Source organism: Pseudomonas sp. AP3_22 TE3818, from assembly GCF_053628995.1.
The window spans coordinates 2,361,061-2,475,631 of the sequence record NZ_JBRJHL010000001.1 but is presented as its reverse complement, the minus strand read 5'-3'; the positions used below and the strand labels follow the sequence as shown (position 1 = coordinate 2,475,631).

Sequence of the window (114,571 nt, the reverse complement as noted above, 5' to 3'; positions counted from 1 at the left end):
GTCTGTGTTGAAGGGGTTGAACCACAACTGGCCGGCCTGGTCCCAGGCCTTGTCGGCGATCGTCAGGTTGACGTCATAGTCGCGGTTACCCCAGCCCAGCGCCGAACCGCTGGGCAAGCGCAGGTTGATCCCGTCGTCGACCGACTCGTTGCCACGGTCCACGGCGCTGTAGTAGTTCATCACCGTCGCATTGCCCTTGTAGACATTTTGCGCGGTGAAATCGAGCATGTGGTCGTGGAACCAGTGGCTGCTCATGGTTTCGCGCCAGTCGCCACGGATCTTGATGCTGCCGTGGTCGCAGGTCTTGAAGCCGGGGGCGGCGTCGTTGACGAAAAGCTTTTCACCGGGATCGCACGGGAACGCCGCACGCGGATCCTGAGCGCTGGTGTTGATGCTGTCGTACCCGGCCAACTGGATCGGCCAGCGATAGTCGTAGTACTGCCCCGGGAAGAAGAACGCGTTGGTAAAACCGTCGCTTTCCGCAGGTGAGTGGCCGTTATGTTCATGGGTGGTGATGGTGTGCAAGCCAAAGCCCCGGTTGGCCGACGGGTCAATGGGCAAGGCATCGTAATGACGCATCAGCATCGCCTGGCCATAACGTACCTGGAGCAGTTTGGGCGGAAAGGTGCCGTCGAACGTCCACAACGCATTATGGTCCTGGACAGGCAAGTTGGGGTGAAACTGCACTTGAATGCCCTTGGTCGTGCCCTCGTTGGCCGGGTTGCCGTTGGTGTTGTGATAGAGCCCGCCTGGCGCGAATTCCCCCACGGCGTAGTTATGCCGTTGCATACGGTCACGCAAGCCGCTGTTGACGTGCGCGCCGGCTTGCACCGTCTTGAAGGCGTCGCGCGGGAAAAATTCATTGAAACGCTGGTGCGACCAGCCTTTCCCCGGCGGCCGGCCTTCTGCGGGCGAATCGACCCGGCGATTGAGGAAATCCTCGATCTGCGCCTTCCAGGGGTTGCGGTCCAGCACATTGGAGAACTCTGTCGGGAAGGGCGTCAATGCCGGCTGCCTGAGAAAGGCATCCAGCGCGGCCGGCGACGGGCCGCTACGCGCCACCTTCAAGGGATCTTGCGCCGGTGCCGGGCCCACCGTCGGAACCGGAAACGGAACGGGTGACGGTGGGTCGGCCGCGTTCAGTTTGTTCGAGCCGAATTCCTCGAAAAGCTCAAGCTTCTGCGTGAACGGTTGAGCCCCGAACACTGGGCTGGCATTTCCGTTGGTGGGGATGTTGAAGCTGGTTTGCAGATTGGGTGGCAACACGTTGTCCGCCAAGGGGGTCTTGCGGTTACCGACCACACCATTGGGCAGATCGAAGGCGCCTACGTTTGCGCGAGGCTGCTTGAGCAAGTCCCTCAAGGCGGCATTGGGGTCGGCGGGCTGATTGGTGAACGCCGACGGGTCGGTGGGAGGCGGTGGATCGGTGTTGTCGAGGGGGGCTGCCTGGGTCTGGGAAAAACCCAGCCCCAGCATGATCACGGCAGCAGAGATACTCAACGCCAGTCTGGTTTTGGACAATGCACCAGGATTCAACCTTGCGGTATCCAGTTTCATCGCAAACACCTCTGACGGGTTCTTCGGAGCGCGTGGCCATGCAGGTGCAACGCGCCAATACGCCGAGCCCGGCTGGCGAAATGCTTGATTTCGAGCCGGGATGTTAACGACGCAACTTCCCTGCCAAAAATGACAGGAGGTGACCAATGGCTCTACGCCATACCCCACTTGTCTGTTGGCGTTTGGCAGGCGGATGAAAAGCCGGGGTGAAAGCCCCGATGACGGGGAATTTTCCCCGATACAGGGTGCGATTAGGTGGGGTATTCGGGTCAAGAAAAATCGCCACTTTCTGAATGTATCGAGCAGTTGAATCCACCGCCGATCGCTGCTTGTGACGAGTGACTGCATAGACCGATATCGGCCTCGCCAAAGGCTCCAGCGCGTCCCTGCATGCGGGCCCCCTACCCCGCCAATTCAGCATTCCTTGCCTCTGAATCTGACATTGTACGCCCCTGCTCCGCCAACCCATCCAGGAATGATGGCAAACGGCTACACTCTTCAGGATTTCTCAACTTCACCTCGACCATGACGGCAACCGATTTGCCTCATGGTTCAAGCGATAAAAGGCTTGTCTTCCGGTATCAGTCCAACCCCAGCTTCTTCCCGGTTCGATTACATGGAGTCAGCGTACATGCCCTTCCCCCCTCGTTTCCTCGACCACTACCGCAAAGCCGACCGCATCATGCTGGGCCTGATCTGGCTGATGTTCGCTTTCGCGGTGGGCCTGGCGTTCTGGCACGACACCTTCAAGCAGGCGCTGTTGGTCGGTGGCGGTACCAGCCTGTTGTTGACGCTGTTGTATCGCGCCATCGGCGGGTCGCGGTTGATGCGCTGTTTGCTCGGCACAGGCTTGATGGTGATGGCGGCGTTGCACATCAATCAGGCCGAGGGTGTCATTGAGTCGCACTTCGGGATTTTTGCGTTGTTGGCGGTGCTCACGTTTTATCGGGACTGGCTGCCGATTCTGGTGGCGGCGGTGACGATTGCGCTGCATCACGTGGTGTTCCATGTGCTGCAGCACCAGGGTTTTGCGGTGTATGTGATGGCGCATCACGGTGGCTGGACGATGGTGTTCGTTCACGCCTTTTATGTGCTGATGGAGACGGTCGCACTGCTCTATCTGGCGGTGCACAGCCAGGCCGATGCGGTGGAGAGCCAGGACATGCTGGACAAGATGCTCGCCGCTGCTTCGCAGCTGACAACCGATCCCGGTCAGGGTGACAAGGCGCGGGCGCATGTGTCGCTGGCGCAGCGGTTCGATCAGTTCCTGATGCAGATCACCGCGTTGGTGGACGGTGTGGTGCGTGACTCCAATGGCTTGGGCCAGTTGGGCCAGGAGTTGGCCAAGGCCAGCAACACACTGGAGAAAGGCGCCAGGCATCAACTGACGGAAATCGCCCAGATGACCGGGTCGATGCAGCGCATGGGCGATGCGATGGAGCACATCGTGGTGCAGGTCGAGCATGCCGTTGAGCATGCCGGCCAGGCCAGTGTGCAGATCACACGCGGGCAGGAAAGCGTGAACCGCGCGCGGCAGGAAATCACCCTGCTGGCTTCGCGCCTGGAAGGCACCAACCAGACCGTGCAGGTGCTGGCCGGGCAGGCGCAGCAGATCGGTACGGTGCTGGAGGTGATCAGCAGCATTGCCGAGCAGACCAACTTGCTGGCGCTCAATGCGGCGATTGAAGCGGCACGAGCCGGCGAGCAAGGCCGCGGCTTTGCCGTGGTGGCCGATGAAGTGCGCAGCCTGGCGCAACGCACGGCGGTGTCGACCAAGGAAATCAGGACGATTATCGAGGCCCTGCAGCAAGGCAGCCGCAAAGCCGTGGAGGCCATGCAGGACAGCCGCGAAGGTGTGGAGCGCTGCGTCGAGGACAGTCAATTGGCGGCGGCGATGTTGCAGGCCATCGGCAGTGACATCTCACAGATCGATGAACTCAACGGGCGAATTTCCACGACGACCCGCGAACAATCCACGGCGAGTGTCGAGATTGTCGGGCGCTTGCAGTCGGTGCAGAGCATCGCGCAGAACACGGCGGATGATGTGCAGACGCTGGCGTCGAGCAGTCGTCAACTGCCGCCGATTGCCACGCGGCTGGATGCGTTGGGGCGCACGTTTCATCAGTGATGCTCGATCGGGAGGTTGTCCGCTGGTCGAACCGACTTGCTCTACAGATCATGAATTCCTATATTTGAGTCTATAGATTCATGAAAGGTATTGATCATGGCCGTCCCCCTGCAACCCCAATCCTTCAGCAAGAACCAATGCGTCACCGGCCTGCGCGCTGCGGTGAGCATTCTGGAAAAGTGGCAGGCCACCAGCGACCAGGCCTGTCGCATCCTGCGTATTTCCCGCAGCACCTACACCCGCGCCCGTCAGCGTGACCCGGACTGGGCGGTGGCCCTGGATGCAGACCAGATGCAGCGCATCAGTTTTGTGCTGAACATTCATGCGACGTTGCGGCTGGTGTTCGACAACCCGGACAACGTGTACGGCTTTGCCTCGATGGCCAATGACAATGAGTTTTTCAATGGCCGCAGCCCGTTGGAGATCATGGCCCAGGGCGACATGATTGCGCTGTATGAAACCTTCCGCCGCATCGACATGTTGCGGGGTGCGCAATGGTGATGGCGAGTGAGCTGGCGGTGTTTGCCGGTCAGTCGCTGCAGGCCTATCGCCTGGTCAATTCGAAGTTTCCGCCGATTGCGTTGTTTGATGATGTGGCGGACGCGGATGAGTTTGAGGTGCTGTTCGAGATTCAGGCGCTGACCAATCCGCGGTTGAAGAATGAAGTGGGTCAGTTGGAGTTGATTGCGCGCAGCGAGATCCCGTACGGGATTGCCGGGTGCTCTTACGCCATCGCGCCGTTTACCCATGTCAATCCGGCGGGGTCGCGCTTCAGTGACGGCAGTTTCGGGGTGTTGTACCTGGCGGATTCGATGGAAGCGGCGTTGGCCGAAGTGCGGCATCACCAGGCTCTGTATTGGTCGAAGGTGCCGAGCCTGAACTATGAGCGGTTTGTGTTTCGCGGGCTGGCCTGTGCCTTTGGCGATGGCGGGATGAAGGACGCCACCGCCCTGCCGCTGACCGATCCGGTGTATGCGTCGGACGATTACAGCCATTCCCGCGTGCTGGGGCGGGCGGTGCGGGACGCCGGTTGTCCCGGTTTGCGTTATCGCTCGGTGCGGATGCCGGGCAGTCATTGCTGGGCGTTGATGACGCCGAGGCCGGTCTCGTCGATTGTGCAGACGGCGCATTACGAGATGGTGTGGAATGGGCAGATCACCAGTGTGAGCCAGATCAGCGAAGCCTGATTGCCTTGCGATGACCCTGTGGCGAGGGGGCTTGCCCCCGTTGGACTGCGTAGCAGTCCTCGATTTGGGGCCGCTGCGCGGCCCAACGGGGGCAAGCCCCCTCGCCACAAAAAGCGGTGCTTGCACGTGCGGGGTTCGATCCATTGACTGCGTCGATAGTCACCATTGATTCAATGAAGTTCTCTTAAAAAATCCCCGGCGTAACATCTGCTCCATACCCACCCATAAGCACCCCGGAGCACACCATCATGAAACGCCAAACCCTCCTCAGCATTGCTTTCTCGGTTTTCGCAGTTAACGCTTTCGCCGCAACTTCTGACCAACCTGTGGTCGCTGAAGGCGGCTCGGATCGTCTGATTGAAAGCCGTGTGGCTGAAGGTGGTTCGGATCGTCTGATCGAGAATCGTGTGGCCGAAGGCGGCTCCGACAAGCTGATGCAGAACCGCGTTGCCGAAGGTGGTTCGGATCGTCTGATCGAAAGTCGCGCTGTCTGAATGCAGGGCTTTACCGCAGGACTCAACGAAAAGCCCGGCCTCAACAGCCGGGCTTTTTCGTACGCATAAAATAAATCAGTCCAACTATTTCAGCGCCCCCCTGTAGTGCCCGCTCTTCTTTCATTCAGGACAGTAGGGTAAATCCACGCGACAAACGGTACCCGTTTTTCGCCACTACCTGTCATTTGTTACAGTTGTCACGCCACCACTTGTGCCCCCTAATGAACCTGTCGTCTGCAGAGGGGACTTGCTCCACTCCTTGCGATGAATTGAAGCAATCAACTCTTCTCTTTGGAGTTTCCACCATGAACGAATTTCAAAACGATGCGATTCGCAAGTCCAAACTCGAAAACGATAGATCCCGCACGGACAGTGTCAAACTCCTGCCTGCGCCAATGGTGATGGAGCGGGATGAACGTACCAACATTCTTTATGAAGGCGAGATCGAAGAGTCGGGGGCAATTACTCGACTGGCGGTCTATCCAGGCATGGCGCGCGGCGACCGCATAAAACTGACCTGGGAGAACACTTCAACCGAGATAGTGAAAAAATACTCAACCGAGCTGAAAGTCAGCGATCCTGAATCCTTTATCGACATCACAGTGCCGAAGAGTTTTGTGTGCTATTTCATCAATAATCTCGGAAGGTTTCAGGTCAGGTATAAGGTCTTCCCCGCCGCTGGTGGCCCCCCGCGGCCTTCCGAATCAACCATCGTCACATCCGTCAAGTTATCGGGTTCCGTGATCCCAGCCCCAAAGGCTCCCGAAGCCAAAGATGGAAATCTGAGCTCGCAGCATGATTACCCCGATGGATTGACCATTCTACTCAGTCCCAATTTGACTATTAACTGCACCTGGACGAGCTACGGTCGGGACGGCAAAGTCCTTTATCTTGAGAGATGGCGTCCGGAAAGTGACGCAAAGACGGTCGTAATACCTGAAATACTAAAATTCAAAGAGGCAGGCGGAGAAGTTCGTGTCAGCTCTTTTAGTGACAACCCGGAAAATTACATTTTCGACTCCTTGCCTCTGGTTCTGAAGGTGTTGTAACGCTCGACTGCAACTTCTGCTCAACCTGTAGTCGCTGAAGGCGGCTCGGATCGTCTGATCGAAAACCGCGTTGCCGAAGGTGGCTCCGACCGTCTGATCGAAAGCCGCACTGTCTGAATGCTGTGCTTTACCGCAGGACTCAACGAAAAGCCCGGCCTCAACTGCCGGGCTTTTTCGTGCGGGTTATCAATTCGTCCGTTGTTCATGCGCTTTCGCATAGCGCGCCAGGCCAATCTTGATGCCGACCAGGATGGGCGCGGCAAAGACGAACAGCAGGGCCACGGCGAAAAATGCCGTGTCGAAGGCTATCACCGTGGCCTGACCTGAAACCGCCTTGCCCAGCAGGCCGGTGGCCGCCCGGCCGGCGGCCACCGGGTCCATGCCCTTCCCCGCCAACATCGCGGTTGTGGTCGTCAGCCGCTCGATGAGCACGTGTCCACCCGGAGTGACGTAGGTGCCGAGGACCACGCCGTTGGTGACGGCGTGATGCTCGATCAGGGTCTGCAGCCCGGCGACGCCCATCAGGCCACCCAACTGGCGCCCTGTGTTGAACAGGCCGATGCCGCTGGCCAGGTTGCGGCTGTTGAGGTGGGTGAAGGCGATCAGCGTGATCGACAGAAACAGGAAGCCCAGGCCCAGGCCGCGCAGGAGGATGGCCACCATCATGTCATCGCTGCCGCTTTCGCTGGTGGAGCCGGAGAGCATCCACATCGCCGCCATGATCAGCAGGATGCCCAAGGGCACGGTCGCCACCGGCGGCACGCGGCGGGCCTGGAACAACCAGGCGGCGATGAGCAGCGAACCGCCAAAAAAACCGCCGCTGGGCAACAGCAGCAGGCCGGCATCGGTCGGTGTGAAGGCGAGTACCGACAGGGCGAACGCCGGGATCAGATAGGCGCTGCCGAACAGCGCGGCACCGGCGACGAAACTGACGATAAAGGCAAAGGTGAAATCGCTCGATTTGAACAGGCTGAAGTCAAGCAGCCCCTGGCCGTCGGCCAAGATCTGTTGGCCGAGAAAGCCCAGCAGTGCTGCAACACCCATCACCGTCAGCACCAGGATGCGCGGTTCCTCGAACCAGTCCCAGCGGCTGCCCTGGCTGAGCACGTAGGTAAAACAGAACAGGGCCGCACAGAGCAACGAGAACCCGAGCCAGTCAAACGAAGGTTGCCGGCCCCTGGCGGGCACGGGGTGGTCGGCGATGAGCAAGAGCCCGGTCGCGGCCAATGCCAGCGGCACCACGCTGAAGAAAATCCAGGTCCAGGACTGGCTGTCGATCAACCACCCTTGCAGGGCCGGAGCGAGGGTCGCGGACGCGACCACGGCCGCCATGGCGAACAGGGCTTGCAGGATCGGCTGAAGGGCCCGCGGATAACCGCGAAAGATCATCGCCTGGCCCGCCACCAGCAAAGCACCGCCGGCGAAGCCTTGCAGGATGCGCAATGTGATCAGCAGCTCCAGCCAGGCGCTGACGGCAGCCACGCAGCACGCCAGGCCCATAACCAGCGTGGCGCCGATGAGCACGTTGCGTGGAGAAAACCGTTGCATCAGCCAAGGGGCGAGCATGAACCCGATCAGCTTGAGGGCGATGTAGCCGACATCCAGCCAGGCGAACTCGTCAGGCGTGGCATAGGTGTCGCCGATGATGTCGCCGCGTCCGAGGGCGAGCACGGTGCTGGCGATCGCTTCGGTCAACGTGGCCAGGACGATGCCCGCGATGAGCAGCACGCCGGTCGTCGGCCTGGCGCGACTCATGAGCCGGACCCTTGTGCAACCTCTACCCGCGCGGACAGCCCCGGCACGATGCGCCCCGGCAGCGGATTGTCAGCCAGGCGGATCTTCACCGGAACGCGCTGTACGACACGTACGAAGTTCCCGGTGGCATTATCCGGCGGCAGCAGGCTGAACGCCGAACCACTGCCCGGTGCAAAACTATCGACCACGCCGGCCAGTGCCGCATCGGGGTAGCCATCGACCGTGACGCGCACGGGCTGACCAGGGCGAATCTGTTCGAGCTGGGTTTCCTTGAAATTGGCCACGACCCACACATCGTTGACCGGCACGATATCGAGCAAGGCGACACCCGGCGTGACGAAGCGGCCGAGGCGAACCTGACGATTGCCGACCACGCCATCCACAGGCGCATGCACCACGGTGTGGTCGAGATCGATCCGGGCGAGATCACGGACCGCTTCAGCCTGGGCCACCGCTGCCACGGCCGCCTCCCGTTGCGCGACAAACACACTGATGCGTTGCTGCTGGGCCTCGACCGTTGCCGAAGCGGCCGATACCGACGCCACGGCTCTGGATTGTGCCGTGCCGGTTTCATCCACCAGTGCCTGGCTCACGGCGTTGCTGACGATCAGTTTGCGGCTGCGGTCGTGGGTCTTGGCCGCCAGACTCATGTCGGCGGTGGCCGAACGTCTTTGTGCTTCGGCCTGCCTGATCAGCGCATGCTGAAGCCGGATCTGCGCATCGACATGGGTCAGGTTCGCCCGGGCGGCGCTGACATTGGCCTCGGCTTGCGCAAGTCTGGCGCGATAGTCGCGGTCATCGATACGAAACAGCACATCACCCGCGTGCACGGTCTGGTTGTCCTCGACCTCGAGCGCCGTGACATAGCCGGCGACCTTGGCGGCCAGCGAGGTGACGTCGCCGCGGACATAGGCGTTGTCGGTCGAGGTTACGCCACGGGTAAACGCCATGGCGCCCCAAACCGCCACGACCATCACGGCCGCGACACACAACAACAGGCCGATGGTCTTGCGCTGGCTGCGCTGCACCACGACCACCGGTGTTGCGGCGGCAATGGCGGCCTTGTCCTGGAGCGAGTTCATTTTTTCATGTCCTGTTCAGTGCCAAGAACCAGGCAGCCACGGGGCGGCAGGGTCTGCCGCCCGGCTGTCGGGCCTTCATGAGCGGGTTGATCGGCTCACTGTTTGATCGGGGTGACGAGCACCTTTTCCTCGGTGTCGAGGACGAACACCGCCAACAGGCGTGCCGGTTGGGTGTCACTGGCGTTGGCGCTGACCAGGTGCACGGAACCCGGCTCCTCTACGAAGTTTTCGCCGACCTTGTAGATCTTTTCCGGCTGGCCTTTGACCTGGATGCGAAACGAGCCTTCCAGCACCGTTGCATAGATGAAGGCCGTTTTCGGATGGGTGTGGGCCGGTGATGCGGCACCCGGCCCATACTCGACGACCACGCCTCTCATGCTCTTGCCGGGGATGTTGGGAATGGGACGGTCGAACACCACCGTGACCTTGCCGGGGGGCGGCTCGGCGGCCGAGGCGGCGCTGATCGAGAGCGCTGCGAAGACAGCGGCCATTAGCAATCGGGTAACCATGGGATGTCTCCTGGATGCGTAGGGAAATGTGAGGTGAGATCCGTTACTGCGCCGTCGACCGGGCCAGCCAGTCGTCGAAGCGGATCACACCCAGGCGTGCGTTCTTGCCGGTGACCAGCGATTGATCGTTGAGCACGGCGCCGAAGTAACGGGCATGTACATCCGGCACGACCTTGCGGCTGTCCTGGGTGGCTCGCAGATAGCGCCTGGCCAGTTCGTCGATCGGCATGGTTTCCGGGCCGCCGACTTCCACTGTGCCATTGACCGGTGCTGCCATCACGACATCGACCAGCGCCGCTACCACGTCGTCGGACGCTATCGGCTGGATCAGCGCCGGCGACGCATGAATCTCATCGCCGACGGCGAACGACTGGACAATGCCGCCGGCAAACTCGGAGAACTGCGTGGCCCGCACAATGGTGTAGGGAATGCTGGATGCCTTGATAAGGGCTTCCTGCGCGACTTTGGCCCGAAAGTAGCCGGTATCGGGAAGCCGTTCGCTGCCGACAATCGACAGGGCAACATGATGACGAACTCCGGCGGCGGCTTCGGCGGCCAGCAGGTTACGGCTCGATGTTTCAAAGAAATCGAGAACGGCCTGGTCCTCCCACGACGGCGCGTTCGCCACGTCGACCACCACGTCAGCACCATCCATCGCTGCGGCCAGGCCTTCGCGGGTGATGCTGTTCACGCCCGTGCTGGGGCTGGCGGCGAGCGCATCATGGCCGCGCTCGCGAAGGGTGTTCACCAGTTTCGATCCGATGAGGCCGGAGCCTCCGATGACGACGATCTTCATGACTGTTCTCCACTTGTCGACGGCAACCATTGCGTCGGTGTAGAGAGATTGCCTGCACGGGTCAGGCAAGTCCTTGCGTTTGCCTTGGAGAGCGCTTGGATTTTTGTCCAAGACCACTGACGGTCGTCCAGCCTTCCTTGCCGCCGACGGTGCAGCGGCTGTCGAGCTGCCGTATCATTCCTCCCAGTTACCCACCAGCCGCCTGGGACAAGGAGTTGAGGGCGCTTCGCCAGGGGATGCCCGACTTGCCATTCAGTTTTGAAGACTACGTACTCGATCAGGAACGCCGGGAGCTGACCCTGCGCGGGCAAGTCGTGGCCGTCGGACCGCAGGTCTTCGACCTGTTGCTGCTGTTCGTCAACAATCCCGACCGCGTCGTCAGCAAGGACGAACTGCTCAAGGCGGTGTGGGGCGACCGGATCGTTTCGGAATCGACGATCACCAGCCACATCAATGCCGTGCGCAAGGCCATCGGCGATACCGGTGAGGAGCAGCGCCTGGTACGCACCGTCGCCCGCAAAGGCTACCGCTTCGTTGGCCGGATCAACGGCGACCTGACCGGGCAAGCGCGACAGCCCGAGAGCGATGAACACCCGACCGCCGCCCCAAAGCCAACCCCCTCCCCTGCACTCGTCCTGCCGGAAAAACCCTCGATCACCGTCCTGCCCTTCCAGAACCTGAGCGGCGATCCGGAGCAGGAATACTTCGCCGACGGCGTCGTGGAGGACATCATCGCCGCCCTGTCGCGTCTTCGCTGGCTGTTCGTCATCGCGCGTAATTCAAGCTTCACCTACAAGGGCCAGACGGTGGACGCCCAAGGCGTCGGCCAGGCACTGGGCGTGCGCTACGTGCTCGAAGGCAGCGTGCGCAAGAGCGGCAACAAGCTGCGCATTACCGGGCAACTGATCGATGCGACAAGCGGCACGCACCTCTGGGCCGAGCGCTTCGAAGGCCTGCTGGACGATATCTTCGAGCTGCAGGACCAAATCACCGAAAGCGTCGTCGGCGCGATCGCGCCGCAACTGGAGCGGGCAGAAATCGAACGCGCCAAGCGCAAGCCGACGGAAAGCCTGGACGCCTACGACTACTACCTGCGGGCCATGGCAAAACTGCACAGCGGCAGCCGGGAAGCCATCGAGCAGGCGCTGCCGATGTTCTACCAGGCCATCGAGCTCGATGGGGAGTTTGCCTCGGCCTATGGCATGGCTGCCTGGTGTCACTTCTGGCGCAAGCTCAATGGCTGGATGGGCGATCGGCCTGCAGAAATCGCCGAGGGCATACGGCTGGCGCGCCTGGCGGTGGCCCTCGGCCGCGATGATGCCGTCGCTTTGACCCGGGCCGGACATGCGCTGGCCCATCTCGCCGGCGAAGTCGACGGCGGCATTGCACTGCTCGACCGGGCGCGCCTGCTCAACCCCAACCTCGCCCCCGCCTGGTTTCTGGGCGGTATCCTGCGGGCACTACGCGGTGAAACGGACGCGGCCATCGAGCACCTGAACCATGCCGTTCGCTTGAGCCCGCTGGACCCGGAAATGTTCAGGATGCAGGTCGGCATGGCGCTCGCGCATTTCTTCGCCGGGCACTTCGATGCCGCGGCGGCCTGGGCGGACAAGGCACTGGGCAACCTCCCCAGCCTGCTGGTCGCCGCAGCACTGGTGGCGGCCAGTCATGCGCTCGACGGTCGAATGGACAAAGCGAATCTGGCGATGCAACGCCTGCAAGCGCTGGATCCCTCTTTGCGTCTGTGCGCCCTCAAGGACTGGCTGCCCATTCAACGGCCTGAGGATTTCGCCCGTTTTGTCGAGGGATTGCGCCTGGCGGGATTGCCAGAGTAAAGGCGACCACCCCCTGACCTGTAGGAGCGAGCTTGCTCGCGATGGTCGTCAACGATGACGCGGGTCTTCTGATTAAACGCGGTGTCCTGAAGTCCATCGCGAGCAAGCTCGCTCCTACAGGGACCAGGTCGTGCGATGGCTTTTACCTGGCAATAGTTGCACATTGCTACGGTAGGCTAAGCTTTGAGCAACTCGTTGCTCATGATGCTCGGTTCTGCAGGTTTTGGGTGTTTCTGGAGAGCGTCTGCAACAGCGATCTCAGACTGGCCAAAACCTTTCACGCAGGATTGCCGTGATGACCGAGCCCCTCCTCAGCTTTGATGCACTCAAACGCGCCGCTGCCGCCGGCGAAATCGACACCGTATTGGTCTGCATGGTCGACATGCAGGGACGCCTGGTCGGCAAGCGCTTCCAGGTCGAGTTTTTCATCGACAGCGGCCACGAAGAAACCCATTGCTGCAACTACCTGTTGGCCGACGACATCGACATGGAGCCGGTGCCGGGTTACGCCGCGGCCAGTTGGAGCAAGGGCTACGGCGATTTCGTGCTCAAGCCCGACATGTCCACCCTGCGGCGCGTGCCCTGGCTTGAGTGCACGGCGCTGGTGCTGTGCGACGTGCTCGATCATCACCATCGCCAGGACCTGCCCCACAGCCCGCGGGCGATTCTGAAAAAGCAGGTCGAGCGTCTGCGCGAGCGCGGCTATACCGGCATGTTTGCCTCGGAACTCGAGTTCTATCTGTTCGATGAGAGCTACGAGGCGATCCACAAGCGCAACTATCACAAGCCAAAAACCGCCGGCCATTACATCGAGGACTACAACATCCTCCAGACCACCCGCGAAGAGCCGGTGCTGCGGGCGATTCGCAAGCATTTGCAGGCCTCGGGCATTCCCGTGGAAAACTCCAAGGGCGAATGGGGCCCGGGCCAGGAAGAGATCAACATCCGCTACGCCGATGCCATGACCATGGCCGACCACCACGTCATCATCAAGCACGCCTGCAAAGAGATCGCGCAGTTGCAGGGCAAGGCGATCACCTTCATGGCCAAGTGGCGTTACGACGCCGCCGGTTCCAGCAGTCACATCCATAATTCGCTGTGGGACAAGAACGCGAAGAAGCCGCTGTTCTTCGACGCGAAAGCCGAGTTCGGCATGTCGAAACTGATGCGTGCCTGGGTCGCCGGGCAGCTCAAGTACGCCAACGACATCACCTGCTTTCTCGCGCCCTACATCAACTCCTACAAGCGCTTCCAGGCCGGCACCTTTGCGCCGACGCGGGCGGTGTGGAGCCGCGACAATCGCACCGCCGGCTTTCGTTTGTGTGCCGAAGGCAGCAAGTCCATCCGCATCGAATGCCGCATCGGCGGTGCCGACCTCAACCCCTATCTGGCCTTCGCCGCGTTGATCGCGGCGGGCCTGGCCGGCATCGACGAAAAGCTCGATCTCGTCCCGCCATTCGAAGGGGATGCCTACCAGGACGAGCATTTGCCGGAAGTGTCCAAGACCCTGCGCGAGGCGAGCGCCGCCCTCAAGGCCTCCGCCATGTTGCGCGAGGCGTTCGGCGATGAGGTGGTCGACCATTACGTGCACACCGCCGAGTGGGAACAGAAAGAGTACGACCGGCGAATCACCGACTGGGAACTGCAGCGCGGCTTCGAGCGCTATTGAGAACATCATGACTGCGAAGGTGCAATTGATCTCCCCGGTCGATGGCCGGGTGTACGTCGAACGAGAGCTGGCCGATGCGGCGCAGGTCGAGCAGGCACTGACCGCCGCTGCCAGCGCACAGGCGGCATGGCAACGCCGCTCACTGAGCGAACGCGCAGCATTGTGCAGCGCCGCAGTGGACGCGATGTTGTCGATGCAGGCGGACATCGTGCCGGAACTGGCCTGGCAGATGGGTCGCCCGGTGCGCTATGGCGCCGGCGAACTGCGCGGTTTTGCCGAACGCGCCCGACACATGATCGCCATCGCGCCGCAAGCGCTGGCCGATATAGAGCCGGCGCCAGTGGCGGGTTTTCGACGCTACATCAAGCGCGAGCCGCTGGGCACGGTGCTGGTGGTCGCGCCGTGGAACTACCCCTATTTGACGGCGGTGAACACGATCATCCCGGCGCTGATGGCCGGCAACAGCGTGATCCTCAAGCATGCCTCGCAAACCCTGCTGGTGGGCGAGCGTTTCGCCGAGGCCATGCGCCGCGCCCATCTGCCGGATGGCCTGTTCCATAACCTGCTGCTCGATCATCGGCAGACCGCTGCGATCATTGATTCGGGCCGGGTACAGCAGGTCAACTTCACCGGTTCAGTCGATGCCGGCAAGGCCATGGAAAGCGCCGCCACGGGACGCTTCATCGGCGTGGGCCTGGAGCTCGGCGGCAAGGATCCGGCCTACGTGCGGGCTGACGCCAACCTCGAGCATGCGGTGGAAAACCTGGTGGACGGCAGTTTCTTCAATTCCGGGCAGAGTTGCTGCGCTGTGGAGCGCATCTACGTCGACCAGACAATCTTCCCGGCGTTTGTCGAGCGCTTCGCCGAACTGACCCGCCAGTACGTGCTGGGCAACCCGCTGGACGAAGCCACCACCCTCGGTCCGCTGGTGACACCGGGCGCCGCATTTTTCGTTCGTGGCCAGATCGCCGAAGCGTTGGCCCAGGGCGCGACGGCGCTGATCGATCCGCAGGCCTTTACCGCCGACGTGCCGGGCAGCGCCTACCTCGCGCCGCAGGTCCTGGTCGATGTCAGCCATCAAATGTCGGTCATGCGCGATGAAAGCTTTGGTCCGGTGGTCGGCATCATGCCGGTGGCCAGCGATGACGAGGCCATTGCCTTGATGAACGACAGTGAGTTCGGGCTCAGCGCGTCCATCTGGACCCGGGACCTCGCAGCGGCCGAACGCCTGGGCAACCAGGTCGCCACCGGCACGCTGTTCATGAACCGCTGCGATTACCTGGACCCGGCGCTGGCCTGGACCGGCGTGAAGAACAGCGGACGCGGCGTCACCCTGTCGCCACTGGGCTATGAGCACCTGACCCGGGCCAAATCCTTTCATCTGCGTCACGAGGTGTAGACCATGAACCTGACTGGAAACTGGAACTACCCCACGAGCATTCGGTTCGGCGTCGGGCGCATTGCCGAGCTGGCCGACGTCTGTCGCAGCCAGGGTATCGAGCGCCCCTTGCTGGTCACCGACAGCGGCCTGGCGCGCGCGCCGATCACCACGGCGGCACTGGATGCGCTGCGCGCCGCCGGCCTGGGCGTGGCGTTGTTCTGTGACCTCAAGCCCAACCCGGTCGAAGCCAACCTGGCCGGCGGGCTCGAGGCCTGGCGTGCCGGCAAACATGACGGTGTGATCGCCTTCGGCGGCGGCAGCGGCCTGGACATGGGCAAGCTGATTGCCTTCATGAGCGGCCAGACCCGCCCGGTCTGGGACTTCGAAGACATCGGCGACTACTGGACCCGCGCCGACGACAGCCGCATCGCCCCGGTCATTGCCGTGCCGACCACGGCGGGGACCGGCTCGGAAGTCGGTCGTGCGGCGGTGATCATCGACGAGCGCACCCACACCAAACGCATCATCTTCCACCCGAAAATGATGCCGCGCGTGGTCATCAGCGACCCGGCCCTCACCGTCGGCATGCCCGCCAAGGTCACCGCCGGCACGGGCATGGACGCGTTATCGCATTGCCTGGAAGCGTACTGCGCCCCCGGTTTTCATCCCCTGGCCGATGGCATTGCGGTGGAAGGCATGCGCCTGGTGGCCAACGCCCTGGTGAAAGCGGTACACACGCCGTCGGACCTTGAGGCGCGTGCGCAAATGCTCGCGGCGGCGGCCATGGGCGCCACGGCATTCCAGAAAGGCCTGGGCGGGATGCATGCGCTCTCCCATCCGGTGGGTGCGCTGTATGACACCCATCACGGCATGACCAACGCCACCTTCATGCCCTATGTCCTGCAATTCAATCGCACGGCCATCGAGGAGCGCATCACCCGCCTGGCGGCGTACCTGCGCCTGCCCTCGCCGGGGTTCGACAGCTTCCTTGCCTTCGTCCTGAAGTTGCGCAAGGACATCGGCGTGCCCCATACCCTGGTTGAACTGGGCGTGGATGACCGGCAGGCGGACCTGATCGCGGACATGGCGATTGTCGACCCCTCGGCCGGCGGCAACCCGCTGCCTTTAACCCGGGACGGCGTGGCAAAGATTTTCGACGCGGCACTTCACGGCCGTCTGTAGGAGCGAGCCTGCTCGCGATGGACTTGTGGATGACGCGGGGTGTCAGGCTCCCCGCGTCATCGTTGACGTCCATCGCGAGCAAGCTCGCTCCTACAGAAAACCAAGGTCGAGCCTACGGCGGCTCAGTTCGGCCTGTTCAATACCTGACAAGGGGCACACAACAATGAACCCAACAAGCCAGCCGGGCACCGAAACGCACGACGATGACGTCAAGGTGCTGCACAGCATGGGCTACGCCCAGCAACTCTCACGACGAATGGGTGTTTTCTCCAACTTCGCCATTTCCTTTTCGATCATCTGCATCCTCTCCGGTGGCATCAATTCACTGGCCCAGGGCACCTCGGGCGCCGGTGGCATATCCATCGGGATCGGCTGGCCGATCGGCTGCCTGATCTCCGGGGTATTCGCCATGGCCATGGCGCAGATTTCCTCGGCCTACCCCACCGCCGGCGGCCTGTACCACTGGGGCTCGATCCTCGGTAACCGCTTCACCGGCTGGCTGACCGCGTGGTTCAACCTGTTGGGGCTGGTCACGGTGCTGGGCGCGATCAACGTCGGTACCTATTACTTCTTTTTCGGTGCCTTCGGACCGGCACTGGGCATGGAGGACACGACCACGGTCAGGGTGATTTTCCTGGCAATCCTCACGGGCCTGCAGGCCTTGTGCAACCACTTGGGTATCGGCCTGACGGCCAAGCTCACCGACTTCTCCGGCTACCTGATCTTCGCCACGGCGCTGGCGCTGACCATCGTCTGCCTGATCTCGGCACCCAGCTACGAATTCGCGCGGTTGTGGACCTTCGGCAACTATTCCGGCGAAGCGGGCGGCAGTGTCTGGCCGCAGGTCTCCAACGGCTGGGTTTTCATGCTCGGCCTGCTGTTGCCGATCTACACCATCACCGGCTATGACGCCTCGGCGCATACCTCCGAGGAAACCCGCAACGCGGCCATGTCGGTGCCCCGCGGCATGGTCATGTCGGTGGTCTGGTCGTTGCTGTTCGGCTGGCTGATGCTCAGCGCGTTCGTGCTGATGCTGCCGAACATGGACGAGGCGGCCAAGCAAGGCTGGAACGTGTTTTTCTGGGCCATGAACACCCAGGTCAACCCGACCTTGAAACTGGTGCTTTTCGTGGCGATTTTCATCTCGCAGGTGCTCTGCGGGCTGGCCACCGTCACCTCGGTTTCGCGCATGATCTTCGCCTTCTCCCGGGACGGCGGCCTGCCCTGCTCCAAAGCCCTGTCCTCGGTCTCACCGACCTTTCGCAGCCCGGTGGCGGCCATCTGGACCGGTGCCACCCTTGCCGTGCTGTTCGACTGGGGCTCGTCGGTGATCTCGGTCGGGGCAACGCCGGTCTATACGATCGTGGTGTCCTGCACGGTGATCTTCCTGTTCTTCTCCTTCGCCATCCCCATCGTGCTCGGCCTGTTTACCTACGGGACGTCGAAGTGGCCGACCATGGGGCCGTGGAACATGGGGCGATTCTGGTACTCGGTGTTCGCCATCCTCTCGATCCTGTCGATGATCATCATTTTCGTCATCGGCATCCAGCCACCCAACGATTGGGCGCTGTACATCACTATCGGTTTCCTGGTCCTGACCGCCATCGTCTGGTTCGGTTTTGAAGCCCGGCGCTTCCAGGGGCCACCGGTGGGCGACATGATCGTCAAGCGCCAGGCTGAAATCGCCGCGGCGGAAGCGGCGTTGAACAAACAAGCCGGAAGCTGATAGCCGAATCACTGTAGGAGCGAGCTTGCTCGCGATGGTCGTTAACGATAACGCGTGTTTACTGGCTAAACGCGGCGCTCTTGAGTCCATCGCGAGCAAGCTCGCTCCTACAGGGTCCGGGCTTTTATGCACGCTGATGATTTATCCTGTGCCTCCCCCGATTTCATCCCGGAGACACCCGTGCCCGCCCTCACCGCCCGCGAGGTTTACCAGCCGTTGCGCGATGCCGCCCAAGGCATTCGCTCCTTCAAGCGAGTCGACGACGCTTGCCAGTCCAGTCATGTTCGGGTCGACATCGACGGCTGGCGCCTGTTGCTCGACGTCGACGCCGGCCACTTGCGCCACTGCCTGCACGGCCTATGCCCCGATGGCCGCGAGTATGCGTTCGACAGCGGGCAGCGCTTCGGCACCGACCCGGTGAGTTTGCTCAGCACCTGGGAACTGGCGCAGATTGAGCGGTTGCTGGCCTGAATCATTCGCAACCTGTCGTTCCCTGGCCGCACTTGTGATACACAAGCCGGAGTGATTTTGCGTCCAAGGAGATTCCGCCCATGCCCCGTTCCCCACGCCTTTCGTCCTGGCTGGCCTGCGCCCTGCTCGGTTTGTTCGCCGGCGGTGCCCAGGCCGGCACGACGCCCCCGGCACCCGATGCCCTGCAACCCTTGCTGGCGACGATGAACGAGCGCTTGAGCATCAGTGAACTGGTGGCGCTGACCAAATGGGACAGCGGCAAACCGGTCCAGGACAATGCCCGGGAAGCGCAAGTCATCGCCAACGCGCGCCAGCAGGCGGACCAGCGCAAGCTCGACCCCGACGATGTCGCCGACCTGATCGCTGCCCAGATCGAAGCCAGCAAACTGCTGCAATACGGCCGGCTCGCGCAATGGCAAGCGGCGCACAAGGCACCGGACACGCCACGACCGGACCTCAACAACGACATCCGGCCCAAACTCGACAAACTGCAGAACCTGCTGCTCAATCAGTACGCTGCGTTCCTGCCCTACCGCAACGACCCGAACTGCCCGCAATGGCTGGCCACCGAACGCTCGGCGCTGATCAAGGATTACCTGCATGGGCAGGCAATGATTCGTGCGACCGGGGAGCTGTGTATTGCGGGGCGATAACGTCATATGAGCCGGGTTGAAACCCTCGCCAAAATCCTGCTCGGCCCGGTGTTGCTTGCGCAAGGTCTCTACACCAGGCGCATGACGCCGAGGCTGCCGGAGGCCGAAGGTGAACGCCAGGGCGAGTCCGGCAGCGGCGCCGTTCTGCGCTTGTTGATTGTCGGCGACAGCGCTGCAGCGGGGGTGGGGGCGGCGACTCAAGGTGAGGCGCTCAGCGGTCGGCTGGTGGAGCGCCTGGCCGAGGATTATCAGGTGTCGTGGAAACTCTGGGCGCGCACCGGTCTGGATTCGCAAGGGTTGCTGGAGCTGCTCGAACAGCATGCCCCCGAGCCATTCGATGTGGCGCTGTTGTCGATTGGCGTCAACGATGTCACCAGTTCGCTCACCCTGGATCAGTGGCTCGCTCGGCAACAGCGATTGATGGCGTTGTTGTGCGACAGGTTCGCGGTGAGGCAGGTTGTGGTCTCGCCGCTCCCGCCGATGCATTTGTTCCCCGCCCTGCCGCAGCCGCTGCGCTGGTTTCTGGGGTTCAGGGCGCGTCGTTTCAACGCACGGCTTGCGGATCTGGCCGCCGGCGTGGATCAATGCACGATATTGACCACCCCGCTGACGCCCGAACCGGGCTTGATGGCCAGCGACGGTTTTCATCCGGGGCCGATGCTTTATCGTCAATGGGCCGACGATGCCGCCAGGGTTATCGACCAACGCTTTCGCACCACAACAATAAAAACAGGAGTTGAAGATGTCTGAGCTGAACCTGAACCCCAACGTCGCCGCGTCCCTGAAGCAGTGGCACGCGATGCTCGGCAACCGCGACTTGAGCGCCTTGCCCGAACTGCTCGATCCGCAGGCGGTGTTCCGCTCGCCGATGGCGCACACGCCGTATCCGGGGGCGCCGGTGGTGTCGATGATCCTCAACACGGTCATGAACGTGTTCGAGGATTTTGCCTATCACCGCGAGCTGGCGACAGCGGATGGCTTGAACGTGATTCTCGAATTCAGCGCCAGGGTCGGCGAGAAAGAGCTCAAGGGCATCGACATGATCCGCTTCAACGAACAGGGCAGGATTGTCGAGTTCGAAGTGATGGTGCGGCCGCTGAGTGGCTTGCAGGCGCTGGGTGAGGAAATGGGGCGGCGCCTCGGTGCTTATCTGAAGGCCACAAAAACCTGAGTCAGCACATTACCCTGTGGGAGCGGCGGTGCGGCGATCCGACTTGCCCGCGAAGGGGTCAGCACATTCAGCATCCATGTCGCCTGACACTCCGCCTTCGCGGGCAAGCCCGCTCCCACAGGAGTTGTGTACAGCCTCAAATGTCAGGTGTTAAACCAACGGCGGCTGGTGGAGAACCCGGGCGAGTGATTACTGCGCCGTAAAAGTTTGCAGATAGGCCAACAGGTCTTCGATTTTTTCCGGATCGCTCAGGCCCCAGAAAATCATGCGCGTGCCGGGGACGACTTTCTTCGGTGCTTCAAGGTAGGCAATCAGGGTTTCGCGATCCCAGACCAGGTTGGCGGATTTCATCGCGTCGGAATACACATAGTCCGTGGTGACGGCGGAGTGGCGACCGATCACGCCATTGAGCTGCGGGCCGAAGAAAGCGCGAGCCGATTCGCCGATCTGATGGCAGCCGCTGCAGAGGCGCTTGAAGACTTTCTCCCCGGCCTGGACATCGCCCGCGGCCAGGGTGGGAGTGCTGAACAGGCCAGCGGTGAGCGCCAGGGCGAAAGTCAGTGCGGCGATTTTCTTCATGTTGCGTTTCCAGTCTGCGAATGCTCGCTATTGGAACATGCAGGCCGGGGATACCCCAAGTGGTCAAATGGACGCAATCCCCTGTGGGCATAGCCCCTTGTAGGAGCTGGCTTGCCAGCGATGGTCGTTAACGATAAAGCGTGTGAACTGGATAAACGCGGCGCATTTGAGTCCATCGCCGGCAAGCCGGCTCCTACAGTTTCCCGGGAATGCGTGAAGAACCTTATTTTTTGCTGTGTGAGGTATTGAGCTCAACAGCCGCCTGAACCAACGCCGTCAACGCCGCTTCATCGATCTGCTCGCCCTCGCGAATATCGATGGCACGTCGGGTATTACCTTCAAGGCTTGCATTGAACAGCTTCGACGGATCGTCCAGCGACGCGCCCTTGGCGAAGGTCAGCTTCACCACTTGCTTGTAAGTCTCGCCGGTGCAGAGGATGCCGGCACGGGACCACACCGGCACGCGCCACTTCCACTCTTCGATCACTTCGGGGTCGGCCTGCCGGATGATCTTGCGCAGGCGGGCCAGGGTCTCGCCGCGCCAGTCGGCCAGCTCCCGGATTCGCTCGTCGATCAGCGCCGAGGCTTCGTTTGATTCAACCTTGTCCGTTTTCATCACCGTCTGCACCCTCATCATGATGGTTGTGACCGATGAGGGTAGACGGTGTTGGCGGGTTTTCACGGTGACGAACCTCAAGCCCGGCGCTGAAGGCCAGGAAGACGGCAGGGACGGTACGCCGATCCGACAAGCTCCCTTGCCACAATTGTTCATTTGTCATCGAATCGTCATGAAGTGGGCGCCATACTCAGCTCATCCAATGCGTGCTTTAACTTTCTGCTGCCTCTCCCGGCGGCTTTTTTTTGCCTTCACTGGTTTGGAGGTCACTTCATTTTCAGCGTGGGCATGGTCCCTTGTGGGAGCTGGCTTGCCAGCGATGGTCGTTAACGATAACGCGTGTGAACTGGATAAACGCAGCGCATTTAAGTCCATCGCCAGCAAGCTGGCTCCTACAATTCTGCCTCTCCCGGCGGCTTTTTTTTGCCTGAAATGGCGCTTACAGGCATTCCTGCGCCGCACGCTCGAAACTCGACGGCACGAAGGTCGACGCCAGCAGCTTGCGCTCGTACAGGAACACTTTGCCGCCGTTCGAGGCCTTGTAGGTTTCAAGCACGTTGTCCGCCGCCACTTTGCTCGATACGACGATCCGGTAGCTGCGCTGGGTCTGCGACACCGTGGGCGCCAGTGCATCGTGCTGCAACTTCGGCACCACGCAATGGGTGTACTCCTCGGGCGACTTGCTGGTCTGCAAGGTCAGCGTCGGATTGTTCGGCGTGGCGCAACCGGCCAGCAACAGCGAGGCGAAGGCCAGGGTCGGGGCAAAAAAAGTGCGCATGAGTCAGGTCCTGAAAAGCAATCTATGGTGAATTGGCTGGTTAATGGGTTGCCGCGGTCAATCCGGTGGAGACCAGCGCGCTCAACGACGCATCGAACTGTTTCAACGCGGTCAGTTGCAGGTCGCGTTGCTGTTCGATTTGCGCGGCAATCTCGGGTGCGGCCTTGTCATGCACCCACACCGACGGCAGCTGTTTTTCCACCGCGCCTTCGGCCTTGCCGATGTATTGCAGGCCGGCGTCGTAGAACCGCGCGGCGAAACGTGCCTCGACCCGGTCGTTACGCTGGGTCAGCAACTGGTTGTGGGTATCGAGCATCACCACGACATCGGGATGGGCCTGCACCAGGGCATCGAGGCTGTCGTAGACCGTCACCGACAGAAAGGTCTTGTGCAACGAACTCATCAGCCAGTCGATGGCCAGTTGCGGATCGGAGCTGTCGACGAAGGCCTGGCGAATTCGCGCATCCAGTGCGTGCTTCGCGCCATTGACGGCCACCGAGTGGTATTGCTCAAGGTATTGCAGGTTTTCCACGGTGTGTTCGCTGTAGAGCACCCCGACCGTCTGCCCGTATTGCAACCCGCCCTGGCTACCGGTGATGGGCGGCAGGTGGCAGGCGCGTGCGTCCTCGGCAAAGGCCGATGCGGTAGACACAACGCTGCCCAGCAACAGGGCAATCACAGCCAGTCGGGTCAAGATTTTCATCGCGCAGGTTCCTTGAGCAGCGTGTTCAATGCCGGCAATTTTCCGCCTTTGCGCCAAAAACAGAACTTGCGATTCTTGATGGTGACTATTGACTGAACCAATAGTGCGGCGGCGCCAGCACAGGCCTCTGGCGCAAACTTACCGGTCAATGTCGAACAAGCGGCTGTGCCGGGCGCCCACTGTTCATTACAGTGGCGACTGCCCTCAAAACCTGATCAAGGAGCGAAACAATGGTGACCTGCTACCTGAAATACGTGCTCGACCCTTACCAGCTCGACGCATTCGAGCACTACGGCAAGTTGTGGATCCCCCTGGTGGAGAAGTTCGGCGGCCAGCACCACGGCTACTTTCTGCCTTCGGAGGGCGCCAACAATATCGCCCTGGCACTGTTCACCTTTCCCAGCCTGGCGGCCTACGGACATTACCGGCAGCAATCGATGAACGATCCTGAGTGCATCGCGGCGTTCAAATACGCCGAAGATCGGAAATTCATCCTCAGCTACGAGCGTTCATTCATGCGGCCGGTGTTTGCCTGAAAGGCTCGCTGACTCAGTCTTTTTCAGATCCAGGCAGTAGGTGTAGTAACCGGGGTCGCGCACCCAGCCCAGGGATTCATACAGGCGCTGGGCGGTGACATTGTCGGTGGCGGTTTCCAGGGTCATGCCTTTGCCACCGGCCAGCCTTGCAAAATCCCGGGCGGTGTTCATCAGCAAGGTGCCGACGCCTTTGCCCCGGGCCGCGGGCGTGGTGAACAGATCACCGAGCAGCCAGGTGCGATGGGCGTCGATCGAGGAAAAGGTCGGGAACAGCTGGACGAAGCCGAGGTTTTCACCGTCGGTGTCCCGGGCAAGAAAAATCACCGATTCATCCCGGGCGATGCGCTCGGCGATGAAGGCGCGCGACTGCGCCAGGTTCGACGGCTGCTCGTAGAACATCCGGTAGGCGTCAAACAGAGGGGCGATCTGGTCGATATGCGATGCGTCGGCGCGCAGGGCCTGAATAGCCATGAGGGTGCTCCATTGCGGTCTCAAGGATTTACAGACTAGCAATGGAAGCTCAATCGAGACGTAATATTTTCCCGGCGAAGTTCACCTGTAGGAGCCGGCTTGCCGGCGATGGGGCCCACTAGCCTTGCATCGCATGAAAGGCCGCCATCGCTGGCAAGCCAGCTCCTACAGGGGGGCGGTGCGTTTCTGTCAGACCCGCACGTTACGCCCTGGCAACGACGTACGCTGGCTGCTCTCCCAACCCTCCACCAACCCCACCGGCACATCCGACGCCGGCAGCATCTGCACGCCACGCACCAGGTCGGACGCCCGCTCGGCCAGCATGATGGTCGGCGCATTGAGGTTGCCGTTCGGCTCGGTCGGGAACACCGACGAATCGATCACCCGCAGGCCGGCGATGCCGCGCACGCGCAATTCGGAGTCGACCACCGCCATGTCGTCCTCGCCCATGCGGCACGAACCGCAGGGATGGTAGGTGCTTTCCAGGTTGTCGCGCACGAAGGCATCGAGGTCTTCATCGCTGGTCACCTGTGCGCCCGGGGCGATTTCGCCGTCACGGAAGCGGTCCATGGCTTTCTGGCCGATGATCTCCCGGGTCAGGCGAATGCAGCGGCGGAAGCCTTCGCGGTCCTCTTCCCGCTCCAGATAGTTGAAGCGAATCTCCGGATGCTCGTACGGGTCGGCCGAGCGAACCCGCACGTAACCACGGCTTTTCGGCTTGTTGGGACCGGTGAGCACCATGAAGCCATGGCCTTTGATCGGCTTGTTGCCGTCGTAGCGCATCGCTGCCGGCAGAAAGTGGAACTGGATGTCCGGCCAGCGCAGGCCTTTTTCGGAGCGAATGAAGCCACCGGCCTCGAAGTGGTTGGTGGCGCCCAGGCCGTCCTTGAACAGCAGCCAGCGCAGACCGATCATCAGCTTGCTCAACGGGTCCATCTTGCTGTTGAGGGTCACCGGTTCCTTGCAGCCGAACTGGATGTACACCTCGGCGTGATCCTGCAGGTTCTCCCCTACCCCCGGAAGGTCATGGCGTACGCCGATCCCGGCCTTGCGCAGGACGTCCGCCGGGCCGATGCCGGAGCGTTGCAGCAGGTGCGGCGAGCCGATCGGCCCGGACGAGATCAGCACTTCGCGGTTGCAAAGCACCTGGTGGGTCTGGCCGCCGTGGTCATACATGACCCCCACCGCTCGCTTGCCTTCGAGGATGACCTGGCGGGTCATCGCATGGGTGATCACCGTCAGGTTCGGACGGCCCATGGCCGGACGCAGGTAGGCATTGGCCGTGGAGCAGCGCACGCCGTTTTTCACGGTCATGTGCATGGCACCGAAACCCTCCTGCATGTAGCCGTTGCAGTCCTCGGTCTTGATGTAGCCCGCCTCCGCGCCGGCTTCGACCCAGGCACCGTACAGCGGGTTTTTCATGTGGTTGCCGTTGGTGGTGTGCAGCGGTCCGGTCTGCCCGCGATAGCTGTCGCCGCCCGACTCATAGCTCTCGGCGCGCTTGAAGTACGGCAGGCAGTTGCGATAGCCCCAGCCTTCGGCGCCCAGGGATTCCCACTCGTCGAAATCCAGCGCATGGCCACGGATGTACACCAGGCCGTTGATCGAGGACGATCCGCCCAGCACCTTGCCCCGCGGGCAGTGAATGCGCCGGCCGTTGAGGAAAGTCTCCGGCTCGGTCTCGTAGCGCCAGTTGTACTTCTTGGTGTTCATCGGGATCGAGAAGGCACTGGGCATCTGGATCACTACGCTCTTGTCGCTGCCGCCGAATTCCAGGACCAGCACCGAGGTGGCCGGGTCTTCGCTCAGGCGGTTGGCCAACACACAACCTGCCGAGCCTGCGCCAATGATGATGTAGTCGTATTTTTGCGTGGTCATGCTTATCTCCCGACCGTCGATTCAGTGAATACCGGCAGTGGCTGCTGTTTGTGGGTCAGCGTGTCGCCGGTGGTGTATTGCGGGGAGGTTTTTTCGATCTGCTGGATCACCGTTTCTTCGCGCTTGAGGTCGATCGAGCGGCTCAGCCAGTAGTAGGCCAGGCCCGACACGATCAGCCCGACCAGCCAGGCGATGTCGATGCTGCCCAGTGCCTTGGCGAGCGGGCCGACATACACCTCGCGCTGTTCAACGCCGTCGAAGATGTAGAAGAACGGAATCATCGAGATAAAACCGATGGCATAGGCGGCGATCCCGCGCAGTCCCCAGCTGCCATAAATGTTGCCGTGAGGCATGAAGAAGTGCGGGATGGCGTAGCGGCCCTTGCGCACGAAGAAGTAATCGGTGAGGTTGACCGAGGTCCAGGGCACCAGGAAGTACAGCATCACCACCAGGTAGATACCCAGCACCGACAGGCCTTTGCCCGAACTCTGGATGCTCAGGGCCACGCCCAGTTGCAGCAGGATCACGAAGCCGATGGCCAGGATGCGTGCCTTGCGGGTGGGTTCGATGTGCTTGATCGAGTCGACGCAGGTCAGCGTGGTCAGCTTGGCACTGTAGATGTTCATCGCGATCACCGGCAGGAATGCCAGGATAGTGACGACCACCACCGCCGTGCCCATCAGTGGCGACACGGTGTTGCCGACTTGCCCCAGGGCCACCAGCACGTCAGTGGAATGCAGGTGATCGGCGAGCCAGCCACCCACGGAAATCATCCACGCACCGGACAACGAAGCCCCGAGGAACACCACGGCGATCAGCTTGCCGCTGGAAGTGTTTTTCGGCAGATAGCGCGAGTAGTCCGACACATAAGGCGCATAGGCGATGTTGTAGCTGGCGGCCGCCGCAAACTGCGCAATGAAACCGGTCCAGTTGAAACCCAGCGGCTCCCGGGCCACTTCGCCCTCCGCGAGTGCCGGCAGCACCGCATCCGGCACCCAACCCATCAGCACCGCCATGGTCACCAGGCCATACAGCGGCAAGGACAGGAACAGCGCCCATTTGAAGCTGCGGTGCATCCAGTCATGGCCGAGGATCGCCAGCACCGCCGCCGGGATGGTCACCGCCACTGCGATCACCGCGGGGTTGAAACCGAACAGCGTGTGCAGCCCCTGCATCATCAGCACCAGGTTGACGATGTTGAAGCCGGCGAACACGAACAGCGTCGCCAGCAGCACCAGGATCACCCCGCGATAACCGAACTGCGCGCGGGACTGGATCATCTGCGGCAGGCCCAGGTGCGGGCCTTGCGAACCGTGAAACGCCATGAACAGCGTGCCGAACATGATGCCCAGCGTGCCGGCGAGCGTGGTCCACAGCGCGGTCAGGCCGACGCTCGGGCCGACGAAGCCGATGGTCATGGTGAAGAAGGTGAAGTTGCCGAGGAACCAGAACGGGCCCTGGCTCGACAGTTTGTCGGTGCGCTCGTTCTCGGGGATGAAATCAATCGAATGCCCCTCGACGACAGACTTGTCGTCGAGGGCGGACACGCTCGTGGCTGACTTGGCGTTAGTGTTCATGATGGACTCTTATTGTTGGAAGATCATGACGAGATAACCGCGTTCTTTCGGGGGAACGACTCCCGGGGCGCGTCCTTGCCGTTCCTGATCAATGATGGCGCCAATGGCGAAAATGACGCTGAACCTGTAGGAGCGAGCTTGCTCGCGATGAAGCCAGGAGCACCGCGGGGTATCAGGCTTCCAGCGTTATCGTTAGCGACCATCGCGAGCGAGCTCGCTCCTACAGGGGGCCAGGGCAGGCGTCAGCCTGGCAGCGTGATCCAGACTGCCTTGGTTTCGAGCAGGTAATCGAGCTGCTCGGCGCCCAGGTCCTTGCCGAATCCGGACTGCTTGTAGCCACCGAACGGCATCGACGGGTCGAGGGTGCCGTGGGCGTTGACGTAGACCGAGCCTGCTTTCAAACGTGGAATCAGGCTGTGCACTTTGCCAAGGTCGTTGGAATACAGTGCCGCCGCCAGGCCGTAAGGCGAATCGTTGGCCAGGGCCAGGGCCTCTTCCTCATCGTCGAAGGGTGCGGTGACCAGCACCGGCCCGAAGATCTCTTCCTGGACAATGCGCATGTCGTTGCGGCAATGGGCGAAGATGGTCGGCTCGACGAAGAAACCAGGGCCATCGACCGCTTGTCCGCCGTAGACCAGTTTGGCGCCTTCGGCCTTGCCGGTCTCGATGTACTCGGTCACGCGCTGCTTTTGCAGGGCCGAAACCAGTGGGCCGATGAAGCAGTCCGGGTCCAGGCCGGGGGCCATTTTCAGGGTGCGCGTGTAGGCGATCAGCTCACCCAGGAATTGGTCGTAGACACTGCTATGAATATAGGCCCGTGTACCGGCGTCGCATACCTGCCCGGAGTTGAAAAACACGCCGTTGGCGACCGCTTGGGCGGCGGCCGGGATGTCGGCGTCGGCGCAGACGATGACCGGTGATTTGCCACCGAGTTCGAGGGTCAGGCGCTTCATGTCATCCAGCGCTGCGCGGCCGACAGTCTGGCCGACCGGGGTCGAGCCGGTGAAGGTCAGTTTGTCGATGCCGGGGTGGGTGGCCATGGCCGCACCGACCACACTGCCGCGCCCGGTGACGATGTTGATCACGCCGTCGGGGATGCCCGCTTCCTGCACCAGTTCAGCAAAACGCAGGGCCGACAACGAGGTCAGTTCGGCGGGCTTGACCACCACGGTGCAACCGGTCGCCAACGCCGCGCCGAGCTTCCAGGCCATGGTCTGCAACGGGAAGTTCCACGGCACGATTGCACCGACCACGCCGACCGCCTCCTTGCGGGTGTAAGCCAGGTAATTGCCCGGCAACGAAGGTTCGACGGTACGGCCGTGCAGCTTGGTGGCCCAGCCGGCGAAGTAACGCAGGGTATCGACGGTGCCCTGGATGTCCACGTCCTTGGCGAAGGCCACGGATTTGCCCATGTCGATGGATTCGATTTCCGCCAGTTCGGCAGCGTTCTGTTCGATCAGGTCGGCCAGGCGCTGCATCATACGCTCGCGCTCGGCCGGTTTGGCCTGGCGCCAGGCGCCGCCGTCGAACTGCGCGCGGGCGGCTTGCACGGCGCGGTCCAGGTCATCGGTGGTGCCCATGGGAATGCGGGTGATCAGGCCTTCGGTCGAAGGTTCGATGACATCGGAGGTCTGGCCGTCGCTGGCTTCGACCCAGGCGCCGCCGATGAACATTTTCGGGACCTTGCTGAGGAAGGTCTGGGTGGCTTCGCTGACGCCGAATTTCTGCAGGTAACTCTTGACGATCGTGTCCATTTTTATTCTCTCTGCCCGGCAGTCAGGCACTGCCGGGGCTCTGGCTTCTGAGCTGTGTGGTTTCGATATCAGGCTGGACTGGTTTCGCTCTCGGCGGCTGCACGCACCTTGCCGCGTTCGTGGAAGATGAAACCAATGCTGTTGAGCAGCAGTTGCGCGGCGAGGATCGAGGTCATGCCGGTCGGGTCGTACACCGGCGCCACTTCCACCAGGTCCATGCCGACGATGTTACCCTTGCTGCGCTTGGCCAGGGCCTGGATGATTTCCAGCACTTCGTAGTAGAGGAAGCCGCCATGGCTCGGGGTGCCGGTGCCGGGGGCGATGGACGGGTCGAAACCGTCGATGTCGATGGTGATGTAGTAGTTGATGTTCTGCGGGATCAGCGCCAGCACACCCTCGACGCCGAGGCGACGCACGTCACGTACCGAGAGGATTTTCGAACCAGCTTCATGGGCTGCTTCGTAGTCGTCGCGGTTGGACGACGACACGTTGCGAATGCCCATCTGGGTCATGCCGACGATGTGGTTCATTTCCGAAGCGCGGCGCAGCGGATTGCCGTGGCCATAGCGCACACCGTGGCGCTCGTCGACGAAATCCAGGTGCGCATCGAAGTGGATGATGTGGATCGGGCCGCGGCCTTCGAAGGCCTTGATCACCGGCGCGTGCACCGAGTGATCACCGCCGAGCACCACCGGCATCACGCCGGCATCGAGGATCTTGCGCACGGCGTATTCGGTGTTCTTGTTGCTGGTGGCCATGTCGGTGTGGACGATGTCGGCATCACCGACGTCGACCATGCGCACGTCCGATGCGGTGAGGTACATCACGTCATCTTCGTGATCGTAGGCGCCGGCGTGGCCGAAGGAAAACAGCGTCGATGCTTCACGAATCCCGCGGGGTCCGAAGCGTGCGCCGGAGCGCCACTGGGTGCCCATATCGTTGGGCACACCGAGCACCGCGACGTCGGCATCCAGTGCATCCCAATCGGTGCACACCGGGGATTTGCCAAAGGTGCAATGCCCCACGAATGGCAGGTTCAGACGACCGGATTCATAACCGTTGTTCGACATTTCTAGCCTCTCCACTTCTTGTTATCGGCCTGGCGGACTGCAAGGCGACCGCCGTTGGAAAGACTATGGGCGCAGGTTTTCGTGGAAAAAATGCTAAACATCAGATACTCATATCGGCATTCCCGATGCGTCCACAGGCCGGAGGTCCAAGATGATCCAGCTGCACGATGTCGACCTGAAACTGCTCAGGGTGTTTGCCACGATCGTCCGCTGCGGCGGCTTCTCGGCCGCGCAGGCGGCGCTGAATGCCGGGCAGTCGACCATCAGCGAGCAGATGACCCACCTGGAAACCCGCCTGGGGGTCAAACTCTGCCAGCGCGGGCGCAGCGGCTTTCGCCTGACCGAACAGGGCGTGGCGATTCATGAAGCCACCCAGCGCCTGCTGTCGGCGGTGGAAAACTTCTGCATGGACGCCGACGTGCTCAAGCAGCACATCAGCGGCAAGCTCAACCTGGGGATCATCGACACCACGATCACCGACCCCGACTCGCCGATCCCGCGCACCACCCAGCGCTTCGTCTCCCGGGGCCACGACGTGCACCTGAACGTGTACGTCGGCACCCCGGCGGAACTCGAAGAACGGGTGCTCGACGGTCGACTTCATCTCGCCATCGGGCACTTCCCGATCCATGTGCCGGGGCTGCTGCAATCGCCGCTGTACCAGGAAGCCCTGGGCTTGTATTGCGGGCGGCGCCACCCGCTGTTTGGCAGCCAGGCTGAAGGTGAGGAACTGCTCGAAGAAGTTGCTGCCGGGCGCATCGTCGTGCGCGGCTACATGCAGCAATACGACCTCGAGCACCTGGGCGTGAGCAAGGCGGCCGCCACCGTCGATAACATCGAGGCTTCGGCCATCCTGATCATCTCCGGCGCCTATGTCGGCTTCCTGCCCGAGCACTTCGCCAGCCAGTGGGTCAAGAGCGGCGAGATGCATCAACTGGCAGCCGCGAGCCTGCGCCTGAAGTCACCCTTCGATGTGATCACCCGGCGCGGTACGGCACCGCCGCCCATCCTCCAGGCGTTCCTTGAGGACCTGGCCGCCAGCGCCCGTAAAACCGCCAAGCCGTGATAGGACACTCGCCAAATTGAAATTTTGCCGGGCATACTGATTTTAGTTCGCCAACCTTGCAGGCCCGTCATGCGCATCCACGTCACCTTCATCGACCGCGTCGGAATCACCCAGGAAGTGCTGGCCCTGCTCGGTGGACGCAGTTTCAACCTGGACGCCGTGGAGATGGTCCCGCCGAACGTCTACATCGATGCGCCGACCCTCGGCGCCGAGGTGCTCGAAGAGCTGCGCGAAGCCCTTTTTGATGTGCGCGGCGTGCAGGCCGTGACCCTGGTCGACATCCTTCCGGGGCAACGCCGGCGCCTGCAACTGGACGCCTTGCTGGCCGCCAGTTCCGACCCGGTGCTGGCGGTGGATGATCGCGGCCATGTGCTGCTGGCCAACCCGGCGCTGATCGCCCTGTGCGGCCGCGAACCGGCCGGTGAATCGCTGACCGCCCTGTTCGACGATGCCGACTTGCAGCGCACCCTGATCGCCCATCATTTCCGCCTGCCGATGCACGAGGTCAGTCTCGGCGGCCAGACCTTGCTCCTCGACGCGATGCCGATCACCGACGCTGGCGCCCTGCTCACCCTGTATCAACCCAACCGCATCGGCGAACGCCTGTCGGCGCTGCACCACGACCATGCCGAAGGCTTCGATGCGCTGCTCGGCGAATCGCCGCCGATCCGCGCGCTCAAGGCCCGTGCGCAACGGGTCGCAGCATTGGATGCGCCACTGTTGATCCAGGGTGAAACCGGTACCGGCAAGGAGCTGGTGGCCCGCGCCTGCCATGCCATCAGCCCACGGCACGACGCGCCATTCCTGGCCCTGAACTGCGCGGCACTGCCCGAGAGCCTCGCTGAAAGCGAGCTGTTCGGCTACGCCCCCGGCGCCTTCACGGGCGCGCAACGGGGCGGCAAGCTCGGCCTGCTGGAACTGGCCGACCAGGGCACGGTATTCCTCGATGAAGTGGGAGAAATGTCGCCCTATCTGCAAGCCAAGTTGCTGCGTTTCTTGAGCGATGGCTGCTTCCGTCGGGTGGGGGGCGACAAGGAAGTACGGGTCAATGTGCGGGTGCTCAGCGCCACCCACCGCGACCTGGAAAAAATGGTCGCCGAAGGGCGTTTTCGCGAAGACCTGTTCTACCGCCTCAACGTGCTCAACCTGCAAGTGCCGCCGCTGCGCGAGCGCGGTCACGACATCCTGCTGATGGCCAATCACTTTATGCAGCAGGCCTGCGCGCAGATCCAGCGGCCGGCCTGTCGCTTGGCACCGAGCACCTTCGGCGCCCTGCTCGGCAACCGCTGGCCGGGCAACGTGCGGCAACTGCAAAACGTGATCTTTCGCGCGGCGGCGATCTGCGAAAATCCGCTGGTGGACATCGACGACCTCGACATCGCCCGCACCGCCGTCGAGCGGCAAAACGACGGTGAAGTGGGCAGCCTGGAAGAGGCCGTTGGTGACTTTGAGAAGAACCTGCTGGAGCAGCTTTACCGCAGTTATCCGTCCAGTCGGTTGCTCGCTGCACGCTTGCAGACGTCCCATAGCGCCATCGCGATTCGCCTGCGCAAGTACGGAATTCCCGCCAAGCCCTGATACTTTTTGAAGAAACACAATCCACAACAAACACTGAACCCTGTGGGAGCGGGCTTGCCCGCGATGATGCCGTGTCAGTCGATATCAATGTTGCCTGTCACACCGCAATCGCGGGCAAGCCCGCTCCCACAGGACCTACGTTGTCGTTGAAACCGTGTCTGCAAATCGATACAGCGTAGCAAAATCAAGACACCCCCTTCCCTGGCAGCAATCACAGCGCTTGCGTCCGAGGCTTTACCTGCCTGTATTGATTTCGGTACAACGTCAGTCACCGCCATTCTAAAAAATAGCTTCAAGCCATTGATTTAGAACAACTAATAAACCTTGGCACCGCCCTTGCTATCACTCCTCCAACCCCGCTCGTCGCCCCGCCACGAGCCTTAAAACAATAAGGAGTTGATATGAGCCAATTGCGTTTTACCGTCGATCACGAATGGTTGCGCCTTGAGAGCAATGGCCTGGTCACCGTCGGCATCACGGCGTTTGCCCAGCAGGCGCTGGGGGATGTGGTGTTCGTTCAGGTGCCTGAACTGGGCGCCTTCGATGCAGGCGCTGAAGTGTCGGTACTGGAGTCGGTGAAAGCGGCCAGCAGCATCGGCATGCCGCTGGACGGTGAGGTGGTCGAGGTCAACGACACGCTGGAAAGCACCCCGGAATTGGTCAACGAAGACCCGTTGGGCGAAGGCTGGTTCTTTCGCTTCAAACCGGTCGATGTCGAGGCGTTGAGCGACTTGCTGGATCAAGACGCCTATGCACGCCTGACCGCCGAACACGCCGACGCTTGAAGCCCCCACGAACCCAGAAAAAGGACCACCCCATGTTCAGCAAGCACGACCAGATCAAAGGCTACGACGACGAACTGCTGGCGGCGATGAACGCCGAGGATGCGCGGCAGGAACACCATATCGAACTGATCGCCTCGGAAAACTACACCAGCCAGCGGGTGATGCAAGCCCAGGGCAGCGGCCTGACCAACAAGTACGCCGAAGGGTATCCGGGCAAGCGTTACTACGGCGGCTGCGAGCACGTCGATGTGGTCGAGCAACTGGCCATCGACCGCGCCAAACAACTGTTCGGCGCCGACTACGCCAACGTCCAGCCGCACTCCGGCAGCCAGGCCAACGCCGCGGTTTATCTGGCGTTGCTGCAAGCGGGCGACACCGTGCTCGGCATGAGCCTGGCCCACGGCGGCCACTTGACCCACGGCGCCAAGGTGAGCTTTTCCGGCAAGCTGTACAACGCCGTGCAGTACGGCATCGATACCACCACCGGCCTGATCGATTACGACGAAGTCGAGCGTCTGGCGATCGAGCACAAGCCGAAGATGATCATCGCCGGCTTCTCGGCCTATTCGAAGACCCTGGACTTCCCGCGCTTCCGTCAGATTGCGGACAAGGTCGGCGCCTACTTCTTCGTCGACATGGCCCACGTCGCCGGGCTGGTGGCCACGGGTCTGTACCCCAATCCCCTGCCCTACGCCGACGTGGTCACCACCACCACGCACAAGACCCTGCGCGGCCCCCGTGGCGGTCTGATTCTGGCCAAGGCCAACCCGGAGCTGGAGAAGAAGCTCAACGCCGCCGTGTTCCCCGGTGGCCAGGGTGGCCCGCTGATGCACGTGATCGCGGCCAAGGCCGTGTGCTTCAAGGAAGCGCTGGAGCCGGCATTCAAGGTTTATCAGGCGCAGGTGATCCGCAACGCCCAGGCCATGGCGCAGGTGTTTATCGAGCGCGGTTATGACGTAGTCTCCGGCGGTACCGACAACCACCTGTTTCTGGTCAGCCTGATCCGCCAGGGCCTGACCGGCAAGGACGCCGACGCCGCCCTCGGGCGTGCCGGCATCACCGTGAACAAGAACGCCGTGCCCAATGATCCGCAATCGCCGTTCGTGACCTCCGGCCTGCGCATCGGTACGCCGGCGATCACCAGCCGTGGCTTCAAGGAAGCGCAAAGCATCGCCCTGGCCGGGTGGATCTGCGACATCCTCGATCACCTCGGCGATGCCGACATCGAAGCCAATGTCGCCCGCCAGGCGGCGGCCCTGTGTGCGGACTTCCCGGTCTATCGCGACTGAACTGGCTGCTAACCGCTTTTGTAGGAGCCCGGCTTGCCGGCGATGGCAATCTCAAGGACGCCATCGCCGGCAAGCCGGACTCCTACAGGAGGCATCAGGGCAAGTCGCCCCCCGTTCGCGTACAAGGAAAACACCATGAACGCCATTGTCGAATCGACCGGCAACCACCCGGCCAAGGTGGAGGTCGGCACCAAACTGCGCGGCGCGGAAAAGGTCGCGCGGATTCCGGTGAAGATCATTCCCACGGATGAATTCCCGCGCAAACCCGACTGGATTCGCGTGCGCATGCCGATCTCTCCCGAGGTCGAGCGGATCAAGCAGCTGCTGCGCAAGCACAAGCTGCACAGTGTCTGCGAAGAAGCCTCGTGCCCGAACCTCGGCGAGTGTTTTTCCGGTGGCACCGCAACCTTCATGATCATGGGCGACATCTGCACCCGGCGTTGCCCGTTCTGTGACGTCGGCCATGGCCGGCCCAGGCCGCTGGACGTCAACGAGCCGATGAACCTGGCCGTGGCCATCGCCGAACTGCGCCTGAAGTACGTGGTGATCACCTCGGTGGATCGCGACGATTTGCGCGACGGCGGCGCCCAGCACTTTGTCGACTGCCTGCACGAGATCCGCAAGCTGTCCCCCGGCGTGCAACTGGAGACCCTGGTGCCGGATTATCGCGGACGCATGGACGTGGCCCTGGCGATCACCGCCACTGAGCCGCCGGATGTGTTCAACCACAACCTGGAAACCGTACCGCGCCTGTACAAGGCCGCGCGCCCTGGTTCGGACTTCGAGTGGTCGCTGGACCTGCTGCAGAAGTTCAAGCTCGCCGTGCCCCACGTACCGACCAAATCCGGGCTGATGCTGGGCCTGGGCGAAACCGACGAGGAAGTGATCGAAGTCATGCAACGCATGCGCGAGCACGGCATTGACATGCTGACCCTCGGCCAGTACTTGCAGCCCTCGCGCAGTCACCTGCCGGTGCAGCGCTTCGTGCACCCGGACACCTTTGCCTGGTTCGCCGAGGAAGGCACGCGCATGGGTTTCAAGAACGTGGCGTCCGGGCCGCTGGTGCGCTCGTCCTATCACGCCGATCAACAACTTCATGGAGGTGCCGGCGGTTTCCAGCCATGATGGAGTGACTGGTCATGCATGGAGCCGTTCCCGATGCCGCGTTCACCCTGTCTGTTGTTGCTGTGCCTGAGCCTTGCCCTGCCGTGCATGGCCGACGAGCCGAAACCCGGGCACATGCTGTATGTACGCAGCGTCGACCCGGGCATCGTGCAGGACATCCGCTACGCCAGCGCGCACAATTTCACCGGGCACCCGCTCGACGGCTACCAGGCGGCGGAGTGCCTGCTGTCGCAGGACGCGGCGAAGGCGTTGGCCCGAGTGCAAAGCGCACTGAAAGCCGAAGGCTACGGCTTGAAGGTATTCGACTGCTATCGCCCGACCCGCGCGGTGGCGGACATGGGTCGCTTCGCCAGCGAACCCGGCGACCCGCTCAAGACCGAGTTCTATCCACGGGTCGACAAGCAGGACTTCTGGCGCCTGGGGTATGTGGCCCGGGTGTCCAATCACTCCCGGGGCAACACCGTCGACCTGACGATGACCGGCCCCGACGCCCTGCCCGCCGACACCTGGACACCTTCGGTGAAACCGGTGGATTGCACGGCGCCTTACGGTGAGCGCTGGCACGACGGCGCGCTCGACATGGGCACTGGTTTCGATTGCTTCGATGAGCGGGCGCACACCGACTCGGCGCTGATCAACGCCACGGCCAAGGCCAATCGCCAGCGACTCAACAGCGCGATGGAAAAAGAAGGTTTCAGCGGTTACTCGGCCGAGTGGTGGCACTTCACGTACGGCGCGAATACGCAGAAACCGGACGTCATGGACTTCCCCATTACGCCGCTCGCACCATGAACCCTCTGATCAAATCCCTGTTGCTGCTGTTTTTTCCATGGGTGGCGATGGCCCAGGGACTCGACGGCAGCAATCAGTTGATCGTGGTCACCAGTAAAAACTGGGATGACGTTCAAGCCACTGCTCAGCGCTATGAGCGGCACGGCAAGACCTTTGAAAAATTCGAAGCGCCGTTTGCGGTGGTGCTCGGCAAAAATGGCCTGGGCTGGGGCAAGGGGCTGCTCGACGTCGGGCAACCTGAAGGCCCGGTGAAACAGGAAGGCGATGGCAAGGCCCCGGCAGGAATGTTCAAGCTGGGCACGGCGTTTGGCTACGAGCCTTCCGCCAGAACCCACCTGCCCTATATGGCATTGACGCCAACTATCGAATGCGTGGACGACAGTCAGTCTGCACGCTACAACGAATTGGTCGACGGCGCGGTGGTTGCGAAGGACTGGAGCAGTTCCGAACTTATGCGCCGCAGCGATGACTTGTACCGCCAAGGCATTTTCATCGAGCACAACACTCCGGCCACCCCCACTGCCGGCTCGTGCATTTTCTTCCACATCTGGCGCGGCCCCACGGCGCCGACCCGCGGCTGTACAGCCATGGACCCGGCGGATATTGCGCGGCTGTTGGATTGGCTGGACCCTGGCAAATCCCCGGTGCTGGTGCAACTGCCGCAAGCGCAGTACGAGCAGTTGCGTGAGCGTTGGAGCCTGCCAGCACGTTAATCACGCCTGGCACCGAACCTGTGGCGAGGGGGCTTGCCCCCGTTGGACTGCGCAGCAGGCCCATCTTTTAGGGCCGCTTCGCGCCCCAACGGGGGCAAGCCCCCTCGCCACAAAAGCTCGCCGCTCTTCCTGTGTTAACCCCATTCAACCACCACGCTACTCATCGACGACCTGGCCAACGCGTAATAAATCACACCCGGCACCAACAACCCGACGATCCAGGAAATGTCCACGCCGCCCAGTTGTGCAACCATCGGCCCGGAGTAGAAATGGGTGTCGACAAAGGGCAGCTGGATCAACACGCCGATCACATAGACGCTGATCCCCAGCACGTTCCAGCGACCGTAGCGGCCTGTCGGGTCGGACAGTGCCGGGATGTCGTAGCGCTCCTTGTTGATGAAGTAGTAGTCCACCAGGTTGATCGCGCTCCACGGGGTGAAGAACGTCAGCAGGAACAGGATGAAGTACTTGAACGAGTTGAGGAACGAGTACTGCCCCAGCAACGCCAGCGCGGTGGACGCCGCGACGATCAGCAGCACAAACAGCATGCGCTGGCGGGCGCTGATTTCCAGGCGACGGCGAAAGCCGCTGATGATGGTGGCGATGCACATGAAGCTGCCGTAGGCGTTGAGGGTGGACACTGTGACCTTGCCGAAGACAATGCTCAGGTACAGCAAGGAGGCGATCACACCGCTACTGCCCAGGCCGACAATGGTCGCCACTTCGTGCCCACGGAAATTCGCCCCGGCCAGTGCGGCGGCGAACACCCCGAGCACCATCGAAGCCTGGGCCCCTAGCACCGTGCCGAGACCGACGGCGGCGAAGGTTTTCCACGACGACGTCTTGCTCGGCAGGTAGCGCGAGTAGTCCGCCACATAAGGGCCGAAAGCGATTTGCCAGGACGCCGAGAGCGACACCGCCAGCAAGAACGTGCTCCAGCTGAAATGACGGTTGTCGAGCAGCAGGCCGATGTCGTTGAGGGTCATCAACCGGGTGAACAGGTAGGCGAAGGCGATGATGCCCAGCACGCTGGCCACCCGCCCGACCAGGTGAATAACCCGATAGCCGAAGATCGTCAGGAACGCAATGCACGCCGCGAAAATCAGGATGCCGGCGCTGTCGCTGACACTGATCAACTGCGCAATCGCCTGCCCCGACAGCACCGCGCCGGTGGCACTGAAACCGAGGTACATCAGGCACACCAGGACAATCGGGATCGCCGCGCCATACACCCCGAACTGCACGCGGCTGGAGATCATCTGCGGCAGCCCGAGCTTCGGCCCTTGCGCCGCGTGCAGCGCCACCACGGCGCCGCCGAGCACTTGCCCGATCAGCAAGCCGATCAGCGACCAGAACACATCGCCGCCCAGTACCACGGCGAGGGCACCGGTGACGATGGCGGTGATTTGCAGGTTGGCGCCAAGCCACAGGGTGAACTGGCTGTAGAGGCTGCCGTGACGCTCGGCCTCCGGAATGAAATCGATCGAGCGGGTCTCGATCAGGGGACTGCGTTGCGCACTCATGACGGTGTTTCCTTTGAGGAACTGTTTTTGTTGTCGGGAATGTACTTAAAAGGTCTTGGTGGCGCTGGCAACGACCGTGGCCGAGCACAGATCATCATAGCCATACCAACTGCTGCACTCGCTTTTCGACAAGTCCGTGTCGACGTAGCTCAGGCCCCAGGTCACGCCGACGAAGTCGCGTGTCAGCTTGGCCTCCCACTCGTAGTAAGACTCGCGGTTATCGCCACTGGCGGACCAGAATGCGGGGTCTTTTACATCGTTGCGTCCAAAGCGCAGGTCCAGGCCGACTTCAGCCGGTAGATCGATTTTGTAGCCCAGGTAGGTGTAAAGGGTGTCCTGGTCTTCGCCGAAGAAGTTCGGGGTGTCCTTTGAGTAATAGGCACCGAGCTTGACGCCATACACATCGACAATGGCGTACACCTCACTGAGGTTGAATTCGGAGTTTTTCGGGTAGTCGTATTTGATGTAGCCCAAGTCCAGACTGATTGCCTCGGTCGCCTGCCAGAAGTAACCCGCGTAGTACTCAAGCTCCTGCCGGGTATCGAAGCCGCCGCCGAAATCCACGTTGGAGGTCCAGGCGCCGATGTACAGGCCACTGCTGTGCAGCAGCGTGGCCCCGCCCTGCACGGCCGGATCCCCCAGGGTTTGCGAGATGCCACGGGTACGGTAGTCGCTGACCACGCCCAGGGTCATGTCAAGGCTGAAGTCATCGTTGAGGGCCAGGGCGTGGCTGCTCAGGGGGGCCAATGCCAGTGCGGCGAGGGTCAATGCTGAAAGTGCGTTCATACAGTTCTCTTGTTGTTATGGCGTACGGGGAATTTCAGGCATGGCGATGCCAGGCCCCACACGCTGCGAGGGGCTGGCGGTTTTTGCGTGTGTCGGGTGTTCGCAGGTCAGGACGCGGGGGCGTAGACCTGCTTGCCGGCGAAGAAGGTGTTCAGGACTTTGGTTTCGAACAGGTCGTCATCGCTGACCTTGAACACGTCGCGGTCGAGGATGATCAGGTCAGCCTGCTTGCCCGGTGCCAGCGAACCGATCTGCTTGTCCAGGCGCAGGGTTTTCGCCGCATTGAGGGTGTAGGCATAGAACATGGTCTGGCGGTCGATGCTTTCCTTGGCATTGAGTACGCCCAACGGACCTTTGCGGGTACTGGCCTGGGCAATGGCGTTGAACGGATTGGCGCTCGACACCGGCCAGTCGCTGCCACCGGCAATCGTTGCACCGGCGTCATGCAGGGACCGCGCGGGATACTGGTAACCGTAGGCAAAGGCGCTGATGTAGGGTTTGACCAGCTCGACGGTGTAGGACTCGCCGGTGGCCCACAGCAATTGCATCGAGGCGATCACGCCCAACTGCTTGAAGCGCGGAAACTCCTTGGGATTGACCAGTTGCAGGTGCGCGATACTGTGCGGCACCGGGGTCGGGCTGAGCTTGCGCGCATAGGCCACGCCATTGAGCGCCTCACGCACCGCGCGGTCGCCGACGGCGTGCATGTGCACGATCCAGCCGCGTTTTTCCGCCGCCACCACCAGTTCACCGAAGTGCGCCGGGTCGGTCAGCAGTTGTCCGTCCTTGTGGCTGTTCTTGTACGGCACGATGACCGCAGCGGTTTGCCCCGGGAACTCGAGGATGCCGTCGACAAAGACCTTGATGCCGGGGAACGTCAGGTTAGGCACGCCTTCGAACTGCTTCATCACCGTGGCGATCACTTCCAGGTCGGCCGGTTTGCTCTTCGGGTTGGTGACCATCAACGCAGCGACGTGGGCGCTGAGTTCGCCGTTCTGCGCCAGCGCCTTGTACAGCGGCAGGACGCCGACGGTTTCTGCGGTGGCATGGAAATCGAACAGTGAGTCTTCACTGCCGCCGTTCGCCGCGGCGTCCATCCACGCAGTGATGCCGAACTGGTTGTTGACCCGCACCGCCTCTTTCGCGGCCTTGAGCATGGTCTCCTGGCTGGGCGCGGGAATTGCGCTGCGCACCACGTCCCAGCGTGATTCGGCAAAGTAGCCATTCGGCGTGAAGTCCGCTTCATGGCCGACGTAACCGCGCTCTTTCTCCGGCAGGCTCTTGACCAGTGCAGCGTCGATGTTCAGACGCTTGAGCATCGCGTTGTTGGCCCAACCGGTGTGGCCGTCGATGCCGCTGAAGACGACAGGCTGATCAGCCCAGCGCCCCTGATTGAACACCTTGCCCAGTTCACGGCTTTTTTCCCAATAGGCCGAACTGACCCCGGCGACACTGATCACATCGCCAGCCCGGGCACGCCCGGCCTTGTCCTCTTCAATCAACCACTGCTCCAGTTCGGGCAGCGGTTTGACTTCGTCCAGCAGGTTGGCCTTCATGCTGTCGAACGCCCCCACCACCGGGTGGCTGTGGGTGTCGATCATGCCTGGCATCAACACCTTGCCCGCCAGGTCGATGCGCTGGGTCCCGGCATCGGCCAGGGCATTGATTTCGGCATTGCTGCCGACTTTCAGAATCTTGCCGTCTTGCACCGCAACAGCCTGCACCAGCGCCTGGCCGGGTTCGGCGGTAAAGACCTTGCCGTTGAACAACACCAGGTCAGCAGCGGCCATCGCCTGCACCGACGACAAGGCCAGTGCGGCGGCCAACAGGTTTGGAATCAATCGCATCGGAACGCTCTCTGGTTTTTATTGGGCGGATCGGGAAGTAACAGCCTGGGAAACCACGTGCGGCGCAAGCCCCAGGAACGGCGCCTTGGCCCACACGACCTTGCCGCCGACCAGCGTCAGCAGCACGTCATTGCGACCCAGTTCCTCCTCGGGCACCTGCATGAAGTTCTTGTCGAGCACGATCAGGTCAGCGAACTTGCCGACTTCGACCGAGCCCAGCACCGCCTCCAGCTTCAGCTGTTGCGCGGCATTGAGGGTGATGCTGCGCAGCACTTCGGCTCGCGACATGGCCGGGTCGCTGTTGAGTCGCCCGGCATATTGGGGTCCATAGCTGTGCGGATTGGTGGGGTCGCCGGAGCGGGTGACACCGACTTTCAGTGCCAGGAACTCATCAAGGGGATCGACCGGCCAGTCGCTGCCAAACGCCACACGGCCGCCGGCACGGGCGATGCTGCCCGAGGGTTCCATGCGTTCGAATCGCTCGGCGCCGAGGTGATCGCTGGTGCCGTCGACCGTGGACGGCGCCTGCTGCGCCCACTGGAACGACATGGTGGCCGTGACGTCCAGTGCCTTGAAGCGTGGGTAGTCGGCAGGATCGACCGACTCGGCGTGCGCAATGGCCGGGCGGAAGTCCTGACCGGGCAGTTCCTTGCGCACATAGGCGACGCTGTCCAGTGCATCGCGCACCGCGCGCTCGCCGGTGGCGTGCAGGTGCGGATCGAGACCGGCCTTGACCGCTTGCAGCACCAGCGGATTGAGCACCTGCGGCGGGAAGTACAGCTCGCCCAGGTTCTTGCCCGGCGTCCACTTCGGCGCCTGTTCGGTGCCGCTGTTGTGCAGATACGGGGTCAACATGGCGCCGGTGTCCGCCGGGGCATTGATGATGCCGTCCATGAACAGTTTGACGTGGCGCATGCTCACACCCGGCGCGACACGCACTTCGCCCTGGTCGTAGGTGTTGGCCAGGGCCTTGGCCTCGGCGATGGTTTTCACCGGGTCGGCGGCCGCGGCGGCCGGGTCCAGCTTGATCGCCAGCAAGGCCCGGGCGGTCAGTTCGCCGGATTTTTGCAGACGGGTGAAGGCCTTGCCGCTTTCCGGCCCCGACAGGGCATCGAAGAAGCTGGTGATGCCCTGTTGGCGCATGGCGTCGAGGGCCGCACGGGTCTGGTTGAGTTTTTCTGCGTCGGTCGCGGGTGGCACCACGGCGGCCAACGACTCGGCGGCGCCGTCCTCGCAGATGCCATTCGGGTTGCCGGCGCTGTCACGTCGGTACTTGCCGTCCTCGGGGTCGGCGGTGTCCTTGTTGATCCCGGCCAGTTCCAGGCCGCGAGAGTTGGTCAGCACGGTGTGAAAATCGGTGGAGCGCACCTGGATCGGACGCTGGGTCTTGAGCGCGTCCAGGGTCGATTTGTCAGCGTCGCCGTCAAGCCCGGTCATGCCCATGCGGTCCCAGCTGCCGACTTCCAGCCAGACATCCGGGCCCTTGTCCTTCTCGGCATCGAGGCAGGCCTGGATGCTCGCCTGAAACTGCGCGCGGGTCATGGTCTGGTATTTCAGGTCGCACAGCGTCATCGCGCGACCGCCGTCCCCCGGGTGCATGTGCGCATCGACGAAGCCCGGTATCAGCATGCGACCGGCCAGGTCGATCAGTTGTGTCTGCTTGCCGATGTAGTCGTCGACCCCGGCATCGCTGCCGACGTAGACGATCTTGCCGCCCGAAATGGCGATGGCCTGCTGCACGGAACTCTGGCCATCGACCGTGTAGACGTAGCCATTGCGCATGACCGTGTCGGCGGGTGTCGCCGCCAACGCCATGCCGGAAAATGTCGTGGTCGCTGCAATGGCGACAAAAAGCCTGGAAAGTCTCAAATGCCTCACCCCTGTTCTTATTGTTTTGAAGCGGCCCGAACGGCTGCACAAGCCCTTGTATAGACAGGGCCTACCCTATAGGGCGCAGCGTTCGAATGGACCTCTGCAAATGAGGAGGGGTCAGGCAAATAATTGAAACGGCTGGGATTAATCCCGGCGCACGGACTCCGTCAGCGCACCCGGCGAACGCAGGACCGAGCCCAACTCCACCTTGCTTTTCACACCGAGCTGCAAGTAGCAGTTACGCAGGTAGGTCCGCACGGTAGACGGGCTCAAGGCGAGCATTCTGGCGATTTCCTTGTAGGAGTGGCCAGCGGCGAACAGCATCGCCGCCGTGCGCTCCCGAGGTGCCAGGCCGTCCCCGCCCGAGGGGGCTTCGAGGGACAGGATGACGTGTTCGGCGTTGGGGCTCAGGGTCAGGGTGCAGCGACCCAGACGGATCACGCAGGGGGCCTTGGACAATTGCGCGATCACCTCAGGTGGCAGCATGGAACCGCTCCAGCCTGGCAGTTCGCGCTGGATGGCAACACACAACCTGGCCCCCACATAGAGCAGACTGCCGTCCATACGCGCGACGCCAAAATCACTCGCGCCGTTTTCACTGTCGAAGCGAATCATGTCCTGCACCTGAAACCGCCACAGCTGGAACAGGTGATCGCAGAACGCCAAAAACAGCTCGGCTTCGTTCTCCTCGAACGCCTGTTCATCCTCACCCCGGTAGAGGCAGACGAAAAACATCAGGCCGCTTTCGGGCAATTCGTAGGTGATGCTCATCAAGTGATAGAGATCGAAGCGCCGGGCGAAATCATTGACTGCCTCGCAAGGGTCGGTGAAACCCTTGTCGCGCACCACTTCACCGGGACGATTGAGCGTAGCGTAGGAGAACTGATCGTTGGCCGCCACCGGATGCCATTCGGCGGCAAAGGATTCAGGAAGATTGATGCTGCCATGCATCCAGCTTTGCATGGGCACATCAGGACCTGGTGCAGACATTTCGCCCCACCAGGCAGAGGCGAAGGGCACCAGTTGACCGAATGCCTGCAGGCCATCGGCGATGAATCGCGACGCCCCGCTCTCCCGCGCCAGCCGGCCAAGGTGCAGTACGCAATGATTGAACGCCTTGAGCGTGGCCATCGTTGCGTCACCGTCGACTTTATTTCCCTCCCCCATCATTGCGATCCCGTTCACTGCATGGCCTTTCGTTTCGACGATGCCATAGGCCCCTGACGGGCGTCCAGCACGCAATGACATCATCAGTTACAAAGTGCTGTGCAACCCGTACAGCTGTGGCCGGCGGTCCTGATGCAGGTCGTTGCGCGCGCTGATGCGCTTGTTGCGCGCTTCGGCGAGGTTCAGCGTCGCCAGCAGGATTTGCTCGCCGCCCTGCTCCGCCGGCCCGGCCAAGGGGTAACCGTCGGCATCGACGATGACCGACCCTTGCACCCAGCCGACCCCGCGTTCATGGCCATAACGATCGCATGCTGCAATGAACAGGCGGTTCACCGAGGCATTAGCCTGCACCCGCAAGACTTCCGCCGGGCGCTCGGTTTGCGGCCGCGGGCCGTCGGGCCAGTTGACCGGCGCGCACAACAGATCGGCGCCGGCCAGCGCCGGAAGGCGCACCCACTCAGGGAATTCCAGGTCGTAGCAAATCAACATGCCGAGCCGTCCATGCAGCGTTTCGACCACCGGCGGCGGCGCATCGCCGGCGGTGAAGATGTCCTTTTCGGCATCCCACAGATGCGCCTTGCGGTACACCGCGCGCAGGCCCTGGGCGTCGATCATCGCCGCGCTGTTGGCCAGCTCATCGCCGGGCAGGCGTTCGCAGAAGCCGCCGACGATCACCAGGTTCAGCTCACGGGCCAGGGCTTGCCACAACTGCAAGGTCGGACCGTCAACGGTTTCCGCCAGGCTCAGCGCTTCGTCGCGATCGGCAAACACATAGCCGCTCTGCACCAACTCAGGCAGCACGACGACTTGCGCCCCCTGGTGCGCCGCCTGGCGAATCGCGCGCTCGGTGAGCGTGCGGTTGTAGGCCAGGTCACCTATTTTCGGTGCCAATTGGCAACAGGCGACCAGGGTATTTTTTGCGTTGTTCAACGCCCTGCCTCCGCAGATGAATGGGTCATGGCGACAATGTCGCTCTCGCTCAGTGCATCGATCACCCGGCGTTCGGCAGCCAGGTCAATCGAGCGGCTGAGCAGGTAATAGGTCAGCCCCGACACCACCAGGCCCACCAGCCAGGCGATGTCCACGCCTTCAAGAATTCGCGCCAGCGGGCCGACAAACACCTCTTTGCCGGCAGCGGCATCGAAGATGTAGAAGAACGGCACCATCGCGGCGAAGCCGATCAGGTACGAAACGATGCCGCGAAATTGCCAGGCGCCATAGATGCCCTTCGCCGTGAAGAAATGCGGGATCGCATAACGGCCCTTGCGCACAAAGAAGTAGTCCACCAGGTTGACGGCGGTCCACGGCACGAGGAAGTACAGCAACAGCACCAGGAAGGTGTTCAATAGCGCGATGCCGTCCCCTTTGATCGACAGCACGCAGGTCAACAGAATCACGCTGATCACACTGATCGACAGCACGCGGGCGCGGGGTGTCGGGGTGATTTTCCTGATCGAGTCGACACCGGTCAGCAGCGTCAGCATGGCGCTGTAGGTGTTGAGCGCGATGATCGGCAGGAAGCCCGCCACCGAGACAATCACCAGCAGATTGCCCAACCCCGGCACCATGGATGAACCGACCTGATTCAACGCCACCAGTGCATCCGCTGCTTTCAACTGCTGCGCCAGCCAGGCGCCGAGGCCGATCATCCAGCTGCCGGACAACGAGGCACCGATGAACACCGCCGCGATCAGTTTCACCCGGCTGGTGTTTTTCGGCAGGTAGCGGGAATAGTCGGACACGTAGGGCGCATAGGAAATATTGTAGCTGGCACCGATGGCGAACAGCGTGGCGAAGGCCACCCAGTTGAAGCCCAGGTCGGTCGCTGGAGTGACACCTTCCTGACCCGCACCGAACATCAGGGCGATGGTCACCAGGGCGTACAGCGGCAAGGTCGCCAGCAAGGCCCACTTGAACGCCTTGTGCATCAGGTCGTGGCCGTAGATCGACAACAGCGCACCGATCAGCACCACGGCCACGGCGACGATGGTCGGGTCGATGCCGAACACATGTTCCAGGCCGTTCATGATCAGCGAGATGTTCACCACGTTGAATCCGACGAACACGAACATCGTCGCCATCAACGCCAGGATCACCCCGCGATAGCCGAACTGGGCGCGGGACTGGATCATTTGCGGCAGGCCCATTTCCGGGCCCTGGGAGCCGTGGAACGCCATGAAAATGGTGCCGAACATGATGCCCAGGGCACCGGCGAGCATGGTCCACAGTGCGGACAAGCCGAGGCTCGGGCCGACAAAGCCGATGGAGATGGTGAAGAAGTGGAAGTTACCCAGGAACCAGAACGGTCCCTGGCTGCTGAGTTTGGCGTGACGTTCGTTTTCCGGAATGTAATCGATGGAATGGCCTTCGATGGCCAATCCGCCACTCGCCTCGGCGGCGCGCGCAGACACTGGGGAACCTGACATACGATTGTTCCTATGCGGGTGTTTGTTGTTTTTGTGGTTACAGCGCTCGCTACGACGTCCAGATCGGGTGAAACTCCAGAAAAAGCTGACGATGACGCTGGTTTCACGGCAATGTAGGGCGTGAGTCCGGGCAATAAAATATCGCAGGCACACTGTTCACATAGATCAGCGCCTATGTAATCGAGAATCGGGAGCCCCCATGCTGGGAACTGTTACGGAGCTGGATCTGCGTCTGATCCGGGTATTTCTGACCGTCGTCGAGGCGGGCGGCATCTCGGCGGCGCAAACCGCCCTCAACACCACGCAACCGACGATCAGCGCGCAATTGGCGACGCTGGAAGCGCGGGTCGGTTTTCGTCTGTGCGAGCGCGGACGTGGCGGGTTTTCCGTCACGCCCAAAGGCACGCAGTTCATCGAGGCGGCCCGACGCTTGCTGGCGGCGGCCGAAGGATTCCGGGTCGAGGTGCAGCACATCAACCGCAAAGTCTCGGGCAGCATCAACATCGGCCTGCTGGGGCAAATCGATCCGGTGGCGAACAAGAAAATAGGCCTGGCCATTGCCCGTTTGCGGGCTCGGCACGAGGGGCTGTACTTCCATTTCACCGAGCTGTCGTCGTCCCTGCTGGAAGAGAAAATCATCAACGGCCATATCGACCTGGCCATTGGTTACTTCTGGCACCGCTTGCCCAGCATCGATTATTTCCCGCTGTTCCCGGAAACCCAGATTGCCTACTGCGCGCCCTCGCATCCGTTGTTCGACCAGGTCGGCGCACTGACCCGCGAAGATGTCAGCGGCTTTGACTGGGTCTGGCCGAGCCATCCGCTGCCGGAGATGCCGGCCCCCACCTCCATCGAACGCCTGACCGTGCTCACCGACAGCATGGACGGCGCGGCCCTGCTGATCCTCTCCGGCCAGCACCTGGGGTTTCTGCCGCAGCACTACGCGACCCGGCATGAACAGCTGGGGCAATTGCACCCGCTGAACCCGGAGCTGCTGCGCTATGAGGTGAGCTTTCATGCGGCGGTGCGGCATTCGTCTCGTCAGAAGGACCTGGTGAGTGCGTTCCTCAACGAGCTGATCGAGATTTTCGGAGCGGTGTAGGGCCCTGTGGGGGGTTGCTCGCGAAAGCGGTGTATCAGCCAACATCAATACTGGCTGTAATGACGCCATCGCGAGCAAGCTCGCTCCCACAGGGGGTGGTGGGTGTACGCAACATCTGCGAGCAACCGGGATTACTGTGGGAGCGAGCTTGCTCGCGATAGCGGTGGGTCAGCCAACACCGATGCTGGCTGTAATGACGCCATCGCGAGCAAGCCCGCTCCCACAGGGTTAGTGGGTGTACGCAACATCTGCGAGCAACCGGGATTACTGTGGGAGCGAGCTTGCTCGCGATAGCGGTGTATCAGTCAACATCAATATTGACTGTAGCGACGCCTTCGCGAGCAAGCCCGCTCCCACAGGGAAATGGGGTGGGTTCAGAAGCTGATTTCTTGCGCCGGCATCACGTCGATCCGCGCCACGGAACCGGTCAGCTTTGCAAGGTCCTTGTTGTGTTCGGTGATGATGTCTTCGGCGGTCTGGTTGCCGTTGTCGACGGTGGAATGTGCATCGCTCGCCAGCACCACGTCATAGCCCAGTGTCAGGGCCTGGCGCACGGTGGCATTGATGCAGTAATCGGTTTGCAAGCCGCAGACGACCAGACGCTCGAATTCTTGCCCCGGCAACAGTTTTTGCAGGTTGGTCTTGTAGAACGAATCCGGGGTGGTCTTGCGCACGCGATGATCCTTGGGCGAGGTTTGCAGCCCTGCGGCCAGTTGCCAGCCGGGAACATCATGCGCCAGCGGGCTGCCCACTTCTTCGTGCTGGATCAGCACCACGGGCACGCCGGCCTTGCGCGCCCGGGCAGACAGGTCATTGATGGTGTCGATGACCCGTCCGATCTCGAAGCACTCGTACTCACCGGAACACAAGGCCTGCTGGACGTCGATGATTAACAACGCAGTGGTCATGATTTCCTTCCTTGAACGGTCGAGGGATCAGGGGACGAACATAAGCCCGTCCCCCTCCGGACACAACCCTCAGTAACCCAGCGACAACCCGGTGTTACGCCTTGGGTCGTTCGCCCCGTAGAAACGGTTCTTGCCCACCGGCTTGCCGCCCAGGGACGGCGCACCGACCAGGATCGCCGCCAGGTGGTTGGCGTCCTGTGGACCGGCAAACTTGTGCCCCCAGCTTTCGAGGATCTTCACCGTGTCCGGGCTGGTGGTGAAGGCTTCCAGGTTGGTTTCCTCCGGCAGCCACTGCTGGTGGAAACGCGGTGCATCCACCGCTTCCTGGATGTTCATGCCGTAGTCGATCACGTTGAGCATGGTCAGCAAGGTCGCGGTGATGATGCGGCTGCCACCCGGAGTGCCGACCACCATCACCACTTTGCCGTCCTTGGTGACAATGGTCGGGCTCATGGACGACAGCGGCGCCTTGCCGGGCGCGATGGCGTTGGCCTCGCCCTGCACCAGGCCGTACATGTTCGGCACGCCGATTTTCGAAGTGAAGTCGTCCATTTCATCGTTGAGGATGACCCCGGTCTTGCTCGCCATCACGCCTGCGCCGAACCAGTCGTTGAGGGTGTAGGTCACCGACACCGCGTTGCCCCATTTGTCGACGATGGAGTAATGCGTGGTGTTGTTGCCTTCATGGGGCGCTACGCCGGGCTTGAGCTCACTCGATACCGCGGCTTTTTGTGGGTTGATCGCTTCGCGCAGCTTGGTCGCGTAGTTTTTATCCAGCAGGTGGGCAATCGGGTTCTTCACGAAATCCGGATCGCCCAGGTAGCTGTTGCGGTCCACATAGGCGTGGCGCATGGCTTCGATCTGATAGTGCATGCCCTGGGCCGAGTGATAGCCCAGATCCTTCATCGGATAGCCTTCGAGGATGTTCATGATCTCGCAGATCACCACGCCGCCGGAGCTCGGTGGCGGTGCCGAGACCACGTGGTAGCCACGGTAGTCGCACTCGATGGGCGCCAGTTCGCGGGTCTTGTATTTGTCGAGGTCGGCCTGGGTGATGATGCCCTTGTTGGCCTGGCTGGAGGTGACGATGGCGTCGGCCACCCAGCCCTTATAGAAGCCGTCGGCGCCCTTCTCGGAGATTTCCCGCAGGGTTTTGCTCAGGTCCTTTTGCACCAGCTTCTGGCCGACCTGCATCGGCTCGCCGTTGCTGAGGAAGATCGAGCCGGAATCCTTCATGTCCTTCTTGAACATGTCGGTGGCGTAGTCCAGCAGATCGACATCCCCCTGCTCCAGCACGAAACCGTCTTCGGCCAGCTTGATGGCCGGGGCGATGATTTCCTTGCGCGGCTTGGTGCCGTACTTGGACAGCGCCAGTTCCATGCCTGAAACGGTGCCCGGCACACCCACGGCCAGGTGGCCACGGGTACTCAGATCGGGAACGACGTTGCCGTCCTTGTCCAGGTACATGTTGGCGGTGGCGGCCAGCGGCGCCTTTTCACGGAAGTCGAGGAAGGTCTTGCGCCCGTCTGCCAACTGAATGGTCATGAAACCGCCACCGCCGAGGTTGCCTGCCGCGGGGTACACCACCGCCAGCGCATAGCCGACCGCGACCGCTGCGTCGACAGCGTTGCCGCCGTTCTTGAGCACATCCACGCCCACATGGCTGGCCAGGTGCTGGGCGGTGACGACCATGCCGTTTTCCCCCGTCGCCGGGGCCACGGAGGCAGCGTGAGCAGTCAGGCAGCTGAGAGCCAATGAGGTCGCAATCAGCGATTTGGCAAAAGGTTCGTACTTCATGAGTCGGTCTCTTCTTGTCATTAACCAGGGGAACGCTTCAAAAGCAGTGAGCAAGTATGGTCGGGATTACGTATTGCGCCTCCTCGTCGACACAGTATCCTTAACGCTTGTTCAGCAATTTCCCGCGAGCCCTGGCATGACCTATACCTGCATCACTGTGGATTCCCCGGTCGGCCAGTTGAAGCTGGTGGCGAACGGTGCGCGACTGGCAGCCATCCTCTGGGAAAACGACAAACCCGGGCGAGTGCGCCTCGGCCCGATGAGCGAGGCGCCGGACAATCCGATCCTGGTGCGCACCGCCGCGCAGCTGCGCGAATATTTTTCCGGCACCCGCGATCGCTTCGAACTGGAACTGGACTTTGCCGGCACGGAATTTCAGAAAAAGGTCTGGGCGGCGCTGCTGACCATCCCGTTCGGCGAGACCCGCAGCTACAGCCAGATCGCCGAACAGATCGGCAACCCGGCGGCGGTCAGGGCGGTGGGTGCGGCGAATGGCAAGAACCCGATTTCGATCGTGGCGCCGTGTCACCGGGTGATTGGTGCGTCGGGCAAGCTCACCGGGTTTGCCGGTGGGCTTGAGGCGAAGGCGTTGTTGCTCACCCTTGAAGGCGGGCAAACGCCCGGCACCGCGCGCCTGCCGGGCTTTTGACCTTGTAGGAGCTGGCTTGCCAGCGAAGGCGGCCTCAGGTGCGATGCTGCACTCAAGACCGTTATCGCCGGCAAGCCGGCTCCTACAGGTTTGTGTTTATCAGGGATTGGCGAAAAGGTTTTTCATCGCCGCATACTGCAACAGCATGATGGTCTTGGCGTCGCAGATCTCGCCACGGTAGAACGCTTCGAGGGCGTCGTCGAACGCCCACTCCAGCACTTCCAGTTCTTCGGTTTCCGCCTCCAGCCCGCCACCGTCGCTGACTTTCGACCTGGCGTCGTATTCGGCAATGAAGAAGTGCAGTTTTTCCGTCACCGAACCGGGGCTCATGTACGCCTCGAACACCTTCTGCACATGGTGCACGCGGTAACCCGTCTCCTCCTCCGCTTCATCGCGGATGCGGTCTTCAGGCGCCGCGCCTTCCAGCAAACCCGCCGCCACTTCGATCAACAGCCCGTCGTGACCGTTGACGAACACCGGCAGGCGAAATTGCCGGGTCAGTACCACGGTTTTCTTTTCGCGGTTGTACAAGAGAATCGCCGCGCCGTTGCCACGGTCGTAGACCTCTCGCGTCTGGCGTTGCCACTCGCCGTTGTTGCGTTGGTAATCGAAGGTGATTTTCTTCAGCAGGTACCAGTCGTGGGACAACACCTGGGAATCGAGGATGTTGACCCGCTCGGCTGTGTTCGACATGACAACGCGTCCTGTTATTTGTCAGAGAGTGCACATGTTAGGTGAAAACCTGCCTCCTCAAGCAAGCTGCGCCTTGTACTCCTTCTCGTATTGCCCGGCCAACGACTCTTTCTGTTTGTCGTCGAGCAGCTTGCCGGCCATCTGGAAGAACTTCTGCTCTTCTTCCTCGAGGTGGTGATGCACCTTCTCCGAGAGCTTCTTCGCGGCCACCAGCCAGGCCGGGCTGGACATTTCGGTGTCATCGAGCGCCGCCATCATTTCGTCCATTTCGTGATGTTCGGCGATGCCATGACGGCTGAGGTCGACGCCGTTGTCGAACTTCATCAGCGGGATATAGAAATGCCTTTCTTCGGCCGTGGCGTGAGCCTGCAATTCTGACTTGAGTTGCTTGTACGCTTCGACCCGTTCAGGCGTATCGCCGCTGGTATGGATCAGCGCCTTGGCATAGGTCCGTTGGCGTTCGTGGCTTTCGCGCAAGGCTTCAAAAATGTTCACGGGGCGTGGTCCTCATCGGCGGCGTCGGGAGTGACGCGTCTTAAGCAATGACAGCTGTGCGTTGGCGACGGTTCAACTTTCCCGGGGATGGAACAATCACGGCAACCGGGATAGGCTGCGGCTTCACTGCCATAAGGATATAGCCATGAACCTGCGTATCGAACTGTCGCAAAACCCCACGGAAGAACAACGCCAGGCCATCCTCAAACCCTTGCGCGCCTACAATGGCTCGAAGGCCGAAGGCAACGTGCCTGAGCACATCGCCTTGCTGGTGCGCGACGACAACGACGAGATCCTCGGCGGCCTGCATGGCCGATTGTTCTACCAGTGGTTGTACATCGACTTGCTGGTGGTGCCGGAAGAGGCTCGGGGACAGGGCCTGGGCTCGAAACTGATGCAGATGGCCGAGGACCTGGCGCGGGAGCGGCATTGCGTCGGGCTGTGGCTCGACACCTTCGAATTCCAGGCCCCGGAGTTCTACAAGAAATGCGGCTACAGCGAGATCGGGCACATTGCCGATTACCCGCCGGGGCACAAGCACTTCTTCTTCCAGAAGCGCCTGATAAACAACGCATGACCTTGTAGGAGCCGGCTTGCCGGCGATGGCGATTTCATTGACGCCATCGCCGGCAAGCCGGACTCCTACAGGGGTTACCCGACCGTCAACACAATCACAGGCAAGTCGCCAACGCCGCCAACCGGCGCTTGGCCACGAAATCATCCTTCTGTGCGTAGTAGCTCAGCACCGTGCCCGAGGCATCGGTGGTCACGTCGACAAAGGACTCCGCCGAACGGGTATAAACGGTCGTGCCGCCCTTCTCGCCAGGCTCCAGATAGGCGGCGGCATCCACGCCGAACACGGCCTCGTCCTGCCAGGAAAACTGCACGCACTGGGCGACGTCCTTTCCCGGTTTTTCCGAGTTCAGGGTCTTGTACGGGGCCTTGGTGCGGGCGTCGTTCATCGCCGAGCCGGCGCATCCGGCCAGCAACGTCACGGCCAGCGCCACCATCAGAATTCGCATTGCATTCACTCATCGGGAAAAAGCGGACTTTATCACCCCGGCAGCCCGTATCGTTCTGCTTTACTGCATTTATACCGCGACAGCGCACATCGATTCGCGCACCCTGTCGCGCCAATAACGTCCCATCGCCCCCCTGACTGGAAATCCGATGACACCTAATGCCGAGTTCTACAAACCGAGCACCGAATATGCCGACAAGCTGATCAGCCAGATCGGTCAGACGCCATCCTGGATCGCCAAGCGAATCGGCGTCACCGACAAGCGGATTCGCTACATCCTCGACGGCGAAAGAACCGTCAAAGGCGAAACCACGCCGATCCAGATGACCTACACCGAGCAGTTTGCCCTCGAATGCCTGGCGGCAGCGGCCAAGGCCAGCAAGCAGCAATCCTCGTAATCCGTTCTCAAGGAGCAACCATGGCGGCAACCGAGCAGCAACATGAACAGGCACTGAAGCGGTTTCTCGACGAACGCCCCGAGTTGCGCCACGACCTCGACAACCTCAACCCGTTGCAGGCCCAGGCCAAAGGCGAAACCCCGGCGCAGTACCGTGACGAACGCTTGCACGAAGCCTTCGAAGCCGAGGCGGAACGCCAAGGATTGTTCGCCTGGGAGCTGACGCTGCAACTGACGGCGGCTACGGCCCAAGACTACGAAGCGCAGCGCCTGGAAGTGCACCGGGAAGTCGCGGAAATGGCCGGTATGGACTGGCTGGAGTATTGCGAGTTGAATGGGATAAAACCCTAAGCCTGTTCAAGGATGCCGTCGCCAATGCTGCCCAACACTGCCAGGACCCACGCCAGCCCCGGTCACTTGCACACGCAGAAATGGCGCGGGCGCATAGGCCTGAGCCTGGTGGCCATGCTCTCGGTACTCGCCGGCATGACCGACGCCATCGGCTTCATGGCCAGCGGCGACTTCGTCTCATTCATGAGCGGCAACACCACCCGGATGGCGGTCGCCATCAGCACGGGCGACCTTGGCTTGACCCTGCGCCTGGTGATCCTCGTCGCCACCTTCATCGTCGGCAACGCGCTGGGCATTATCGTCAGCCGCCTGGGCCGCCGTCGGGCCCTGCCGCTGCTGTTGTCCATCGCCACCCTGCTGTGCGCCGCCGCAGCCTGGCCTTATGACACGCAACTGCCGGCCCTGCTGGCGGCGATCATCGCAATGGGCATGCTCAACGCCGCGGTGGAAGAAGTGAACGGCCTTCCGGTAGGCCTGACCTACGTCACCGGCGCCCTGTCGCGTTTCGGGCGCGGACTGGGCCGCTATATGCTCGGCGAGCGCCGCAACGGCTGGCGCGTGCAACTGATCCCCTGGACCGGCATGTTTGCCGGCGCGGTACTCGGCGCCGTGCTGGAACATCACCTGGGACTCAAGGCATTGTTTGCCAGTGGCCTGCTGGCTGCCGCGCTCGGGGTATTGTCGTTGAAGATCCCGCGGCGCTGGCAGTTGGGGTATATGCCGCGCTGAGTCTTGTGTTGTCTGTGCGGGCCTCTTCGCGGGCAAGCCCGCTCCCACAGTGATCTATGCCATGCCAACGATTGCGGTATGACCACAAAACCTGTGGGAGCGGGCTTGCCCGCGAAGAGGCCCACCCGGTCAACATCACTTTGGCCGCCCCGCCGATAAAGCATTATCATGGCCGCAGTTTCGCTGATCGAGTCCGTCATGAAGTTCGCCATCGCCGTGTTTTCCGCTGCCCACGCGCCCTCCTCGCGCCGCGCCCTGCTGTTCGCCCAAGCGGCGTTGGCCGGCGGGCATGAGATTGTCCGGCTGTTTTTCTATCAGGACGGTGTCTACAACGCGTCCGCCAGTGTGGTCACGCCCCAGGATGAAGCGGACTTGCCCAAGCAATGGCGCGCCTTTGTCAGCGACCATCAACTCGATGGCGTCGTGTGCATCGCCGCCGCCCTGCGTCGTGGTGTCTTGAATGAAGAAGAAGCCCGGCGCTATCAGCGCGAGGCTATTGCCGTCGGTGCGCCGTGGGAATTGTCCGGCCTCGGCCAATTGCATGACGCGGCGCAGGATGCCGACCGCCTGATCTGTTTCGGAGGCGCATGACATGGCCAAATCCATATTGATCATCAGCCGCCAGTCGCCATGGTCCGGCCCGGGCGCGCGCGAAGCGCTGGATATCGTGCTGGCCGGCGGCGCCTTCGATCTGCCGATTGGCCTGTTGTTTCTCGATGACGGCGTGTTCCAGCTCGCCGCCAGCCAGAACGCCAGGGCCTTGCAACAGAAAGACCTGAGCGCCAACCTGCAAGCCCTGCCGCTGTTCGGTGTCGAGGAACTGTTTGCCTGTGGCGACAGCATCACCCGGCGCGGCCTCGACCCGAGCGGCCTGGCGCTGGAAGAAGCCCGGGTGTTGGCCGCCCACGAAATCACCGCCCTCATTGACCGCTACGACCAGGTGATCACCCTCTGATGTCGACTTTGCATGTGTTGTCTCACTCCCCGTTCGGCGACGAACGCCTGACCAGTTGCCTGCGCGTGATCGGTTCCAACGACGGCTTGCTGCTGTCCGGCGATGCCGCCTATGCGTTGCAACCAGGCACCGCGCCGTTCACGGCGCTCAGCACCCGTGGCTTGAAGCTGTTCGTCCTGGCCGAAGATGCCCAGGCCCGTGCGCTGGTGGTTCCGGACTGGGCCCAGGCGATCGATTACCCGGCCTTCGTCGAACTGTCGATTCACTATGACAAGGTCAACAGTTGGCTATGAATGCATTGACGGTCGGCGCCCGCGCCATCGAGCTGGACAAGGACGGTTTCCTGGTCGAACTGAATGACTGGTCCGCCGATGTGGCCAGTGCCCTGGCGGCAGCCGAAGACATCGAGCTGACGCCCGAGCACTGGGAAGTCCTCGACCTGCTGCGCAGTTTCTACGCCGAGTTCCAGCTGTCACCGGCCACCCGCCCGTTGATCAAGTACACCGCATTGAAACTCGGCCCGGAAAAAGGCAACAGCCTGCACCTGAACCGACTGTTCAAAGGCACCCCCGCCAAACTCGCCGCGAAGCTGGCGGGCCTGCCCAAACCGACGAATTGCTTATGACCGATTACCCAGCACTGACCCTCGAAACGCCCGCCGAGCACCCGTTCGCCCAGTTCGTGCGGATCCTCGGCAAAGGCAAGCGCGGCGCCCGTGACCTGACCCGGGTCGAGGCCCGCGAGGCCATGGGCATGGTGCTCGATGAAAAGATCGAGGAAACCCAGCTCGGCGCATTCCTGATGCTGTTGCGGCACAAGGAAGAAAGCGCTGAGGAAATGGCCGGGTTCACCGAAGCCTTGCGCGAACGCCTGAACCCTCCGGCGCTGGCGGTGGACCTGGACTGGCCGACCTACGCCGGCAAGAAGCGGCACTTGCCGTGGTACCTGCTGGCAGCCAAGTGCCTGGCGCAAAACGGCGTACGGATTTTCATGCACGGCGGCGGCGCCCACACCGCCGGTCGCCTGTACAGCGAGCAACTGCTGGGTCAATTGAACATCCCGCTATGCCGCAACTGGCAACAGGTCGGCTCGGCGCTGGATAACGGCGGCCTGGCCTTCATGCCGCTGGTGGACTGGGCACCGCAGCTGCAACGGATGATCGACCTGCGCAACACCCTCGGCCTGCGCTCGCCGATCCACTCGCTGGCGCGGATTCTCAATCCGCTGGGCGCGCGTTGCGGCCTGCAGAGCATTTTCCATCCCGGCTATCAGGCCGTGCATCGCGATGCCAGCGGCTTGCTTGGCGATACCGCGATCGTGATCAAGGGCGATGGCGGCGAGATCGAGATCAACCCGGACGCCGACAGCCACCTGTACGGCACCACCGGCGGCGAGAGCTGGGACGAGGAATGGCCGCAGTTGTCGGCGCAGCGTCACGTCAAACCCGCCTCACTCGATCCCGAGCACCTGAAAGCGGTGTGGCGTGGCGATGCGGTCGACAGCTACCCGCAAATGGCCCTGATCTCGACCATGGCCCTGGCCCTGCGTGGACTCGGCCAGAGCCGCGAACAGGCCTTTGAAACCGCCGAACAATACTGGGCCGCGCGCAACAAATCGATTTAACCGATCATTCGCGCCCGATCTTTGCGCTTTTTGTTCGAACCCATGGGAATAGACTCGGCTCCAACGAATATTGGCTTCTGGAGTCTTGAACATGGGTTTGTTAGTCGATGGCCGCTGGCAGGACAAGTGGTACGAAAGCAGCAAGGATGGCACGTTCCAGCGTGAACAGGCGCAGCGTCGCCACTGGCTGACAGCTGATGGCAAGCCGGGACCGACTGGCGTCGGCGGTTTTGCCGCAGAACCCGGTCGCTATCACCTGTACGTGTCCCTGGCCTGTCCATGGGCCCATCGCACCCTGATCCTGCGCAAACTCAAAGGCCTCGAAAACCTGATCGACGTTTCGGTGGTCAGTTGGCTGATGCTGGAAAACGGCTGGACCTTCGACAAAGCCCTCGGCTCCACCGGCGACAAGCTCGATCACTTCGACTTCATGCACCAGCGCTACACCGCCGATACCGCTGACTACACCGGCCGCGTCACCGTGCCGGTACTGTGGGACAAACAGCGCAAACGCATCGTCAACAATGAATCATCGGAAATCATCCGCATGTTCAATGGTGCCTTCGACGATCTGACCGGTAACGACCTGGACTTCTACCCGGCGCCGTTGCGCGGTGAGATCGATGCGTTGAACGAGCGGATCTATCCGGCGGTGAACAATGGCGTGTACCGCGCCGGGTTTGCCACGTCGCAACAGGCTTATGAACAAGCCTTCAACGAGGTGTTTGCCGAACTGGACCGCCTGGAGCTGCTGCTGGGCGCCAATCGCTATCTGGCTGGCGAATACCTGACCGAAGCGGACATCCGCCTGTTCACCACACTGATTCGCTTCGATGCGGTGTACTACGGGCACTTCAAGTGCAACCTGCGGCGGATTGCGGATTATCCGAACCTGTCGAACTGGCTGCGAGAGATTTATCAGTGGCCGGGGATTGCCGAGACGGTGGATTTTGAACACATCAAGCACCACTACTACGCCAGCCATCACACCATTAACCCGACGGGTGTGGTGCCCAAGGGGCCGGCGCAGGACTTTACCGTGGCGCATGACCGGGAGCGGTTGAGTGGGAAAGGGGTTTGGCGCAAGGCCTGAGAATGTGATGGATTTGAAGGCCCCATCGCTGGCAAGCCAGCTCCCACAGGTTTTGTGTTGAAGCGGCAATCTTCAACATCACATAGATCACTGTGGGAGCTGGCTTGCCAGCGATGGGGACACCCGGTTTTCAGAGTTGCCCCTGAGCCCCTTCAAACCACGCCAGTTTCTCGCGCAGTTGCACCACTTCACCGACGATCACCAGCGTCGGCGCATGCACTTCATGCTCCGCCACCAATCGTGGCAAGTCGGCCAGCGTTCCGGTGAAAACGCGCTGATTGACCGTGGTGCCCTGCTGGATCAACGCCGCCGGGGTATCAGCACCGCGACCATGCTTGATCAACTGCTCGCAGATGATTGGCAAGCCCACCAGGCCCATGTAGAACACCAGCGTCTGCGCCGGCGCGACCAGATCGGCCCACGGCAAATCGGTTGAGCCGTCCTTCAGGTGCCCGGTGACAAAGCGTACCGACTGCGCATAATCGCGGTGGGTCAGCGGAATCCCGGCATAGGCCGCGCAACCACTGGCCGCCGTGATCCCCGGCACGACCTGGAACGGGATGCCATGGGCCGCCAGTTCTTCGATCTCTTCACCGCCACGACCGAAGATGAACGGATCGCCGCCCTTCAGTCGCACCACACGCTTGCCCTGTTTGGCCAGGTCCACCAATTGCTGGTTGATCTGATCCTGCGGCACCGCGTGATCGGCACGGCGTTTGCCGACATAAATCCGCTCGGCGTCGCGACGGCACAGTTCGAGAATCGCCGGCGCTACCAGACGGTCATACAGCACCACGTCCGCTTGCTGCATCAGACGCAGTGCCTTGAACGTCAGCAGATCGGGATCACCTGGCCCTGCACCCACCAGATAGACCTCACCGGTCGCCACAGGGGCTTCGCCATCGATTTTCGCCTGCAACAGACGCTCGGCTTCAGCGCCCTGCCCGGCCAGTTGCCGATCGGCAACCGGGCCCTGGAAAACATCTTCCCAAAATGCCCGACGCTGCTGCACATCCGGAAACAGGCCTTTGACCTGGTGACGAAAACGCGCCGCCAGACCGGCCAGTTGACCGTAGGTGGAAGGAATCCAGGTTTCGATCTTGGCGCGGATCAAGCGTGCCAGCACCGGCGCATCACCACCACTGGACACGGCAATGATCAATGGGGAGCGGTCGACGATGGCCGGGAAGATCACGCTGCACAGGGCCGGCGCGTCCACCACGTTGACCGGCACGCAACGCCGATGGGCATCGGCGGAGACTTGTGCGTTCAGCGCTTCGTCGTCGGTGGCGGCAATGATCAGCCCGCAACCGTCCAGATCCGCTTCGGCGTAGCCACGCAACAGGCACTCGCCACCGCTGCCGGCAACCAGTTCGCGCAGTTGTGCTTCGATTTCAGGTGCAACCACCCGCAGCTGCGCACCGGCATCGGCCAGCAGGCGGGATTTGCGCAAGGCAATTTCCCCCCCGCCGACGACCAACACACGACTGCCGCGAAGGTTGTGAAACAGCGGCAGATATTTCATTTAGCCGATGACCTCAAGGCCACCCATGTACGGCTTGAGAACCTCCGGCACACGGATCGAACCGTCGGCCTGCTGATAGTTCTCCAGCACCGCCACCAGGGTGCGACCCACTGCCAGGCCGGAGCCGTTCAGGGTGTGTACCAGTTCCGGCTTGCCGGTTTCCGGGTTGCGGAAGCGCGCCTGCATGCGGCGGGCCTGGAAATCGCCACAGTTGGAGCACGACGAGATTTCGCGGTACTTGTCCTGGCTCGGGATCCACACTTCCAGGTCGTAGGTCTTGACCGCGCTGAAGCCCATGTCGCCGGTGCACAGCGCCAGGGTGCGGTAAGGCAGCTCAAGCAGTTGCAGGACTTTCTCGGCGTTGGCGGTCAGGCCTTCCAGCGCTTCCATCGATTTCGACGGCTCGACGATCTGCACCATTTCAACCTTGTCGAACTGGTGCTGACGGATCATGCCGCGGGTGTCGCGGCCCGATGCGCCGGCTTCACTGCGAAAGCACGGTGTGTGGGCGACGAACTTGATCGGCAGCAGTTTCGAATCGACGATTTCGCCGGCTACGATGTTGGTCAGCGACACTTCGGCGGTCGGGATCAGGTACAGGTCGGCCTCGCCTTCGCGGGCGATCTTGAACAGGTCTTCCTCGAACTTCGGCAGCTGGCCGGTGCCTTGCAGCGCCGGGGCCTGGACCAGGTAAGGCGTGTAGGCCTCTTCGTAGCCGTGCTCGGTGACGTGCAGGTTGATCATGAACTGCGCCAGGGCGCGGTGCAGACGGGCGATCGGGCCACGCAGCAAGGCGAAACGCGCGCCGGACAGCTTGGCGGCAGTTTCGAAGTCCAGCCAGCCGAACTTTTCGCCCAGGGCCACGTGGTCCTGAACCGGGAAATCGAAGGCAGTCGGCGTGCCCCAACGGCGCACTTCGACGTTGCCGTCTTCGTCTTCGCCGACCGGCACGGATTCGTGCGGCAAGTTGGGAATGCCCAGCAGGATCGAGTCCAATTCGGTCTGGATCGCGTCCAGTTCGACTTTACCGGCGCTCAATTCGCCTGCCATGCGCTCGACATCCGCCATCAGCGGCGCGATGTCTTCGCCGCGCTGCTTGGCCTGACCGATGGATTTGGAACGCGCGTTACGGTCAGCCTGCAGTGCTTCGGTGCGGGTCTGGACGGTCTTGCGCTGTTCTTCCAGCGCTTCGATGCGCGCAACATCCAGCACAAAGCCACGGGATGCCAGGCGGTCCGCTACGTCCTGAAGGTTGCTACGTAACAGTTTGGAATCGAGCATGTCGGTTTCTCGTTTATCAAAGTTTGGTCAAGGACAGGCCGGCCCAGGTGGCAAGCAGCCCGCCGAATACGCTGAGTGCCGCATAGCCCAGGGCCAGCGGCACTTGCCCGCTTTCCAGCAGGCGCACCGTATCCAGTGAAAAGGATGAAAAAGTCGTCAGCCCCCCGAGGAAGCCGACCATCAACCCGGCGCGCACCTCGATGGGCACCTCCGGGCGTATCAAAAACAGACCGTATAGAACGCCGATCAGCAAACAGCCCACGATATTAACGGCCAGCGTCGCGGTATAGAAGTGCCGCGGCCAATTCGCGTTGATCCAGTTACCCGTGGCAAAGCGCAACAGCGTGCCGGCCATCCCGCCGACGGAAACCGCAACGATCAAGGGAAGCACTATTTTCTCCGCTGCCGGGGGCTTAAACGGTCGAGTTTTGCCAGGTGGTTGAGTTTTTCGCCGATCTTCAACTCCAGGCCACGGGGCACGGGCTGATAGAACGGAATCGGGTCGAGTTCTTCGGGGAAATAGTCCTCCCCGGCAGCGTAGGCATCCGGTTCGTCGTGGGCATAGCGGTACTCATCGCCATAGCCCAACTGCTTCATCAGCTTGGTCGGCGCGTTGCGCAGGTGCAGCGGCACCTCCAGCGAGCCGTGTTCGGCGGCGGCGCGCAGCGCGGTCTTGAAGCCCATGTACACCGCGTTGCTTTTCGGCGCGCAGGCCAGATAGGTGATGGCCTGGGCCACCGCCAGCTCGCCTTCCGGACTGCCGAGACGCTCCTGCACTTCCCACGCCGCCAGGCACAGGCTCAGGGCGCGCGGGTCGGCGTTGCCGATGTCTTCACTGGCCATGCGCACCACGCGCCGGGCCAGGTACAGCGGGTCGCAACCGCCGTCGATCATGCGCGCGAACCAGTACAGCGCGCCGTCGGGGTTGGAGCCGCGCACCGATTTGTGCAGCGCGGATATCTGGTCGTAGAAGGCTTCGCCACCCTTGTCGAAGCGTCGACGGGTGTCGCCGAGCAGGCTTTGCAGAAGCTCGGTACCGATCTCGCTGTTGTCTTCGGCCAGGTCAGAGGCGTTCTCCAGCAGGTTGAGCAGGCGTCGACCATCGCCGTCCGCGGCCGACAGCAGCATCTGGAAGCCTTCATCGCTGAGGGTCAGCTTGCGCTTGCCCAGGCCCCGCTCTTCGGTCAGCGCGCGCTGCACCAGTTTGCGCAGGGCCGCTTCGTCGAGGCTCTTGAGCACGTAGACGCGGGCGCGGGACAGCAAGGCGTTGTTGAGTTCGAACGAAGGGTTTTCCGTGGTCGCGCCGATGAAAATCAGCGTGCCGTCCTCGACATAAGGCAGGAACGCGTCCTGTTGGGACTTGTTGAAACGATGCACTTCGTCGACGAACAGAATGGTGCGGCGGCCGTACTGCGCGGCCTGCTGCTTGGCGATTTCCACCGCCTGACGGATCTCTTTGACCCCGGCCAGCACCGCCGAGACCGTTTCGAAGTGTGCGTCCGAGACTTCCGCGAGCAATCGCGCCAGGGTGGTTTTGCCCACACCCGGTGGGCCCCAGAAAATCATCGAATGCAGGGCACCCTGCTCCAGCGCTTCGCGCAAGGGCTTGCCGCGAGCGAGCACGTGTTCCTGACCGACGTACTCGTCCAGGTTGGCCGCACGCAGGCGGGCGGCCAGGGGCTGGGCGATGGGGGTGCTGCGAAACAGATCCATGGCTACTTGTGAAACCTCACTGGGCCTTGATGCCACACCGTCCTGAGATTGGACAAAAATCCCTGTGGGAGCGGGCTTGCTCGCGAAGAGGCCGTGTCAGTCGACATTTTGATTGAATGACACACCGCTTTCGCGAGCAAGCCCGCTCCCACAGGTTCGGTGTTTTTACTCTTGGATTACATCGGCACCCTTGGGGATGTCGAACTTGAATTTGGACGCCGGGATCGGCTCGTTGGCCTTCACCCCGGTGAACAGGATATTGGTGCGCTGGCCGACACTGTCGATCAACTGCATGTCGTTGACCAGACCATTGCGGAACGACAGGCGCAGGCTGTCGAACAGGGTGTCCTTGGTTTTCGGCTTCAGGGTGAAGTCGATCACGCCGCCGGCTTCCTTGGCGCTGATGTCGAAGCTCTGGCTGATCTTGGACACGTCACCGGACAGCAGCAAGGCCGGGGTCTGGGTCAGGCGCTGGTCGAGGTTCTTGATGGTGGCCTGTTCCAGGTCCGGGTCCCACAGGGTGACCTTCTTGCCATCGGACACCATGGTCTGTTCGGCCGGTGCATCGGTGTGCCAGTAGAACAGGCCCGGACGCTGCAGGGACATCTCGCCGGCAGTTTCCTGCAACTGGGTGCCGGTGCCATCAAGGGTCAGTTGCGAGAAACGCGCGGTCAGGGTCTGGGATTTTTCCAGCAGTTGGGTCAGGCGTGCCACATCCTTGTCATCGGCGTTAGCCTGGAGCGTGGTCAAAGCCAGTACCGGCAGCAACAGCATGCGGATCAGACGCATGGGAGTCCTCATAACATTCGTGGGAGTGCGAGTGGCGCCAAAGGGCGCCACCCTTTCATATTCGGGTCAGTCGCGCACCGGGCCCGGGGCCAGGACTTCACGCGAACCGTTGGTGTTCATGGACGTCACGACCCCGGCCATTTCCATGGCTTCGATCATGCGCGCGGCGCGGTTGTAGCCGATCTTGAGCTTGCGCTGAACCGCGGAAATGGAGGCGCGACGGCTTTCCAGCACGAACTGGACCGCTTCGTCGTACAGCGCGTCGGCCTCGGGATCGTCACCGTCGCCGCCCCCGCTGCTGCCTTCGAAGCCGCTGCCCGCCTCTTCGACGCCATTGAGGATGTCGTCGTTGTATTCCGGCGCGCCCCGCAGCTTCCAGGCCTCCACCACGCGGTGAACCTCATCGTCGGACACGAAGGCACCGTGAACACGAATCGGCAGACTGGTGCCAGGCGGCATGTACAGCATGTCACCGTGGCCCAGCAGTTGTTCGGCGCCACCCTGGTCGATGATGGTCCGCGAGTCGATCTTGCTCGATACCTGGAACGCCATGCGGGTCGGGATGTTGGCCTTGATCAGACCGGTGATCACGTCCACCGACGGACGCTGGGTCGCGAGGATCAAGTGGATACCGGCCGCACGCGCCTTCTGGGCGATACGGGCGATCAGCTCTTCAACCTTCTTGCCGACGATCATCATCATGTCGGCGAATTCGTCGACCACCACCACGATGGTCGGCAGCTTTTGCAGGAGCGGCGCTTCGTCGTGGATGCTTTCGCGCTTGTACAGCGGATCGCTCAACGGCTCGCCGGCGTCCTGGGCTTCCTTGACCTTGGCGTTGAAGCCCGACAGGTTCCGCACGCCCATCTTGGCCATCAGCTTGTAGCGTCGCTCCATCTCGGCAACGCTCCAGCGCAGGGCGTTGGCGGCGTCCTTCATGTCGGTGACCACCGGGCACAGCAGGTGCGGAATGCCCTCGTAGATCGACAGTTCCAGCATTTTCGGGTCGATCATGATCAGCTTGGCGTCTTCCGGGCCGGACTTGAACAGGATCGACAGGATCATCGCGTTCACGCCCACCGACTTACCGGAACCGGTGGTACCGGCCACCAGCAGGTGCGGCATCTTCGCCAGGTCGGTGATGACCGGCTTGCCGCCGATGTCGTGGCCCAGGGCCAGGGTGACCGGGGATTTGAAGTTGTCGTACTCGGGGGTCGACAACACCTCGGAGAAACGCACGATCTGCCGGTCTTCGTTGGGAATCTCGATACCGACCGTGGTCTTGCCCGGAATCACTTCCACCACGCGCACGCTGGTCACGGCCAGGGAACGGGCCAGGTCTTTGGCCAGGTTGGCAATGCGGCTGACCTTGACGCCGGCGGCGGGCTGGATTTCGTAACGGGTAATCACCGGACCCGGGTGGATCGAGTCCACGGTCACTTCGACGCCGAACTCCTTGAGCTTGATTTCCAGCAGGTGGCCGACCGCCGCCAGGGATTCGGGCGAGTAATTGAGCTGTTTCTTTTCCGCGGGATCAAGAATCGAGATCGGCGGCAAGGTGCCTTCAACGGCGCTGTCGACGAACAGGGGCGCCTGTTTCTCTTTTTCCACGCGTTTGCTCGGCGCGGCCGGTTTTGGCGGCGCGGGTGCAATCACCGGTGGCACCTGCTTCTCACGCTCGGACATGTGCTTGCTCAGGGCCTGCTCACGCTCGATCAACCGTTCCTTGACCTTGGCCTGCTCGCGCTTGTCGGTGACGGTCGGCGCAACCACTTCATCCATACGGTCATCGACTTCACGCAACTGGGCGACCAGCTGTTTGCGTTCGGTACGGGCCGCCCACCAGCGATTGGCCGCGCCCTGGAACAGTTCGAACAGGTCGAGGGTGATCTTGCCGGTGATGTCCATCACCTTGAACCACGACAGGTCGGTAAACACCGTCAGGCCGAACAGGAACAACGCGATGAACAGCAGCGTACTGCCCTGGATATTCAGGGCGTTCCTCGCCAGTTCGCCGAGGCTTTCGCCCAGTGCACCGCCCGCACCGGCCGGCAGACCGGTCGCGGCATGGAAATGGATATGGGCCAGCGCGGCACCCGACAGCACCAGGAACACCAGGCCGATCAGGCGCCAGGAGAACAGCCAGCCGCTCCACTGCCACGGTTCGTGACGCTGGCGGAAGATCTGGTACGCCTTGACCGCCAGCAGCAACGGGAAGATGTAGGCAAAGTAACCCAGCACCATGAACAGGATATCGGCGCTGTAGGAGCCCGCGGGCCCGCCGAAATTCTGCACGTCGTCGATCTTGCTGTTATGGCTCCAGCCCGGATCATCCTTGCCATAGGTCAGCAAGGCCATCATCAGGAACAGGCACAGGGCACCGATGGCGATCAGCGCACCTTCCTTGAGTCGGTAGTGCAAGTGCTGGCGCCAGAGCGGAACGACGGCTGGTTTAGGTGCTGCGGTGGATTTCTTCAAAACGCTTCTTTTCCTGCGCCAATGGCGCGTCCATCTGTTGAATGTCTAAAAAACTGCCCAATCCAGGCAGGTAAAAAAGTTAACACAGGTAACCGGGACTACTTTTAACACTGCGTCCCGGTTTTTATAAACACGGTGCGCACTGAATATATGTAACACGCAGGGCATTGTACGGGTTTGTACGCACGACGCCATGCTTGAGACCCTTGGGTGTAGCATAGTCAACAGCACATGACATGCTATTCAATTTGAGCATGCATTGTCTTTTGTGACAAAGGCTTATGAGGTGTTTTTATGAGCGAAGCGAAGCATTCCCGCCTGATTGTCCTGGGCTCCGGTCCTGCCGGTTACAGCGCAGCCGTTTATGCCGCCCGCGCCAACCTCAAACCCGTTGTCATTACCGGCATACAGGCAGGTGGCCAGCTCACCACCACCGTCGAAGTCGATAACTGGCCAGGCGATGTCGAAGGCCTGACCGGACCCGTGCTGATGGAGCGCATGCAAAAACACGCCGAGCGCTTTGCCACCGAGATCGTTTACGACCACATCCATACCGCCAAGTTGCAACAACGGCCGTTCGAACTGATCGGCGATGGCGGCACCTACACCTGCGACGCCCTGATCATTGCCACCGGCGCCTCCGCGCAATACCTGGGCCTGCCGTCGGAGGAAGCCTTTGCCGGCAAAGGGGTGTCGGCGTGCGCGACCTGTGACGGGTTCTTCTATCGCAACCAGGTGGTCGCGGTGGTCGGCGGCGGCAACACGGCGGTCGAAGAAGCGTTATACCTGTCGAACATCGCCAGGGAGGTGCACCTGATCCATCGACGCGACAAACTGCGCTCGGAGAAAATCCTCCAGGACAAACTCTTCGAAAAAGCCGCCCACGGCAATATCCGCCTGCATTGGAACCAGAATCTGGACGAAGTGCTCGGCAATGCCAGTGGCGTGACCGGTGCCCGCCTGCGGGACAGCCAAACGGGTGAAACCACAGAGCTGCCGCTGGCCGGGGTGTTTATCGCCATCGGCCACAAACCCAACACCGACCTGTTCATCGGGCAACTGGAAATGCGCGACGGGTATCTGCTGGTCAAGGGCGGCAGCGAAGGCGATGCCACCGCCACGGCGATTGCAGGTGTGTTTGCCGCCGGCGACGTGGCCGATCATGTTTATCGCTAGGCCGTTACGTCTGCGGGGGCCGGTTGCATGGCGGCGCTGGACGCCGAAAAATACCTCGACGACATTCCTGCCGTTTGAAGGCAAACTTTATGGCGGGCCAACGCCCGCCACTGACCTCCCCTTCTGCAAGCCCGGATGCCATGCTGACTTGGTTACAACGCAACACCTTGCACTTCCCACCGCTGGAAAAGGCCATGCGCGACCCCAACGGGCTGCTGGCTGCCGGTGGCGACCTGTCCGCCGATCGGCTGATCTCGGCTTATCGCCACGGCTGCTTCCCATGGTTTTCCGAAGGCCAGCCGATTCTCTGGTGGTCTCCGGACCCGCGCACGGTTCTGTTTCCCGACGAATTGCACGTTTCGCGCAGCCTGAACAAGCTGCTGCGCCAGCGACGCTATCAAGTGACCTTCGATCAGGACTTCGCCGCCGTCATTCGTGCCTGTGCGGCTCCCCGGGATTACGCCGACGGCACCTGGATCACCGAAGCGATGCAAGAGGCCTATATCGAGTTGCACAGGCGTGGTCACGCGCACTCGGTGGAAGTGTGGGATGGGGACGAACTGGTCGGCGGCCTGTATGGCCTGGCGATGGGCCGGTTGTTTTTTGGCGAGTCCATGTTCAGCCGCGCTGACAACGCCTCGAAATTCGGCTTTGCCACCCTGGTCCGGCATCTGAAAGACTCGGGTTTTGTACTGATCGATTGCCAGATGCCCACCGATCACCTGCACAGTCTCGGAGCCCGGGCCATCCCCCGCCGTGAGTTTGCCAGCTATCTGGCCCAGCATCTGGACCAGCCCAATCGCGCGAGCTGGGTTTGCTGAGCGACTTTTGCGCAGGTGGCTTACACTTATTCAAAAGCATTATCCCGAGGGTTGATCATGACCGAGTTGGCGCGTTTGAAGTTCTATGCCACTCAGCCGCACTCTTGCAGTTATCTGCCCGATGAGCAGGCCACAACCCTGTTCCTCGACCCTAGCCAGCCCATGGATGTGAATGTCTATGCAGACCTGTCAGAGATGGGGTTTCGTCGCAGTGGCGATCATCTCTACCGGCCGCATTGCCAGAATTGCAATGCCTGCGTTCCGGCGCGCATTCCCGTGGGGCCGTTCACGCCCAACCGGCAACAGAAACGCATTTTCAAGCGCAACACGGACTTGCAGGTGCGTCCGGCCAAGCCCTGCTTCAACGAAGAGTACTTCGCGCTTTACCAGCGCTACATCGAACAGCGTCACGCCGATGGCGACATGTACCCGCCCAGTCGCGACCAGTTTTCGACCTTCCTGGTGCGGGACCTGCCGTTTTCACGGTTTTATGAGTTCCGCCTGAACGGCCAACTGCTGGCCGTCGCCGTCACCGATTTGCTGCCGAACGGTATTTCGGCGGTCTACACCTTCTACGAGCCAGCCGAAGAGCGCCGTAGCCTTGGGCGCTATGCAATCCTGTGGCAAATCGCCGAGGCCCGGCGACTGGGGCTGGAAGCGGTCTACCTCGGTTACTGGATCAAAAACTGCAAAAAAATGAATTACAAGACTCAATATCGCCCCATTGAGTTGCTGATTAATCAGCGTTGGGTGGTTCTAAACTAGAGCCGACCCTAAACCCCTTGGCTTAAACCCCACTTTTCGGGCACAATGCACGCCGCTTTTGCCTGGCGCAGTTGCACCGGGCCATTCATTGGACACCGAGGGCTTTACTGCATGTCGAAAGAAGACAGCTTCGAAATGGAAGGCACTGTCGTCGACACCCTGCCCAACACCATGTTTCGTGTGGAGTTGGAAAATGGGCACGTCGTAACCGCGCACATCTCCGGCAAGATGCGCAAGAACTACATCCGTATTCTTACCGGCGACAAAGTGCGCGTAGAGCTGACTCCCTATGACTTGAGCAAAGGGCGCATCACTTACCGCGCCCGCTAATCAGGTCAATACAAGACGCCCGGCTTATGCCGGGCGTTTTTGTTTGTCTGGGATTTGCTGCCAAACCACTGTAGGAGCGAGCTTGCTCGCGAAAAACCTGAGAACACCGCGTCAATCCAGGCTTCCCGCGTCATCGTTAACAACCATCGCGAGCAAGCTCGCTCCTACAGACAGCAAAAAGGCGCCAACCGGCGCCTTTTTGCTTTGTTGCGGTTTAACGTCAGGCCATCTCGGCCGTGGTCTCGAACTCGAAGGTCAGCTCGCCATCCTTGATGTCGATGTGTACCACACCGCCATGTTCGGCCAGTTCGCCAAAGAGAATTTCCTCCGCCAGTGGACGCTTGATCTTGTCCTGGATCAGGCGAGCCATTGGGCGAGCACCCATCGCCGCGTCGTAGCCACCTTCGGCCAGCCAGCTGCGGGCCGCATCGGTGACTTCCAGCAACACTCGCTTGTCTTCCAGCTGCGCCTGAAGCTCGGTAAGGAACTTGTCCACCACGCTCTTGATGACCTCATGACTGAGGCGACCAAACTGGATAATGGTGTCCAGACGGTTGCGGAATTCCGGCGTGAAGCTCTTCTTGATCACTTCCATCGCATCGGACGAGTGGTCCTGGAAGGTGAAACCGATCGAAGCACGAGCAGCTGTCTCGGCACCGGCGTTGGTCGTCATGATGACGATCACGTTACGGAAATCCGCCTTGCGCCCGTTGTTATCGGTCAAGGTACCGTGGTCCATGACCTGCAACAGCAGGTTGAAGACCTCCGGATGCGCTTTCTCGATCTCATCGAGCAACAGCACGCAGTGTGGCTGCTTGGTGATGGCTTCGGTCAGCAGACCGCCCTGATCGAACCCGACATAGCCCGGAGGCGCACCGATCAGACGCGATACGGTGTGGCGCTCCATGTACTCGGACATGTCGAAGCGAATCAGTTCGACACCCAGTGCCTTGGCCAACTGACGCGCCGCTTCGGTTTTACCGACACCGGTAGGCCCGGCGAACAGGAACGAACCCACAGGCTTGTCAGGGGACTTGAGACCGGCACGGGACAACTTGATCGCGGTTGCCAGCGAGTCGATCGCGGCATCCTGACCAAACACGGTCAACTTCAGGTCGCGCTCGAGGTTACGCAGCAATTCCTTGTCGGAGCTGGTGACGTGTTTTGGCGGAATCCGCGCGATTTTCGCGACGATGTCTTCGACCTGAGGCACTTCGATGCGTTTAACACGCATCTCGACCGGCTGCAGGCGCTGGTAGGCACCCGCTTCGTCGATGACGTCGATCGCCTTGTCCGGCATGTGCCGGTCATTGATGTAACGCGAGGCCAGTTCGGCAGCCGCGCGCAGGGCTTCATCGCTGTATTCGATATTGTGATGGCTTTCGAAACGCCCCTTCAGGCCGCGCAGAATGCCAATGGTGTCTTCCACCGAAGGCTCCGACACATCGACCTTCTGGAAACGCCGGGCCAAGGCACGGTCCTTCTCGAAGATGCCGCGGAATTCCTGGAAGGTGGTCGATCCGATGCAACGGATATCACCCGAGGACAGCAGCGGCTTGAGCAGGTTCGAGGCATCCATGACGCCACCGGACGCAGCACCCGCACCAATGATGGTGTGGATCTCGTCGATGAACAGGATCGCCTGCGGCCGTTTTTTCAGCTCATTGAGCAACGCCTTGAAGCGCTTCTCGAAATCGCCACGGTATTTGGTACCGGCCAGCAAGGCACCCAGGTCGAGGGAGTAAACCACGCTGTTGGCCAGCAGGTCCGGCACCTGGTTGTCGACAATGCGCTTGGCCAGGCCTTCGGCAATCGCGGTTTTACCCACGCCCGCCTCGCCCACCAGCAGCGGGTTGTTTTTGCGCCGGCGCGCCAGGATCTGTGCAACACGCTCGACTTCCAGCTCACGCCCCACCAACGGATCGATACGACCCTGGCGCGCGAGTTCGTTGAGGTTGCTGGCATAAGCATCCAGGGGATTGCCCGAGGAAGAAGACTCACCGCCCTCGTCGTCCTGCATATCTTGCTCACCTTCAGAGTGATCGCCATGCCCCGGCACCTTGGAAATGCCATGGGCGATGTAGTTGACGACATCTATGCGGGCAACGCTCTGCTGTTTCAGCAGGAACACCGCCTGACTCTCTTGCTCACTGAAGATCGCGACCAGCACGTTGGCACCAGTCACTTCGCGTTTGCCCGAGCTCTGTACGTGAAACACAGCACGTTGCAGGACACGCTGGAAGCCCAGGGTTGGCTGGGTTTCGCGATCCTCGTCATGCACGGGGATCAATGGCGTGGTGGAGTCGATGAACTCCTGCAGGTCATGCTTGAGTTTGTCGAGGTTTGCGCCGCACGCACGCAGAACGGTGGTGGCAGCCTCATTGTCCAATAGGGCCAGCAGGAGGTGTTCGACGGTCATGAACTCATGACGCTTCGAACGGGCCTCCTTGAAGGCAAGATTGAGGGTGACTTCGAGCTCGCGGTTTAACATAGCTTCACCTCATACCCAAGTGGTCGGCGATTAACCGTCCTTCTCGATTTCACAGAGTAGCGGATGCTGGCTTTCCCTGGCGTACTGGTTGACCTGCATGGCCTTGGTCTCCGCGATGTCGCGGGTAAACACTCCACATACTGCCCGTCCTTCTGTATGAACGGCCAGCATGACCTTGGTCGCCAGCTCGCGATTCAGGTTAAAAAACACCTCGAGCACTTCGACGACGAAATCCATCGGTGTGTAGTCATCGTTGAACAAAACCACCTTGTACATCGGCGGCGCCTGTAGAGCAGGCTTTGCCTCCTGAACAGCAATGCCTGCGGAATCGTCGTCGTGTAAATCAGGGCGATCCTGATTGAATGTTAGTCGAATCTGGCTGATTGCATGCATGGAAAGAAAGGTTCGTCAGTTGTTCAAATACAGTGGTGGGGGCGACTATCAGCGATTTCAACTCCGACTGCCGGTCAGCTTGACTATCGGCAAAAGGGTGTTACAACCAATAGAGCCCACAGTGGGTAAAAAAGGTCCGCGGAGTCAAACTTATTTACAGGTTCGACTGCGGATGTACTGGATGATACTCCAGTGATGGAGTCTGTTGCAGAGGGAGTTGGGTATGGCAGTCGGCAAGGTGAAGTGGTTCAACAACGCCAAGGGTTACGGTTTCATCAACGAGGAAGGCAAGACAGAAGATCTGTTTGCCCACTACTCGACGATTAAAATGGAAGGCTATAAAACCCTGAAAGCCGGGCAAGCTGTCGTATTCGACATCATCCAGGGCCCCAAAGGCCTGCATGCAGTCAACATCGGTGCCCCTGCGGATACGGCGATCACTTCTTCGACTACCGTGCCGCAAACCGTTACAGCTTAAGCGCACACCGTCGCCCAGTCATAAAAAAACCGCCTGACTCAACTTCTTGAATCAGGCGGTTTTTGTGTACCTGCGTTTTCTTACATGTGCGAGATCAGCGCATCACCGAAACCGGAGGACGACACCAGTTTCGCGCCCTCCATCAGACGCTCGAAATCATAGGTCACGGTCTTGGCGGAAATCGCGCCATTGGTGCCCTTGATGATCAGGTCGGCCGCTTCGGTCCAGCCCATGTGGCGCAGCATCATTTCAGCGGAGAGGATCAGCGAACCCGGGTTGACCTGGTCCTTGCCGGCGTACTTCGGCGCCGTACCGTGGGTGGCTTCGAACATGGCCACGGTGTCGGACAGGTTGGCACCCGGTGCGATACCGATACCGCCCACTTCCGCCGCCAGGGCGTCGGAGAGGTAGTCACCGTTCAGGTTCAGGGTCGCGATCACATCGTATTCGGCCGGGCGCAGCAGGATCTGCTGGAGCATGGCGTCGGCGATGGCATCCTTGACGATGACGTTCTTGCCGGTTTTCGGGTTCTTGAACTGCATCCACGGACCGCCGTCGAGCAGGGTCGCGCCGAATTCCTCAGCAGCCACTTCGTAGGCCCATTCCTTGAAGGCGCCTTCGGTGAACTTCATGATGTTGCCTTTGTGCACGATGGTCAGCGAATCGCGATCATTGTCGACCACATATTGCAGAGCCTTGCGCGCCAGACGCTTGGTGCCTTGCAGCGAAACCGGCTTGACACCGATACCGCAGTTCTCGTCGAAACGGATCTTGGTGACGCCCATTTCTTCTTTAAGAAACTTGATGACCTTGGTGGCTTCCGGCGTACCGGCCTTCCACTCGATGCCGGCGTAGATGTCTTCGGAGTTCTCGCGGAAGATGGTCATGTCGACATCGCCTGGCTTCTTGACCGGGCTAGGCACGCCTTCGAACCAGCGCACCGGGCGCAGGCAGACATACAGGTCGAGTTGCTGGCGCAGGGCCACGTTCAGCGAACGGATGCCGCCACCGACCGGGGTGGTCAGCGGGCCCTTGATGGAAACCACGTAATCCTTGACCGCGTCCAGGGTTTCCTGAGGCAGCCAGGTATCCTGATCGTAGACCTGAGTCGCCTTTTCCCCGGCGTATACCTCCATCCAGGAAATCTTGCGCTCGCCACCATAAGCCTTCTTAACAGCAGCATCGACAACCTTGATCATGACCGGGCTGATGTCGACACCAATGCCGTCGCCTTCGATGAAGGGGATGATCGGGTTATTAGGAACATTGAGAGAATGGTCTGCATTGACGGTGATTTTGTCGCCGACGGCTGGAACCTGAATCTTCTTGTAACCCATGCTGAACTCCATTGATTGGATTGAACATCTGGCTTGGTTCGAGCGTAACCCAGTTGAATCGGCGCGCAAACCCTATGTTCTATCCATATGCCGCAAAGCCGCACAACCAGCGGCCTACAAGCCTGAAAGCAAAGGGAAAAACGCCAAACTCAAGCACGACGAATGACCTTACGCCCTCCTCGCCCCTGCGACCTTTAGACCAATGGACGACATTCGTTGCGTATGAACCATCGGCAGATTGCCAGCTACCTATGTATAATGCCGCCGCTGACTAAAGGGTCACGACGGACTGAGCAGCCTGCCGCTTGATAAATAGCGACGAGTGTTTACGCCCAAAGTCGGTCTGTTACCGCAGCCCGACTGCATGACGCCCTACTGATGCACCCAACATCACAGCAACGAAACCTCGATATTCGGCTCATGGATGACTTTGAACGAACGCGCTTACCCGGCGCCCTCGAGTTTCTGCGCACGCTTTAGCAAAGAAGAGAGAGTTAATCCGAATATGCCCACCCGCTCGAAGATCATCTATACCTTCACCGACGAAGCTCCTGCCCTCGCCACCTATTCACTGTTGCCTATCGTAGAGGCGTTCACCGCCTCGGCTGATATCGCCGTTGAAACCCGCGATATCTCTCTTGCAGGGCGCATCCTGGCCAGCTTCCCCGAGCAACTGGGCGACAAAGCCGTAGCCGACCACCTCGCCGAACTGGGCGCCCTGGCCGTTACGCCTGAAGCCAACATCATCAAGCTGCCGAACATCAGTGCTTCGGTTCCACAACTGCAAGCCGCGATCAAAGAGCTGCAAGCCCAGGGCTACAACCTGCCGGACTACCCGGAAACCGTGACCTGCGACGCCGACAAAGAAGCCAAGGCGCGCTACGACAAGGTCAAGGGCAGCGCCGTGAACCCGGTTCTGCGTGAAGGCAACTCCGACCGTCGCGCTCCGCTGTCGGTCAAGAACTACGCGCGCAAGCACCCGCACAAAATGGGCGCCTGGGCCAAGGACTCCAAGTCCCACGTCGCGCACATGAGCACCGGCGATTTCTACGGCAGCGAAAAAGCCGCCCTGATCGACGCCGCTGACGCCGTGAAAATCGAACTGATCGCTCAAGACGGCACCGCCACCGTCCTGAAAGAAAAGACCAGCGTACAAGCCGGTGAGATCCTCGATTGCGCGGTCATGAGCAAAAACGCCCTGCGCAGCTTCATCGCCGCCGAAATCGAAGACGCCAAGGCACAAGGCGTGCTGCTGTCGGTTCACCTGAAAGCGACCATGATGAAGGTCTCCGACCCGATCATGTTCGGCCAGATCGTTGCCGAGTTCTATAAAGACGCACTGGCCAAGCACGCTGACGTGCTGGCACAGATCGGCTTCAACCTCAACAACGGCATCGGCGACCTGTACGCTCGCATCAAGGCCCTGCCTGCTGAACAGCAAGCGGCCATCGAAGCTGACATCCAGGCGGTCTACGCCGCTCGCCCTTCCCTGGCGATGGTCAACTCCGACAAAGGCATCACCAACCTGCACGTACCGAGCGACGTGATCGTCGACGCCTCGATGCCGGCGATGATCCGTGACTCCGGCAAGATGTGGGGCACCGACGGCCAGTTGCACGACACCAAGGCCGTGATCCCGGATCGCTGCTACGCCACCATCTACCAGGCCGTGATCGAAGATTGCAAAGCCAACGGCGCCTTCGACCCGACCACCATGGGCAGCGTGCCGAACGTTGGCCTGATGGCGAAGAAAGCCGAAGAGTACGGCTCCCACGACAAGACCTTCCAGATCAAGGCTGACGGCGTAGTTCGCGTCACCGACAGCAAGGGCACCCTGCTGCTGGAGCAGTCGGTCGAAGCCGGCGACATCTTCCGCATGTGCCAGACCAAAGATGCACCGATCCAGGACTGGGTCAAACTGGCGGTCAACCGTGCTCGCGCCAGCAGCACGCCGGCGATTTTCTGGCTGGACCCAATGCGCGCCCACGACGGCGTGGTGATCGAGAAAGTTCAGGCCTACCTGAAGGATCACGACACCGCCGGCCTGGACATCCAGATCATGTCGCCTGTCGACGCCATGAAGTTCACCCTGCAGCGCACCCGCGAAGGCAAGGACACCATCTCGGTGACCGGCAACGTACTGCGCGACTACCTGACCGACCTGTTCCCGATCATGGAACTGGGCACCAGCGCCAAGATGCTGTCGATCGTGCCGCTGATGAACGGCGGTGGCCTGTTCGAAACCGGCGCTGGCGGTTCGGCGCCGAAGCACGTTCAGCAACTGCTGGAAGAAAACTTCCTGCGCTGGGATTCGCTGGGTGAATTCCTGGCCCTGGCCGCATCCCTGGAACACCTGGGCGTGACCTACAACAATCCAAAGGCGCTGGTACTGGCCAAGACCCTGGACCAGGCCACCGGCCAGTTCCTGGACAACAACAAGTCGCCATCGCGCAAAGTCGGCAACATCGACAACCGCGGCAGCCACTTCTACCTGGCGCTGTACTGGGCTCAAGCCCTGGCCGCCCAGACCGAAGACACTGCACTGCAAGCGCAGTTCGCGACCCTGGCCAAAACCCTGACCGAGAACGAGGCGACCATCGTTGCCGAACTCAACGCCGTTCAGGGCAAGCCAGTGGACATCGGCGGCTACTACCACGCCGACGCCGAGCTGATCAGCAAGGCCATGCGTCCAAGCGCAACCTTCAACGCGGCGGTTGCAGCGTTGGTTTAAGGTTGTAACGAAGCACCACAAACCCCGGCCATGTGCCGGGGTTTGTGTTTTCTGGCCTTCACACAAATTTATCTCTGGGAACCCGCCCCTGTGGGAGCTGGCTTGCCAGCGATGACGGTTTACCATTCAACAGCAATATTGACTGACCCACCGCTATCGCTGGCAATCCAGCTCCCACAGGGGCCGGGTTTTAATGCTCAAAACCGAGGACAACTCATGGATTGGCTACCCCACATTACCGTCGCCACCATCGTCGAAGACAATGGCCGCTTCCTGATGGTCGAAGAACTCAAGCACGGTCGCCTGGTACTGAACCAGCCCGCCGGCCACCTGGACCCGAACGAGACCCTGACCGAAGCCGCCGTTCGCGAAACCCTCGAGGAAACCGGCTGGGACGTCGAACCGACCGGCGTACTGGGCATTTACCTCTATACCGCCCCGAGCAACGGCGTGACCTACCAGCGGGTGTGCTTCATCGCCAAACCACTGAAACATCGCCCGGATTATCAACTTGACGACGGCATCGTCGGCGCCAAGTGGTTGACCCGCGACGAATTAATGGAACAACGCGACAACTGGCGCAGCGAGTTGATCATGCGCTGCATCGACGACTATCTGGCAGGCATTCACTTCAACCTTGAATTGATCCGTCCTTCTCTTTAGCCATGCAGGCTCCAGCCTGTTAGAATCGCGTCCTTTTTCAAGACACTCATTGAATCCCTATGCGTGATCCAGCCCCTTCTGACACACAAAAGAAGCGCGTCATTGTCGGCATGTCCGGCGGCGTGGACTCTTCCGTTTCCGCCCTCCTGCTGATCGAGCAGGGTTATGAGGTGGAAGGCCTGTTCATGAAGAACTGGGAAGAAGACGATGGAACCGAATACTGCACCGCCATGGATGACCTGGCGGACGCTCAGGCCGTGTGCGACAAGATTGGCATCAAGCTGCACACCGCCAACTTCGCTGCCGAGTACTGGGACAATGTGTTCGAGCATTTCTTGGCTGAATACAAGGCCGGACGCACGCCGAACCCGGACATCCTGTGCAACCGCGAAATCAAGTTCAAGGCGTTCCTCGACTACGCCATGATGCTGGGCGCCGACCTGATCGCCACCGGCCACTACGTGCGTCGCCGCGACATCGATGGCCGCACCGAACTGCTCAAGGGCCTGGACCCGAACAAGGACCAGAGCTACTTCCTGCACGCCGTCGGCGGCGAACAGATCGCCAAGACCCTGTTCCCGGTCGGCGAACTGGAAAAACCGCAAGTGCGCGCGATTGCCGAGAAATACGAACTGGCGACCGCGAAGAAGAAGGACTCCACCGGGATCTGCTTTATCGGCGAGCGCCGTTTCAGCGATTTCCTCAAACAGTACCTGCCGGCACAACCGGGCGAGATCAAGACCACCGAAGGTGAAATCATCGGCCGTCATCATGGCCTGATGTATCACACCATCGGCCAGCGTCAGGGCCTGGGCATCGGCGGCCTGAAAGACGCCAGTGACGAGCCGTGGTACGTGCTGATCAAGGACCTGGAGCACAACGAACTGATCGTTGGCCAGGGCAATGACCACCCGTGGCTGTTCTCCCGCGCCCTGCTCGCTTCCGATATCTACTGGGTCAACCCGATCGACCTGAGCCAGCCACGCAAGCTGACCGCCAAGGTTCGTTATCGCCAGAGCGACCAGCCCTGCACCCTGGAAAAAACCGCTACCGGTTATCGCGCGACCTTCGATGATCCGCAACGCGCGGTCACTCCAGGCCAGTCCGTGGTGTTCTATGACGGTGAAATCTGCCTCGGCGGCGGTGTGATTGAAGTCGCCGAGCCGTGGACGAGCAAGGGCCAGGCCCTATGAACCCGATTCAGGAGCAACTGACAGCACTGGGCGGCGTGTTTCTCGCCGCGGTGCTGGTGGACAGGATTGCCAAGAGCGGCCAGACCAACGAGGCTGGCCTGAGCTGCATGCTCGGCAGCCTGCTGATCCGCGACCCCAAGGACACCCTGGAAGTCTATGGCGGCGATGACATCAACCTGCGTGAAGGCTATCGCGCCCTGATCGGCGCCCTCGAGCGCGATCCGAGCGCCCTGCAGCGCGAGCCGCTGCGCTATGCCCTGGCCATGCTCGGTCTTGAGCGCCAACTGGCAAAACGTGGCGACATGCTCGAGGTGATCGGCAAGCGTTTGCCGCAGATTCAGTCCCAGGTCGAACACTTCGGCCCGGCTCACGAAAATGTGATCGCCGCCTGCGGCGCACTGTACCAGGACACGCTGAGCACCCTGCGCCAACGCATCCAGGTGCACGGCGACATGCGCAACCTGCAACAACCGAGCAACGCCTCGAAAATTCGTGCCCTGCTGCTGGCCGGCATCCGTTCTGCACGCCTGTGGCGGCAATTGGGCGGTCATCGCTGGCAGTTGGTGATCAGCCGTCGCAAATTGCTCAAAGAGCTTTACCCCTTGATGCGTAACGAATAACCCGCATCGACAGTACCGAACTCTGCAATACGCGTAATACGCCGGTCAGTTGGCGACGGACCGGCGGATTTTTTCATGTATGATACGCGCCCCATTTCGTTGCCCGACTGTCCGAGAACACCCCATGCAGCTCTCTTCGCTCACTGCGGTTTCCCCTGTTGACGGCCGCTACGCCGGCAAAACCCAGGCCCTGCGCCCAATTTTCAGCGAGTACGGCCTGATCCGTGCCCGCGTTCTGGTTGAAGTGCGCTGGCTCCAGCGCCTGGCCGCTCACCCTGCCATCAGCGAAGTGCCGGCGTTCTCCGCCGAAGCCAACGCTGTGCTCAACACCCTGGCGGAAAACTTCTCTCTGGAGCACGCCGAGCGCGTCAAAGAGATCGAGCGCACCACCAACCACGACGTCAAGGCCATCGAATACCTGCTCAAAGAGCAAGCGGCCAAGCTGCCGGAACTGGCCAAGGTCAGCGAGTTCATCCACTTTGCCTGCACCAGCGAGGACATCAACAACCTGTCCCACGCCCTGATGCTGCGCGAAGGCCGTGATGACGTGATGCTGCCGCTGATGCGCCAGACCGCCAACGCCATCCGCGAATTGGCCATCCGCTTCGCCGACGTGCCGATGCTGTCGCGCACCCACGGTCAACCGGCCTCGCCGACCACCCTGGGCAAAGAACTGGCGAACGTGGTTTACCGCCTGGAGCGCCAGATCGCTCAAGTCGCTGCCGTTCCACTGCTGGGCAAGATCAACGGCGCTGTCGGCAACTACAACGCCCACCTGTCGGCCTACCCTGAGATCGACTGGGAAGCCAATGCCCGCGCCTTCATCGAAGACGAGCTGGGCCTGGGCTTCAACCCGTACACCACGCAGATCGAACCGCACGACTACATTGCCGAGCTGTTCGACGCGATCGCCCGCTTCAACACCATCCTGATCGACTTCGACCGCGACATCTGGGGCTACATCTCCCTGGGTTACTTCAAACAGCGCACCATCGCTGGCGAAATCGGTTCGTCGACCATGCCGCACAAGGTCAACCCGATCGACTTCGAAAACTCCGAAGGCAACCTGGGCATCGCCAACGCACTGTTCCAGCACCTGGCGAGCAAGCTGCCGATCTCCCGCTGGCAGCGCGACCTGACCGACTCCACCGTACTGCGCAACCTCGGCGTCGGCTTCGCCCACAGCGTGATCGCGTACGAAGCCAGCCTCAAGGGCATCAGCAAACTTGAACTCAACGAGCAGAAGATCGCCGCTGACCTGGACGCTTGCTGGGAAGTATTGGCCGAGCCGATCCAGACCGTGATGCGTCGCTACAACATCGAAAACCCGTACGAAAAACTGAAAGAATTGACCCGCGGCAAGGGCATCAGCCCTGAAGCGCTGCAGACTTTCATCGACGGCCTGGACATGCCAGCCGCCGCCAAGGCCGAGCTGAAACTGCTCACCCCGGCGAACTACATCGGCAATGCCGTGGAACAAGCCAGACGCATCTGATCGATCGCTAGACCCTTTGAAGACGCCCGGCCGCGCCGGGCGTTTTTATTCCCGTCTGAAAAGTGCATTTTTTCAATAGGTTACACATGAATCCTGATATTCCTCTTCAACTTCTGGGCGGCATCACGGCACGGGAATTCCTGCGCGATTACTGGCAGAAAAAGCCGCTGTTGATCCGCCAGGCGATTCCTGATTTCGAAAGCCCGATCGACGCCGACGAACTGGCCGGCCTGGCGCTGGAAGAAGAAGTCGAATCGCGCCTGATTATCGAGAATGGCGAGCGCCCATGGGAATTGCGTCGCGGCCCGTTCGCCGAAGATGAATTCAGCAAGCTGCCTGAGCGTGACTGGACCCTGCTGGTTCAGGCCGTGGATCAGTTCGTCCCGGAAGTCAGCGAACTGCTGGAAAATTTCCGCTTCCTGCCGAGCTGGCGCATCGACGACGTGATGATCAGCTACGCCGCGCCGGGCGGCAGCGTGGGTCCACACTTCGACAACTACGACGTGTTCCTGCTGCAAGGCCACGGCAAGCGCAACTGGAAGATCGGCCAGATGTGCAACGCCGAGAGCCCGATGCTGGCCCACGCCGACCTGCGCATCCTCTCCGAATTCGAAGCCACCGATGAATGGGTGCTGGAACCGGGCGACATGCTCTACCTGCCGCCACGCCTGGCCCACTGTGGCGTCGCCGTGGATGACTGCATGACCTACTCGGTGGGTTTCCGCGCGCCGAGCGCCGCTGAAGTGCTGACCCACTTCACCGACTTCCTCAGCCAGTTCCTGTCGGACGAAGAACGCTACACCGACGCCGACGCCTTGCCGACTGCCGACCCTCACCAGATCCAGCGCGATGCACTCGACCGCCTCAAAGGCCTGCTGGCCGAGCACATGAGCGACGAGCGCCTGCTGCTGACCTGGTTCGGCCAGTTCATGACCGAGCCACGCTACCCGGAACTGGTGGTGGGTCCGGAAGACGTCGAAGAAGAGGACTTCATGTCCGCCCTGGAGCAAGGCGCGATCCTGATTCGCAACCCGAGCGCGCGCCTGGCATGGTCCGAAGTCGATGACGACCTGCTGCTGTTCGCCAGCGGCCAGAGCCGTTACCTGCCGGGCAAACTGCGCGAACTGCTGAAGATGATCTGCGCCGCTGACGCGCTGCACGCCGACAACCTCGGCGAATGGTTGAGCGATGAAGACGGCCGCGGCCTGCTGTGCGAACTGGTCAAGCAGGGAAGCCTGGGGTTTGCCGATGAATAAGATTCACGTACGTGTCGCAGACTGGCAAAAGGACAACGCCGAGATCCGGCGCATTCGTGAGACGGTGTTCGTCGCCGAGCAATCCGTTCCGCCAGAACTGGAATGGGACGCCGATGACATTGATGCAGTGCATTTCCTCGCTTACGAAGGCGACTTTCCAATCGGTACCGCGCGCCTGTTGCCCGATGGACATGTTGGCCGGGTCTCGGTGCTCAAGGACTGGCGCGGCCTGAAAGTCGGCGATGCGCTGATGCAAGCGGTCATCGGCGAAGCCGAAGAGCGCGGACTCAAGCAGCAGATGCTCAGCGCCCAGGTACAAGCCACGGCGTTCTATGAGCGCCTGGGCTTTCACATGGTCAGTGAGGAGTTCCTGGAAGCCGGGATTCCGCATGTGGACATGGTTCGGCATTCGGCCTGAGCCCCCTCGCCACAAAAGCAACATGCAAGCACCACAAAACGCCCCGCTCTCTTCGGATACCGGGGCGTTTTGCTGTCTACGATTCAACTAGCGCCACTACGGGCCGACAAACTGGCAATATCAACTCATGCACCTGTAGGAGCGAGCTTGCTCGCGATGCACCTGAGAGCGCCGCGGGGTGTCAGGCTTCACGCATTATCGTTGACGACCATCGCGAGCAAGCTCGCTCCTACACACACCACAAAGCCGGAGATAACGGATATGTCCCTACGCACCCTGCTCACCACCCTGCTGCTGGGCTGCAGTTTTTCGGTGATGGCAGCCACAGAAATCGTCCCCCTCAAGTACCACACCAGTGCCGATCTTCTGCCGGTGGCGCAGGATTTCGTCGGCAAGGACGGACAGGTCAGCGCCTACGGCAATCAACTCATCGTCAACGCCGATCAGCGCAAGATCGACGAACTTAAAGCCCTTCTTTCCCAACTCGACACGGCGCCCAAGCGCCTGCTGATCACTGTCGACACCAGCGACAACAACTTCCAGGGTGACCAGGGTTCTTCAGCCAACGGCGCCAAGACTCGCATCATCAACTACAGCACCGACAGCCGTGACGGCGGCATTCAGCAAGTGCAGGCCAGCGAAGGCGCACCGGCGCTGATCCAGGTCGGCCAGAGCGTGCCACTGACCAGTTCGCAGACCGATTCCTATGGCGACCTGCGCAACCAGACCGAATACCGCAACGTCACCCAGGGCTTTTACGTCACCGCAAACGTCACCGGCGACATCGTTCACCTCTCGATCAGTACCAACCGTGACCGCATGAGCCAGGAACGTCCCGATGTAGTGAACGTGCAAAGTACCGACACAACCGTCACCGGCCACCTCGGTGAGTGGATCCTGCTGGCCGGGGTCAATGGCCAGACCCAGGCCGACAAACAGGGCCAGACCCGCAGCTACTCAACCCAGAGCCGCAACGACATGACTTTGCGGGTGAAAGTCGACACCTTGGACTAAACCACCGAAAACTGACTGGCGAGTCGTATTAGACCAAAGATGTAGTGCCTGAAAAAAAGCACTACAAAACGTTTGACGAGCCTAAAAAGCGAAGGCATGATGGCCTCGCTCCCGCTAATCAGGGGCCCTGGCAAGGGCCTTCGAGGCGATGTTCGCACCTACCCCGCGAACCGCTTCGTGTCTGTACCGCCCACAAGGTGTGTTTGACGAGGTTGTCGACTGGAACGAAGTTGTCCCGAGGGACGGAAGCGTAATAGGTAACCCGGCAGCACACTGATGTTCGTACCAAGGCCCACGACGCCCGAATGCGCCCGCAGTTCGCCTTTACCTGCTCACTTCCCCTCGAGCCCATCGTTCATCCCGTCGCCCTCCCCGCCGAATCCGACTTGACCGTTTAAGCTTCTGGTCAGCGAGCGCAGGAATTTTCCACCGCAGAACAACTTTTCATAAAGACGCGACGAGGTTTATCTCCCATGGCACTGACACGCGAACAGCAAATTGCAGCCCTCGAAAAAGACTGGGCTGAAAACCCGCGCTGGAAAGGCGTGACACGCACTTACTCCGCTGCTGACGTCGTCCGCCTGCGTGGCTCGGTTCAACCTGAGCACACCTTTGCAAAAATGGGCGCCGAGAAGCTGTGGAACCTAGTCACCCAGGGTGCCAAGCCAGCCTTCCGTCCTGAGAAAGATTTCGTCAACTGCATGGGCGCCCTGACCGGCGGCCAGGCTGTACAACAAGTCAAAGCCGGTATCCAGGCGATCTACCTGTCGGGCTGGCAGGTTGCTGCGGACAACAACTCCGCCGAATCGATGTACCCGGACCAGTCGCTGTACCCGGTGGACTCGGTTCCAACCGTGGTCAAGCGCATCAACAACTCGTTCCGTCGTGCCGACCAGATCCAGTGGAAAGCCGGCAAGAACCCGGGCGACGCTGGCTACATCGACTACTTCGCACCGATCGTGGCTGACGCTGAAGCCGGTTTCGGCGGCGTACTGAACGCCTACGAGCTGATGAAGAGCATGATCGAAGCAGGCGCCGCCGGCGTTCACTTCGAAGACCAGCTGGCTTCCGTGAAAAAATGCGGCCACATGGGCGGCAAGGTACTGGTTCCGACCCAGGAAGCCGTACAGAAGCTGACCGCTGCCCGTCTGGCAGCTGACGTCGCCGGTACCCCGACCATCATCCTGGCCCGTACCGACGCGAACGCCGCTGACCTGCTGACGTCCGACTGCGACCCGTACGACCAGCCATTCGTGACTGGCGAACGTACCCAGGAAGGCTTCTACAAAGTGCGCGCCGGCCTGGATCAAGCGATCGCCCGTGGCCTGGCCTACGCTCCGTACGCCGACCTGATCTGGTGCGAAACCGCCAAGCCGGACCTGGACGAGGCTCGTCGCTTCGCTGAAGCGATCAAGAAGGAATACCCGGACCAACTGCTGTCGTACAACTGCTCGCCTTCCTTCAACTGGAAGAAAAACCTGGACGACGCGACCATCGCCAAGTTCCAGCGCGAACTGTCCGCCATGGGCTACAAGCACCAGTTCATCACCCTGGCCGGCATTCACAACATGTGGCACAGCATGTTCAACCTGGCGCACGACTACGCCCGCAACGACATGACTGCCTACGTGAAGCTGCAGGAGCAGGAATTCGCTGACGCCGCCAAGGGTTACACCTTCGTGGCCCACCAGCAGGAAGTGGGCACCGGCTACTTCGACGACATGACCACCGTGATCCAGGGTGGCTCGTCTTCGGTAACCGCGCTGACCGGTTCGACTGAAGAAGAACAGTTCCACTGATCTGCTTCGCCTGAGACATCAGCCGCTGCGGGCCGAATAGAAAGCTAACCGCAGCGCTGCACATCTGACGCCCCGACCGCCTGGTTCGGGGCGTTTTTTTGCCTGCGATTTCACCAACACCACACTCTCCCTGTAGGAGCGAGCCTGCTCGCGAAAAACTCAAGGACGCCGCTGGGGAATCTGGTTCCCCGCGTTATCGTTCACGACCATCGCGAGCGAGCTCGCTCCTACAAGTAACGCCCATATAAGACAACTTCCCGAGTATCTGAAGGACAAGCAGTATAAAAACCAAGCCAAACAATATTGATTATCATTTAGCTGCAACTATGTTCGTTACATTCCTTACAAAACATAATTGACGAAATGCCGGCTAATGCCCACGGGCCAAGGGCCACAGGGCTTTTGGGGTTCCCTATGTCCTTATTCCTATAAATAATTTCGCTATAGGAATTTTACTTGCCGGGTGTTTAGCCATAAAATCAGCGGGATTGATTGCTGCGACATATCGTCACTGCTTTTGTTTCTTTTCAAGCTCAGAGACCTTTGCTCTCTGTTAAGGATTACCAGCATGCCCGAAGCGACAGGACTCATGGCCCACAACTGGGGCTTTGCCATTTTCCTTCTAGGCGTTGTCGGCCTCTGCGCCTTCATGCTGGGCGTCTCCAGCCTCCTCGGGTCAAAAGCCTGGGGCCGCAGCAAAAACGAACCGTTCGAGTCCGGCATGCTACCTACAGGTGGCGCCCGCTTGCGGCTCTCAGCCAAATTCTATCTGGTCGCGATGCTCTTCGTGATCTTCGATATCGAAGCCCTCTTTCTCTTTGCATGGTCTGTGTCCGTCCGCGAAAGCGGCTGGACCGGATTCGTCGAAGCTCTCGTTTTCATAGCAATTCTGTTGGCAGGCCTTGTCTACCTATTCCGAGTGGGCGCCCTTGACTGGGCTCCGGAAGCTCGGCGCAAGCGGCAAGCGAAGCTGAAACAATGAGGCTTTGGCAATGCAATACAATCTCACCAGGATCGACCCCGATGCTCCTAACGAGCAGTATCCGATTGGCCAGCGGGAAACCGTTTCCGATCCGTTAGAAGATCAAGTCCACAAAAACATTTTCATGGGCAAGCTCGAAGACGTGCTCAACGGCACGATCAACTGGGGGCGCAAGAACTCCCTGTGGCCGTATAACTTCGGTCTTTCGTGCTGCTACGTGGAAATGACCACCGCCTTCACGGCGCCCCACGACATCGCGCGCTTTGGCGCCGAGGTTATCCGGGCATCGCCGCGCCAGGCGGATTTCATGGTTATCGCCGGTACCTGCTTCATCAAGATGGCGCCGATCATTCAGCGTCTCTACGAGCAAATGCTCGAACCTAAATGGGTCATTTCCATGGGTTCGTGCGCCAACTCCGGTGGCATGTACGACATCTACTCCGTCGTTCAAGGGGTGGACAAGTTCCTGCCCGTGGACGTCTACGTGCCTGGCTGCCCGCCCCGCCCTGAAGCTTTCCTGCAAGGTTTGATGCTGTTGCAGGAGTCGATTGGCCAGGAGCGTCGCCCACTTTCCTGGGTCGTTGGCGATCAAGGCGTGTATCGCGCCGAGATGCCTTCCGAGAAGGAAAAGCGCCGCGAACAGCGTATTCAGGTAACCAACCTGCGCAGCCCCGACGAAGTCTGATCCAGATCTGCTGTTTCAAAGAAACGAGAAGCTGGCTTCATTCTTTACGTTGACCGAAAGCGATAAATAACCATGACTACAGGCAGTGCTCTGTACATCCCGCCTTACAAGGCAGACGACCAGGATGTGGTCGTCGAACTGAACAACCGTTTTGGCCCGGAGGCGTTCACCGCCCAGCCTACCCGCACCGGCATGCCGGTGCTTTGGGTTGCCCGCGCCAAACTCGTCGAAGTCCTGACTTTCCTGCGTAACCTGCCCAAGCCGTACGTCATGCTCTATGACCTGCACGGCGTGGACGAGCGTCTGCGCACCAAGCGTCAAGGGCTGCCGAACGGCGTCGACTTCTCCGTGTTCTACCACTTGATGTCGATCGAACGTAATAGTGACGTAATGATCAAGGTCGCCTTGTCCGAGAGCGACCTCAGCCTGCCGACCGTCACCAGCATCTGGCCAAACGCCAACTGGTACGAGCGTGAAGTCTGGGACATGTTCGGCATCGACTTCAAAGGCCACCCTCACCTGTCGCGCATCATGATGCCGCCGACCTGGGAAGGTCACCCGCTGCGCAAGGACTTCCCGGCGCGCGCCACCGAGTTCGATCCGTTCACCCTGAACCTGGCCAAGCAGCAGCTCGAAGAAGAGTCCGCGCGCTTCAAGCCGGAAGACTGGGGCATGAAACGCTCCGGCCCGAACGAGGACTACATGTTCCTCAACCTCGGCCCGAACCACCCTTCGGCGCACGGTGCGTTCCGCATCATCCTGCAGCTGGACGGTGAAGAGATCGTCGATTGCGTACCGGACGTCGGTTACCACCACCGTGGTGCCGAGAAAATGGCCGAGCGTCAGTCGTGGCACAGCTTCATCCCGTACACCGACCGTATCGATTACCTCGGCGGCGTGATGAACAACCTGCCGTACGTGCTCTCGGTCGAGAAGCTGGCCGGCATCAAGGTTCCGGAGAAGGTCGACGTCATCCGCATCATGATGGCCGAGTTCTTCCGGATCACCAGCCACCTGCTGTTCCTGGGTACCTACATCCAGGACGTCGGCGCCATGACCCCGGTGTTCTTCACCTTCACCGACCGTCAGCGCGCCTACACGGTGATCGAGGCCATTACCGGTTTCCGTCTGCACCCGGCCTGGTACCGCATCGGTGGTGTCGCCCACGACCTGCCGCGCGGCTGGGAAAAGCTGGTCAAGGACTTCGTCGAGTGGATGCCCAAGCGTCTGGACGAATACCAGAAAGCCGCCCTGGACAACAGCATCCTGCGTGGCCGGACCATCGGCGTCGCCGACTACAACACCAAAGAGGCCCTGGAATGGGGTGTCACCGGTGCCGGCCTGCGTTCGACCGGTTGCGACTTCGACCTGCGTAAAGCGCGCCCGTACTCGGGCTACGAGAACTTCGAATTCGAAGTGCCGCTGGCCGCCAACGGCGATGCCTACGACCGCTGCATCGTGCGTGTCGAGGAGATGCGCCAGAGCATCAGGATCATCGACCAGTGCCTGCGCAACATGCCGGAAGGCCCGTACAAGGCGGATCATCCGCTGACCACGCCGCCGCCGAAAGAGCGCACCCTGCAGCACATCGAAACCTTGATCACGCACTTCCTGCAAGTTTCGTGGGGCCCGGTCATGCCGGCCAACGAATCCTTCCAGATGATCGAAGCGACCAAGGGCATCAACAGTTATTACCTGACGAGCGATGGCGGCACCATGAGCTACCGCACCCGGATTCGTACCCCAAGCTTCCCGCACCTGCAGCAGATCCCTTCGGTGATCAAAGGCAGCATGGTCGCGGACTTGATCGCGTACCTGGGTAGTATCGATTTCGTTATGGCCGACGTGGACCGCTAAGCATGAACAGCACGCTTATCCAGACAGACCGTTTCACCTTGAGTGAAACCGAGCGCTCGGCCATCGAGCACGAGTTGCATCACTACGAAGACCCGCGCGCGGCGTCGATCGAAGCCCTGAAGATCGTCCAGAAGGAACGTGGCTGGGTGCCGGACGGCGCCCTGTACGCCATCGGCGAGATCCTCGGCATCCCGGCCAGCGATGTTGAAGGCGTGGCGACGTTCTACAGCCAGATCTTCCGTCAGCCGGTCGGCCGTCACATCATTCGCGTCTGCGACAGCATGGTCTGCTACATCGGCGGCCACGAGTCCGTGGTCAGCGAAATCCAGAGCAAGCTCGGCATCGGCCTGGGTCAGACCACCACCGACGGTCGTTTCACCCTGCTGCCGGTCTGCTGCCTCGGCAACTGCGACAAGGCGCCGGCGCTGATGATCGACGACGACACTTTCGGTGATGTGCAGCCTGCCGGCGTTGCCAAATTGCTCGAGGGCTACGTATGACCCTGACTTCCTTCGGTCCAGCCAACCGCATCAAGCGTTCGGCCGAGACTCACCCGCTCACCTGGCGTCTGCGCGACGACGGCGAAGCCGTCTGGCTCGACGAATACCAGGCCAAGAACGGTTACGCCGCTGCGCGCAAGGCCTTCGCCGACATGGCCCAGGACGACATCGTCCAGACCGTGAAAGATTCCGGCCTCAAGGGTCGCGGCGGTGCAGGCTTCCCCACTGGCGTGAAGTGGGGCCTGATGCCCAAGGACGAATCCATCAACATCCGCTACCTGCTGTGCAACGCGGATGAAATGGAGCCGAACACCTGGAAAGACCGCATGCTGATGGAGCAACTGCCCCATCTGCTGATCGAAGGCATGCTGATCAGCGCCCGTGCACTGAAAACCTACCGTGGCTACATCTTCCTGCGTGGCGAGTACACCACCGCCGCCAAGCACCTGAACCGTGCCGTGGAAGAAGCCAAGGCAGCAGGCCTTTTGGGCAAGAACATCCTGGGCAGCGGTTTCGATTTCGAGCTGTTCGTCCACACCGGTGCCGGACGTTATATCTGCGGTGAAGAAACCGCACTGATCAACTCCCTCGAAGGCCGCCGCGCCAACCCGCGCTCCAAGCCGCCCTTCCCTGCCGCCGTTGGCGTGTGGGGCAAGCCGACTTGCGTGAACAACGTCGAGACCCTGTGCAACGTGCCGGCGATCATTGCCGACGGCGTGGACTGGTACAAATCCCTGGCTCGCGAAGGCAGCGAAGACATGGGCACCAAGCTCATGGGCTTCTCCGGCAAGGTCAAGAACCCGGGCCTGTGGGAATTGCCGTTCGGCGTCACCGGTCGCGAGCTGTTCGAAGACTACGCCGGTGGCATGCGCGACGGTTACAAGCTCAAGGCCTGGCAGCCTGGCGGCGCCGGTACCGGCTTCCTGTTGCCGGAACACCTGGACGCACAAATGTATGCCGGCGGCATCGCCAAAGTGGGCACCCGTATGGGTACCGGCCTGGCCATGGCGGTGGACGACAGCGTCAACATGGTGTCCCTGCTGCGCAACATGGAGCAGTTCTTCGCCCGCGAATCCTGTGGTTTCTGCACCCCGTGCCGCGATGGCTTGCCATGGAGCGTCAAGCTCCTGATGGCCATCGAGAACGGTGAAGGCCAGCCAGGCGACATCGAGACCCTGCTGGGTCTGGTCGGTTTCCTCGGCCCGGGCAAGACCTTCTGTGCTCACGCACCGGGCGCCGTGGAGCCGTTGGGCAGCGCAATCAAATACTTCCGCCATGAGTTCGAAGCCGGTATCGCGCCTGTCAGCGCCGCCGTCCCGCCTCTGGCAAGGCCGATCGTAGTCGGCGCGTAACCGCTTAAAAAGGCGAAGGGTCCGTGCCCTTCGCTTTTCGTGTGATGACGCCGCAAGCGGCTGTGTTGATTCACGCGGATAACAAGATTCCATTAGCCACGCCCGCTGACACCGGGCCAACGAAGAACTTTGAACCATGGCCACTATCCACGTAGACGGCAAAGAGCTCGAAGTCGATGGGGCAGACAACCTGTTACAGGCATGTCTGTCGCTAGGCCTCGATATCCCTTATTTCTGCTGGCACCCTGCCCTTGGCAGCGTTGGCGCTTGCCGCCAGTGCGCGGTCAAGCAGTACACCGACGAGAACGACACCCGTGGTCGCATCGTCATGTCCTGCATGACCCCTGCCACCGACAACACCTGGATCTCCATCGAAGATGAAGAGTCCAAGGCGTTCCGCGCCAGTGTTGTTGAATGGCTGATGACCAACCACCCTCACGACTGCCCGGTCTGTGAGGAAGGCGGTCACTGCCACCTGCAAGACATGACGGTAATGACCGGCCACAACGAGCGCCGTTACCGCTTCACCAAGCGTACCCACCAGAACCAGCAACTGGGCCCGTTCATTTCCCACGAAATGAACCGCTGCATCGCTTGCTACCGCTGCGTGCGCTTCTACAAGGACTACGCCGGCGGCACCGATCTCGGTGTGTTCGGCGCCCACGACAACGTGTACTTCGGTCGCGTTGAAGACGGCACCCTGGAAAGCGAGTTCTCCGGCAACCTCACCGAGGTCTGCCCGACCGGTGTGTTCACCGACAAGACTCACTCCGAGCGCTACAACCGCAAGTGGGACATGCAGTTCTCGCCGAGCATCTGCCATGGCTGCTCCAGCGGTTGCAACATCTCCCCGGGCGAGCGTTACGGCGAACTGCGCCGCATCGAAAACCGTTTCAACGGTTCGGTGAACCAGTACTTCCTGTGCGACCGTGGCCGTTTCGGCTATGGCTACGTCAACCGCGAAGACCGCCCACGTCAGCCGCTGCTGGCCAACGGCACCAAGCTGGGTCTCGACGAAGCACTGGATAAAGCCGCCGACCTGCTGCGCGGTCGCAACATCGTCGGCATCGGTTCGCCACGCGCCAGCCTCGAAAGCAACTACGCGTTGCGCGAACTGGTCGGTGCCGAGCACTTCTACTCGGGTATCGAAGCCGCCGAACTGGAGCGCATCCGTCTAGTCCTGCAAGTGCTCAAAGACAGCCCGCTGCCAGTGCCGAACATGCGCGACATCGAAGACCACGACGCCGTGTTCGTCCTCGGTGAAGATCTGACCCAGACGGCTGCGCGCATGGCCCTGTCCCTGCGTCAATCGGTCAAGGGCAAGGCCGAAGACATGGCCGACGCCATGCGCGTCCAGCCCTGGCTCGACGCCGCCGTGAAGAACATCGGCCAGCACGCGCTGAACCCGCTGTTCATCGCCAGCCTGGCTGAAACCAAGCTCGACGACATCGCCGAAGAGTGCGTTCACGCCGCTCCCGACGACCTGGCCCGCATCGGTTTCGCCGTGGCTCACGCCCTCGACGCCAGCGCACCGGCCGTTGAAGGCCTGGACGCTGAAGCCCTCGAACTGGCCCAGCGCATTGCCGACGCCCTGCTCGCGGCCAAGCGCCCACTGATCATCGCCGGTACTTCTCTGGGCTCCAAAGCCCTGATCGAGGCTGCCGCCAACATTGCGAAGGCCCTGAAGCTGCGCGAGAAGAACGGTTCCATCAGCCTGATCGTGCCGGAGGCCAACAGCCTCGGCCTGGCCATGCTCGGTGGCGAATCGGTCGACGCCGCACTGCAAGCCGTGATCGACGGCAAGGCTGACGCCATCGTCGTGCTGGAAAACGATCTGTACACCCGTACCGACAAAGCCCGTGTCGATGCCGCCCTGACTGCCGCGAAAGTGGTGATCGTGGCCGACCATCAGAAGACTGCCACCAGCGATCGCGCGCACCTGGTTCTGCCAGCCGCCAGCTTCGCTGAAGGCGACGGTACCCTGGTCAGCCAGGAAGGCCGCGCCCAGCGCTTCTTCCAGGTCTTCGATCCGAAGTACATGGACGCCAGCATCCTGGTTCACGAAGGCTGGCGCTGGCTGCATGCCCTGCGCGCCACCCTGCTGAACCAGCCGATCGACTGGACCCAGCTGGACCACGCCACCGCCGCTGTCGCTTCCAGCACACCGGTCCTGAACCGCATTGTCGACGCCGCACCGTCCGCCGCGTTCCGCATCAAGGGCATGAAGCTGGCCCGTGAACCGCTGCGCTACTCCGGTCGTACCGCCATGCGCGCCGACATCAGCGTGCACGAACCGCGTACCCCGCAGGACAAGGACACCGCGTTCGCCTTCTCCATGGAAGGTTACTCGGGTTCGGCCGAACCGCGTCAGCAAGTGCCATTCGCCTGGTCTCCGGGCTGGAACTCGCCGCAAGCCTGGAACAAGTTCCAGGACGAAGTCGGTGGTCACATCCGCGCTGGCGACCCGGGCACCCGCCTGATCGAAAGCAGCGGTGACTCGCTGAACTGGTTCGCCACTGTTCCGCGTGCGTTCAACCCGGCTCCAGGCACCTGGCAGGTCGTACCGTTCTTCCACCTGTTCGGCAGCGAAGAAAACTCTTCGAAAGCCGCTCCGGTCCAGGAACGCATTCCGGCGGCCTACGTTGCACTGGCCAAGTCCGAAGCCGACCGCTTGGGCGTCAACGACGGTGCCATGCTGAGCCTGAACGTGGCCGGCCAGACCCTGCGTCTGCCGCTGCGCATCAATGAAGAGCTGGGCGCAGGCCTGGTGGCATTGCCTGCGGGCATTGCCGGTATTCCGCCAGCAATCTTTGGCAAATCCGTTGACGGTCTGCAGGAGGCAGCTCAATGACCTGGTTCACTCCTGAAGTGATCGACGTGATCATCGCGGTCCTCAAGGCCGTGGTGATTCTGCTCGCCGTGGTGATCTGCGGCGCCCTGCTCAGCTGGGTCGAGCGTCGTTTGCTCGCCCTCTGGCAGGACCGTTACGGTCCGAACCGCGTCGGTCCGTTCGGCGCGTTCCAGATCGCCGCCGACATGATCAAGATGTTCTTCAAGGAAGACTGGACGCCTCCATTCGCCGACAAGATGATCTTCACCCTGGCACCGGTCGTGGCCATGAGCGCCCTGCTGATTGCCTTCGCGATCATCCCGATCACCCCGACCTGGGGCGTGGCGGACATCAACATCGGCATCCTGTTCTTCTTCGCCATGGCCGGCCTCTCGGTCTACGCGGTGCTGTTCGCCGGCTGGTCGAGCAACAACAAGTTCGCCCTGCTGGGCAGCTTGCGTGCCTCGGCGCAAACCGTGTCGTACGAAGTGTTCATGGGCCTGTCGCTGATGGGCATCGTGATCCAGGTCGGCTCGTTCAACATGCGCGACATCGTTGAATATCAAGCGCAGAACCTGTGGTTCATCATTCCGCAGATCTTCGGCTTCCTGACCTTCTTCATCGCTGGCGTGGCCGTGACTCACCGTCACCCGTTCGACCAGCCGGAAGCGGAGCAGGAACTGGCCGACGGTTACCACATTGAATACGCCGGCATGAAATGGGGCATGTTCTTCGTCGGCGAGTACATCGGCATCGTGTTGATTTCGGCGCTGCTGGTGACCTTGTTCTTCGGTGGCTGGCACGGTCCGTTCGGTCTCCTGCCGCAGATCCCGTTCATCTGGTTCGCACTGAAAACCGCGTTCTTCATCATGATGTTCATCCTGCTGCGCGCGTCGATTCCGCGTCCACGGTATGACCAGGTGATGGATTTCAGCTGGAAGTTCTGCCTGCCGCTGACCCTCGTCAACATGCTGGTGACCGCTGCGATCGTGTTGCTCAACACGCCCGCCGTCGCGGCTCAGTGAGGATAGAGAATCATGAAGTACATATTTGACATCGTGCATGGCTTCTACACCCAGCTTCGCAGCCTGGTGATGATTTTCGGCCACGCCTTCCGCAAGCGCGACACGCTGCAGTACCCGGAAGAACCGGTCTACCTGCCGCCGCGCTACCGTGGACGTATCGTCCTGACCCGCGACCCCGATGGCGAAGAGCGTTGCGTAGCCTGCAACCTGTGCGCCGTGGCCTGCCCGGTCGGTTGCATCTCGCTGCAGAAAGCTGAAACCGAAGACGGTCGCTGGTACCCGGACTTCTTCCGCATCAACTTCTCGCGCTGCATTTTCTGTGGCCTCTGCGAGGAAGCCTGCCCGACCACCGCGATCCAGCTGACACCGGATTTCGAGATGGCCGAGTTCAAACGTCAGGACCTGGTTTACGAGAAAGAAGATCTGCTGATCTCCGGCCCCGGCAAAAACCCTGATTACAACTTCTATCGTGTTGCAGGTATGGCGATTGCCGGTAAGCCGAAAGGCTCCGCGCAGAACGAAGCCGAACCGATCAACGTGAAGAGCTTGCTGCCTTAAGGAAGAAAGATGGAATTCGCTTTCTATTTCGCATCGGGTATCGCTGTGGTGTCCACGCTTCGCGTGATCACCCACACCAACCCTGTGCACGCCCTGCTCTACCTGATCATTTCGCTGATCGCCGTGGCCATGACGTTCTTCGCCCTCGGCGCACCGTTTGCCGGTGTCCTGGAAGTGATCGCCTACGCTGGCGCCATCATGGTGCTGTTCGTGTTCGTGGTGATGATGCTGAACCTGGGCCCGGCCTCGGTTCAGCAAGAGCGCGTCTGGCTCAAGCCCGGCATATGGGGCGGCCCGGTCCTCCTCGCCGCGCTGCTGCTGGTGGAACTGCTGTACGTGCTGTTCTCCCACCAGAGCGGCCAGGCCGTCGGCCACACCACCGTAGACGCCAAGGCCGTGGGCATCAGCCTGTTCGGTCCTTACCTGCTGGTGGTTGAACTCGCCTCGATGCTGCTGCTCGCCGCAGCCGTCACGGCGTTCCACTTGGGCCGCAACGAAGCCAAGGAGCAATGACGATGCCTGCTATCCCCATGGAGCATGGTCTGGCGGTCGCCGGCATCCTGTTCTGCCTCGGTCTGGTCGGCCTGATGGTCCGCCGCAACATCCTTTTCGTGCTGATGAGCCTGGAGGTCATGATGAATGCCTCCGCTTTGGCGTTCATCGTTGCCGGTAGCCGCTGGGCGCAGCCGGATGGACAGATCATGTTCATCCTGGTGATCAGCCTGGCAGCCGCCGAGGCCAGTATCGGCCTGGCGATCCTGCTGCAACTGTATCGCCGCTTCCACACGCTCGATATCGACGCTGCCAGTGAGATGCGCGGATGAACCTTCTCTATCTGACTTTCGTATTCCCTCTCATCGGTTTCCTGCTGCTGTCGTTCTCCCGTGGACGCATCTCGGAAAACCTGGCCGCGCTGATTGGCGTCGGCTCCATCGGTCTGTCGGCGATCGTGACCACCTACGTGATCTGGCAATTCAACGTCGCCCCGCCGGAAGGCGGCCACTACACCCAGGTGTTGTGGCAGTGGATCGCAGTTGAAGGCTTCACGCCGAACTTCGCCCTGTACCTGGACGGCCTGTCCGTGACCATGCTCGGTGTGGTCGTCGGCGTCGGCTTCCTGATCCACCTGTTCGCGTCCTGGTACATGCGCGGTGAAGCCGGTTACTCGCGTTTCTTCGCCTACACCAACCTGTTCATCGCCAGCATGCTGTTCCTCGTGCTGGGCGATAACCTGTTGTTCCTGTACTTCGGTTGGGAAGGCGTGGGCCTGTGCTCGTACCTGTTGATCGGTTTCTACTACAGCAACCGCAACAACGGTAACGCCGCACTCAAAGCCTTCATCGTGACCCGCATCGGTGACGTGTTCATGGCCATCGGCCTGTTCATTCTGTTTGCCCAACTGGGCACGCTGAACGTTCAGGAACTGCTGGTGCTGGCACCGCAGAAATTCCAGGCCGGCGACTTCTGGATGGTCATGGCCACCCTGATGCTGCTGGGCGGCGCTGTCGGTAAATCCGCGCAACTGCCACTGCAAACCTGGCTGGCGGACGCGATGGCCGGTCCTACTCCGGTTTCGGCACTGATCCACGCCGCAACCATGGTGACCGCCGGTGTCTACCTGATCGCCCGTACCCACGGCCTGTTCACCCTGGCGCCGGAAATCCTGCACCTGGTAGGCATTGTCGGTGGCGTGACCCTGGTCCTGGCAGGTTTTGCAGCCCTGGTTCAGACCGACATCAAGCGTATCCTCGCCTACTCGACCATGAGCCAGATCGGCTACATGTTCCTGGCCCTGGGCGTCGGTGCCTGGGATGGCGCGATCTTCCACCTGATGACCCACGCCTTCTTCAAGGCCCTGCTGTTCCTTGCATCCGGTGCGGTGATCGTTGCCTGCCACCACGAGCAGGACATCTTCAAGATGGGCGGTCTGTGGAAGAAACTGCCACTGGCCTACGCCAGCTTCATCGTCGGCGGCGCGGCCCTGGCGGCCCTGCCACTGGTCACCGCGGGCTTCTACTCCAAGGACGAAATCCTCTGGGAAGCGTTTGCCAGCGGTAACGAAGGTCTGCTGTATGCAGGTCTGGTCGGTGCGTTCATGACCTCGCTCTACACCTTCCGCCTGATCTTCATCGCGTTCCACGGTGAAGCGAAGACCGAAGCCCACGCCGGTCACGGCATTGCCCACTGGCTGCCACTGTCGGTGCTGATCGTATTGTCCACCGCCATCGGCGCGATGATCGTTCCGCCGCTGCACGGCGTGCTGCCTGAGAGCGTCGGCCATGCCGGCGGCGAAGCCAAGCACAGCCTGGAAATCGCTTCGGGCGCCATCGCCCTGGCCGGTATCCTGCTGTCTGCGCTGCTGTTCCTCGGCAAGCGTCGCTTCGTGACGGCCATCGCCAACAGCGGCATCGGCCGTGTCCTTTCGGCCTGGTGGTTCGCTGCCTGGGGCTTCGACTGGATCTACGACAAACTGTTCGTCAAGCCGTACCTGGCGATCAGCCACATCCTGCGCAAAGACCCGCTCGACCAGACCATCGGTCTGATCCCGCGCATGGCCAAAGGCGGTCACACCGCCCTGAGCCGTACCGAGACCGGTCAACTGCGTTGGTATGCCGCCTCGATGGCTGCTGGTGCCGTGCTGGTCATCGGCGCCGTCGTGCTGGTAGCGGTCTGATATGAACCTTGCGAATTTGCGAAAGGAAACGAACCCGTCATGATTCTGCCTTGGCTAATCCTGATCCCCTTCATCGGCGGCCTGCTGTGCTGGATGGGTGAGCGCTTCGGCGCCACCCTCCCCCGCTGGATTGCGCTGATCACCATGTCCCTGCTGCTCTCCCTCGGCCTCTGGCTGTGGGCCAACGGTGACTATTCATTTGCGCCGGCGCCTGGCGCCGACCCAACCTGGGCGCTTGAGTTCAAGCACGTCTGGATCCAGCGCTTCGGCATCAATGTGCACCTGGCCCTCGACGGCCTGTCGCTGTTGATGATCATGCTGACCGGCCTGCTGGGTGTCCTCTCGGTACTCTGCTCGTGGAAAGAGATCCAGCGTCACGTGGGCTTCTTCCACCTGAACCTGATGTGGATCCTGGGCGGTGTCGTCGGCGTGTTCCTCGCCCTCGACCTGTTCATGTTCTTCTTCTTCTGGGAAATGATGCTGGTGCCGATGTACTTCCTCATCGCGCTCTGGGGTCACAGTTCTTCGGACGGCAAGAAAACCCGGATCTACGCGGCGACCAAGTTCTTCATCTTCACTCAGGCTTCCGGCCTGATCATGCTGGTGGCGATCCTGGGCCTGGTACTGGTCAACTTCAACGACACCGGCGTGATTACCTTCAACTACGCCGACCTGTTGAAGACCAAGATGTCGACGACCACCGAGTACATCCTGATGCTCGGCTTCTTCATCGCCTTCGCGGTCAAGCTGCCGGTCGTGCCGTTCCACTCCTGGTTGCCTGACGCTCACGCCCAAGCGCCGACCGCCGGTTCCGTCGACCTCGCCGGTATCTTGCTGAAGACCGCGGCCTACGGCCTGCTGCGTTTCGCCCTGCCACTGTTCCCGAATGCGTCGGCCGAGTTCGCGCCGTTCGCCATGACCCTGGGTCTGATCGGGATCTTCTACGGTGCGTTCCTGGCGTTCGCGCAAACCGACATCAAGCGTCTGATCGCCTTCTCGTCCGTTTCCCACATGGGCTTCGTACTGATCGGCATCTACTCCGGCAGCCAACTGGCACTGCAGGGCGCGGTGATGCAGATGCTGGCCCACGGTCTGTCGGCGGCGGCGCTCTTTATCCTGAGCGGCCAGCTGTACGAACGCACTCACACCCGCGACATGCGTGAAATGGGTGGCCTGTGGTCGAAGATCGCCTACCTGCCGGCCCTCAGCCTGTTCTTCGCGGCGGCGTCCCTGGGCCTGCCGGGTACCGGTAACTTCGTCGGTGAGTTCCTGATCCTGATCGGTACCTTCCCGATTGCCCCATGGGTCACCATCATCGCAACGTCCGGCCTGGTGTTCGGTTCGGTCTACTCGCTGATCATGATCCATCGTGCCTACTTCGGCCCGGCCAAATCGGACGCGGTGTTGCATGGCATGGACGGTCGCGAAATGATCATGGTGGTCGGTCTGGCTGCACTGCTGATCTACATCGGCGTGTACCCACAACCGTTCCTCGATACCTCTGCCGCTACGATGCATGGCGTGCAGCAGTGGCTCGGTACCGCCTTCACTCAACTCGCTTCGGCCCGGTAAGAGCGCTATGGAATTCACGACTCAACACTTTATCGCGCTAGCGCCGCTGTTGATTACCAGCGCCACGATCATCGTGGTGATGCTGGCGATCGCCTGGCGCCGCAACCACTCCCAGACCTTCCTGCTGTCGGTGGCCGGTCTGAACCTGGCGTTGCTGTCGATCCTGCCTGCCTTGAAAGTCGCGCCCCTGGCCGTGACCCCATTGCTGCAGATCGACACCTTCGCCTGCCTGTACATGGCGCTGATCCTGGTCGCCACCCTCGCTTGTGTGACCCTCGCCCACGCCTACCTTGGCGATGGCGGTTCGGGTTACCCGGGCAACCGTGAAGAACTGTACCTGCTGATCCTGATGGCCGCCGCCGGTGGCCTGGTACTGGTCAGCGCGCAGCACCTGGCCGGGTTGTTCGTCGGTCTGGAACTGCTGTCGGTGCCGGTCTACGGTCTGGTGGCCTATGCCTTCTTCAACAAGCGCTCGCTGGAAGCCGGTATCAAGTACATGGTGCTGTCGGCGGCCGGTTCCGCGTTCCTGTTGTTCGGTATGGCCCTGCTGTACGCTGACGCCGGCTCCCTGAGCTTTGTCGGTATCGGCCAGGCGCTGGCGGCCACTGGCCTGCCAAGCTCGCTGGCGCAACTGGGCCTGGGCATGATGTTGATCGGTCTGGCGTTCAAGCTGTCGCTGGTACCCTTCCACCTCTGGACCCCGGACGTCTACGAAGGTGCTCCGGCGCCGGTTGCAGCGTTCCTGGCCACCGCGTCGAAAGTCGCCGTGTTTGCTGTGATGGTGCGCCTGTTCCAGATCTCCCCTGCCGCGAGCAGCGGCGTGCTGAGCAACGTGCTGACCATCATCGCCATCGCATCGATCCTGTTCGGTAACCTGCTGGCCCTGACCCAGAGCAACCTCAAGCGTCTGTTGGGTTACTCGTCCATCGCTCACTTCGGCTACCTGCTGATCGCCCTGGTGGCGAGCAAGGGCCTGGCCGTGGAAGCCATTGGTGTGTACCTGGTCACCTACGTGATCACCAGCCTCGGCGCCTTCGGCGTGATCACCCTGATGTCCTCGCCGTACAACGGCCGTGACGCCGACGCCCTGTACGAATACCGCGGCCTGTTCTGGCGCCGTCCGTACCTGACTGCCGTACTGACCGTGATGATGCTGTCCCTGGCCGGTATCCCGCTGACCGCCGGCTTCATCGGCAAGTTCTACATCATCGCCACCGGCGTCGAGTCGCATCAGTGGTGGCTGGTCGCCTCCCTGGTACTGGGCAGCGCCATCGGCGTGTTCTACTACCTGCGTGTGATGGTCACCCTGTACCTGATCGAACCGAACCTGCGTCGCCACGATGCGCAACTGCACTGGGAACAACGTGCAGGCGGCGTGATGCTGCTGGCCATCGCGGTACTGGCGTTCTTCCTCGGCCTGTACCCACAACCGCTGCTGAACCTGGTTCAACAGTCGGGGTTGGCGGGTTGATCGCTTAAGCGACTCTCGGCAACAAACAAAAACGGCACCTTCGGGTGCCGTTTTTTGTGCCGAGGGAGTCCTCGCCCCGTCTGGACTGCGTAGCAGCCCCACTTTCAGTGAGCACGGTGCATCCGTTCAACCGCAGCAGGTTGACGTTAGCACCTGCTTCACAGGCGGACGGGAGCAAGCTCCCTCGCCACAGGTGATCTGTTGTCCTGATGACGGTGTTTAGACTGGAGAATAGTGTTGTCTCTGATGACCTCTTCGCGGGCAAGCCCGCTCCCACAGGTTATGTGTCGTACACAAGATTTGTGGACATCGTCGGTCACTGTAGGAGCGGGCTTGCCCGCGAAGACTGCAGATCAAGGACAAATGAAAACGGCACCTTTCGGTGCCGTTCGCCTTTCACACTCCCGCCACGTTACTTACGCGCATCCGCCCACGATTTCAGCAGCTCGCTGTAGCTCACGGTTTCGCCTTTCGGCTTCTCGTTTTCCAGTTTCGGCTTCGGTGCGCCCGGCTGGTCGAACCAGTACTGAGCATCTCGCTCGGGGTTCATTTTCGGTGCGCAGGTGGCTTGTGCCTTCGAACGTTCCAGACGGGTCATGATCGCGTCCTGATCCTTGGCCAGGCCGTCGAGCGCCTGTTGCGGGGTTTTGTCGCCGCTGGCCGCTTCGGCGATGTGGCTCCACCACAACTGCGCGAGGCGAGGATAATCAGGCACGTTGGTCCCGGTCGGGGTCCATTGCACGCGGGCCGGGCTGCGGTAGAACTCCACCAGGCCACCGAGTTTCGGTGCCAGGTCGGTCATCGCCTGCGAGTTGATGTCCGACTCGCGGATAGGCGTCAGGCCGACGATGGTTTTCTTCAACGACACGGTTTTCGAGGTCACGAACTGCGCATAGAGCCAGGCCGCCAGTTTCTGCTTCTCAGGCGTGGACTTCATGAAGGTCCAGGAACCCACGTCCTGATAGCCCAGCTTCATGCCCTCTTCCCAATATGGTCCTCGCGGTGACGGCGCCATGCGCCATTTCGGCGTGCCATCGGCGTTCATCACCGCCAGGCCTGGCTTGGTCATGTCGGCGGTGAAGGCGGTGTACCAGAAAATCTGCTGGGCGATGCTGCCCTGGGACGGCACCGGGCCGGATTCGGAGAAGGTCATGCCCGCCGCTTCCGGAGGCGCGTACTTTTTCAGCCAGTCGACGTACTTGGTGGTGGCGAACACCGCCGCCGGGCCGTTAGTGTCGCCGCCGCGGGTCACGCTGGAACCCACCGGGTGGCAGTCCTCGACACGAATGCCCCACTCGTCCACCGGCAAGCCGTTGGGAATGCCCTTGTCGCCGCCACCGGCCATGGAGAACCAGGCATCGGTGAAACGCCAGCCCAGGGACGGGTCCTTCTTACCGTAGTCCATGTGCCCGTAGACGCGCTTGCCGTCGATTTCCTTGACGTCTTCGCTGAAGAACTTGGCAATGTCCTCATAGGCCGACCAGTTCACCGGTACGCCCAGGTCGTAGCCGTACTTTTCCTTGAACTTGGCCTTGAGGTCCGCGCGTTCGAACCAGTCGGCACGGAACCAGTACAGGTTGGCGAACTGCTGGTCAGGCAACTGGTAGATCTTGCCGTCCGGCGCGGTGGTGAAGGAGATGCCGATGAAGTCCTTGAGGTCGAGGGTCGGCGAGGTGAAGTCCTTGCCTTCGTTCGCCATCAGGTCGGTGATCGATTCGGTCTTGCCGTACCGAAAGTGCGTCCCGATCAAGTCCGAGTCGTTGACCCAGCCGTCATAAATGCTCTTGTCCGATTGCATCACGGTCTGCAGCTTTTCCACCACGTCGCCTTCCTGCAGCAGGTCGTGGGTCAGCTTGATGCCGGTGATCTCGGTGAAGGCCTTGGCCAGCACCTTGGACTCGTACTCGTGGGTGGCGATGGTTTCCGACACCACCTTGATGCTCATTCCGCGGAAGGGCTCCGCCGCCTTGATGAACCACTTCAATTCTTCCAGCTGCTGATCTGCCGACAGTGTGGATGGCTTGAATTCACTGCCGATCCATTTTTTCGCGGCATCTTCGTAGGCATCGGCCCAGGCCGAAGCGCTCAAACCGCTGAGTGCCAGCATGGCTGCCAATGAAATGCTATGTCGCAGCTTATTGTTTTTGTCGAACATAGAGACCTCCTTTTAGGGTTTCGGAGCAACAGTGCCGAGCGATTCGACTAGCCCCAACGCATCACAGCCAACAGCCACACCAGGGACAACGCGAACGCCACCCAGATGCTCCAGTCGGTGACGCCGATTACCAGCAAATGCAGGTAGGCGCTGCCGAGAAGACCGATGAACAAGCGATCGCCACGGGTGGTGGCAATCGGTAGAAAACCTCGCCGAAGGATGCTCGGCGAACGCAATTCCCAAGTGGTCATGACCACCAGGATCAAGGCAATCACGCTGAAGAACGCCGCTGTGGGGGCGGTCCAACTCATCCATTCCATCATCAGTTCCTCATACCCGGCCCAGGGCAAAGCCCTTGGCCACGTGGTTGCGAACAAACCAGATCACCAGCATGCCCGGCAGGATGGTCAACACCCCCGCCGCCGCCAGTACACCCCAGTCGATACCGGATGCCGAAACGGTGCGGGTCATCACAGCCGCGATGGGTTTGGCATTCACCGAGGTGAGGGTCCGTGCCAGCAGCAGTTCGACCCAGGAAAACATGAAGCAGAAGAACGCCGTCACGCCGATGCCGGAGCCGATCAAAGGAATGAAAATCTTCACGAAGAACTTGGGAAAACTGTAGCCATCGATGTAGGCGGTTTCGTCGATTTCCTTGGGCACGCCGGACATGAAGCCTTCGAGAATCCACACCGCCAGCGGCACGTTGAACAGGCAGTGGGCCAGGGCCACGGCAATATGGGTGTCGAACAGCCCGATCGACGAATACAGCTGGAAGAACGGCAACAGGAACACCGCCGGCGGCGCCATGCGGTTGGTCAGCAGCCAGAAGAACAGGTGCTTGTCACCCAGGAAGCGATAGCGCGAGAAGGCATAGGCCGCCGGCAGTGCCACGGTCAGGGAAATGATCGTGTTCAGGCTCACGTAATACGCCGAGTTGATGTAGCCGGTGTACCAGCTCGGGTCGGTGAAGATCACCTTGTAGTTGGCCAGGGTGAAATCCTGCGGGAACAGTGTCAGGCCGCCGAGGATTTCGCTGTTGCTCTTGAAGGACATGTTCAGCAGCCAGTAGATCGGCACCAGCAGGAACAGGATGTAGAGCAGCAGGGGTATAAGCTTTCTTTTGCTCATGGCGCGGGCCTCAACGGTTGGCGTCAGAGTGGGTCATGGCGGTGTAGAACAGCCAGGACACCAACAGGATGATCAGGAAGTACACCAGCGAGAACGCCGCGGCCGGCCCCAGGTCGAATTGCCCTACGGCCATCTGCGTCAGGGTCTGGCTGAGGAAGGTCGTGGCATTGCCCGGACCGCCGCCGGTGAGCACGAAGGGCTCGGTGTAGATCATGAAACTGTCCATGAAGCGCAGCATCACGGCGATCAGCAGCACGCTCTTGAGCTTGGGCAACTGGATATGGCGGAACACTGCCCAGGCCGAGGCACGGTCGATCCGCGCCGCCTGGTAATACACATCCGGAATCGCCCGCAACCCGGAGAAGCACAACAGCGCCACCAACGAGGTCCAGTGCCAGACGTCCATCACCAGCACGGTGACCCAGGCGTCCGCGGTGTTCGCCGCATAGTTGTAGCTGATACCCATGGCATTGAGGCTTGAACCGAGCAGGCCGATGTCGGCGCGGCCGAAGATCTGCCAGATGGTGCCGACCACGTTCCACGGGATCAGTAGCGGGATCGCCAACACGATCAGCACCACCGACGACCAGCGGCCCTTGGTCGGCATGGTCAGGGCGATGGCGATGCCCAGCGGAATTTCGATCAGCAGCACGCAGGCGGAATAGATGAACTGGCGCAGCAGCGAGTCGTGCAGCCGAGGGTCGAGCAGTACCTGCTTGTACCAGTCGGCACCGACGAAATAGCGGCTGGACTGATCGAAAATGTCCTGCACCGAATAGTTGACCACGGTCATCATCGGGATCACCGCACTGAACGCCACCAGCAGGAATACCGGCAGCACCAGCCACCAGGCCTTGTTGTTCTGCACCTTGTTCATGGCTGCGCCTCCTGGTTGGCATGGGCTTCGAGCAGGAAATCATCGGCATAGACCATCAGCCATTGCGCAGGAAAGCTGATGTAGGCCGCGCCCTGTGGCACCGGTTTGTCTTCGGCCAGGCGCACTTTCAGGGGCGTGCCATCGAGGTCGAGGCTCATGATCTTGTAGGTGCCCAGGTCTTCGACGTGTACGACCTGTGCCCGCATCGCATCATCAAAGGCTTCGTCCCAGACATGGACGAACTCCGGGCGAATGCCGACCTTCAGGGTTTTCCATTCGGATTGGGCGATGCGTTGCTGCATGGCCTCGGACAGCGGCAGGTGGGTCGAGGCGAACCCGACGCCACCCGGTTGCGGCTGCACCTCGATCAGGTTCATCCCCGGGCTGCCGATGAAGTAGCCGACAAAGGTGTGGCTCGGGCGCTCGAACAATTCCCGTGGTGTACCGAATTGCACGATCTGCCCGCCGTACATCACCGCAATCTTGTCGGCGAAGGTCGAGGCCTCCAGTTGATCGTGGGTGACGTAGACCATGGTGATGTTGAACTGCTCGTGGATCTGCTTGAGCTTGCGTCGCAGCTTCCACTTCAGGTGCGGGTCGATCACCGTCAGCGGCTCGTCGAACAGGATCGCCGACACATCGTCGCGCACCAGCCCGCGGCCCATGGAGACTTTCTGTTTTTCGTCGGCGGTGAGGTTGCGCGCCTTTTTGCCCAGCAGGTTCTGCAGGTCAAGGACTTCGGCGATTTCCTGCACCTTGGTATGAATTCTTGCCTCGGCCATGCCCTGGTTGCGCAGCGGGAAGGCCAGGTTGTCGAACACCGTCATGGTGTCGTAGACCACCGGGAACTGGAAAACCTGAGCAATGTTGCGCTTCTCCGGCGTCAGGTCGTTGACCGCTTTGCCGTCGAACAGCACATGCCCCTGGGACGGGCTGAGCAGCCCGGAAATAATGTTGAGCAAGGTTGATTTGCCACAGCCCGACGGACCGAGCAATGCATAGGCGCCGCCCTGCTCCCAGATGTGGTCCATCTCGCGGATCGCGTAGTCCTCGGGTCCCACCGGGGTTTTGGTGTAGCTGTGGGCGAGGTTCTGCAAACGGATTTCGGCCATCAGGCTACCCTCGCGACACGCTGGCCCGGCGCCTGTACCAACCGGCCCTGCGTATCGAACACAAACAGTTTATGGGTCGGGATGTAGATACGGATCGGCGCATCGACGTCGTATTCGTGAACACCCGGCAAGTGCAGCACCAGCAGGAAATGCTCGTTGCGCACGTGCAGGAAGGTTTCCGAGCCGCTGATCTCGGCCACCTCGACGGTCACCGCCAGTTCGAGGTCATCGTCATTGCTCGGCACCAGCGAGATATGGCTGGGTCGCACGCCGAAACGGAACTCGCCCTCGCCCACCGGGCGCAAATCGACGTTCAGCGGAAAGTGCACGAAGTTGGCGAAACTCACTTCGTTGCCGGCAATGCGCCCCGGCATCAGGTTGATCGGCGGTTCGGAGAACAGCTCCGCCGCCAGCACGGTTTGCGGCTGGTGATAGACCGAGGACGACTGGCCGCTCTGGATCACCCGGCCTTCGTGAAGAATGGTGGTGGTGCCGCCCAGGGCCAGGGCTTCGTTGGGTTCGGTGGTGGCGTAGATCGCGATGGTATGGCGCGCCTTGAACAGCTCGCGCATTTCCTGGCGCAGTTCCTCGCGCAACTTGTAGTCGAGGTTGACCAGCGGCTCGTCGAACAGGATCAACTCGGCATCCTTGACCAGCGCCCGGGCCATGGCCGTGCGTTGTTGCTGGCCACCGGAAAGCTCCAGCGGATAACGTTTCAGAAATTTTTCGATGCGCAGCATCTTCGCGGTTTCCAGCACCTTGCTCTGGATCAGCTCGCTGGATACACCGGCCTGACGCAGCGGCGAGGCGATGTTGTCGAACACCGTCATGGTCGGGTAATTGATGAACTGCTGATAAACCATCGACACATTGCGCAAGCGCACCGGCCGTTGGGTAACGTCGACGCCGTTCATCAGGATGCGGCCGCTGTCGGGCTTGTCCAGACCAGCCATCAGGCGCATCAGGCTGGTTTTGCCGGACAGGGTGCGACCCAGCAAAACGTTGAAGGAACCGGGTTCAAAACTCAGGTTGGCATCGTCGATCCAGGTCTGGCCCTCGACGGTGCGGCTGACGTGCTCCAGGGTGAGTGACATGGCTCGGCCTTTTATTATTGGAATCAAGCGACCGGAGCGATAAAGCGACATCCGTGCCAAAAATCCCAAGCCATTGATTCAGCTTGAAATGAGTGAAAACAACAGCCCGTCGACGTTCGTTGCTGAACACAAATGAACAATCTGAAATGAACAATTGAACAGTCCACCCATTGACAGTGAACAATAGTGAACAACACTCTACGGACTGTTCACGGCCCTTGTAGGAGCGAGCTTGCTCGCGATGGACGTTAACGTTGACGAGGGCTGCCTGAGTAAACGCGGCGCTCTCACGTGCATCGCGAGCAAGCTCGCTCCTACAGGGATCGACGCAACCCCATAAAAACAATAAAAGCTCGCTCAGAGATCGACTGCCATGCCCGCACCCGCATCGCCGCTGTCCCACGACGCCATCATCCAGGACTCCTGGTCCCGCTGCCGCGCGTTCGGCCTCAGTCATCAGAGCGCGCCGGCATTCGATCAATTGCCGGCCGCGGGTATCGCGCAACTGCTGGAGAGCCAGCATTCACTGGTGCAAACCACCCATCAGGAAGTGCTGCCCTACTACGAGAACATCCTGAGCAATTCCAATTGCCTGATCATGCTCGCCGACCATCAGGGCCAGGTGCTCACCTCGTGGGGCACCCAGCGCTTTATCGAGCCGAAGCTGGCCCGGGGTTTCAGCGCCGGCGCCAGTTGGATGGAACGTTGCACCGGCACCAACGCCATTGGCACCGCCCTGGCCTGTGGACAAGCCGTGCACATCGAGCACGATGAACATTTCCTCAAGGCCAACCGCTTCATGACCGGTTCCGCCGCGCCGATTTTCGATGCCGAGCGCAAGGTGATCGCGGTGCTGGACGTGTCCAGCGACAGCTACCTGCCGCCATCGCACACCCTGGGCATGGTCAAGATGATGAGCCAGACCGTGGAAAACCGGCTGATCCTCAACCTGTTCCATGGCCAGCATTTCCAGTTGACGTTCAATACCGGGCTGAACAACCTCGACAGCCAATGGGCCGGGTTGCTGATTTTCGATGAAAGCGGCCAGGTGCTGTCGGCCAATCGCCGGGCCGACAATCTGCTGGGCATCCGCCTGTCGCGGGTCAGTGTCGAAAGCCTGTTCAAGGTCTCGCTGCTGGAACTGCTCAATCAGCCCGAAGGCCTGCCCTTCGCCTTGCAAACCTCGGGACGCAACCGCTTCCAGTGCCTGCTGAAGCGGCCGAAACAGGCATCCATTCAACCCCGAGTGTTCACCGAGCCGGTTGCAGCTACACCTGCGGCCATCAGCCTCAACACCCTGCATTTCGGCGACAGCCGCGTGGAAAAAGCCGTGCGCCAGGCCGAACGCTTGCTGGAAAAAGACATTCCCCTGCTGATCCACGGTGAAACCGGGGTCGGCAAGGAAGTGTTCGTCAAGGCCCTGCACCAGGCCAGCTCACGCAGCAAACAAGCGCTCATCGCCGTCAACTGTGCGGCGATTCCCGCCGAACTGGTGGAGTCCGAGCTGTTCGGCTATGAGAAAGGCGCGTTCACCGGCGCCAACCAGAAAGGCAGCATCGGGCTGATCCGCAAGGCTGACAAAGGCACGCTGTTTCTCGACGAAATCGGCGACATGCCGCTGCCGACACAGGCGCGGCTGTTGCGGGTGTTGCAGGAGCGTTGCGTTCAGCCGGTGGGCAGCAGCGAACTGTTCCCTGTGGACTTGCGCATCATTTCAGCGACCAACCGCTCGCTGCGCGAACAAGTACAACTGGGGAGGTTTCGTGAAGACTTGTACTACCGCATCGGCGGCCTGACCCTGGAACTGCCGCCCCTGCGTGAGCGCAGCGATAAGGAGGCACTGTTCAAACGCCTGTGGGAGCAGCACCGCGAACCGGCGCAATGGGCCGGCTTGAGCCAGGAAGTGATGGCGTTATTCAGCCGCCACCCGTGGCCCGGCAACTTGCGTCAGGCCAGCAGCGTGATCCAGGTGGCCCTGGTCATGGCCGAAGAACAACCGGTGCGGGCAGAGCACTTGCCGGATGATTTTTTTGTCGACCTGGAGATGGAACCGGTGGAGACACCGGAGCCGCTGGGCATCGACTTGAATGATGTGGAAGCACTGAATCGGCAGTTGCAGGCGGTGGGGGGGAATATTTCGTATCTGGCCCGGCTGTTGGGGGTTAGCCGAAACACACTTTACAAGCGGTTGCGCCAGTCGGAGAGCTGACCGCTTCGCGGTCAATCGCTGGCAAGCCAGCTCCCACAAGGTTTTGTGCTGTACGCAAAATCGGACTCCACCCCAATCCACTGTAGGAGCTGGCTTGCCAGCGAAGGCGCCAGACAAAACACCACAAAAAACCGCCCATTTGCCTATAAACAAAAACCCGCACAAGGCGGGTTTTGTTTTACAGCAGATCAGGCAATCAGTCAGCCAGACGCCAGGTCGTGCCGCCCTTGCCGTCTTCCAGCACCACGCCCATGGCGGTGAGCTGGTCGCGGATGCGGTCGGATTCGGCCCAGTCCTTGCCGGCACGTGCCGCCAGGCGAGCGGCAATCAGCGCCTCGACTTCGGCTGCATCCACGCGCCCTTCGGCACCGGCCTGCAGGAAGTCATCGGCTTCGAGCTGCAACACACCCAGCACGCTGGCCAGTTCTTTCAGACGCGCCGCCAGGCCGGCCGCTGCATTGAGATCGCTCTCGCGCAGACGATTGATCTCGCGGACCATCTCGAACAGCACCGCGCAGGCTTCCGGCGTGCCGAAGTCGTCGTTCATCACCTGGGTGAAACGCTCGACGAAGGCTTCGCCGCCGGCCGGCGCCACGTTCGGCAGGCCTTTCAACGCGTGGTAGAAACGCTCCAGGGCGCCCTTGGCGTCCTTGAGGTTGTCTTCCGAATAGTTGATCGCGCTGCGGTAGTGGCTCGACACCAGCAGGTAACGCACGACCTCCGGGTGGTACTTGTCGAGCACGTCGCGGATGGTGAAGAAGTTGTTCAAGGACTTGGACATCTTCTCGCCATTGATACGGATCATGCCGCAATGCATCCATGCGTTGGCGTAGGTCTTGCCGGTGGCCGCTTCGCTCTGGGCGATTTCGTTTTCGTGGTGCGGGAACTCAAGGTCGCTGCCGCCGCCATGAATGTCGAAGGTCTCGCCCAGGCAGCAGGTCGACATCACCGAGCACTCGATGTGCCAGCCCGGACGCCCGGCGCCCCACGGCGATTCCCAGCTCGGTTCGCCCGGCTTGGCGGCTTTCCACAGCACGAAGTCCAGCGGGTCCTGCTTGGACTCGTCGACCTCAATGCGCGCACCGATGCGCAGGTCTTCGATCTTCTTGCGCGACAGCTTGCCGTAGCCCATGAACTTGCCGACGCGGTAGTACACGTCGCCATTGCCCGGGGCGTAGGCGTAGCCCTTGTCGATCAGGGTCTGGATCATCGCGTGCATGCCCGGGATGTGATCGGTGGCACGCGGCTCCATGTCCGGCTTCTTGATGTTCAGACGCGCTTCGTCTTCGTGCATCGCCGCGATCATGCGCTCGGTCAAGGCTTCGAACGACTCGCCGTTCTCGTTGGCCCGATTGATGATCTTGTCGTCGATGTCGGTGATGTTGCGCACATAAGTCAGATCGTAGCCGCTGAAGCGCAACCAGCGGGTCACAAGGTCGAACGCAACCATGCTGCGGCCGTGGCCCAGGTGGCAGTAGTCGTACACGGTCATGCCGCACACGTACATGCGCACCTTGTTGCCATCGAGCGGCTTGAAGACTTCTTTGCTCTTGGTGAGCGTGTTGTAGATCGTAAGCACGTTATTTCCCTTGACGCTGAATCACTGGCCCCACGAATCACGCAGGGTCACGGTACGGTTGAATACCGGCTGACCTGGTTTCGAGTCCTTGAGATCCGCGACGAAATAACCTTCGCGCTCGAACTGGAAACGGTCTTCCGGCTGTGCATTGCCCAACGAGGGTTCAGCACGACAACCGGTGAGTACCTGCAGCGAGTCAGGGTTGATGTTGTCCAGGAAACTGGCGCTGTCTTCGGCCTTCTCCGGGTTCGGAGAACGGAACAGACGATCGTACAGACGCACTTCGCACTCGACGCTGGCAGCGGCCGGCACCCAGTGGATCACGCCTTTGACCTTGCGGCCTTCCGGGTTCTTGCCCAGGGTGTCCGGATCGTACGAGCAGCGCAGTTCAACGATGTTGCCATCGGCGTCCTTGATCGCTTCGTCGGCGCGGATCACGTAGCTGCCACGCAGACGTACTTCACCGGCCGGCTCCAGGCGCTTGTAGCCCTTCGGCGGCTCTTCCATGAAGTCTTCACGGTCGATGTAGATTTCACGGGCGAACGGCAACGCACGCACGCCCATGTCTTCCTTCGGATGACGCGGCAGTTCGAGGTTTTCGACCTGGCCTTCCGGGTAGTTGGTGATCACGACTTTCAGCGGACGCAGCACGCACATGGCACGCGGGGCGCTCTGGTCGAGGTCGTCACGGATGCTGAACTCGAGCATGCCGAAGTCGACCACGCCGTCGGAACGGTTGGTGCCGATCATTTCGCAGAAGTTGCGGATCGACTTAGGCGTGTAGCCACGGCGGCGGAAACCCGACAGCGTGGACATGCGCGGGTCGTCCCAGCCGTTGACGTGCTTTTCATCGACCAGCTGCTTGAGCTTGCGCTTGCTGGTGATGGTGTAGTTCAGGTTCAGGCGGCTGAACTCGTACTGGCGCGGGTTGGCCGGTACCGGCAGATGCTCGAGGAACCACTCGTACAGCGGACGGTGGCTTTCGAACTCCAGGGTGCAGATCGAGTGGGTGATGCCTTCGATGGCGTCCGACTGACCGTGGGTGAAGTCGTAGTTCGGGTAGATGCACCACTTGTCACCGGTCTGGTGGTGGTGAGCGTGACGGATGCGATACATGATCGGGTCGCGCAGGTTCATGTTCGGCGAAGCCATGTCGATCTTGGCCCGCAGCACCCGTGCGCCGTCCTTGAACTCGCCGGCTTTCATGCGCGCGAACAGGTCCAGGTTCTCTTCGACGCTGCGGTCGCGGAACGGGCTGTTCTTGCCAGGTTCGGTCAGGCTGCCACGGTATTCCTTGGCTTGCTCCGGAGTCAGGTCATCGACGTAGGCATTGCCGGATTTGATCAACTCCACCGCCCAGTCATGCAACTGGTCGAAATACTGCGAGGCGTAGCGCACTTCACCGGACCACTCGAAGCCCAGCCATTTGACGTCGCTTTCGATCGCGTCGATGTATTCCTGGTCTTCCTTGGCCGGGTTGGTGTCGTCGAAACGCAGGTGCGTGACGCCGCCGAACTCCTGGGCCAGGCCGAAGTTCACACAGATCGACTTGGCATGGCCGATGTGCAGGTAGCCGTTGGGCTCAGGCGGGAAACGGGTGACGATCTGCGTGTGCTTGCCCGAGTCCAGGTCTGCCTGGATGATCGGCCGCAGGAAGTTGACCGGCACGGCTGGGCCGGTCTTGGCATTCGAGGTAGGGTCGACAGTGGGCTTGCTCATAGGATCCTTGAACGTACAAGTGCGTGGCCGTAATGAAGGCCGGACAAAACAAAGCCGCTATCATAGCCGATGCCGTCAAGTGCCTGACAGAGCGCACTCTGTAAACCGTCGCATTTAATGGGCCGCAAATGAAAAAACTGCCTCGAAATTCGCGTCTGGCACGCTAAACTGCGCACCTTGGCCAAAAAGGCTGAACCGGTGGCGGGACATGATGTTCCAACACCACGAATTCCTTCTATGAGTAACGATCATGACCCAAGTCAAACTGACTACCAACTTTGGTGACATCGTCATCGAACTGAACGCCGACAAAGCCCCGATCACCGTGGCCAACTTCGTCGAGTACGTTAAAGCCGGTCACTACGAAAACACCGTTTTCCACCGTGTCATCGGTAACTTCATGATCCAGGGCGGCGGTTTCGAACCAGGCATGAAAGAAAAGAAAGACAAGCGTCCAAGCATCCAGAACGAAGCCGACAACGGTCTTTCCAACGACAAGTACACCATCGCCATGGCCCGCACCATGGAGCCGCATTCGGCTTCCGCACAGTTCTTCATCAACGTGGCGGACAACAGCTTCCTCAACCACAGCGGCAAGAACGTTCAAGGCTGGGGCTACGCGGTATTCGGTAAAGTGACCGCCGGCACCGACGTTGTCGACAAGATCAAAGGCGTGGCCACCACTTCCAAGTCTGGCCACCAGGACGTACCGGCAGACGACGTGATCATCGAGAAAGCCGAGATCATTGAGTGATATTGCTGATTTCAGATTTACATCTGGAAGAGGAGCGCCCGGACATTACCCGGGCGTTTCTGGATTTGCTCGCCGGACGCGCCCGTTCGGCGAGTGCGTTGTACATCCTGGGCGACTTTTTCGAGGTGTGGATTGGCGACGACGCCATGACGCCCTTCCAGCGCTCCATCTGCCAGGCCCTGCGCGACCTCAGCGACAGCGGCACGGCCATTTTCCTGATGCACGGCAATCGTGATTTCATGCTCGGCAAGGCCTTCTGCAAGCAGGCCGGCTGCACCCT

Annotated in this window: 107 protein-coding genes and 2 pseudogenes (2 of these 109 running past the window's edge); 66 read left to right on the top strand and 43 right to left on the bottom strand. The window is 61.2% G+C overall.

The genetic code is table 11. The annotated features are described in order from the left end of the window. Positions 1-1,557 carry the 5' portion of a multicopper oxidase domain-containing protein gene (locus tag AB7M25_RS11245; protein ID WP_454237292.1) on the bottom strand. The gene continues 1,344 nt to the left of window position 1, outside the view, so 1,557 of the gene's 2,901 nt are visible here — the first part of the coding sequence; it begins with the start codon at positions 1,555-1,557; its stop codon lies beyond the left edge, outside the window. A gap of 631 nt (positions 1,558-2,188) precedes the next feature. Here AB7M25_RS11245 and AB7M25_RS11240 point away from each other — a divergent pair. From AB7M25_RS11240 to AB7M25_RS11220, 5 genes and pseudogenes are all read left to right on the top strand, one after another. Beyond that, positions 2,189-3,685: a methyl-accepting chemotaxis protein gene (locus tag AB7M25_RS11240; protein WP_429560890.1), complete on the top strand. Its 1,497-nt coding sequence runs from the start codon at positions 2,189-2,191 to the stop codon at positions 3,683-3,685. Positions 3,686-3,781: 96 nt separating this feature from the next. Next, a complete protein-coding gene (locus AB7M25_RS11235) occupies positions 3,782-4,186 on the top strand; it encodes an antitoxin Xre-like helix-turn-helix domain-containing protein (RefSeq protein WP_102699135.1) in 405 nt (134 codons plus the stop codon). Further along, the gene (locus AB7M25_RS11230; RefSeq protein WP_429382946.1) at positions 4,180-4,872 is read left to right on the top strand and encodes an RES family NAD+ phosphorylase; all 693 of its coding nucleotides are present in this window, start codon (positions 4,180-4,182) and stop codon (positions 4,870-4,872) included. Before AB7M25_RS11235 ends, AB7M25_RS11230 begins: the two co-directional genes overlap by 7 nt. A gap of 248 nt (positions 4,873-5,120) precedes the next feature. Beyond that, positions 5,121-5,357, top strand: a pseudogene (locus AB7M25_RS11225) (hypothetical protein); the annotation flags it as partial. Positions 5,358-5,671: 314 nt separating this feature from the next. Beyond that, positions 5,672-6,415 (top strand): hypothetical protein, encoded by a 744-nt coding sequence (locus AB7M25_RS11220; RefSeq protein WP_454237291.1) that lies wholly within the window; start codon positions 5,672-5,674, stop codon positions 6,413-6,415. 186 nt (positions 6,416-6,601) lie between these two features. Here the strand turns inward: AB7M25_RS11220 and AB7M25_RS11215 are convergent, their stop codons facing one another. The 4 genes from AB7M25_RS11215 to AB7M25_RS11200 all read right to left on the bottom strand — a co-directional run bounded on the left by AB7M25_RS11215 (position 6,602) and on the right by AB7M25_RS11200 (position 10,557). Continuing rightward, a complete protein-coding gene (locus AB7M25_RS11215; protein WP_429517170.1) occupies positions 6,602-8,170 on the bottom strand; it encodes a DHA2 family efflux MFS transporter permease subunit in 1,569 nt (522 codons plus the stop codon). Next, a complete protein-coding gene (locus tag AB7M25_RS11210) occupies positions 8,167-9,252 on the bottom strand; it encodes an HlyD family secretion protein (protein WP_429382954.1) in 1,086 nt (361 codons plus the stop codon). Before AB7M25_RS11210 ends, AB7M25_RS11215 begins: the two co-directional genes overlap by 4 nt. A 95-nt stretch (positions 9,253-9,347) precedes the next feature. After that, complete coding sequence (locus AB7M25_RS11205; RefSeq protein WP_007979246.1) at positions 9,348-9,761, bottom strand: cupin domain-containing protein; 414 nt, start codon at positions 9,759-9,761, stop codon at positions 9,348-9,350. A 43-nt stretch (positions 9,762-9,804) separates the two neighbouring features. Then, positions 9,805-10,557, bottom strand: a complete 753-nt coding sequence (locus AB7M25_RS11200) for an SDR family oxidoreductase (protein WP_454237290.1) — start codon at positions 10,555-10,557, stop codon at positions 9,805-9,807. A 245-nt stretch (positions 10,558-10,802) separates the two neighbouring features. Here AB7M25_RS11200 and AB7M25_RS11195 point away from each other — a divergent pair, with 245 nt between their 5' ends. The 9 genes from AB7M25_RS11195 to AB7M25_RS11155 all read left to right on the top strand — a co-directional run bounded on the left by AB7M25_RS11195 (position 10,803) and on the right by AB7M25_RS11155 (position 20,645). After that, positions 10,803-12,392, top strand: coding sequence for a winged helix-turn-helix domain-containing tetratricopeptide repeat protein (locus AB7M25_RS11195; protein ID WP_429517166.1), 1,590 nt, complete (start codon positions 10,803-10,805; stop codon positions 12,390-12,392). Between the two features lie 295 nt (positions 12,393-12,687). Further along, positions 12,688-14,061 (top strand): glutamine synthetase family protein, encoded by a 1,374-nt coding sequence (locus AB7M25_RS11190; RefSeq protein ID WP_104447722.1) that lies wholly within the window; start codon positions 12,688-12,690, stop codon positions 14,059-14,061. A gap of 7 nt (positions 14,062-14,068) precedes the next feature. Further along, positions 14,069-15,460, top strand: coding sequence for an aldehyde dehydrogenase family protein (locus AB7M25_RS11185; protein ID WP_454237289.1), 1,392 nt, complete (start codon positions 14,069-14,071; stop codon positions 15,458-15,460). Positions 15,461-15,463: 3 nt separating this feature from the next. Further along, entirely contained in the window at positions 15,464-16,624 is a 1,161-nt protein-coding gene (locus AB7M25_RS11180; protein ID WP_454237288.1) for an iron-containing alcohol dehydrogenase, read from the top strand. A gap of 163 nt (positions 16,625-16,787) precedes the next feature. Continuing rightward, positions 16,788-18,350 (top strand): amino acid permease, encoded by a 1,563-nt coding sequence (locus tag AB7M25_RS11175; protein WP_429517164.1) that lies wholly within the window; start codon positions 16,788-16,790, stop codon positions 18,348-18,350. Between the two features lie 180 nt (positions 18,351-18,530). After that, the gene (locus AB7M25_RS11170) at positions 18,531-18,821 is read left to right on the top strand and encodes a DUF7693 family protein (RefSeq protein ID WP_429382966.1); all 291 of its coding nucleotides are present in this window, start codon (positions 18,531-18,533) and stop codon (positions 18,819-18,821) included. 80 nt (positions 18,822-18,901) lie between these two features. Then, a complete protein-coding gene (locus AB7M25_RS11165; protein ID WP_429382968.1) occupies positions 18,902-19,474 on the top strand; it encodes a chorismate mutase in 573 nt (190 codons plus the stop codon). Between the two features lie 6 nt (positions 19,475-19,480). Continuing rightward, positions 19,481-20,224: an SGNH/GDSL hydrolase family protein gene (locus AB7M25_RS11160; protein WP_454237287.1), complete on the top strand. Its 744-nt coding sequence runs from the start codon at positions 19,481-19,483 to the stop codon at positions 20,222-20,224. Next, on the top strand, positions 20,217-20,645 hold the full coding sequence (locus AB7M25_RS11155) for a nuclear transport factor 2 family protein (RefSeq protein WP_429517158.1): 429 nt from the start codon (positions 20,217-20,219) through the stop codon (positions 20,643-20,645). Before AB7M25_RS11160 ends, AB7M25_RS11155 begins: the two co-directional genes overlap by 8 nt. 189 nt (positions 20,646-20,834) lie before the next feature. On the opposite strand, the gene AB7M25_RS11150 is transcribed toward AB7M25_RS11155, so the two are convergent. After that, complete coding sequence (locus tag AB7M25_RS11150) at positions 20,835-21,224, bottom strand: c-type cytochrome (protein WP_429382974.1); 390 nt, start codon at positions 21,222-21,224, stop codon at positions 20,835-20,837. 120 nt (positions 21,225-21,344) lie between these two features. Here AB7M25_RS11150 and AB7M25_RS11145 point away from each other — a divergent pair, with 120 nt between their 5' ends. Continuing rightward, the gene (locus tag AB7M25_RS11145; protein WP_454237286.1) at positions 21,345-21,473 is read left to right on the top strand and encodes a hypothetical protein; all 129 of its coding nucleotides are present in this window, start codon (positions 21,345-21,347) and stop codon (positions 21,471-21,473) included. On the opposite strand, the gene AB7M25_RS11140 is transcribed toward AB7M25_RS11145, so the two are convergent. The 3 genes from AB7M25_RS11140 to AB7M25_RS11130 form a co-directional block, all read right to left on the bottom strand. Continuing rightward, the gene (locus AB7M25_RS11140; protein WP_429382976.1) at positions 21,448-21,840 is read right to left on the bottom strand and encodes a DUF1801 domain-containing protein; all 393 of its coding nucleotides are present in this window, start codon (positions 21,838-21,840) and stop codon (positions 21,448-21,450) included. The genes AB7M25_RS11145 and AB7M25_RS11140 overlap by 26 nt on opposite strands. Positions 21,841-22,279: 439 nt before the next feature. Next, a complete protein-coding gene (locus tag AB7M25_RS11135) occupies positions 22,280-22,618 on the bottom strand; it encodes a hypothetical protein (protein WP_104447739.1) in 339 nt (112 codons plus the stop codon). 40 nt (positions 22,619-22,658) lie between these two features. Continuing rightward, positions 22,659-23,321 carry an ATPase gene (locus tag AB7M25_RS11130; RefSeq protein ID WP_454237285.1) on the bottom strand — a complete coding sequence of 221 codons (663 nt, stop codon included), beginning with the start codon at positions 23,319-23,321 and terminating at the stop codon, positions 22,659-22,661. 230 nt (positions 23,322-23,551) lie between these two features. Between AB7M25_RS11130 and AB7M25_RS11125 the strand changes: the two genes are divergently transcribed. Continuing rightward, complete coding sequence (locus AB7M25_RS11125; RefSeq protein ID WP_454237284.1) at positions 23,552-23,857, top strand: NIPSNAP family protein; 306 nt, start codon at positions 23,552-23,554, stop codon at positions 23,855-23,857. On the opposite strand, the gene AB7M25_RS11120 is transcribed toward AB7M25_RS11125, so the two are convergent. The 5 genes from AB7M25_RS11120 to speB form a co-directional block, all read right to left on the bottom strand. Further along, the gene (locus AB7M25_RS11120; RefSeq protein ID WP_454237283.1) at positions 23,831-24,328 is read right to left on the bottom strand and encodes a GNAT family N-acetyltransferase; all 498 of its coding nucleotides are present in this window, start codon (positions 24,326-24,328) and stop codon (positions 23,831-23,833) included. The genes AB7M25_RS11125 and AB7M25_RS11120 overlap by 27 nt on opposite strands. A gap of 189 nt (positions 24,329-24,517) precedes the next feature. Beyond that, positions 24,518-26,206: a choline dehydrogenase gene (betA, locus tag AB7M25_RS11115; RefSeq protein WP_007980667.1), complete on the bottom strand. Its 1,689-nt coding sequence runs from the start codon at positions 26,204-26,206 to the stop codon at positions 24,518-24,520. A gap of 2 nt (positions 26,207-26,208) precedes the next feature. Next, positions 26,209-27,783, bottom strand: a complete 1,575-nt coding sequence (locus AB7M25_RS11110) for a purine-cytosine permease family protein (RefSeq protein WP_429382981.1) — start codon at positions 27,781-27,783, stop codon at positions 26,209-26,211. 242 nt (positions 27,784-28,025) lie between these two features. Continuing rightward, entirely contained in the window at positions 28,026-29,537 is a 1,512-nt protein-coding gene (locus AB7M25_RS11105; protein WP_454237282.1) for an aldehyde dehydrogenase family protein, read from the bottom strand. Positions 29,538-29,605: 68 nt separating this feature from the next. Next, positions 29,606-30,607 carry an agmatinase gene (gene speB / locus AB7M25_RS11100; protein WP_008055762.1) on the bottom strand — a complete coding sequence of 334 codons (1,002 nt, stop codon included), beginning with the start codon at positions 30,605-30,607 and terminating at the stop codon, positions 29,606-29,608. Positions 30,608-30,758: 151 nt separating this feature from the next. On the opposite strand from speB, the gene AB7M25_RS11095 reads away from it, so the two are divergent. The 7 genes from AB7M25_RS11095 to AB7M25_RS11065 all read left to right on the top strand — a co-directional run bounded on the left by AB7M25_RS11095 (position 30,759) and on the right by AB7M25_RS11065 (position 37,955). Beyond that, positions 30,759-31,673, top strand: coding sequence for a LysR family transcriptional regulator (locus AB7M25_RS11095; protein ID WP_102699166.1), 915 nt, complete (start codon positions 30,759-30,761; stop codon positions 31,671-31,673). 69 nt (positions 31,674-31,742) lie between these two features. Next, positions 31,743-33,251: a sigma-54-dependent transcriptional regulator gene (locus AB7M25_RS11090; RefSeq protein ID WP_429382986.1), complete on the top strand. Its 1,509-nt coding sequence runs from the start codon at positions 31,743-31,745 to the stop codon at positions 33,249-33,251. A 401-nt stretch (positions 33,252-33,652) separates the two neighbouring features. Beyond that, on the top strand, positions 33,653-34,036 hold the full coding sequence (gene gcvH / locus AB7M25_RS11085) for a glycine cleavage system protein GcvH (protein WP_454237281.1): 384 nt from the start codon (positions 33,653-33,655) through the stop codon (positions 34,034-34,036). 32 nt (positions 34,037-34,068) lie between these two features. Next, complete coding sequence (gene glyA, locus AB7M25_RS11080) at positions 34,069-35,325, top strand: serine hydroxymethyltransferase (protein WP_454237280.1); 1,257 nt, start codon at positions 34,069-34,071, stop codon at positions 35,323-35,325. Between the two features lie 135 nt (positions 35,326-35,460). Then, positions 35,461-36,450 (top strand): lipoyl synthase, encoded by a 990-nt coding sequence (lipA, locus tag AB7M25_RS11075; RefSeq protein ID WP_429382990.1) that lies wholly within the window; start codon positions 35,461-35,463, stop codon positions 36,448-36,450. A 33-nt stretch (positions 36,451-36,483) separates the two neighbouring features. Continuing rightward, the gene (locus AB7M25_RS11070; protein ID WP_454237279.1) at positions 36,484-37,242 is read left to right on the top strand and encodes a M15 family metallopeptidase; all 759 of its coding nucleotides are present in this window, start codon (positions 36,484-36,486) and stop codon (positions 37,240-37,242) included. Then, on the top strand, positions 37,239-37,955 hold the full coding sequence (locus AB7M25_RS11065) for a L,D-transpeptidase family protein (RefSeq protein ID WP_429517150.1): 717 nt from the start codon (positions 37,239-37,241) through the stop codon (positions 37,953-37,955). Before AB7M25_RS11070 ends, AB7M25_RS11065 begins: the two co-directional genes overlap by 4 nt. A 134-nt stretch (positions 37,956-38,089) precedes the next feature. On the opposite strand, the gene AB7M25_RS11060 is transcribed toward AB7M25_RS11065, so the two are convergent. The 7 genes from AB7M25_RS11060 to AB7M25_RS11030 all read right to left on the bottom strand — a co-directional run bounded on the left by AB7M25_RS11060 (position 38,090) and on the right by AB7M25_RS11030 (position 47,576). Beyond that, complete coding sequence (locus AB7M25_RS11060; protein ID WP_454237278.1) at positions 38,090-39,478, bottom strand: purine-cytosine permease family protein; 1,389 nt, start codon at positions 39,476-39,478, stop codon at positions 38,090-38,092. A gap of 45 nt (positions 39,479-39,523) precedes the next feature. Further along, entirely contained in the window at positions 39,524-40,264 is a 741-nt protein-coding gene (locus tag AB7M25_RS11055) for a TorF family putative porin (protein ID WP_218480450.1), read from the bottom strand. Between the two features lie 107 nt (positions 40,265-40,371). Further along, on the bottom strand, positions 40,372-42,111 hold the full coding sequence (locus AB7M25_RS11050) for an amidohydrolase (protein ID WP_454237277.1): 1,740 nt from the start codon (positions 42,109-42,111) through the stop codon (positions 40,372-40,374). An 18-nt stretch (positions 42,112-42,129) separates the two neighbouring features. Then, positions 42,130-43,926, bottom strand: a complete 1,797-nt coding sequence (locus AB7M25_RS11045; protein WP_454238344.1) for an amidohydrolase — start codon at positions 43,924-43,926, stop codon at positions 42,130-42,132. A gap of 201 nt (positions 43,927-44,127) precedes the next feature. Continuing rightward, on the bottom strand, positions 44,128-45,150 hold the full coding sequence (locus AB7M25_RS11040) for a helix-turn-helix transcriptional regulator (RefSeq protein WP_454238343.1): 1,023 nt from the start codon (positions 45,148-45,150) through the stop codon (positions 44,128-44,130). Between the two features lie 87 nt (positions 45,151-45,237). Continuing rightward, positions 45,238-46,080, bottom strand: a complete 843-nt coding sequence (locus tag AB7M25_RS11035; protein WP_429560872.1) for a nitrilase family protein — start codon at positions 46,078-46,080, stop codon at positions 45,238-45,240. Beyond that, positions 46,077-47,576, bottom strand: a complete 1,500-nt coding sequence (locus AB7M25_RS11030; protein WP_454237276.1) for a purine-cytosine permease family protein — start codon at positions 47,574-47,576, stop codon at positions 46,077-46,079. Before AB7M25_RS11030 ends, AB7M25_RS11035 begins: the two co-directional genes overlap by 4 nt. 199 nt (positions 47,577-47,775) lie before the next feature. Here AB7M25_RS11030 and AB7M25_RS11025 point away from each other — a divergent pair, with 199 nt between their 5' ends. Beyond that, positions 47,776-48,678 carry a LysR family transcriptional regulator gene (locus AB7M25_RS11025; protein ID WP_218483547.1) on the top strand — a complete coding sequence of 301 codons (903 nt, stop codon included), beginning with the start codon at positions 47,776-47,778 and terminating at the stop codon, positions 48,676-48,678. A 374-nt stretch (positions 48,679-49,052) separates the two neighbouring features. On the opposite strand, the gene AB7M25_RS11020 is transcribed toward AB7M25_RS11025, so the two are convergent. Then, entirely contained in the window at positions 49,053-49,586 is a 534-nt protein-coding gene (locus AB7M25_RS11020) for a cysteine hydrolase family protein (RefSeq protein ID WP_454237275.1), read from the bottom strand. Between the two features lie 69 nt (positions 49,587-49,655). After that, complete coding sequence (gene ggt / locus AB7M25_RS11015; RefSeq protein WP_429517136.1) at positions 49,656-51,383, bottom strand: gamma-glutamyltransferase; 1,728 nt, start codon at positions 51,381-51,383, stop codon at positions 49,656-49,658. 136 nt (positions 51,384-51,519) lie between these two features. On the opposite strand from ggt, the gene AB7M25_RS11010 reads away from it, so the two are divergent. After that, positions 51,520-52,032 carry a methylated-DNA--[protein]-cysteine S-methyltransferase gene (locus AB7M25_RS11010; RefSeq protein WP_454237274.1) on the top strand — a complete coding sequence of 171 codons (513 nt, stop codon included), beginning with the start codon at positions 51,520-51,522 and terminating at the stop codon, positions 52,030-52,032. 99 nt (positions 52,033-52,131) lie between these two features. On the opposite strand, the gene AB7M25_RS11005 is transcribed toward AB7M25_RS11010, so the two are convergent. Together AB7M25_RS11005 and AB7M25_RS11000 are read right to left on the bottom strand one after the other, a co-directional pair. After that, positions 52,132-52,725 carry an NUDIX domain-containing protein gene (locus tag AB7M25_RS11005; RefSeq protein ID WP_429517132.1) on the bottom strand — a complete coding sequence of 198 codons (594 nt, stop codon included), beginning with the start codon at positions 52,723-52,725 and terminating at the stop codon, positions 52,132-52,134. Between the two features lie 57 nt (positions 52,726-52,782). After that, positions 52,783-53,220, bottom strand: coding sequence for a hemerythrin domain-containing protein (locus AB7M25_RS11000; protein ID WP_454237273.1), 438 nt, complete (start codon positions 53,218-53,220; stop codon positions 52,783-52,785). Positions 53,221-53,365: 145 nt separating this feature from the next. Between AB7M25_RS11000 and AB7M25_RS10995 the strand changes: the two genes are divergently transcribed. Continuing rightward, positions 53,366-53,797, top strand: coding sequence for a GNAT family N-acetyltransferase (locus AB7M25_RS10995; RefSeq protein WP_429383018.1), 432 nt, complete (start codon positions 53,366-53,368; stop codon positions 53,795-53,797). Positions 53,798-53,891: 94 nt separating this feature from the next. Here the strand turns inward: AB7M25_RS10995 and AB7M25_RS10990 are convergent, their stop codons facing one another. Then, on the bottom strand, positions 53,892-54,242 hold the full coding sequence (locus AB7M25_RS10990; RefSeq protein WP_150725955.1) for a hypothetical protein: 351 nt from the start codon (positions 54,240-54,242) through the stop codon (positions 53,892-53,894). 148 nt (positions 54,243-54,390) lie between these two features. Here AB7M25_RS10990 and AB7M25_RS10985 point away from each other — a divergent pair, with 148 nt between their 5' ends. The 9 genes from AB7M25_RS10985 to AB7M25_RS10945 all read left to right on the top strand — a co-directional run bounded on the left by AB7M25_RS10985 (position 54,391) and on the right by AB7M25_RS10945 (position 59,389). After that, complete coding sequence (locus tag AB7M25_RS10985) at positions 54,391-54,639, top strand: hypothetical protein (protein WP_095966482.1); 249 nt, start codon at positions 54,391-54,393, stop codon at positions 54,637-54,639. A 20-nt stretch (positions 54,640-54,659) separates the two neighbouring features. Beyond that, positions 54,660-54,989 carry a DUF6388 family protein gene (locus tag AB7M25_RS10980; protein ID WP_258681715.1) on the top strand — a complete coding sequence of 110 codons (330 nt, stop codon included), beginning with the start codon at positions 54,660-54,662 and terminating at the stop codon, positions 54,987-54,989. 24 nt (positions 54,990-55,013) lie between these two features. Further along, positions 55,014-55,718, top strand: coding sequence for a YoaK family protein (locus AB7M25_RS10975; RefSeq protein WP_429517130.1), 705 nt, complete (start codon positions 55,014-55,016; stop codon positions 55,716-55,718). Positions 55,719-55,916: 198 nt separating this feature from the next. After that, positions 55,917-56,309, top strand: coding sequence for a sulfurtransferase complex subunit TusD (gene tusD / locus AB7M25_RS10970; RefSeq protein WP_429517229.1), 393 nt, complete (start codon positions 55,917-55,919; stop codon positions 56,307-56,309). A 1-nt stretch (position 56,310) separates the two neighbouring features. After that, positions 56,311-56,673: a sulfurtransferase complex subunit TusC gene (gene tusC / locus AB7M25_RS10965; protein ID WP_429517128.1), complete on the top strand. Its 363-nt coding sequence runs from the start codon at positions 56,311-56,313 to the stop codon at positions 56,671-56,673. Next, positions 56,673-56,966, top strand: coding sequence for a sulfurtransferase complex subunit TusB (gene tusB, locus AB7M25_RS10960; protein WP_429560867.1), 294 nt, complete (start codon positions 56,673-56,675; stop codon positions 56,964-56,966). The genes tusC and tusB overlap by 1 nt, the downstream gene beginning before the upstream one ends. After that, the gene (locus AB7M25_RS10955) at positions 56,963-57,298 is read left to right on the top strand and encodes a TusE/DsrC/DsvC family sulfur relay protein (RefSeq protein WP_104447769.1); all 336 of its coding nucleotides are present in this window, start codon (positions 56,963-56,965) and stop codon (positions 57,296-57,298) included. The genes tusB and AB7M25_RS10955 overlap by 4 nt, the downstream gene beginning before the upstream one ends. Continuing rightward, the gene (locus AB7M25_RS10950; RefSeq protein WP_429517124.1) at positions 57,295-58,296 is read left to right on the top strand and encodes a glycosyl transferase family protein; all 1,002 of its coding nucleotides are present in this window, start codon (positions 57,295-57,297) and stop codon (positions 58,294-58,296) included. Before AB7M25_RS10955 ends, AB7M25_RS10950 begins: the two co-directional genes overlap by 4 nt. Before the next feature lie 91 nt (positions 58,297-58,387). Beyond that, entirely contained in the window at positions 58,388-59,389 is a 1,002-nt protein-coding gene (locus tag AB7M25_RS10945) for a glutathione S-transferase family protein (RefSeq protein ID WP_429383032.1), read from the top strand. Between the two features lie 130 nt (positions 59,390-59,519). Here the strand turns inward: AB7M25_RS10945 and cysG are convergent, their stop codons facing one another. From cysG to AB7M25_RS10915, 6 genes are all read right to left on the bottom strand, one after another. Further along, entirely contained in the window at positions 59,520-60,914 is a 1,395-nt protein-coding gene (gene cysG / locus AB7M25_RS10940) for a siroheme synthase CysG (RefSeq protein WP_429383034.1), read from the bottom strand. Continuing rightward, entirely contained in the window at positions 60,915-62,195 is a 1,281-nt protein-coding gene (gene serS, locus AB7M25_RS10935) for a serine--tRNA ligase (RefSeq protein ID WP_429383036.1), read from the bottom strand. A gap of 16 nt (positions 62,196-62,211) precedes the next feature. Then, a complete protein-coding gene (gene crcB / locus AB7M25_RS10930) occupies positions 62,212-62,586 on the bottom strand; it encodes a fluoride efflux transporter CrcB (protein WP_008049383.1) in 375 nt (124 codons plus the stop codon). Next, complete coding sequence (locus tag AB7M25_RS10925) at positions 62,586-63,908, bottom strand: replication-associated recombination protein A (protein WP_429560864.1); 1,323 nt, start codon at positions 63,906-63,908, stop codon at positions 62,586-62,588. The genes crcB and AB7M25_RS10925 overlap by 1 nt, the downstream gene beginning before the upstream one ends. A 165-nt stretch (positions 63,909-64,073) precedes the next feature. Further along, a complete protein-coding gene (gene lolA / locus AB7M25_RS10920) occupies positions 64,074-64,697 on the bottom strand; it encodes an outer membrane lipoprotein chaperone LolA (protein WP_104447774.1) in 624 nt (207 codons plus the stop codon). A 66-nt stretch (positions 64,698-64,763) separates the two neighbouring features. Then, complete coding sequence (locus AB7M25_RS10915; RefSeq protein WP_015094398.1) at positions 64,764-67,175, bottom strand: DNA translocase FtsK; 2,412 nt, start codon at positions 67,173-67,175, stop codon at positions 64,764-64,766. A gap of 294 nt (positions 67,176-67,469) precedes the next feature. On the opposite strand from AB7M25_RS10915, the pseudogene trxB reads away from it, so the two are divergent. The 4 genes and pseudogenes from trxB (at position 67,470) to infA (ending at position 70,267) form a co-directional block, all read left to right on the top strand. Further along, positions 67,470-68,429: pseudogene (gene trxB, locus AB7M25_RS10910) on the top strand (thioredoxin-disulfide reductase). A gap of 62 nt (positions 68,430-68,491) precedes the next feature. Next, positions 68,492-69,172: a leucyl/phenylalanyl-tRNA--protein transferase gene (gene aat, locus AB7M25_RS10905; protein ID WP_429517122.1), complete on the top strand. Its 681-nt coding sequence runs from the start codon at positions 68,492-68,494 to the stop codon at positions 69,170-69,172. A 57-nt stretch (positions 69,173-69,229) separates the two neighbouring features. Beyond that, positions 69,230-69,937 carry an arginyltransferase gene (locus tag AB7M25_RS10900; protein WP_429383044.1) on the top strand — a complete coding sequence of 236 codons (708 nt, stop codon included), beginning with the start codon at positions 69,230-69,232 and terminating at the stop codon, positions 69,935-69,937. A gap of 111 nt (positions 69,938-70,048) precedes the next feature. Then, positions 70,049-70,267, top strand: a complete 219-nt coding sequence (infA, locus tag AB7M25_RS10895) for a translation initiation factor IF-1 (protein ID WP_002553999.1) — start codon at positions 70,049-70,051, stop codon at positions 70,265-70,267. Positions 70,268-70,487: 220 nt separating this feature from the next. Here the strand turns inward: infA and clpA are convergent, their stop codons facing one another. Together clpA and clpS are read right to left on the bottom strand one after the other, a co-directional pair. Continuing rightward, positions 70,488-72,758 (bottom strand): ATP-dependent Clp protease ATP-binding subunit ClpA, encoded by a 2,271-nt coding sequence (gene clpA, locus AB7M25_RS10890; RefSeq protein WP_454237272.1) that lies wholly within the window; start codon positions 72,756-72,758, stop codon positions 70,488-70,490. Between the two features lie 30 nt (positions 72,759-72,788). Next, entirely contained in the window at positions 72,789-73,151 is a 363-nt protein-coding gene (gene clpS, locus AB7M25_RS10885; protein WP_015094394.1) for an ATP-dependent Clp protease adapter ClpS, read from the bottom strand. Between the two features lie 223 nt (positions 73,152-73,374). Here clpS and cspD point away from each other — a divergent pair, with 223 nt between their 5' ends. After that, complete coding sequence (gene cspD / locus AB7M25_RS10880; protein ID WP_429396226.1) at positions 73,375-73,629, top strand: cold shock domain-containing protein CspD; 255 nt, start codon at positions 73,375-73,377, stop codon at positions 73,627-73,629. A gap of 80 nt (positions 73,630-73,709) precedes the next feature. Here the strand turns inward: cspD and icd are convergent, their stop codons facing one another. Next, positions 73,710-74,966: an NADP-dependent isocitrate dehydrogenase gene (gene icd, locus AB7M25_RS10875; RefSeq protein WP_007972065.1), complete on the bottom strand. Its 1,257-nt coding sequence runs from the start codon at positions 74,964-74,966 to the stop codon at positions 73,710-73,712. Here icd and AB7M25_RS10870 point away from each other — a divergent pair. The 23 genes from AB7M25_RS10870 to nuoN all read left to right on the top strand — a co-directional run bounded on the left by AB7M25_RS10870 (position 74,965) and on the right by nuoN (position 101,661). Then, positions 74,965-75,132, top strand: a complete 168-nt coding sequence (locus AB7M25_RS10870; RefSeq protein ID WP_162831814.1) for a hypothetical protein — start codon at positions 74,965-74,967, stop codon at positions 75,130-75,132. The two genes, icd and AB7M25_RS10870, sit on opposite strands and share 2 nt — an antisense overlap. Before the next feature lie 339 nt (positions 75,133-75,471). Continuing rightward, positions 75,472-77,697 carry an NADP-dependent isocitrate dehydrogenase gene (locus tag AB7M25_RS10865; protein ID WP_429517121.1) on the top strand — a complete coding sequence of 742 codons (2,226 nt, stop codon included), beginning with the start codon at positions 75,472-75,474 and terminating at the stop codon, positions 77,695-77,697. A gap of 216 nt (positions 77,698-77,913) precedes the next feature. Beyond that, positions 77,914-78,360 (top strand): NUDIX hydrolase, encoded by a 447-nt coding sequence (locus AB7M25_RS10860; protein WP_454237271.1) that lies wholly within the window; start codon positions 77,914-77,916, stop codon positions 78,358-78,360. A 59-nt stretch (positions 78,361-78,419) separates the two neighbouring features. Beyond that, a complete protein-coding gene (mnmA, locus tag AB7M25_RS10855) occupies positions 78,420-79,553 on the top strand; it encodes a tRNA 2-thiouridine(34) synthase MnmA (protein ID WP_007972086.1) in 1,134 nt (377 codons plus the stop codon). Beyond that, entirely contained in the window at positions 79,550-80,173 is a 624-nt protein-coding gene (gene hflD, locus AB7M25_RS10850) for a high frequency lysogenization protein HflD (protein WP_007972088.1), read from the top strand. The genes mnmA and hflD overlap by 4 nt, the downstream gene beginning before the upstream one ends. A gap of 124 nt (positions 80,174-80,297) precedes the next feature. Next, entirely contained in the window at positions 80,298-81,668 is a 1,371-nt protein-coding gene (gene purB, locus AB7M25_RS10845) for an adenylosuccinate lyase (protein WP_007981277.1), read from the top strand. Between the two features lie 86 nt (positions 81,669-81,754). After that, a complete protein-coding gene (locus tag AB7M25_RS10840; RefSeq protein WP_104447782.1) occupies positions 81,755-82,924 on the top strand; it encodes a ribosomal protein uL16 3-hydroxylase in 1,170 nt (389 codons plus the stop codon). Continuing rightward, a complete protein-coding gene (locus tag AB7M25_RS10835) occupies positions 82,917-83,342 on the top strand; it encodes a GNAT family N-acetyltransferase (RefSeq protein WP_032829897.1) in 426 nt (141 codons plus the stop codon). Before AB7M25_RS10840 ends, AB7M25_RS10835 begins: the two co-directional genes overlap by 8 nt. Positions 83,343-83,603: 261 nt before the next feature. Then, the gene (locus AB7M25_RS10830) at positions 83,604-84,356 is read left to right on the top strand and encodes a secretin N-terminal domain-containing protein (protein WP_429383056.1); all 753 of its coding nucleotides are present in this window, start codon (positions 83,604-83,606) and stop codon (positions 84,354-84,356) included. A 473-nt stretch (positions 84,357-84,829) separates the two neighbouring features. Further along, positions 84,830-86,155 carry an isocitrate lyase gene (aceA, locus tag AB7M25_RS10825; RefSeq protein WP_007970439.1) on the top strand — a complete coding sequence of 442 codons (1,326 nt, stop codon included), beginning with the start codon at positions 84,830-84,832 and terminating at the stop codon, positions 86,153-86,155. Positions 86,156-86,723: 568 nt separating this feature from the next. After that, on the top strand, positions 86,724-87,137 hold the full coding sequence (locus AB7M25_RS10820; protein ID WP_003223812.1) for an NADH-quinone oxidoreductase subunit A: 414 nt from the start codon (positions 86,724-86,726) through the stop codon (positions 87,135-87,137). A gap of 10 nt (positions 87,138-87,147) precedes the next feature. Further along, entirely contained in the window at positions 87,148-87,822 is a 675-nt protein-coding gene (locus AB7M25_RS10815; RefSeq protein ID WP_007970441.1) for a NuoB/complex I 20 kDa subunit family protein, read from the top strand. Between the two features lie 72 nt (positions 87,823-87,894). Next, the gene (nuoC, locus tag AB7M25_RS10810; RefSeq protein WP_007981273.1) at positions 87,895-89,679 is read left to right on the top strand and encodes an NADH-quinone oxidoreductase subunit C/D; all 1,785 of its coding nucleotides are present in this window, start codon (positions 87,895-87,897) and stop codon (positions 89,677-89,679) included. 2 nt (positions 89,680-89,681) lie between these two features. Then, the gene (nuoE, locus tag AB7M25_RS10805) at positions 89,682-90,179 is read left to right on the top strand and encodes an NADH-quinone oxidoreductase subunit NuoE (protein WP_008053447.1); all 498 of its coding nucleotides are present in this window, start codon (positions 89,682-89,684) and stop codon (positions 90,177-90,179) included. Beyond that, on the top strand, positions 90,176-91,531 hold the full coding sequence (gene nuoF, locus AB7M25_RS10800; RefSeq protein WP_057714158.1) for an NADH-quinone oxidoreductase subunit NuoF: 1,356 nt from the start codon (positions 90,176-90,178) through the stop codon (positions 91,529-91,531). The genes nuoE and nuoF overlap by 4 nt, the downstream gene beginning before the upstream one ends. Before the next feature lie 136 nt (positions 91,532-91,667). Continuing rightward, on the top strand, positions 91,668-94,382 hold the full coding sequence (nuoG, locus tag AB7M25_RS10795; protein ID WP_454237270.1) for an NADH-quinone oxidoreductase subunit NuoG: 2,715 nt from the start codon (positions 91,668-91,670) through the stop codon (positions 94,380-94,382). Continuing rightward, positions 94,379-95,386, top strand: a complete 1,008-nt coding sequence (gene nuoH / locus AB7M25_RS10790; RefSeq protein ID WP_116581352.1) for an NADH-quinone oxidoreductase subunit NuoH — start codon at positions 94,379-94,381, stop codon at positions 95,384-95,386. The genes nuoG and nuoH overlap by 4 nt, the downstream gene beginning before the upstream one ends. Positions 95,387-95,398: 12 nt before the next feature. Next, positions 95,399-95,944, top strand: a complete 546-nt coding sequence (nuoI, locus tag AB7M25_RS10785) for an NADH-quinone oxidoreductase subunit NuoI (RefSeq protein WP_007970449.1) — start codon at positions 95,399-95,401, stop codon at positions 95,942-95,944. A 9-nt stretch (positions 95,945-95,953) separates the two neighbouring features. Next, positions 95,954-96,457: an NADH-quinone oxidoreductase subunit J gene (gene nuoJ, locus AB7M25_RS10780; RefSeq protein WP_104447787.1), complete on the top strand. Its 504-nt coding sequence runs from the start codon at positions 95,954-95,956 to the stop codon at positions 96,455-96,457. Between the two features lie 2 nt (positions 96,458-96,459). Then, positions 96,460-96,768: an NADH-quinone oxidoreductase subunit NuoK gene (gene nuoK / locus AB7M25_RS10775; RefSeq protein WP_007946416.1), complete on the top strand. Its 309-nt coding sequence runs from the start codon at positions 96,460-96,462 to the stop codon at positions 96,766-96,768. Next, positions 96,765-98,618 (top strand): NADH-quinone oxidoreductase subunit L, encoded by a 1,854-nt coding sequence (gene nuoL, locus AB7M25_RS10770; RefSeq protein WP_454237269.1) that lies wholly within the window; start codon positions 96,765-96,767, stop codon positions 98,616-98,618. Before nuoK ends, nuoL begins: the two co-directional genes overlap by 4 nt. 39 nt (positions 98,619-98,657) lie before the next feature. Then, on the top strand, positions 98,658-100,190 hold the full coding sequence (nuoM, locus tag AB7M25_RS10765; RefSeq protein ID WP_104447789.1) for an NADH-quinone oxidoreductase subunit M: 1,533 nt from the start codon (positions 98,658-98,660) through the stop codon (positions 100,188-100,190). 7 nt (positions 100,191-100,197) lie between these two features. Further along, entirely contained in the window at positions 100,198-101,661 is a 1,464-nt protein-coding gene (gene nuoN, locus AB7M25_RS10760) for an NADH-quinone oxidoreductase subunit NuoN (RefSeq protein ID WP_007970453.1), read from the top strand. A gap of 412 nt (positions 101,662-102,073) precedes the next feature. Here the strand turns inward: nuoN and AB7M25_RS10755 are convergent, their stop codons facing one another. The 6 genes from AB7M25_RS10755 to AB7M25_RS10730 are packed head-to-tail and all read right to left on the bottom strand — an operon-like array spanning position 102,074 to position 108,030. Then, positions 102,074-103,816: an ABC transporter substrate-binding protein gene (locus tag AB7M25_RS10755; protein WP_429383069.1), complete on the bottom strand. Its 1,743-nt coding sequence runs from the start codon at positions 103,814-103,816 to the stop codon at positions 102,074-102,076. 47 nt (positions 103,817-103,863) lie between these two features. After that, positions 103,864-104,136: a DUF2160 domain-containing protein gene (locus tag AB7M25_RS10750; RefSeq protein ID WP_110662252.1), complete on the bottom strand. Its 273-nt coding sequence runs from the start codon at positions 104,134-104,136 to the stop codon at positions 103,864-103,866. Positions 104,137-104,146: 10 nt separating this feature from the next. Next, on the bottom strand, positions 104,147-104,947 hold the full coding sequence (locus AB7M25_RS10745; protein WP_007970460.1) for a carbohydrate ABC transporter permease: 801 nt from the start codon (positions 104,945-104,947) through the stop codon (positions 104,147-104,149). A 10-nt stretch (positions 104,948-104,957) separates the two neighbouring features. Next, positions 104,958-105,824 carry a carbohydrate ABC transporter permease gene (locus tag AB7M25_RS10740; RefSeq protein ID WP_007970461.1) on the bottom strand — a complete coding sequence of 289 codons (867 nt, stop codon included), beginning with the start codon at positions 105,822-105,824 and terminating at the stop codon, positions 104,958-104,960. Continuing rightward, positions 105,821-106,936, bottom strand: coding sequence for an ABC transporter ATP-binding protein (locus tag AB7M25_RS10735; RefSeq protein WP_454237268.1), 1,116 nt, complete (start codon positions 106,934-106,936; stop codon positions 105,821-105,823). The genes AB7M25_RS10740 and AB7M25_RS10735 overlap by 4 nt, the downstream gene beginning before the upstream one ends. Beyond that, entirely contained in the window at positions 106,936-108,030 is a 1,095-nt protein-coding gene (locus tag AB7M25_RS10730) for an ABC transporter ATP-binding protein (protein WP_015094365.1), read from the bottom strand. Before AB7M25_RS10730 ends, AB7M25_RS10735 begins: the two co-directional genes overlap by 1 nt. A 373-nt stretch (positions 108,031-108,403) precedes the next feature. On the opposite strand from AB7M25_RS10730, the gene AB7M25_RS10725 reads away from it, so the two are divergent. Continuing rightward, positions 108,404-110,239, top strand: a complete 1,836-nt coding sequence (locus AB7M25_RS10725) for a sigma-54-dependent Fis family transcriptional regulator (protein WP_429517115.1) — start codon at positions 108,404-108,406, stop codon at positions 110,237-110,239. A gap of 196 nt (positions 110,240-110,435) precedes the next feature. On the opposite strand, the gene cysS is transcribed toward AB7M25_RS10725, so the two are convergent. Beyond that, on the bottom strand, positions 110,436-111,818 hold the full coding sequence (cysS, locus tag AB7M25_RS10720; RefSeq protein WP_007970481.1) for a cysteine--tRNA ligase: 1,383 nt from the start codon (positions 111,816-111,818) through the stop codon (positions 110,436-110,438). Positions 111,819-111,839: 21 nt separating this feature from the next. Continuing rightward, the gene (locus AB7M25_RS10715) at positions 111,840-113,537 is read right to left on the bottom strand and encodes a glutamine--tRNA ligase/YqeY domain fusion protein (protein WP_104447796.1); all 1,698 of its coding nucleotides are present in this window, start codon (positions 113,535-113,537) and stop codon (positions 111,840-111,842) included. Positions 113,538-113,787: 250 nt separating this feature from the next. Between AB7M25_RS10715 and AB7M25_RS10710 the strand changes: the two genes are divergently transcribed. Then, a complete protein-coding gene (locus AB7M25_RS10710) occupies positions 113,788-114,291 on the top strand; it encodes a peptidylprolyl isomerase (RefSeq protein ID WP_104447797.1) in 504 nt (167 codons plus the stop codon). Then, positions 114,288-114,571, top strand: the 5' portion of a protein-coding gene (gene lpxH / locus AB7M25_RS10705; RefSeq protein ID WP_429517112.1) for a UDP-2,3-diacylglucosamine diphosphatase. 469 nt of this gene lie beyond the right edge of the window; only the first 284 of its 753 coding nucleotides appear in the window; the start codon lies at positions 114,288-114,290; its stop codon lies off the right edge, out of view. The genes AB7M25_RS10710 and lpxH overlap by 4 nt, the downstream gene beginning before the upstream one ends.

Coding starts and splice junctions, on each gene's coding strand:
- AB7M25_RS11240 (WP_429560890.1), top strand. CDS start 2,189: ATGCCCTTCCCCCCTCGTTTCCTCGACCACTACCGCAAAGCCGACCGC.
- AB7M25_RS11235 (WP_102699135.1), top strand. CDS start 3,782: ATGGCCGTCCCCCTGCAACCCCAATCCTTCAGCAAGAACCAATGCGTC.
- AB7M25_RS11230 (WP_429382946.1), top strand. CDS start 4,180: ATGGTGATGGCGAGTGAGCTGGCGGTGTTTGCCGGTCAGTCGCTGCAG.
- AB7M25_RS11220 (WP_454237291.1), top strand. CDS start 5,672: ATGAACGAATTTCAAAACGATGCGATTCGCAAGTCCAAACTCGAAAAC.
- AB7M25_RS11215 (WP_429517170.1), bottom strand. CDS start 8,170: ATGAGTCGCGCCAGGCCGACGACCGGCGTGCTGCTCATCGCGGGCATC.
- AB7M25_RS11210 (WP_429382954.1), bottom strand. CDS start 9,252: ATGAACTCGCTCCAGGACAAGGCCGCCATTGCCGCCGCAACACCGGTG.
- AB7M25_RS11205 (WP_007979246.1), bottom strand. CDS start 9,761: ATGGTTACCCGATTGCTAATGGCCGCTGTCTTCGCAGCGCTCTCGATC.
- AB7M25_RS11200 (WP_454237290.1), bottom strand. CDS start 10,557: ATGAAGATCGTCGTCATCGGAGGCTCCGGCCTCATCGGATCGAAACTG.
- AB7M25_RS11190 (WP_104447722.1), top strand. CDS start 12,688: ATGACCGAGCCCCTCCTCAGCTTTGATGCACTCAAACGCGCCGCTGCC.
- AB7M25_RS11185 (WP_454237289.1), top strand. CDS start 14,069: ATGACTGCGAAGGTGCAATTGATCTCCCCGGTCGATGGCCGGGTGTAC.
- AB7M25_RS11180 (WP_454237288.1), top strand. CDS start 15,464: ATGAACCTGACTGGAAACTGGAACTACCCCACGAGCATTCGGTTCGGC.
- AB7M25_RS11175 (WP_429517164.1), top strand. CDS start 16,788: ATGAACCCAACAAGCCAGCCGGGCACCGAAACGCACGACGATGACGTC.
- AB7M25_RS11165 (WP_429382968.1), top strand. CDS start 18,902: ATGCCCCGTTCCCCACGCCTTTCGTCCTGGCTGGCCTGCGCCCTGCTC.
- AB7M25_RS11160 (WP_454237287.1), top strand. CDS start 19,481: ATGAGCCGGGTTGAAACCCTCGCCAAAATCCTGCTCGGCCCGGTGTTG.
- AB7M25_RS11155 (WP_429517158.1), top strand. CDS start 20,217: ATGTCTGAGCTGAACCTGAACCCCAACGTCGCCGCGTCCCTGAAGCAG.
- AB7M25_RS11150 (WP_429382974.1), bottom strand. CDS start 21,224: ATGAAGAAAATCGCCGCACTGACTTTCGCCCTGGCGCTCACCGCTGGC.
- AB7M25_RS11145 (WP_454237286.1), top strand. CDS start 21,345: ATGGTCGTTAACGATAAAGCGTGTGAACTGGATAAACGCGGCGCATTT.
- AB7M25_RS11140 (WP_429382976.1), bottom strand. CDS start 21,840: ATGAAAACGGACAAGGTTGAATCAAACGAAGCCTCGGCGCTGATCGAC.
- AB7M25_RS11135 (WP_104447739.1), bottom strand. CDS start 22,618: ATGCGCACTTTTTTTGCCCCGACCCTGGCCTTCGCCTCGCTGTTGCTG.
- AB7M25_RS11130 (WP_454237285.1), bottom strand. CDS start 23,321: ATGAAAATCTTGACCCGACTGGCTGTGATTGCCCTGTTGCTGGGCAGC.
- AB7M25_RS11125 (WP_454237284.1), top strand. CDS start 23,552: ATGGTGACCTGCTACCTGAAATACGTGCTCGACCCTTACCAGCTCGAC.
- AB7M25_RS11120 (WP_454237283.1), bottom strand. CDS start 24,328: ATGGCTATTCAGGCCCTGCGCGCCGACGCATCGCATATCGACCAGATC.
- betA (WP_007980667.1), bottom strand. CDS start 26,206: ATGACCACGCAAAAATACGACTACATCATCATTGGCGCAGGCTCGGCA.
- AB7M25_RS11110 (WP_429382981.1), bottom strand. CDS start 27,783: ATGAACACTAACGCCAAGTCAGCCACGAGCGTGTCCGCCCTCGACGAC.
- AB7M25_RS11105 (WP_454237282.1), bottom strand. CDS start 29,537: ATGGACACGATCGTCAAGAGTTACCTGCAGAAATTCGGCGTCAGCGAA.
- speB (WP_008055762.1), bottom strand. CDS start 30,607: ATGTCGAACAACGGTTATGAATCCGGTCGTCTGAACCTGCCATTCGTG.
- AB7M25_RS11095 (WP_102699166.1), top strand. CDS start 30,759: ATGATCCAGCTGCACGATGTCGACCTGAAACTGCTCAGGGTGTTTGCC.
- AB7M25_RS11090 (WP_429382986.1), top strand. CDS start 31,743: ATGCGCATCCACGTCACCTTCATCGACCGCGTCGGAATCACCCAGGAA.
- gcvH (WP_454237281.1), top strand. CDS start 33,653: ATGAGCCAATTGCGTTTTACCGTCGATCACGAATGGTTGCGCCTTGAG.
- glyA (WP_454237280.1), top strand. CDS start 34,069: ATGTTCAGCAAGCACGACCAGATCAAAGGCTACGACGACGAACTGCTG.
- lipA (WP_429382990.1), top strand. CDS start 35,461: ATGAACGCCATTGTCGAATCGACCGGCAACCACCCGGCCAAGGTGGAG.
- AB7M25_RS11070 (WP_454237279.1), top strand. CDS start 36,484: ATGCCGCGTTCACCCTGTCTGTTGTTGCTGTGCCTGAGCCTTGCCCTG.
- AB7M25_RS11065 (WP_429517150.1), top strand. CDS start 37,239: ATGAACCCTCTGATCAAATCCCTGTTGCTGCTGTTTTTTCCATGGGTG.
- AB7M25_RS11060 (WP_454237278.1), bottom strand. CDS start 39,478: ATGAGTGCGCAACGCAGTCCCCTGATCGAGACCCGCTCGATCGATTTC.
- AB7M25_RS11055 (WP_218480450.1), bottom strand. CDS start 40,264: ATGAACGCACTTTCAGCATTGACCCTCGCCGCACTGGCATTGGCCCCC.
- AB7M25_RS11050 (WP_454237277.1), bottom strand. CDS start 42,111: ATGCGATTGATTCCAAACCTGTTGGCCGCCGCACTGGCCTTGTCGTCG.
- AB7M25_RS11045 (WP_454238344.1), bottom strand. CDS start 43,926: ATGGCGTTGGCGGCGACACCCGCCGACACGGTCATGCGCAATGGCTAC.
- AB7M25_RS11040 (WP_454238343.1), bottom strand. CDS start 45,150: ATGGGGGAGGGAAATAAAGTCGACGGTGACGCAACGATGGCCACGCTC.
- AB7M25_RS11030 (WP_454237276.1), bottom strand. CDS start 47,576: ATGTCAGGTTCCCCAGTGTCTGCGCGCGCCGCCGAGGCGAGTGGCGGA.
- AB7M25_RS11025 (WP_218483547.1), top strand. CDS start 47,776: ATGCTGGGAACTGTTACGGAGCTGGATCTGCGTCTGATCCGGGTATTT.
- AB7M25_RS11020 (WP_454237275.1), bottom strand. CDS start 49,586: ATGACCACTGCGTTGTTAATCATCGACGTCCAGCAGGCCTTGTGTTCC.
- ggt (WP_429517136.1), bottom strand. CDS start 51,383: ATGAAGTACGAACCTTTTGCCAAATCGCTGATTGCGACCTCATTGGCT.
- AB7M25_RS11010 (WP_454237274.1), top strand. CDS start 51,520: ATGACCTATACCTGCATCACTGTGGATTCCCCGGTCGGCCAGTTGAAG.
- AB7M25_RS11005 (WP_429517132.1), bottom strand. CDS start 52,725: ATGTCGAACACAGCCGAGCGGGTCAACATCCTCGATTCCCAGGTGTTG.
- AB7M25_RS10995 (WP_429383018.1), top strand. CDS start 53,366: ATGAACCTGCGTATCGAACTGTCGCAAAACCCCACGGAAGAACAACGC.
- AB7M25_RS10990 (WP_150725955.1), bottom strand. CDS start 54,242: ATGCGAATTCTGATGGTGGCGCTGGCCGTGACGTTGCTGGCCGGATGC.
- AB7M25_RS10985 (WP_095966482.1), top strand. CDS start 54,391: ATGACACCTAATGCCGAGTTCTACAAACCGAGCACCGAATATGCCGAC.
- AB7M25_RS10980 (WP_258681715.1), top strand. CDS start 54,660: ATGGCGGCAACCGAGCAGCAACATGAACAGGCACTGAAGCGGTTTCTC.
- AB7M25_RS10975 (WP_429517130.1), top strand. CDS start 55,014: ATGCTGCCCAACACTGCCAGGACCCACGCCAGCCCCGGTCACTTGCAC.
- tusD (WP_429517229.1), top strand. CDS start 55,917: ATGAAGTTCGCCATCGCCGTGTTTTCCGCTGCCCACGCGCCCTCCTCG.
- tusC (WP_429517128.1), top strand. CDS start 56,311: ATGGCCAAATCCATATTGATCATCAGCCGCCAGTCGCCATGGTCCGGC.
- tusB (WP_429560867.1), top strand. CDS start 56,673: ATGTCGACTTTGCATGTGTTGTCTCACTCCCCGTTCGGCGACGAACGC.
- AB7M25_RS10955 (WP_104447769.1), top strand. CDS start 56,963: ATGAATGCATTGACGGTCGGCGCCCGCGCCATCGAGCTGGACAAGGAC.
- AB7M25_RS10950 (WP_429517124.1), top strand. CDS start 57,295: ATGACCGATTACCCAGCACTGACCCTCGAAACGCCCGCCGAGCACCCG.
- AB7M25_RS10945 (WP_429383032.1), top strand. CDS start 58,388: ATGGGTTTGTTAGTCGATGGCCGCTGGCAGGACAAGTGGTACGAAAGC.
- cysG (WP_429383034.1), bottom strand. CDS start 60,914: ATGAAATATCTGCCGCTGTTTCACAACCTTCGCGGCAGTCGTGTGTTG.
- serS (WP_429383036.1), bottom strand. CDS start 62,195: ATGCTCGATTCCAAACTGTTACGTAGCAACCTTCAGGACGTAGCGGAC.
- AB7M25_RS10925 (WP_429560864.1), bottom strand. CDS start 63,908: ATGGATCTGTTTCGCAGCACCCCCATCGCCCAGCCCCTGGCCGCCCGC.
- lolA (WP_104447774.1), bottom strand. CDS start 64,697: ATGCGTCTGATCCGCATGCTGTTGCTGCCGGTACTGGCTTTGACCACG.
- aat (WP_429517122.1), top strand. CDS start 68,492: ATGCTGACTTGGTTACAACGCAACACCTTGCACTTCCCACCGCTGGAA.
- AB7M25_RS10900 (WP_429383044.1), top strand. CDS start 69,230: ATGACCGAGTTGGCGCGTTTGAAGTTCTATGCCACTCAGCCGCACTCT.
- infA (WP_002553999.1), top strand. CDS start 70,049: ATGTCGAAAGAAGACAGCTTCGAAATGGAAGGCACTGTCGTCGACACC.
- clpA (WP_454237272.1), bottom strand. CDS start 72,758: ATGTTAAACCGCGAGCTCGAAGTCACCCTCAATCTTGCCTTCAAGGAG.
- clpS (WP_015094394.1), bottom strand. CDS start 73,151: ATGCATGCAATCAGCCAGATTCGACTAACATTCAATCAGGATCGCCCT.
- cspD (WP_429396226.1), top strand. CDS start 73,375: ATGGCAGTCGGCAAGGTGAAGTGGTTCAACAACGCCAAGGGTTACGGT.
- AB7M25_RS10870 (WP_162831814.1), top strand. CDS start 74,965: ATGCTGAACTCCATTGATTGGATTGAACATCTGGCTTGGTTCGAGCGT.
- icd (WP_007972065.1), bottom strand. CDS start 74,966: ATGGGTTACAAGAAGATTCAGGTTCCAGCCGTCGGCGACAAAATCACC.
- AB7M25_RS10865 (WP_429517121.1), top strand. CDS start 75,472: ATGCCCACCCGCTCGAAGATCATCTATACCTTCACCGACGAAGCTCCT.
- AB7M25_RS10860 (WP_454237271.1), top strand. CDS start 77,914: ATGGATTGGCTACCCCACATTACCGTCGCCACCATCGTCGAAGACAAT.
- mnmA (WP_007972086.1), top strand. CDS start 78,420: ATGCGTGATCCAGCCCCTTCTGACACACAAAAGAAGCGCGTCATTGTC.
- hflD (WP_007972088.1), top strand. CDS start 79,550: ATGAACCCGATTCAGGAGCAACTGACAGCACTGGGCGGCGTGTTTCTC.
- purB (WP_007981277.1), top strand. CDS start 80,298: ATGCAGCTCTCTTCGCTCACTGCGGTTTCCCCTGTTGACGGCCGCTAC.
- AB7M25_RS10840 (WP_104447782.1), top strand. CDS start 81,755: ATGAATCCTGATATTCCTCTTCAACTTCTGGGCGGCATCACGGCACGG.
- AB7M25_RS10835 (WP_032829897.1), top strand. CDS start 82,917: ATGAATAAGATTCACGTACGTGTCGCAGACTGGCAAAAGGACAACGCC.
- AB7M25_RS10830 (WP_429383056.1), top strand. CDS start 83,604: ATGTCCCTACGCACCCTGCTCACCACCCTGCTGCTGGGCTGCAGTTTT.
- aceA (WP_007970439.1), top strand. CDS start 84,830: ATGGCACTGACACGCGAACAGCAAATTGCAGCCCTCGAAAAAGACTGG.
- AB7M25_RS10820 (WP_003223812.1), top strand. CDS start 86,724: ATGCCCGAAGCGACAGGACTCATGGCCCACAACTGGGGCTTTGCCATT.
- AB7M25_RS10815 (WP_007970441.1), top strand. CDS start 87,148: ATGCAATACAATCTCACCAGGATCGACCCCGATGCTCCTAACGAGCAG.
- nuoC (WP_007981273.1), top strand. CDS start 87,895: ATGACTACAGGCAGTGCTCTGTACATCCCGCCTTACAAGGCAGACGAC.
- nuoE (WP_008053447.1), top strand. CDS start 89,682: ATGAACAGCACGCTTATCCAGACAGACCGTTTCACCTTGAGTGAAACC.
- nuoF (WP_057714158.1), top strand. CDS start 90,176: ATGACCCTGACTTCCTTCGGTCCAGCCAACCGCATCAAGCGTTCGGCC.
- nuoG (WP_454237270.1), top strand. CDS start 91,668: ATGGCCACTATCCACGTAGACGGCAAAGAGCTCGAAGTCGATGGGGCA.
- nuoH (WP_116581352.1), top strand. CDS start 94,379: ATGACCTGGTTCACTCCTGAAGTGATCGACGTGATCATCGCGGTCCTC.
- nuoI (WP_007970449.1), top strand. CDS start 95,399: ATGAAGTACATATTTGACATCGTGCATGGCTTCTACACCCAGCTTCGC.
- nuoJ (WP_104447787.1), top strand. CDS start 95,954: ATGGAATTCGCTTTCTATTTCGCATCGGGTATCGCTGTGGTGTCCACG.
- nuoK (WP_007946416.1), top strand. CDS start 96,460: ATGCCTGCTATCCCCATGGAGCATGGTCTGGCGGTCGCCGGCATCCTG.
- nuoL (WP_454237269.1), top strand. CDS start 96,765: ATGAACCTTCTCTATCTGACTTTCGTATTCCCTCTCATCGGTTTCCTG.
- nuoM (WP_104447789.1), top strand. CDS start 98,658: ATGATTCTGCCTTGGCTAATCCTGATCCCCTTCATCGGCGGCCTGCTG.
- nuoN (WP_007970453.1), top strand. CDS start 100,198: ATGGAATTCACGACTCAACACTTTATCGCGCTAGCGCCGCTGTTGATT.
- AB7M25_RS10755 (WP_429383069.1), bottom strand. CDS start 103,816: ATGTTCGACAAAAACAATAAGCTGCGACATAGCATTTCATTGGCAGCC.
- AB7M25_RS10750 (WP_110662252.1), bottom strand. CDS start 104,136: ATGGAATGGATGAGTTGGACCGCCCCCACAGCGGCGTTCTTCAGCGTG.
- AB7M25_RS10745 (WP_007970460.1), bottom strand. CDS start 104,947: ATGAGCAAAAGAAAGCTTATACCCCTGCTGCTCTACATCCTGTTCCTG.
- AB7M25_RS10740 (WP_007970461.1), bottom strand. CDS start 105,824: ATGAACAAGGTGCAGAACAACAAGGCCTGGTGGCTGGTGCTGCCGGTA.
- AB7M25_RS10735 (WP_454237268.1), bottom strand. CDS start 106,936: ATGGCCGAAATCCGTTTGCAGAACCTCGCCCACAGCTACACCAAAACC.
- AB7M25_RS10730 (WP_015094365.1), bottom strand. CDS start 108,030: ATGTCACTCACCCTGGAGCACGTCAGCCGCACCGTCGAGGGCCAGACC.
- AB7M25_RS10725 (WP_429517115.1), top strand. CDS start 108,404: ATGCCCGCACCCGCATCGCCGCTGTCCCACGACGCCATCATCCAGGAC.
- AB7M25_RS10715 (WP_104447796.1), bottom strand. CDS start 113,537: ATGAGCAAGCCCACTGTCGACCCTACCTCGAATGCCAAGACCGGCCCA.
- AB7M25_RS10710 (WP_104447797.1), top strand. CDS start 113,788: ATGACCCAAGTCAAACTGACTACCAACTTTGGTGACATCGTCATCGAA.